The organism is Paenibacillus sp. EB106-06-01-XG199, assembly GCF_058791575.1.
The window spans coordinates 685,350-800,692 of sequence record NZ_JBYTDQ010000001.1 but is presented as its reverse complement, the minus strand read 5'-3'; the positions used below and the strand labels follow the sequence as shown (position 1 = coordinate 800,692).

General features: G+C 42.9%; 94 protein-coding genes and 3 pseudogenes (2 of these 97 cut by a window edge). 76 read left to right on the top strand and 21 right to left on the bottom strand.

Annotated features, from left to right (window positions below; translation table 11 throughout):
• Positions 1-289: pseudogene (locus tag AC3WT9_RS03920) on the top strand (alpha/beta fold hydrolase); it begins 525 nt to the left of the window's first position.
• 18 nt (positions 290-307) lie between these two features.
• The gene (locus tag AC3WT9_RS03915; protein ID WP_341093456.1) at positions 308-1,300 is read left to right on the top strand and encodes an alpha/beta fold hydrolase; all 993 of its coding nucleotides are present in this window, start codon (positions 308-310) and stop codon (positions 1,298-1,300) included.
• A 62-nt stretch (positions 1,301-1,362) separates the two neighbouring features.
• Here AC3WT9_RS03915 and AC3WT9_RS03910 read toward each other — a convergent pair whose 3' ends face one another.
• Positions 1,363-1,542 (bottom strand): hypothetical protein, encoded by a 180-nt coding sequence (locus AC3WT9_RS03910; RefSeq protein ID WP_341097684.1) that lies wholly within the window; start codon positions 1,540-1,542, stop codon positions 1,363-1,365.
• 243 nt (positions 1,543-1,785) lie between these two features.
• Here AC3WT9_RS03910 and AC3WT9_RS03905 point away from each other — a divergent pair, with 243 nt between their 5' ends.
• The 12 genes from AC3WT9_RS03905 to AC3WT9_RS03850 all read left to right on the top strand — a co-directional run bounded on the left by AC3WT9_RS03905 (position 1,786) and on the right by AC3WT9_RS03850 (position 14,172).
• Entirely contained in the window at positions 1,786-2,088 is a 303-nt protein-coding gene (locus tag AC3WT9_RS03905) for a MazG-like family protein (RefSeq protein ID WP_342479883.1), read from the top strand.
• 963 nt (positions 2,089-3,051) lie between these two features.
• Positions 3,052-3,882 (top strand): histidine racemase CntK family protein, encoded by an 831-nt coding sequence (locus AC3WT9_RS03900; protein ID WP_341093459.1) that lies wholly within the window; start codon positions 3,052-3,054, stop codon positions 3,880-3,882.
• A 29-nt stretch (positions 3,883-3,911) separates the two neighbouring features.
• Positions 3,912-4,706, top strand: coding sequence for an SAM-dependent methyltransferase (locus tag AC3WT9_RS03895; RefSeq protein ID WP_341378750.1), 795 nt, complete (start codon positions 3,912-3,914; stop codon positions 4,704-4,706).
• A gap of 15 nt (positions 4,707-4,721) precedes the next feature.
• A complete protein-coding gene (locus AC3WT9_RS03890; protein ID WP_341378751.1) occupies positions 4,722-6,014 on the top strand; it encodes an opine metallophore biosynthesis dehydrogenase in 1,293 nt (430 codons plus the stop codon).
• Positions 6,011-7,612 carry a staphylopine-dependent metal ABC transporter substrate-binding lipoprotein gene (gene cntA, locus AC3WT9_RS03885; protein WP_341378752.1) on the top strand — a complete coding sequence of 534 codons (1,602 nt, stop codon included), beginning with the start codon at positions 6,011-6,013 and terminating at the stop codon, positions 7,610-7,612. The genes AC3WT9_RS03890 and cntA overlap by 4 nt, the downstream gene beginning before the upstream one ends.
• Before the next feature lie 25 nt (positions 7,613-7,637).
• Complete coding sequence (gene opp1B, locus AC3WT9_RS03880) at positions 7,638-8,570, top strand: nickel/cobalt ABC transporter permease (RefSeq protein ID WP_341378754.1); 933 nt, start codon at positions 7,638-7,640, stop codon at positions 8,568-8,570.
• Positions 8,571-9,464 (top strand): staphylopine uptake ABC transporter permease subunit CntC, encoded by an 894-nt coding sequence (cntC, locus tag AC3WT9_RS03875; RefSeq protein WP_341378755.1) that lies wholly within the window; start codon positions 8,571-8,573, stop codon positions 9,462-9,464.
• A 5-nt stretch (positions 9,465-9,469) separates the two neighbouring features.
• Positions 9,470-10,291, top strand: coding sequence for a staphylopine uptake ABC transporter ATP-binding protein CntF (gene cntF / locus AC3WT9_RS03870; RefSeq protein WP_341378757.1), 822 nt, complete (start codon positions 9,470-9,472; stop codon positions 10,289-10,291).
• Positions 10,278-11,081 carry an ABC transporter ATP-binding protein gene (locus AC3WT9_RS03865; RefSeq protein WP_341378758.1) on the top strand — a complete coding sequence of 268 codons (804 nt, stop codon included), beginning with the start codon at positions 10,278-10,280 and terminating at the stop codon, positions 11,079-11,081. Before cntF ends, AC3WT9_RS03865 begins: the two co-directional genes overlap by 14 nt.
• On the top strand, positions 11,078-12,259 hold the full coding sequence (gene cntE, locus AC3WT9_RS03860) for a staphylopine family metallophore export MFS transporter CntE (protein ID WP_341093472.1): 1,182 nt from the start codon (positions 11,078-11,080) through the stop codon (positions 12,257-12,259). Before AC3WT9_RS03865 ends, cntE begins: the two co-directional genes overlap by 4 nt.
• A gap of 345 nt (positions 12,260-12,604) precedes the next feature.
• Positions 12,605-13,939, top strand: coding sequence for a sensor histidine kinase (locus AC3WT9_RS03855; RefSeq protein ID WP_341378760.1), 1,335 nt, complete (start codon positions 12,605-12,607; stop codon positions 13,937-13,939).
• 14 nt (positions 13,940-13,953) lie between these two features.
• Positions 13,954-14,172: an SHOCT domain-containing protein gene (locus tag AC3WT9_RS03850; protein ID WP_341093477.1), complete on the top strand. Its 219-nt coding sequence runs from the start codon at positions 13,954-13,956 to the stop codon at positions 14,170-14,172.
• A 92-nt stretch (positions 14,173-14,264) separates the two neighbouring features.
• On the opposite strand, the gene AC3WT9_RS03845 is transcribed toward AC3WT9_RS03850, so the two are convergent.
• The 3 genes from AC3WT9_RS03845 to AC3WT9_RS03835 are packed head-to-tail and all read right to left on the bottom strand — an operon-like array spanning position 14,265 to position 16,579.
• On the bottom strand, positions 14,265-15,551 hold the full coding sequence (locus tag AC3WT9_RS03845) for an MFS transporter (RefSeq protein ID WP_341093478.1): 1,287 nt from the start codon (positions 15,549-15,551) through the stop codon (positions 14,265-14,267).
• A gap of 45 nt (positions 15,552-15,596) precedes the next feature.
• Positions 15,597-15,917 carry a DsrE/DsrF/TusD sulfur relay family protein gene (locus AC3WT9_RS03840; RefSeq protein WP_341093479.1) on the bottom strand — a complete coding sequence of 107 codons (321 nt, stop codon included), beginning with the start codon at positions 15,915-15,917 and terminating at the stop codon, positions 15,597-15,599.
• Entirely contained in the window at positions 15,914-16,579 is a 666-nt protein-coding gene (locus AC3WT9_RS03835; RefSeq protein WP_341378761.1) for a metalloregulator ArsR/SmtB family transcription factor, read from the bottom strand. Before AC3WT9_RS03835 ends, AC3WT9_RS03840 begins: the two co-directional genes overlap by 4 nt.
• A 731-nt stretch (positions 16,580-17,310) precedes the next feature.
• Between AC3WT9_RS03835 and AC3WT9_RS03830 the strand changes: the two genes are divergently transcribed.
• The 11 genes from AC3WT9_RS03830 to AC3WT9_RS03780 all read left to right on the top strand — a co-directional run bounded on the left by AC3WT9_RS03830 (position 17,311) and on the right by AC3WT9_RS03780 (position 25,101).
• A complete protein-coding gene (locus AC3WT9_RS03830; RefSeq protein ID WP_341093482.1) occupies positions 17,311-17,964 on the top strand; it encodes a metalloregulator ArsR/SmtB family transcription factor in 654 nt (217 codons plus the stop codon).
• Positions 17,965-18,182: 218 nt separating this feature from the next.
• Positions 18,183-19,142, top strand: coding sequence for a zinc-binding dehydrogenase (locus tag AC3WT9_RS03825; protein ID WP_341093483.1), 960 nt, complete (start codon positions 18,183-18,185; stop codon positions 19,140-19,142).
• Between the two features lie 169 nt (positions 19,143-19,311).
• Positions 19,312-19,599, top strand: coding sequence for a hypothetical protein (locus AC3WT9_RS03820; RefSeq protein WP_341378762.1), 288 nt, complete (start codon positions 19,312-19,314; stop codon positions 19,597-19,599).
• 107 nt (positions 19,600-19,706) lie between these two features.
• A complete protein-coding gene (gene trxA / locus AC3WT9_RS03815; protein WP_341093486.1) occupies positions 19,707-20,027 on the top strand; it encodes a thioredoxin in 321 nt (106 codons plus the stop codon).
• Positions 20,011-20,361 (top strand): thioredoxin family protein, encoded by a 351-nt coding sequence (locus AC3WT9_RS03810; protein ID WP_341093488.1) that lies wholly within the window; start codon positions 20,011-20,013, stop codon positions 20,359-20,361. Before trxA ends, AC3WT9_RS03810 begins: the two co-directional genes overlap by 17 nt.
• Before the next feature lie 111 nt (positions 20,362-20,472).
• Positions 20,473-21,243: an SDR family NAD(P)-dependent oxidoreductase gene (locus AC3WT9_RS03805; RefSeq protein ID WP_341378763.1), complete on the top strand. Its 771-nt coding sequence runs from the start codon at positions 20,473-20,475 to the stop codon at positions 21,241-21,243.
• A gap of 63 nt (positions 21,244-21,306) precedes the next feature.
• Positions 21,307-22,389 (top strand): flavin monoamine oxidase family protein, encoded by a 1,083-nt coding sequence (locus tag AC3WT9_RS03800; RefSeq protein WP_342479890.1) that lies wholly within the window; start codon positions 21,307-21,309, stop codon positions 22,387-22,389.
• A gap of 35 nt (positions 22,390-22,424) precedes the next feature.
• Positions 22,425-23,084, top strand: coding sequence for a carboxymuconolactone decarboxylase family protein (locus AC3WT9_RS03795; protein WP_342479891.1), 660 nt, complete (start codon positions 22,425-22,427; stop codon positions 23,082-23,084).
• 91 nt (positions 23,085-23,175) lie between these two features.
• Positions 23,176-23,946, top strand: a complete 771-nt coding sequence (locus tag AC3WT9_RS03790; RefSeq protein WP_492407335.1) for an SDR family NAD(P)-dependent oxidoreductase — start codon at positions 23,176-23,178, stop codon at positions 23,944-23,946.
• A gap of 107 nt (positions 23,947-24,053) precedes the next feature.
• Positions 24,054-24,632 carry a TetR/AcrR family transcriptional regulator gene (locus AC3WT9_RS03785; RefSeq protein ID WP_341378769.1) on the top strand — a complete coding sequence of 193 codons (579 nt, stop codon included), beginning with the start codon at positions 24,054-24,056 and terminating at the stop codon, positions 24,630-24,632.
• 292 nt (positions 24,633-24,924) lie between these two features.
• The gene (locus AC3WT9_RS03780; protein WP_341093495.1) at positions 24,925-25,101 is read left to right on the top strand and encodes an SRPBCC family protein; all 177 of its coding nucleotides are present in this window, start codon (positions 24,925-24,927) and stop codon (positions 25,099-25,101) included.
• Between the two features lie 71 nt (positions 25,102-25,172).
• Here the strand turns inward: AC3WT9_RS03780 and AC3WT9_RS03775 are convergent, their stop codons facing one another.
• Entirely contained in the window at positions 25,173-25,589 is a 417-nt protein-coding gene (locus tag AC3WT9_RS03775) for a VOC family protein (protein WP_492407334.1), read from the bottom strand.
• A 520-nt stretch (positions 25,590-26,109) separates the two neighbouring features.
• Positions 26,110-26,598 (bottom strand): GNAT family N-acetyltransferase, encoded by a 489-nt coding sequence (locus AC3WT9_RS03770; protein WP_341378770.1) that lies wholly within the window; start codon positions 26,596-26,598, stop codon positions 26,110-26,112.
• A gap of 200 nt (positions 26,599-26,798) precedes the next feature.
• Here AC3WT9_RS03770 and AC3WT9_RS03765 point away from each other — a divergent pair, with 200 nt between their 5' ends.
• The gene (locus AC3WT9_RS03765; RefSeq protein WP_341378771.1) at positions 26,799-27,038 is read left to right on the top strand and encodes a hypothetical protein; all 240 of its coding nucleotides are present in this window, start codon (positions 26,799-26,801) and stop codon (positions 27,036-27,038) included.
• A 13-nt stretch (positions 27,039-27,051) separates the two neighbouring features.
• On the top strand, positions 27,052-27,195 hold the full coding sequence (locus AC3WT9_RS03760; RefSeq protein ID WP_341093509.1) for a hypothetical protein: 144 nt from the start codon (positions 27,052-27,054) through the stop codon (positions 27,193-27,195).
• 415 nt (positions 27,196-27,610) lie between these two features.
• Here the strand turns inward: AC3WT9_RS03760 and AC3WT9_RS03755 are convergent, their stop codons facing one another.
• Positions 27,611-27,958 (bottom strand): RidA family protein, encoded by a 348-nt coding sequence (locus AC3WT9_RS03755; protein WP_036684125.1) that lies wholly within the window; start codon positions 27,956-27,958, stop codon positions 27,611-27,613.
• Between the two features lie 225 nt (positions 27,959-28,183).
• Here AC3WT9_RS03755 and AC3WT9_RS03750 point away from each other — a divergent pair, with 225 nt between their 5' ends.
• Entirely contained in the window at positions 28,184-29,041 is an 858-nt protein-coding gene (locus tag AC3WT9_RS03750; protein WP_341378772.1) for a DNA cytosine methyltransferase, read from the top strand.
• A 98-nt stretch (positions 29,042-29,139) separates the two neighbouring features.
• Here AC3WT9_RS03750 and AC3WT9_RS03745 read toward each other — a convergent pair whose 3' ends face one another.
• Positions 29,140-29,370, bottom strand: a complete 231-nt coding sequence (locus tag AC3WT9_RS03745) for a hypothetical protein (protein WP_492407333.1) — start codon at positions 29,368-29,370, stop codon at positions 29,140-29,142.
• 95 nt (positions 29,371-29,465) lie between these two features.
• On the opposite strand from AC3WT9_RS03745, the gene AC3WT9_RS03740 reads away from it, so the two are divergent.
• Together AC3WT9_RS03740 and AC3WT9_RS03735 are read left to right on the top strand one after the other, a co-directional pair.
• Positions 29,466-29,636: a hypothetical protein gene (locus tag AC3WT9_RS03740; protein ID WP_341093508.1), complete on the top strand. Its 171-nt coding sequence runs from the start codon at positions 29,466-29,468 to the stop codon at positions 29,634-29,636.
• 95 nt (positions 29,637-29,731) lie between these two features.
• Positions 29,732-29,875: a hypothetical protein gene (locus AC3WT9_RS03735; RefSeq protein ID WP_341378774.1), complete on the top strand. Its 144-nt coding sequence runs from the start codon at positions 29,732-29,734 to the stop codon at positions 29,873-29,875.
• A gap of 42 nt (positions 29,876-29,917) precedes the next feature.
• Here AC3WT9_RS03735 and AC3WT9_RS03730 read toward each other — a convergent pair whose 3' ends face one another.
• The 4 genes from AC3WT9_RS03730 to cls all read right to left on the bottom strand — a co-directional run bounded on the left by AC3WT9_RS03730 (position 29,918) and on the right by cls (position 33,913).
• Positions 29,918-30,166, bottom strand: a complete 249-nt coding sequence (locus tag AC3WT9_RS03730; RefSeq protein ID WP_341093512.1) for a DUF3951 domain-containing protein — start codon at positions 30,164-30,166, stop codon at positions 29,918-29,920.
• Positions 30,167-30,894: 728 nt separating this feature from the next.
• A complete protein-coding gene (locus tag AC3WT9_RS03725; RefSeq protein WP_341097685.1) occupies positions 30,895-31,059 on the bottom strand; it encodes a DUF1657 domain-containing protein in 165 nt (54 codons plus the stop codon).
• Between the two features lie 44 nt (positions 31,060-31,103).
• Positions 31,104-31,649: a class I SAM-dependent methyltransferase gene (locus AC3WT9_RS03720; protein WP_341093516.1), complete on the bottom strand. Its 546-nt coding sequence runs from the start codon at positions 31,647-31,649 to the stop codon at positions 31,104-31,106.
• Positions 31,650-32,515: 866 nt separating this feature from the next.
• Entirely contained in the window at positions 32,516-33,913 is a 1,398-nt protein-coding gene (gene cls, locus AC3WT9_RS03715; protein ID WP_492407483.1) for a cardiolipin synthase, read from the bottom strand.
• Between the two features lie 160 nt (positions 33,914-34,073).
• On the opposite strand from cls, the gene AC3WT9_RS03710 reads away from it, so the two are divergent.
• From AC3WT9_RS03710 to AC3WT9_RS03700, 3 genes are all read left to right on the top strand, one after another.
• Positions 34,074-37,517, top strand: a complete 3,444-nt coding sequence (locus AC3WT9_RS03710; RefSeq protein ID WP_341378777.1) for a BadF/BadG/BcrA/BcrD ATPase family protein — start codon at positions 34,074-34,076, stop codon at positions 37,515-37,517.
• Between the two features lie 42 nt (positions 37,518-37,559).
• Positions 37,560-39,173 (top strand): 2-hydroxyglutaryl-CoA dehydratase, encoded by a 1,614-nt coding sequence (locus AC3WT9_RS03705; protein WP_341378778.1) that lies wholly within the window; start codon positions 37,560-37,562, stop codon positions 39,171-39,173.
• 92 nt (positions 39,174-39,265) lie between these two features.
• Entirely contained in the window at positions 39,266-40,855 is a 1,590-nt protein-coding gene (locus AC3WT9_RS03700) for an alkaline phosphatase family protein (RefSeq protein ID WP_341378779.1), read from the top strand.
• Positions 40,856-41,255: 400 nt separating this feature from the next.
• On the opposite strand, the gene AC3WT9_RS03695 is transcribed toward AC3WT9_RS03700, so the two are convergent.
• Positions 41,256-42,116 carry a DUF421 domain-containing protein gene (locus AC3WT9_RS03695; RefSeq protein ID WP_341097686.1) on the bottom strand — a complete coding sequence of 287 codons (861 nt, stop codon included), beginning with the start codon at positions 42,114-42,116 and terminating at the stop codon, positions 41,256-41,258.
• 205 nt (positions 42,117-42,321) lie between these two features.
• Here AC3WT9_RS03695 and AC3WT9_RS03690 point away from each other — a divergent pair, with 205 nt between their 5' ends.
• The 6 genes from AC3WT9_RS03690 (at position 42,322) to AC3WT9_RS03665 (ending at position 50,150) form a co-directional block, all read left to right on the top strand.
• Positions 42,322-42,528, top strand: a complete 207-nt coding sequence (locus tag AC3WT9_RS03690) for a DUF1657 domain-containing protein (protein WP_341093526.1) — start codon at positions 42,322-42,324, stop codon at positions 42,526-42,528.
• A 1,410-nt stretch (positions 42,529-43,938) separates the two neighbouring features.
• Positions 43,939-44,331, top strand: a complete 393-nt coding sequence (locus tag AC3WT9_RS03685) for a hypothetical protein (protein ID WP_341378780.1) — start codon at positions 43,939-43,941, stop codon at positions 44,329-44,331.
• A gap of 562 nt (positions 44,332-44,893) precedes the next feature.
• Positions 44,894-45,571 carry a hypothetical protein gene (locus AC3WT9_RS03680; RefSeq protein ID WP_492407331.1) on the top strand — a complete coding sequence of 226 codons (678 nt, stop codon included), beginning with the start codon at positions 44,894-44,896 and terminating at the stop codon, positions 45,569-45,571.
• On the top strand, positions 45,546-47,507 hold the full coding sequence (locus AC3WT9_RS03675; RefSeq protein WP_492407330.1) for a TnsB C-terminal domain-containing protein: 1,962 nt from the start codon (positions 45,546-45,548) through the stop codon (positions 47,505-47,507). Before AC3WT9_RS03680 ends, AC3WT9_RS03675 begins: the two co-directional genes overlap by 26 nt.
• Before the next feature lie 14 nt (positions 47,508-47,521).
• Positions 47,522-48,499 (top strand): ATP-binding protein, encoded by a 978-nt coding sequence (locus AC3WT9_RS03670; protein WP_492407329.1) that lies wholly within the window; start codon positions 47,522-47,524, stop codon positions 48,497-48,499.
• Positions 48,500-48,533: 34 nt separating this feature from the next.
• Positions 48,534-50,150 carry a hypothetical protein gene (locus tag AC3WT9_RS03665; protein WP_492407328.1) on the top strand — a complete coding sequence of 539 codons (1,617 nt, stop codon included), beginning with the start codon at positions 48,534-48,536 and terminating at the stop codon, positions 50,148-50,150.
• 154 nt (positions 50,151-50,304) lie between these two features.
• Here AC3WT9_RS03665 and AC3WT9_RS03660 read toward each other — a convergent pair whose 3' ends face one another.
• Entirely contained in the window at positions 50,305-50,778 is a 474-nt protein-coding gene (locus AC3WT9_RS03660) for a helix-turn-helix domain-containing protein (protein WP_492407327.1), read from the bottom strand.
• On the opposite strand from AC3WT9_RS03660, the gene AC3WT9_RS03655 reads away from it, so the two are divergent.
• Together AC3WT9_RS03655 and AC3WT9_RS03650 are read left to right on the top strand one after the other, a co-directional pair.
• The gene (locus tag AC3WT9_RS03655; protein WP_492407326.1) at positions 50,777-51,772 is read left to right on the top strand and encodes a DGQHR domain-containing protein; all 996 of its coding nucleotides are present in this window, start codon (positions 50,777-50,779) and stop codon (positions 51,770-51,772) included. The genes AC3WT9_RS03660 and AC3WT9_RS03655 overlap by 2 nt on opposite strands.
• 197 nt (positions 51,773-51,969) lie before the next feature.
• Positions 51,970-52,143 (top strand): hypothetical protein, encoded by a 174-nt coding sequence (locus AC3WT9_RS03650; protein ID WP_492407325.1) that lies wholly within the window; start codon positions 51,970-51,972, stop codon positions 52,141-52,143.
• Between the two features lie 230 nt (positions 52,144-52,373).
• Here AC3WT9_RS03650 and AC3WT9_RS03645 read toward each other — a convergent pair.
• A pseudogene (locus AC3WT9_RS03645) lies at positions 52,374-52,644 on the bottom strand (IS66 family transposase).
• 148 nt (positions 52,645-52,792) lie between these two features.
• Complete coding sequence (locus AC3WT9_RS03640) at positions 52,793-52,933, bottom strand: IS66 family transposase (protein ID WP_492407324.1); 141 nt, start codon at positions 52,931-52,933, stop codon at positions 52,793-52,795.
• 1,085 nt (positions 52,934-54,018) lie between these two features.
• On the opposite strand from AC3WT9_RS03640, the pseudogene AC3WT9_RS03635 reads away from it, so the two are divergent.
• Positions 54,019-54,153, top strand: a pseudogene (locus tag AC3WT9_RS03635) (IS200/IS605 family transposase); the annotation flags it as partial.
• A 120-nt stretch (positions 54,154-54,273) separates the two neighbouring features.
• Here AC3WT9_RS03635 and AC3WT9_RS03630 read toward each other — a convergent pair.
• Together AC3WT9_RS03630 and AC3WT9_RS03625 are read right to left on the bottom strand one after the other, a co-directional pair.
• Positions 54,274-55,365, bottom strand: coding sequence for a HAMP domain-containing sensor histidine kinase (locus AC3WT9_RS03630; RefSeq protein WP_492407323.1), 1,092 nt, complete (start codon positions 55,363-55,365; stop codon positions 54,274-54,276).
• Entirely contained in the window at positions 55,355-56,032 is a 678-nt protein-coding gene (locus tag AC3WT9_RS03625; protein WP_492407322.1) for a response regulator transcription factor, read from the bottom strand. Before AC3WT9_RS03625 ends, AC3WT9_RS03630 begins: the two co-directional genes overlap by 11 nt.
• A 131-nt stretch (positions 56,033-56,163) precedes the next feature.
• Between AC3WT9_RS03625 and AC3WT9_RS03620 the strand changes: the two genes are divergently transcribed.
• The 17 genes from AC3WT9_RS03620 to AC3WT9_RS03540 all read left to right on the top strand — a co-directional run bounded on the left by AC3WT9_RS03620 (position 56,164) and on the right by AC3WT9_RS03540 (position 85,545).
• Entirely contained in the window at positions 56,164-57,717 is a 1,554-nt protein-coding gene (locus AC3WT9_RS03620) for an alpha/beta hydrolase (RefSeq protein WP_492407321.1), read from the top strand.
• A gap of 1,234 nt (positions 57,718-58,951) precedes the next feature.
• Entirely contained in the window at positions 58,952-59,512 is a 561-nt protein-coding gene (locus AC3WT9_RS03615) for a TetR/AcrR family transcriptional regulator C-terminal domain-containing protein (protein ID WP_492407320.1), read from the top strand.
• 134 nt (positions 59,513-59,646) lie between these two features.
• Complete coding sequence (locus AC3WT9_RS03610) at positions 59,647-60,765, top strand: zinc-dependent alcohol dehydrogenase (protein ID WP_492407319.1); 1,119 nt, start codon at positions 59,647-59,649, stop codon at positions 60,763-60,765.
• Between the two features lie 709 nt (positions 60,766-61,474).
• Complete coding sequence (locus tag AC3WT9_RS03605; RefSeq protein ID WP_492407318.1) at positions 61,475-63,007, top strand: alpha/beta hydrolase family protein; 1,533 nt, start codon at positions 61,475-61,477, stop codon at positions 63,005-63,007.
• Between the two features lie 223 nt (positions 63,008-63,230).
• On the top strand, positions 63,231-64,760 hold the full coding sequence (locus tag AC3WT9_RS03600) for an ABC transporter substrate-binding protein (RefSeq protein ID WP_492407317.1): 1,530 nt from the start codon (positions 63,231-63,233) through the stop codon (positions 64,758-64,760).
• A 174-nt stretch (positions 64,761-64,934) separates the two neighbouring features.
• On the top strand, positions 64,935-65,888 hold the full coding sequence (locus AC3WT9_RS03595; RefSeq protein WP_492407316.1) for an ABC transporter permease: 954 nt from the start codon (positions 64,935-64,937) through the stop codon (positions 65,886-65,888).
• A 14-nt stretch (positions 65,889-65,902) separates the two neighbouring features.
• The gene (locus AC3WT9_RS03590) at positions 65,903-66,787 is read left to right on the top strand and encodes a carbohydrate ABC transporter permease (protein ID WP_492407315.1); all 885 of its coding nucleotides are present in this window, start codon (positions 65,903-65,905) and stop codon (positions 66,785-66,787) included.
• A 114-nt stretch (positions 66,788-66,901) separates the two neighbouring features.
• On the top strand, positions 66,902-68,665 hold the full coding sequence (locus AC3WT9_RS03585) for a sensor histidine kinase (protein ID WP_492407314.1): 1,764 nt from the start codon (positions 66,902-66,904) through the stop codon (positions 68,663-68,665).
• The gene (locus AC3WT9_RS03580; RefSeq protein ID WP_492407312.1) at positions 68,658-70,247 is read left to right on the top strand and encodes a response regulator transcription factor; all 1,590 of its coding nucleotides are present in this window, start codon (positions 68,658-68,660) and stop codon (positions 70,245-70,247) included. The genes AC3WT9_RS03585 and AC3WT9_RS03580 overlap by 8 nt, the downstream gene beginning before the upstream one ends.
• A gap of 110 nt (positions 70,248-70,357) precedes the next feature.
• Positions 70,358-72,994: a hypothetical protein gene (locus AC3WT9_RS03575; RefSeq protein ID WP_492407311.1), complete on the top strand. Its 2,637-nt coding sequence runs from the start codon at positions 70,358-70,360 to the stop codon at positions 72,992-72,994.
• A 26-nt stretch (positions 72,995-73,020) separates the two neighbouring features.
• Entirely contained in the window at positions 73,021-75,579 is a 2,559-nt protein-coding gene (locus AC3WT9_RS03570) for a glycoside hydrolase family 3 protein (RefSeq protein WP_492407310.1), read from the top strand.
• A 19-nt stretch (positions 75,580-75,598) separates the two neighbouring features.
• Positions 75,599-78,331, top strand: coding sequence for a family 78 glycoside hydrolase catalytic domain (locus tag AC3WT9_RS03565; protein WP_492407309.1), 2,733 nt, complete (start codon positions 75,599-75,601; stop codon positions 78,329-78,331).
• Complete coding sequence (locus AC3WT9_RS03560; RefSeq protein ID WP_492407308.1) at positions 78,321-79,493, top strand: serine hydrolase domain-containing protein; 1,173 nt, start codon at positions 78,321-78,323, stop codon at positions 79,491-79,493. Before AC3WT9_RS03565 ends, AC3WT9_RS03560 begins: the two co-directional genes overlap by 11 nt.
• Before the next feature lie 133 nt (positions 79,494-79,626).
• Positions 79,627-81,081 carry an alpha/beta hydrolase gene (locus AC3WT9_RS03555; RefSeq protein WP_492407307.1) on the top strand — a complete coding sequence of 485 codons (1,455 nt, stop codon included), beginning with the start codon at positions 79,627-79,629 and terminating at the stop codon, positions 81,079-81,081.
• A gap of 26 nt (positions 81,082-81,107) precedes the next feature.
• Positions 81,108-81,782, top strand: a complete 675-nt coding sequence (locus tag AC3WT9_RS03550) for a response regulator transcription factor (protein WP_492407306.1) — start codon at positions 81,108-81,110, stop codon at positions 81,780-81,782.
• A 35-nt stretch (positions 81,783-81,817) separates the two neighbouring features.
• A complete protein-coding gene (locus AC3WT9_RS03545; RefSeq protein ID WP_492407305.1) occupies positions 81,818-82,810 on the top strand; it encodes a HAMP domain-containing sensor histidine kinase in 993 nt (330 codons plus the stop codon).
• A gap of 173 nt (positions 82,811-82,983) precedes the next feature.
• Complete coding sequence (locus AC3WT9_RS03540) at positions 82,984-85,545, top strand: alpha/beta hydrolase (RefSeq protein WP_492407304.1); 2,562 nt, start codon at positions 82,984-82,986, stop codon at positions 85,543-85,545.
• Positions 85,546-85,630: 85 nt separating this feature from the next.
• Here AC3WT9_RS03540 and AC3WT9_RS03535 read toward each other — a convergent pair whose 3' ends face one another.
• Positions 85,631-86,131: a TetR/AcrR family transcriptional regulator gene (locus AC3WT9_RS03535; RefSeq protein ID WP_492407303.1), complete on the bottom strand. Its 501-nt coding sequence runs from the start codon at positions 86,129-86,131 to the stop codon at positions 85,631-85,633.
• A 227-nt stretch (positions 86,132-86,358) separates the two neighbouring features.
• Here AC3WT9_RS03535 and AC3WT9_RS03530 point away from each other — a divergent pair, with 227 nt between their 5' ends.
• From AC3WT9_RS03530 to AC3WT9_RS03515, 4 genes are read left to right on the top strand one after another with little or no spacing between them, the layout of a single operon-like run.
• Entirely contained in the window at positions 86,359-87,015 is a 657-nt protein-coding gene (locus tag AC3WT9_RS03530) for a hypothetical protein (RefSeq protein WP_492407302.1), read from the top strand.
• Positions 87,016-87,057: 42 nt separating this feature from the next.
• Positions 87,058-88,098: a TIM barrel protein gene (locus tag AC3WT9_RS03525; RefSeq protein WP_492407301.1), complete on the top strand. Its 1,041-nt coding sequence runs from the start codon at positions 87,058-87,060 to the stop codon at positions 88,096-88,098.
• Positions 88,099-88,120: 22 nt separating this feature from the next.
• On the top strand, positions 88,121-89,251 hold the full coding sequence (locus AC3WT9_RS03520; protein WP_492407300.1) for a carbohydrate kinase family protein: 1,131 nt from the start codon (positions 88,121-88,123) through the stop codon (positions 89,249-89,251).
• A 19-nt stretch (positions 89,252-89,270) separates the two neighbouring features.
• A complete protein-coding gene (locus tag AC3WT9_RS03515; RefSeq protein WP_492407299.1) occupies positions 89,271-90,128 on the top strand; it encodes a class II fructose-bisphosphate aldolase in 858 nt (285 codons plus the stop codon).
• 51 nt (positions 90,129-90,179) lie between these two features.
• Here AC3WT9_RS03515 and AC3WT9_RS03510 read toward each other — a convergent pair whose 3' ends face one another.
• The gene (locus tag AC3WT9_RS03510; RefSeq protein WP_492407298.1) at positions 90,180-91,151 is read right to left on the bottom strand and encodes an AraC family transcriptional regulator; all 972 of its coding nucleotides are present in this window, start codon (positions 91,149-91,151) and stop codon (positions 90,180-90,182) included.
• Positions 91,152-91,495: 344 nt separating this feature from the next.
• On the opposite strand from AC3WT9_RS03510, the gene AC3WT9_RS03505 reads away from it, so the two are divergent.
• The 13 genes from AC3WT9_RS03505 to AC3WT9_RS03445 all read left to right on the top strand — a co-directional run bounded on the left by AC3WT9_RS03505 (position 91,496) and on the right by AC3WT9_RS03445 (position 114,137).
• Positions 91,496-93,967 carry a glycoside hydrolase family 3 protein gene (locus AC3WT9_RS03505; RefSeq protein WP_492407297.1) on the top strand — a complete coding sequence of 824 codons (2,472 nt, stop codon included), beginning with the start codon at positions 91,496-91,498 and terminating at the stop codon, positions 93,965-93,967.
• A gap of 191 nt (positions 93,968-94,158) precedes the next feature.
• Positions 94,159-96,615: a glycoside hydrolase family 2 protein gene (locus AC3WT9_RS03500; RefSeq protein WP_492407296.1), complete on the top strand. Its 2,457-nt coding sequence runs from the start codon at positions 94,159-94,161 to the stop codon at positions 96,613-96,615.
• A gap of 160 nt (positions 96,616-96,775) precedes the next feature.
• Positions 96,776-97,741, top strand: a complete 966-nt coding sequence (locus AC3WT9_RS03495; protein WP_492407295.1) for an alpha/beta hydrolase family protein — start codon at positions 96,776-96,778, stop codon at positions 97,739-97,741.
• A 246-nt stretch (positions 97,742-97,987) separates the two neighbouring features.
• Positions 97,988-99,514, top strand: a complete 1,527-nt coding sequence (locus tag AC3WT9_RS03490; RefSeq protein WP_492407294.1) for a tannase/feruloyl esterase family alpha/beta hydrolase — start codon at positions 97,988-97,990, stop codon at positions 99,512-99,514.
• 66 nt (positions 99,515-99,580) lie between these two features.
• Complete coding sequence (locus AC3WT9_RS03485) at positions 99,581-100,723, top strand: pectin acetylesterase-family hydrolase (RefSeq protein ID WP_492407293.1); 1,143 nt, start codon at positions 99,581-99,583, stop codon at positions 100,721-100,723.
• Positions 100,724-100,744: 21 nt separating this feature from the next.
• Positions 100,745-103,036, top strand: a complete 2,292-nt coding sequence (locus tag AC3WT9_RS03480; RefSeq protein ID WP_492407292.1) for an alpha-L-rhamnosidase-related protein — start codon at positions 100,745-100,747, stop codon at positions 103,034-103,036.
• 44 nt (positions 103,037-103,080) lie between these two features.
• Positions 103,081-104,472, top strand: coding sequence for an alpha/beta hydrolase family protein (locus tag AC3WT9_RS03475; RefSeq protein ID WP_492407291.1), 1,392 nt, complete (start codon positions 103,081-103,083; stop codon positions 104,470-104,472).
• Positions 104,473-104,505: 33 nt separating this feature from the next.
• Entirely contained in the window at positions 104,506-105,144 is a 639-nt protein-coding gene (locus AC3WT9_RS03470) for an acetate uptake transporter family protein (RefSeq protein WP_492407290.1), read from the top strand.
• 359 nt (positions 105,145-105,503) lie between these two features.
• Complete coding sequence (locus tag AC3WT9_RS03465) at positions 105,504-108,551, top strand: S-layer homology domain-containing protein (protein ID WP_492407289.1); 3,048 nt, start codon at positions 105,504-105,506, stop codon at positions 108,549-108,551.
• Between the two features lie 209 nt (positions 108,552-108,760).
• Complete coding sequence (locus tag AC3WT9_RS03460) at positions 108,761-108,895, top strand: hypothetical protein (RefSeq protein ID WP_492407288.1); 135 nt, start codon at positions 108,761-108,763, stop codon at positions 108,893-108,895.
• Positions 108,892-109,860 carry an alpha/beta hydrolase gene (locus AC3WT9_RS03455; protein WP_492407287.1) on the top strand — a complete coding sequence of 323 codons (969 nt, stop codon included), beginning with the start codon at positions 108,892-108,894 and terminating at the stop codon, positions 109,858-109,860. The genes AC3WT9_RS03460 and AC3WT9_RS03455 overlap by 4 nt, the downstream gene beginning before the upstream one ends.
• A gap of 25 nt (positions 109,861-109,885) precedes the next feature.
• Positions 109,886-111,391: an alpha/beta hydrolase family protein gene (locus AC3WT9_RS03450; RefSeq protein ID WP_492407286.1), complete on the top strand. Its 1,506-nt coding sequence runs from the start codon at positions 109,886-109,888 to the stop codon at positions 111,389-111,391.
• A gap of 244 nt (positions 111,392-111,635) precedes the next feature.
• Complete coding sequence (locus AC3WT9_RS03445; RefSeq protein WP_492407285.1) at positions 111,636-114,137, top strand: glycoside hydrolase family 3 protein; 2,502 nt, start codon at positions 111,636-111,638, stop codon at positions 114,135-114,137.
• 181 nt (positions 114,138-114,318) lie between these two features.
• Here AC3WT9_RS03445 and AC3WT9_RS03440 read toward each other — a convergent pair whose 3' ends face one another.
• Positions 114,319-115,343 carry the 3' portion of a sensor histidine kinase gene (locus AC3WT9_RS03440; protein WP_492407284.1) on the bottom strand. It continues 652 nt past the right edge of the window, so 1,025 of the gene's 1,677 nt are visible here — the last part of the coding sequence; its start codon lies beyond the right edge, outside the window; the stop codon is at positions 114,319-114,321.

Sequence of the window (115,343 nt, the reverse complement as noted above, 5' to 3'; positions counted from 1 at the left end):
TCAAGTCGCGACCAATCCAACAATGATGGATGAGCTCAGACATCTCGGTACCAATTTCAAAAATGGAGAACAGCTTACCTACCCTAACGATTTGCCGGTGCTTCTCTTCGTCCAGTCGAATAACGAGAACAATGAGCAGTGGGTTCCGCTGCACGAGGCACAAGTCAAACAATCGGCACAGGGAGAAATGATCCCGATGGAAGGCTCACATTACCTGCATCATACGAAATTCAAAGAAATCGCCGGGGCATTCAAAGCGTACATGAAGCAAATACAACCATTCAAATAATAAGAGGAGGGAGAGAGTTTGGCACAAACAGCAGGAGAGGAAGTAAGGAAGGGTTCAATAGTAAAAAGAGTGCTGCATATTTCATTAAAAGTAATCGCCGCAGTGGTTATCGCTATTCTACTTTTTATCGCCATCGTATTTACCGTAAACAAAATCAGCAGTCATTCAGAACAAAAAAGAATGGAACAGTATGGTCAGCTTGTGTCTGTAGATGGTAAGCATATGAATGTTTTCATCCAAGGCAAAGGCGAAGAAACCGTAGTGCTTCTTCCCGGTTATGGAACAGCGGCGCCTGCACTTGATTTTAAGCCACTCCTATCAGAGTTAAGCCCGTATTATAAAGTCGTCGTGATCGAACCTTTTGGTTACGGATTGAGCGATCAATCCCGGAAGGAGCGCAGTTCAGCCAACATTGTAAGTGAAATTCATGAAGCGTTACAAAGTCTCCGGATCGATCGTTACACCCTTATTGCCCACTCCATTTCCGGGCTCTATAGTCTGGATTATGTGAACCGATATCCAAATGAAGTGAAAGCCTTTATCGGGCTGGACAGCAGTGTTCCGTCACTAAGTGAACAGAAGATTGATTCGTCTGATACAGAACCGGTTAAATGGTTCCGCAACCTGGGCTTCGCCCGGTTACAATTGAAACTGAGTGCTGACCCTTATGAAGGACTGCCCTATGATAAAGCGACTAAAGAACAATTGGACATCTTGATACGCAAAAACATGTATAATACAACTCAATTAAATGAGGCAGTGAGCATGTATTCCAACTTTAAAGCAGCAGAAAAGCTTACTTTTCCTGCCAATTTACCAGTTCTTTTCTTTCTTCAGGCAAATCACCCTACGACGGACCGATGGATTCCGGAACATGAGAAGCAGATCCAGAACTCTGTACATGGAGAAGTGGTCTTATTGGACGCGGGACATTATCTGTATCGTTCCCATCCAAAAGAAATCTCTGAAAAAATAAGGGATTTTACGGGAGGAATAAACTCAACAGATTAACAGACTGGTACCATCATAAATCGCGCGCTGCGCGATTTTTTTTGCGTTGCAGTTGCTCTCATTTACGAACAAAAGGAGGCGAAAATGATCTTTCCTCCATTCCAGAAGGCATTGTTATATGAAGTGTAGTAATGGACCGTGGAGCGGATCTGTAGCCCGTTGTTGTCCAGACTGTTGCTGCCAAAATGCTGGAGATGATAGTCATAGGTTCTCTCAGCATTATAAACCGATTTCTCCGAAATATTGAACCCCTATCCGAAATTCGAGCCATATATAACAGAGATTTTATATTTTATAATGTAATTCATAATAGCTATTTAATTACATTAAAGAATTTGGTTTGCAATAAAAAGGATTATATTTCATTTTATGAAAGGAGAATATGAGTTGCCGGAAGTATCAATCATAATCCCGACAAATGAAAAAGCTTTCTACCTAGACTTATCTATCGCAAATAAAAATTATATATAGGATAGGTGAATAAAGTGATTGATTTATTACAGTTACAAAAAAGAGTTTATCAGAATAAAATTGCGAAAGGATTTAATGTTACTGATATTTTTCAAGAATTTTGTTTTATATATGGCGAATTATCAGAAGCTTGCGAAGCTTATCTGAAAAAGAAAGACGATTTGGGTGAAGAATTGGCTGATGTTGCACTCTACTTAATAGGACTTTCGGAACTTCTAGGAATTAACTTGGAAGAAGAGATAGTGTGTAAGATGGAAAAAAATGAAAAAAGAATATACCAAAATAAAGATGGTGTACTTACAAAAGAAAAAGAATAAAACTATTCCTCACTCGGCAAACGGTATGACACCTCATGTAAAGATAGGGACACATCTAATTGAAGCAGGTGACTACATCATTCCAACCAAAGAAGTTTTACGCTTAATGGACAAAATAATGAGAGTAGTTTATTGAACACAACTCACTGGAGTTGTGTTTGTTTTTTTGTCGGTGGACAAAAACATCGTCCCCTAAGAGTCCGCGCCCTGCGCGGGTTTTCTATTTTAAGGGACCAAGTTCTTGTCCTTTTCTCAGGACAAGAACTTGGTCCCATTGCCGAAAATGGACAAGAACATAGTACTATTACCGATTTGATGATTATCTAAGTAAAATGTTTATGGAGCATCAAGGTTAATCTCACAACGGTCATTACCGGGATATGACTGGAAACTTTGGGTACGAAACGGTGATACAGTTGCACAAAAATGGCCAACTGCCGCAAGCTTTGTTCTGTCTGAATGATATCTGTGCCATTGGGGGGTATTGAAGGCCTACAAGGATCTGGTCCTGTCTGTACATTAAAACCTTGCAGTACTCGGTGTTGATGTCATGCCGACTGTATCGGAGCTCCTAAGTCTGCCAACGATCCGGCATCCGATCTTTGCAATACGGGAGTGTTCACATCGAAGAAACCTCCAACCGGTAAATACTTCTTCGTGGTATCCGCTTCAGATGGAACGACAGTTAAGACCAAAAACGTGACTCTAATACGCGATTTTGTGAGTAATGATCGTAAAGTAGCAAACAACTTGAGCAAGTCCAAATCAAAACCCAACCTCGATTATAGTCGGGGTTGGGTTTTTTTGATTGCGATGAACAGAAGAGAAAGGGTGAATATAAATGTATTGACCATATTAGGGTTCATGGGTATAATTTACAATGATAATAGTAATCATTACTATTTAATATCGTTTTGTTCCTGTTAGAGAATCAATGAATCTACGTTTTTAAGGATGTGAGATATGCGCCGGGAAATCTCTTTTGTTAAAGCAAGCCCTACACAGAATATGACCATCCTAGTCAGAAGCAGCCATGAGGAAGACGAATACGCACCGATTGCCCTGAAAATGATGTCATACGACAACGTATATGCCGAACAAGTCGGATTCATTAAGAAAACTATGCATCCTGATGCAGATGCAGCTCTCCGCATGGCCGGCGGTGAGTTTTGCGGAAATGCCTGCATGGCCTTGGCCGTACTGATAGCCCATCAGCAGACAAACTCCAGTGACTGCAGGTCGGTTAAATTGGAGGCTTCAGGAACAGATCAATTGATTCAATGTATGGTGACGAATACTGATGAGGGTTATTGCTGCAAGGTCATGATGCCTGCGCCCCGGAGCATTGAAGCCAAGATATTCAAGTATGACGGCAATCAATTTATGGTCGGTCTAATTCAGTACTCCGATTTCCTTCATGTGGTATTAGAAGTGGAGCGGTTTACTAAGCCGGTCAAGAAAATGGCACAAAGCTTAGCGAAGTTGCTTGAAATCACGTCGACCAATCAACTGATCGGCATTCTGCTGTACAAGCCAAGCTCCGGCGAGCTCTTACCGCTTATTTATATTCCTATGCTGGACAGTATGGTCTGGGAAAGAGGGTGCGGATCAGGAACAGCTTCCATTGGTGCATATATGGCCTGGAAGAACATTGCTCCCTTTGAAGGGGCTATACTGCAGCCCGGTGGACTCATCAAGGTATCTGCACATCTGGACAAAAGTGAACTCACCGGCTTAAGCATTTCAGGCAATGTCAGCATCGTAGCAGAAGGAACAGCATATATCGATCTTTAATCACTGGAGGAGAGAGGAGAAGGTTGGAGATGCTTTTATCTACACTCTATGAATTTGCAGCCAAGTTCCGTAAGATGGCAGATGAGTTTGATGGTACCTCCGGGCGAAGTGTGGAACTTACGGGTATTATAGACGATTACACCGGGTTTATTATGAATCCTTGCAATCAGGAAATTTGGGAAAAGTTAGAACCACAAAGCTCCAAGGAAGTGATGCGGCTTACAGCAGAATTAAGAGAGGTTTCGGCGAGATGCGTGTCCATTATGGAAAAGTACCGCGCTCTACATGTCTTGAACGGGAGTGAGGAACGAACCGAATATTTTGCTAATATTGAATCCGGTATTGAGCGTGAATTCGGAAGCTTTCAGATCGATTCAGAGTCCAGGGTAGTCATGGTAGGAAGTGGCGCGTTTCCAATGACGCCGATGCTGATAAGCAGACGTACGAATGCAGAAGTCCTTGGAATTGATATAGACGAAGAAGCGGTAATCCTGAGTAATAAAGTGCTAAGCAAGTTAGGAGATTATTTGCCGGTACGTCTTGTAACAGGGTTGGTTATTCAGTATGAAACGGAATTGAAGCAGGCAACACATATCATATTCAGTTCAACCGTGGCGGAAAAGTATAATCTGCTGGACCAGTTGTATGCGTTAACCGGCCAGCAGGTCGTTGTAGCAATGAGATACGGGAACCGGTTAAAATCCCTCTTCAATTACCCTATGAAAACTGTTAATGAGACGAAATGGATACTTGCCGAGCAAATTCTGTGTCCTGATCAGGTTTTTGATGTAGCGCTGTATTGCAAGTCTCAGCCGGGATCTTAACAAAGGAGGCTGTATATGGACGACTTCAAGCGTGTATTATTACTCGGAACCGGGCCAGTCACCATTCAGCTGGCTGTTCTGTTCAAGAATCATTTCCAGTCCCAGGTTGGAATTGCCGGAAGAATCTCACACAGATCAGAACAGGTTATGGCCGCACTTCGTGAGAGCGGGAACCGGTTATTCACTGCAGTACAGAACGAATCACACCGCCTAATGAAAGGTGAATGCTGTGCGGACCAGGTATTTCAAGGCTATGAGTCGATAACGGGGGCTTGGGATACTGTAATTTTATCCGTAACAACCGATGCATATCTGCATGTATTGCGCAGTCTGAACAAAAATCTGTTACTGCAGGTTAAATGCCTCATTCTAATTTCTCCTACTTTGGGCTCTAACAGCTTAGTCCACAATTACATAAAAGAGATGGGGTCTGAGGCAGAAGTTATCAGTTGCTCCACTTATCTGGGGGATACTCGCTGGATTCACGGTGTACCGTCGAACGGTGCCATTACTACCGGAGTTAAAAGAAAGGTGTTCATCGGCTCTACTCGGGGCACTTCATACAATCTTGATTCGCTGAACCAGCTTTACAATGTATTGGGGATTACGCTTAGTGTCATGAGGTCTCCGCTGGAGGCGGAGAGCAGGAATATCTCCTTATTTGTTCATCCGCCGCTTGTCATGAATCACTTCTCGCTCAGTGCAGTCTTCGCTCAGAGTCCCGGCAGGAAGTATGTATACAAATTATTTCCGGAGGGGCCGATTACCCCCCGGCTAATTCATGAAATGCTGGAGTGCTGGAAGGAATTATCGGGGCTGTTCGAAGCGCTTAACCTGCCAAGCTTAAATCTCCTGAAGTTCATGACAGACGATAGTTATCCGGTCCGGGCGGAAAGCTTACCACAGCATGATATTGACAACTTCTTGTCAATGGAACCTATCCATCAGGAATACCTTTTATATATCCGTTACGCTTCCCTGCTGATCGATCCGTTCTCTGAGCCGGACCAGGAGGGAAAATACTATGATTTCTCCGCAGTTCCGATCCATCCTGTATTTATAAACAGGGAGGGAGAATGGGACATTCCACGGATGCCCAAGGAAGATTATTACCGTATCAAAATCATTCAGGGGATCGCCGGTCAGTTGAAGCTGAGTTGTCCAACGATTGACAAGTTCATTGAGCGTTACGAGCAACAATTAGTGATTACCGCTCATGCACTCCAAGGACAGGCTCTATCCAAGGCATTTCATGTCCAATCATTTTCTGAAGATATCAGAATAGTAAATATGGGGGGGTTCAAATGAAAAAAAGATATACTATTATCTTGGCAGCACTGGCATCAATGGCTGTATTAGCCGGATGCGGGAAAGCAGAGAACGGACAGACGAATGCATCCAAGCCAAACCAAGAACTGGTTTACGCCACTGTAAAGGATATCAATGATATGAATCCGCATTTGTATCCCGGCTCTATGCCTGCGCAAGGGAAGGTGTACGAATCGCTGGTTGAGAATACACCTGAAGGAATTAAGCCCTTGCTTGCAGAGTCATGGGATATCTCGGCGGACGGGACTATCTATACGTTCCATCTGAGAGAGGGCGTTACCTTCCATGACGGAGAGCCGTTTAATGCGGAAGCTGTTAAACAGAATATTGACGCAGTCCAGCATAATGCCGTCAAGCATACCTGGATCAAATTGTCGACCAAAATCGTGAATACCAAGGTCATCGACGAGTTCACCTTTGAACTGACCTTGTCTGAGCCTTATTATCCGGCATTGCTTGAGCTTTCCATGACGAGACCTTATGTCTTCCTTTCCCCGAAGGACTTTATGAATGGGGAAACCAAGGATGGGGTTAGCGGTTATAACGGCACAGGCCCTTACCGGCTAACAGAGCATAAAACGGACCAGTATGCGGTGTTCGAGGCCAATGAACATTATTGGAACGGCGCACCGGAACTCCAAAAAATCACGGCAAAGGTGCTTCCGACAGGGGAAACGACATTCCTGGCCCTGCAAAAAGGAGAAGTTAATTTTGTCTTTACCGATGACCGGGGGACTGACAGTATTGATGCGGAGGCCATGGACCGGCTGGCTGAATCCGGAGACTACCAGGTAGTGAGAAGTGAGCCGATGAACACGAAAATGATCGTGGCCAACAGCGGCAAGGCAGACAGTCCCGCACATGACAAAGCCGTCCGCGAAGCCATCTGGCATGCCATTGACCGGGAAACGATCGCCCGGCAAATCTTCAACGGCAAGGAGACTCCCGCCGGCACCTTATTTTCTTCCAATGTGAACTATGCTGATCTCGGACTACAACCGCGGGCCTATGATTTGCAGGCAGCAGAGGGTCTGCTGGAAGAAGCTGGTTGGACGCATTCAAGCGGAGATATCCGCATGAAAGATGGCAAAGCCTTAACCATGAAACTATATTATGATGCGGCTTCCTTATCCCAGAAGACACAAGCGGAACTGATTCAGAATACCGTTCAAGGTATAGGTATGCAGCTGGAGCTGATTGGTGAGGATTCTTCCTCTATTGCGAACCGTAGATCAACGGGGGATTATGATTTGTTGTTTAACCAGACATGGGGACTTGCCTATGACCCGCAAAGTACAGTCTCTGCATTTACTTCGGAAACAGCTTATTATCATGCCACAAAAGGTATTGCCCAGGCGGAGCAGCTTATCAGCCAAATAGAAGAGGTCATGGTGACCACCGATGAGCAGAAACGAAAATCTCTGTATACGGATATTTTAACAAAGGTCCATGAAGAGGCAGTGTTCATTCCGCTTACAAATGGTAATCTTACCGTGGTTGCTCCGAGCAGTCTGCAGGGAATTACCTTCAAGCAGACTCAATTCGAGCTGCCCTTCGAGAGCATGCACTTTAAATAAACCGGAAATGGAAGGGGAGGTCTGTATGAGCGGATTTATCCTCAAAAGGACACTGCTGGCAGTTCCGCTGCTTATCATCATTTCGTTTCTGACCTTTGCTCTGAATCATCTGTCGCCGCTGGAACCGGCTGAGGTTGTTCTGCGGTCACAGGGAGTACCTCAAATTACCGAAGCGTTAATCGCAGAGACCAAAACAGCACTGGGCATGGACCGGCCGTTTCTGATCCGTTATTTCGATTGGCTGGGCTCCTGCTTCCGGCTGGATTTCGGCGAATCCTATATAACAGGTACTCCGGTGTGGTCCCTGCTCGGGCCAGCCTTTCTTAATACTCTGAAATTGACGATGGTATCAATCGTTGCGATTTTTGCGCTGTCCGTCGGACTCGGAATCCTCTGTGCTTTGAAAGAAGGCAGGCTGCTGGACCGTTCAGTACGCGGTGTTTCGTTCTTCCTGACCTCCATGCCGTCCGCATGGCTTGCAGCAATGATGATCTGGTATTTCTCTGTCAAGCTGGACTGGCTGCCGACCAGCGGCATGGATTCCTTAGCGGGGTACATCCTGCCGGTGATCATTCTGACCGTCAGTTATGCCGGAATCTACTTCCGTATAGTCCGAAGCTCCATGTTGAGCCAGTTATATGAGGATTACACGCTATATGCCAGGGCTTGCGGGCTGCCTGAACGGAAAATTACGATGCGTATGTTAAAGAACTCCATGCAGGTCGCCGTATCAGTGTTCTGCATGGCCGTTCCGATTATTCTGGGAAGCACAGTAGTCGTGGAAAGTATCTTCGCCTGGCCGGGACTGGGAACATTGACCGTGAATTCAATCCTGGGCCGGGATTTCCCGGTCATCCAGGCTTATGTTCTGGTTCTGGCTGCCTCCTTCGTGCTGTTTAACACCTTGTCAGATCTCATTAATGCAGCATTGAATCCCCGATTGAGGAAGGAGTTCTAGATGACTGTATTTCATAAAATGTGGAGTGACAAGTTGGCTGCCTTATCTCTGACGGTCACCGCACTGGTCGCAATCATTGGAATTTGTGCGCCCTGGTTCGCACCCTATAGCCCGGAACAAGTTCGTATGGAGCTGCGTTATGCTTCACCGTCCTGGCAGTACCTGCTGGGCAACGATCATCTGGGACGCTGTGTATTGTCTAGATTAATTTACGGAATCCGTCCCAGTGTCCTCTGGGTGTTTGTGGCGCTGGCGGTATCTGCAATCTTTGGAGGCCTTCTCGGATTCCTGGCGGGCTATTTCAGGGGCAAGACGGATAACATCATCATGAGAATCTGCGATATCATGCTCTCCTTTCCCGGTTATGTGATGTCGCTGGCTGTAGTCGGTATATTGGGACCGGGAATCCAGAACATTCTGATTGCCTTCGTCATTATGAAATGGGCCTGGTTTGCACGCGTCATCCGCACCTCGGTCATGCAGTATGCCGATGCTGATTATATAAGATTCGCTAAGGCGCTTGGAATGGGCAACTTTGCCATCATCATGAAGCAAGTTCTGCCGGTAGCGCTTCCGGATATTGCGGTGATCTCCAGCAGCGCATTTGGCACCATGATCCTTCAAATCTCCGGCTTGTCCTTTCTCGGATTAGGCATTCAGGCTCCTCATGCAGAGTGGGGAATGATGCTGAATGAGGCCAGAGGAGTAATGTTTTCACGGCCGGAGCTTATGCTGGCCCCTGGATTGGCTATCGTTATCGTAGTTTCGGCGGTTAATTTCTGCTCCGATGCGCTGCAAGCGGCACTCGATCCTAAATTACAAAGGAAAATCCGCAAATTCCCGCGTAGTTTGGCAGTGTTCTCCGCCAAAACAAAAGGGGAAGAGGTGGCATAGATTCAATGGTTACGCTGGATGTTTCGAATTTACGGATATGGGACAACCTGAGCGGCAAAATAATCGTTTCGGATAGCTCATTCCAGGTTAGACAAGAGAGCTGCCTCGCTATTGTGGGGGAGAGCGGCAGCGGAAAGTCTGTCACCTGCCGGGCAATCATGAGGTTGAACAAATCCAATATTCATCAATCAGGGAGTATGCGGCTGAACGGGGTTAATCTCGCTGAACTTTCCGAAGCGGAAATGCGAAAGCAAAGAGGCAGGCAGCTGTGTCTGATTATGCAGAACGGCATGCGAGCCTTTGATCCTTCAAGTGTAGTCGGAAGTCATTTCAGAGAGACACTGCAACAGCACTATGGCTGGAACCCGAGTGATATAACGTCCAGGATGGCCAAGGCAATGGAGAGCGTCATGCTTAAAGATCCGGTTGCCCTCATGAACAAATACCCGCACCAGCTTTCCGGGGGGATGCTGCAGCGGATGATGATTGCGCTTGCTATTGTTCTTGAGCCCACGCTGATTATCGCCGATGAGCCTACGTCCGCCCTGGACACCCTTTCACAATTTGAAGTGATGGAACAGCTGATTTCCTTGCGGGCAAACACAGGGTGCTCCATGATCTTTGTTTCACATGATTTAGACATGGTGAAGCAGATCGCTGACGACATTGTGGTCATGAAGGACGGCGAGATTCTGGAGAGTGGAAGTGCAGCTGATGTATTTTCAAATACCCGACATGAATATACCAGGCACCTAATAGAAGCAAAGCAAGTGCTGAACCGGCATTTTAGCAGCAGGATGGGGGGCTTAGACCTTGTTGACCGTTGATCAGGTGGAGAAATCCTATGCAGGCAGGGGGTTGTTCTCCCGCAAAAGCAAGAAGGTATTACACAATATCAGCTTTACATTAGAAGCAGGCGAGGTATTAGGGATTATTGGCGAAAGCGGGAGCGGTAAGTCTACCCTGGGGCGCTTGCTGCTTGGCATTGAGAAGCCTGACCGCGGGACCATACAATTCGAAGGAATAAACATAGGTGAGCGGGCAGGCAGAAGGGGGAAGATCAGCGCGGTATTCCAGGATTATACTTCATCGATTCACCCCTATTATACTGTTGAGAAAGCCTTGGCTGAACCCCTTCAACTGTTGGGACAGAAAGGCAGGGAAGTCGAAGAGAGGATTGACCTCCTGCTGCGTCAGGTGGGACTGGACCCTTCTTACCGTAAGAAATATCCCCATGAACTGTCAGGAGGTGAAGCACAGCGGGTGTGTATTGCCAGAGCAGTTTCGACGGAGCCAAAATGCATTCTGCTGGATGAAGCAGTCAGCTCACTTGATGCTTCGGTTCAATTTCAAGTGCTGGAGCTGCTTAAGAAGCTGAAGGAATCGTACGGGATGAGCTATATCTTCATCACTCACGATATCCAGGCAGCAGTCTATCTGTGTGACCGCCTGATGTTTGTCCGCTATGGACAAATCGAGGAGATCTTATCTGCCCACCAATTAAACGATGTCCGGTCTGAGTATTCCAAAGACATGCTTCGGATGGCTTTACGCTTAGCCGGCCCAGGTGAAGACCGCAGCGTTGACCTGGAGAACCGGAAGGAGAGAATACTGTGAAGGGAGCCCTGTCCTGGCCCTTTCTGCGCCTGTATGTATTGACCCTCTTATATTTCAGTGCAAACTCTATTCTTAATGTAATCATCCCTCTTAAGGGAGAGTCCCTGGGCGCCAGTAACTCAACCATTGGCCTAGTTATGGGAGCCTATTTGTTTACGACCATGTTTCTGCGGCCCTGGGCCGGCCAGTTGATTCATCAGCTGGGTCCGGTTAAAGTACTGCGTGTTATTTTGGTAATGAACGCAGTCGCTTTGTCTCTTTATACATTTACCGGATTAGGCGGATATTTTGTCGCCCGAATGCTGCAAGGGGCATGTACGGCTTTCTTCTCTATGTCGCTGCAGCTGGGCATAATTGATGCCTTATCAGAGAAAGACCGCTCGCAAGGCATTTCCATGTATTCGCTTTGTGCATCGATGCCCGGTGTAATAGGTCCTTTACTGGCTATTAATATCTGGGAAACCGGGGAAATGAGTGTTTTTACAATAACACTTGTCGGAATGGCTGTCCTTACTGGAGCTGTAGGCTTCAGTGCCACGATGAAGACGGAGTCGGATAACCGGCCGGCTGCTCAGAGAACCGGCATGCGGGGTTCGTTTACCCAACTGTTCACGAATCCACATTTATTTCGCTGCAGTATACTAATGCTGGTATCATCCATTGTGTTTGGCGCAGTCACAACCTTTATACCTTTGTACGCAGCTCAGATTAATCATGGCAGTGCAGCCGTATATTTGATGCTGCAGGCGGCGATGATTGTCGCGGCACGGTTTTTTTTGCGGAAAAAGATTCCTTCAGACGGACGATGGCATCCTGTGTTTGTAACTTGGATTATTCTCGCACTCACGGTGGCGTCCTTATGCACGGGGTTTTCTATTGTCGGCGGATTTGCAGTCTTTTATAGCGGCGCTTTATTAATGGGATTAGCCCAGGCCATGCTTTATCCGACCTTAACAACTTATTTGACGTTCGTGCTCCCGGAGAATAACAGGAATGTGCTGATCGGTTTATTTATTGCAATGGCTGATCTCGGCGTATCGCTTAGCGGAGTGATTATGGGACCGGTTGCCGATTTATTATCATATACCTGTGTGTATCTTATTTGTTCATTATTGGGAGGCTCGTTATTATTCTTTATATATAACCAGCAAGGCGAAAAATTCAGAAGCTCCGGTTAACGGAGTGATCGCTGTGACTGCTGGGCATAGGTAGCACCTAAAAAGCAGCATTCTCATCAAGAGAATGGCTGCTTTTTTGTTAGGTATATTGCATTACTTCATCAGCTCAACCTTAGTCCCTCGACAAGCATGGGCCGATATCATGCAGGGAGCCGCATTCAAGGTATCACTGTGAAAATGTCTTCAAGCTTTGCTAAACGCCATGATCTACAGTCCATCATGCAAACAGTAAACGGTGGTTCAGTCCAGCCATTTCAAATATATCCGATGACCATGTTTTTATTGGAACTGTATTTGGAGTGGGGTATAAATTCTTGGTGAGTCATGATGTTTAATAGAGGCGGATTGAGCAGAAAGCTTCTTATTTCCCATGTCGGTGTTGCCCTTGCTGCTCTTCTGTCTATTGTCTTGCTTGTGAACTTGGTAATGAACATCTCGTTTAACCAATATCAGAAGAACCAGCAGCAGACAGAAATACAAGGTTTACTGGATGATTTAGAAGACGCTTATAATGTCTCTACCGGCCACTGGAATACAAACATTTGGATGACCATTTCGCACCAAGCGATGATTAGTGATTATATGGTTCGTGTTTATGACCAAAACCGTCGCTTGATTTGGGATACTAGTCAAATGGGCATGCAGATACAAGTGAATTCCCAGTCTGCACAAGACACCATTAAAAAAATAATCGTAAAAGGAAATCAGCAGGTAGGAACATTGGAATTTCTACCAGAGAAAGAAACGTCGCAAAGTCTGGATCAGCAGTTTCTGCGAATGTTTAACACCTTGTTATGGGCCGCAATGATACTCGTAATTGTCGGGACGTATCTGTTCAGCCGCTATATGGCCAAAAGCATTAGCCGACCTCTCTTAGAGATTAAAGATATTGCTTCGAAAATGAGGGAGGGGGATCTCAGCTCCCGGGTTGAAGTGTTAAATCAGAATACTGAAATTGATGACGTGGGGCGTACACTCAATCATTTGGCTGATGGATTGGAGAAGCAAGATCAACTAAGGAAATCACTGACCGCTGATGTGGCCCATGAGCTGCGAACACCCTTAACAACAATTCAAAGCCATTTGGAAGCCTTTCAGGATGGCATTTGGGAACCGACGCCGGATAAATTACAAGTGTGTCATGATCAAGTCCTGCGACTTGTCAGGCTCATCAGTGATTTGGAAAATCTGGCTGCTGTAGAGAATCCAATGGTTCAGCTTATGACGGAGGTCGTCTCACTTAACGAAATCGTTAGTGAGTCTTTAAATACGGTATGCAGCCAGTTTGGGCAGGAAAGACTTTCAGCTGACCTGATAAGTAAAAGTGACGTTTGGATCACTGGGGATCGTTCGCGGCTCCTTCAGGTATTTGTAAATCTGATAAGCAATGCCTTCAAATACACGAGTTCTGGAAGTGTTCATATTGAAGTGTTAAAAGAGAATGCAGAAGGCGTCATTATCGTTTCCGATACCGGAATGGGTATATCTAAAGATGAGCTTCCCTTTATCTTTGAACGTTTTTACCGCGGAGAGAAATCAAGGAACCGGAAAACTGGCGGAGCCGGAATAGGACTTGCAGTTGTTAAAGCCATAGTGGATGCTCATGCCGGCTCTATTCATGTTGAAAGTGAGATGGGAAAGGGAACTACCGTTCACGTTCGTCTTCCATTAATTCGATGAAAGGATGAGAGAAAATGATGATGGGTTATGGCTTCGGATTTGGAATATTTGGATTAATCATCAATTTTTTACTGATCGTAGGTGTAATCTATTTGGTGATAAGATGGGTTAGGGGAAATGGGAACTCACGATTTAATGACAATACACCAAGAAGAATCTTAGATGAACGCTTTGCAAGAGGTGAAATCACGGAAGAAGAATATTACCGGATGAAGAGCATTTTGCGGGATTAAAAATTAATGGAGATATGGTAAAATAACAATGAGCCCTTCACTCTTGTGAACGGCTCTTTTGTTATTTATAATTCTAGCTTGACTTATTATTATCATTTAAGATATTTTTTATACGGCCAAAACATGATCGGAATTAGCAATAAAGAAAGGATACTACCGGTATAAGAGAGAGTTGAATAGCTCGAATGTGCAACCACCATACCTGATAATGCTCCTCCGGAGGCACCCGCCAATGCTATTAGAACATCTACAGATCCTTGTACTTTGGCTCTATTCACAGGCGTAGTTGAATCTACGATTAAAGCAGTTCCACTAATTAAACCGAAATTCCATCCCAATCCCAAAAGTGAAAGAGCAACTATTAACATAACCATGGAGTTGGCAGGTGCAAGTGCAGCTACAACCCCCGAAGTAAGTAATGTTACACCTGAAGCAACAGCCATTATCTTGCGCCCAATTTTATCAACCAATATCCCAGTAATTAAAGACGGGAGATACATTGAACCGATATGAAATCCTATAACTAAACCTACATCTCCCAGCCCATGTCCATGATGCTTCATATGTACAGGTGTCATTGTCATAATGGCCACCATAACAATCTGCGTTAAAATCATGACCGAAGCCCCAAGAATTACACCTCTTCGCTCTAAAGACTGTTCCGATTGATGATCAGGATATTGTTTGGTATCAACTGAATGTACGGCGAGAGCATTCGCGATCAAAAGCGGATCAGGACGAAGAAATATGAGAAGTACAATACCAGCTAAAATATATGCCACTGCTGCTAAAATAAATGGCCCGCCTAGACTTGGAATCCCAATTGAAACCGCAAACTCTCCAGTTGTGTTAACAAGATTCGGTCCGGCTACTGCTCCAATGGTTGTAAATACCATAGCCATGCTTGCTGCCGTTGCTCTCTGTTTAGAGTTTGCTAAATCCGTACCGGCATAGCGTGCCTGTAAATTGGTTGCTGTTCCTGCACCGTAAACAAGAAGGGCGGGAAGGAGCAGCCATATGCTATTTAAAACGGCAGCTATAATAACGCCAATGGCTCCTATACCACCTGTAATAAATCCCAAACCCAATCCAAATCTTCTACCATGCTTCTGAGATATTCTACCGACCAACAAGGCTGCGGCTGCTGAACCAAGTGTAAATAATGCTGTCGGAACACCAGTGAAGTCATCTCTACCAAGCATATCCTGAGCCAGTATCGCTCCTACAGTTACTCCAGCTGCAAGTCCTGCACCTCCAAAAATCTGGGAAAAAATCACGGTAATCAATGTCCGTCGATACAGCTTCCTCTGTTTATCAGGTGATTCAATGTAACTTTTTATTATATCTTGTTGTTTAGTTGAAGATTTCGTGATCTGCATTAAAAACATCCTTCCACAGCATTGAGCTAATAGTATTGAACAACTTTAGAACGTCACCGTCTTATCAGCCCACTCAACAAGTTCTACGCAATCATTCATTGTGGAGATAGGACACTGAGTTAAATCTTCCAACTCTCTAGACTTCAAGCATGCCCCGCAAGCCAACAATTCTCCGCCTTGATCATTAAAAGTTGTCATTTGTTCAAATACATTATGTTGTGGATGGGTAATAGACTCACATTCTACGGCTTCTCCCATTAAGAAAAACCTAACTTTATGTTGTTTCTTTAGTGCCGCGTTAGCGAATCGAAACGCATTCCACGCTTTCTCGGACTCTTTTGTTTGGAGAATAATCCCTAACTTCATGGAGCTAACACTTCCTTACCTACATAGTCATTCCATTCATGAACGCTTTTATCCAAACGATACGCATCAAATCCCTGAGCTTTAAGCAATTCAATAGCTTTAATAGCCATTAAACAATAAGGTCCACGGCAATAAGCGACAATTTTAGTGTCATGTGGCAAAGCGGATAACTGATCAGCCAGTTCTTCAATTGGGAGCGATATTGCTCCTGGAATATGAGCTGCTTCATATTCATCGTTTGGTCGTACATCCAGAAGAGTGACCTCTCCAGATTCTAAGCGACTTAGTAATTCATCCATTGACACTGCTTCAACTTCTAAAAATTGGCCCATAAATTGATCCTTTATGTGTTGTATTTCAATTAACTGTTTTTCTGATAGATCATAAAAAGAGTTCAAGAAATGCAAAACAGCTGGATCGGCTAATTCATAATAGACGAAATTTCCACGCTTTTTATAATCGACAAGCTTCGCGTAATAGAGCGATTGCAAATGCTGCGAAACATTTGCGATAGACATAGAAGTAATTTGTGATATTCTCTCAACTGATTTTGGACCTTGTGTAAGTACATCAAGAATCTCTATTCTTTTCGGACTAGATAGACATTTACCAATGCGAGAAAATTCCGTAAATAACACATTTTTAAATTCTCTCTCGTTCAAACTAACCCCTCCTGTCTATTCAACTAATTTATTGAATGCTTTAACTTTATGCTGTTTCTGTTTAAATGTCAATTTACTTTTAGACAAAAATCAACGATTAGTCCAATATCTTAAAATAGAAGTGTGCTGAAGTAAGTACACCTTTTAAATCCTAATAGTTGTATGCTTTAACTATTAAACCGAAAAATGGAATCCAAATTTTCCTGCATTCGTATTTAAGAAAACAGACCCTTTAATAAGAATTTGCAGCCCATAGTTTGCTACAAAAGAATAAAACAATTCCTCCTCAAGCTTCTTGGTGTGTGCCCAAATTTACAGCTAGGTATGCGGGAACGGATTTAGAACCACTAACACAGCAGGCAAAATATGGTGCTACACGATGTCAAGACAGAGAATTTAATATCTTTAGGTTGTGAAAATAGTTACAAAGTCAGCGCTACCCGAGGAATAGGTGGGGGGCAAAGCCCAAGCGAAGGCGCGGGAGGGGAACGAAGTTCCCTCCATTATTCGCTTGGGGATAAGAGCAAAGCCTGACGGTTATACACCGCTGCGGGTGTAAAGTTCTGCAGAGATTGATGAGGCAAGTAGTGGTTGTGCAAATTTGATAGGAATATTGATGTCCAACTATGATAAAATAAGATTAATGCAGTGACTTTCAATAAACTTGAAATTTAGATCAGAACGTTATATGGTCAGTTATATAGTTGAACAAAAGGATGGGTTGAACACCTATGGATGATAAACAAATTGCTGAATTTTATAAAGAACAATTATTTTTGCAGTACGCCCGAATTGGAAAATGTTTATCCAGCGAACGAAGATTAGAAATTTTGAATATATTAGCAAACGGACCTAAGGCAGTCGAAAATTTGGCTCACATATCTGGAATGAATGTCGCTAATGTTTCGCGTCATCTTCAGATTTTGTTAGATGCCAATTTGGTACGCTTTTCAAAAAAAGGAACCTATGTTATCTATTCCTTAGCAAACCCATTGGTTGCTGAATTTATGGTATCTCTATGGAAGCTTTCTGAGAACCAGCTCTCTGATGTGATACGGATTAAACAAGACATTGAACAACACTTTAATACTGTTCACACCATCTCTAAGCAGGAAGTTTTAGAACGGATGAATAAAGGCAATTTTGTAGTATTGGATGTACGTCCGAGAGATGAATATGAGACGGAGCATATTGATGGAGCCCTTTCAGTACCTATGGAAGAACTCGATGCATATCTTGATACAGTACCGGATAATACCGAGATGGCGACCTACTGTCGCGGTCCTTATTGTGTGTTCACAACCCAAGCTGTTGAGAAAATACAAAAGAGGGGATTCAAAGCATATCGTATTGAAGAAAGTGTATTGGAATGGCGATCTAGCTAATATAAAAAATACTTCAAAAGAACATCAGGGATGGTGTTCTTTTTTGTTGATTTTAGTTTAATACAATAAGTTCACGAAAGTATATTCCAATTAAATATGGTGAATTATAACAAGGATAAATTCCTTTATTATATTATTCAATTATACAATAGATCAATATAATAAAATGATGTATGCTGATAAAGCACTACACATGTAAGGATAAGGGAGGAAAAAACATGCGAAAGATGAAAGCGATGCAAATACAAGCCAAGGGAGAAAAAATGAAATTGGTCGAGATACCGATACCTCAACCAGAGATGGGTCAGGTTCTCCTACGGGTTGAAGCGTGCGGTGTATGCAATGGAGACTCGAGAACGATTATGGGAGGTGCCCCAACCTATCCCAAGATTCCAGGGCATGAAGTAATCGGAATTGTAGAAGAGCTTGGAGATGGCTCGACAAAATGGAATATTGGAGATCGTGTGGGTATCGGATATAACGGTGGCCATAGTCACGTAACAGGTCTAACCATGAATGGTGGGTATGCAGAATACATGGTTGCATTTGAGGATTATTTAACAAGCATTCCAAAGGAAGTTACCTCTATTGAAGCAGCCCCTCTTATGTGTGCAGGTGAAACAACATTTAGCGCTATTAGAAACAGTAAAGCACGACTTGGGGACCTAGTAGCAGTCTCAGGTATTGGTGGCCTAGGACATCTTGCTATTCAGTATGCACATAAGGCTGGTTTTCGAACGGTTGCTATTTCTCGTGGCATTGATAAAGAGAAACTGGCTCGAAAACTTGGAGCGAATCATTATATTGACTTAGAAAAAGAAAATCCTGCTGAGGTTTTAAAAAGCCTGGGTGGTGCCAAAGTCATTTTGGCTACAGCGCCTAATCCCAAAGTTATATCTTCACTAATCAACGGACTGGGAACCGATGGAGAACTTATCATAGTCGCGGGTTCGAGTGATCCTTTGGAATTAACTTCAATGGATTTCGTGCGAGGGCAACGTACGGTTAGAGGTTCGTTTACTGGACAGGCAAAGGAAATTAATGACACTATTCGCTTTAGTGTTTTAACTGATGTGCGACCGATGATCGAAGTTTTTCCACTGGAACAAGCTAGTGAAGCTTATGAGAAAATGATGGCCGCTAAGACACGGTTCCGTGCGGTGTTAAATATATCCTAATAGATTATATGAATAGTATTAGTGATTTTCGCTGTTAATATAAAGGTCACGTAGAAGATTATTGACAGATATCATTTCATACACTACAATTCAATTGTATGATTGAATATTTGAATATTGATTATTTATTCATACATTAATTTACTATTAAACGGAGGTAGTAAGTATTATGCAAAAAGCATATCTAGAGATCACTTTAAAGGTTGAACCGGCAAACCGTGATGCGGCAACAAAAGTGTACACTACGTACAAAGAACCATTTTTAAAAGGAATTGATGGCGCTCTGACAAAAGAGCTGTTGGTTCGTGATGATGATGTACAGGTTTTACATTGCTTTAGCAGTGAAGCCGATGCAAAAGCTTATCTGCAAAGTGATCTTTTTAATAACGATGTTGTAGTTGGTCTAAAGAATTTGTTGGAAGCAGATCCTGAAGTCAGAATTTACGCAGCATTCTAATTAGAACTCAAAGGCCTCGTCATCGGGGACGAGGTCTTTTGTAAATCAATGTAATTCAAGTGATTAATTGAATGGAGTAAACCACTTTATGTTGAGGAGGAATATTAATGGGTGCAACAGCTTTGACTAAATATACTTTCCAAGAATATATTACTTCTGGTGTTTCTCTAGTTGACTTTTGGGCTTCTTGGTGCGGACCATGCCGAGTGCAACTCCCAATTGTTGAAGAACTAGCCACTGAAATGGTGGGGCAAGCGAACATTGCTACAGTCAATGTGGATGCTGAGCAAGAATTGGCTGCCCAATTCGGGGTGCAAAGTATTCCGACTTTACTTCTGTTTAAGGATGGTAAGTTAATTGATCAAATGGTCGGTGTGAAACAAAAAGAGTTGCTTAAGGATAAAATTCTGAATGCCGCAGGAAAATGAGGATTTTTTACACGAAATTAATTCTGTAGATGAGATTGAAGGCTTTCTGAAAAAACACCAATTTTGTCTACTCTATGTATCTAGACCAGAGTGTACTGTATGTCATGCAATCTTACCAAAACTGCTTATAATGCTTGAGAGCTATCCACAAATCTATGTAGGACACATAAACGCGAGTAGAGTAGAACAAGTAGCCGAAAGATTTCTTGTGTTCAGTGTTCCTACTATAATGATTTTTATTGACGGCAAAGAGTATCTCCGAACAGATCGCTTTGTTCGATTAGAACAGTTATCTGAGCAAGTTAATAGTATGTATAATTTTTTATTCAGTTAAACTCATTGTTATAAATAATATTTCCTTTTAATATTTATCCTATTATAATCGTTGTGACCCTAATCTACCTACTGATAGGTAGATTAATAAAATCAGAAGGAGATGCACATAATGAAATTTGAAAACAAAACTGTAATTGTAACTGGCGGAGGAACAGGGATTGGAAAGACAACAGCACAACGTTTTTTTGAAGAGGGAGCTAATGTCGTAATCAATGGCCGGCGCGAGGATGTTCTCAAGCAAACTGCGCTGGAAATTGATCCATCAGGCAAGAAGGTCATTGCTGTAGCCGGCGACATCAGCTTGCAGGAAACATCGAGAAAACTTGTACAAGCTGCTGTAGAAGCTTTCGGAGGAGTCGACATACTGGTGAACAACACTGGGAAATTTAATCCGACACCGTTTCTTGAACATACAGCAGAGGATTTGCAATCGTACCTGGATACCATTGTTAAAGGAACATTCTATCCTTCTCAAGCAGTTATTCCGGAAATGAAAAAAAGAGGTGGAGGAGCAATTGTTAATACTGGCTCCATGTGGGCAATACAAGCGGTAGAAGCCACTCCATCGGCTGCATATTCGGCAGCTATGGCAGGAAGACACGCATTGACAAGAAACTTAGCGGTGGAGTTAGCTGGAGATCATATCCGAGTAAACGCAGTGGCACCTGCAGTCGTTGAAACACCGATCTATAATACGTTCATGACTGAGGAGCAAGTAGCAGAAGTTTTGCCTAGCTTTAATGCCTTCCATCCCATCGGACGAAATGGTACAACAATGGATGTAGCAGAGGCCATCTTATTCCTGGCCAGTGATTCGACTTCTTGGATCACCGGTATAGTAATGCCTTTGGATGGCGGTGTTACTGCCCGACTCAGATAAACTTCCTTCAGCCTAAGTAGATCGATCGGGCTCACCTGAATCAATAAGGAGTGCAAACATAGAATGGATGACTCAGTAATAATAGTTGGTGGGGGTCTAAGTGGACTTAGGGCTGCTTCTTTACTTCATTCACAAGGAATTAAATGTGCGGTTTTGGAAGCTCAGGATCGAATTGGTGGAAGGGTCTTAAGTGTAGAAGTCGAGGATAAACCTGAACTAGGTAAATTTGATCTTGGACCCACATGGTACTGGCCGCGTTATGAGTCAGCCATGAACCGACTGGTCGAAGAACTCGGTTTAGCCACATTTGAGCAGTTTAATGATGGACGCGTTCTGTTAGAACGATCTATAAACGAATTACCAGAACAACATAATTTGTCTTCAGACGCAATGGAGTACTCGCGTAGGTTTATAGGCGGGGCTCAGTCTCTAATTGATGCGTTGGCAGCTACATTACCACCTGATGCAATTCATTTAAATACAAGAGTAATCTCTATTCATCATCAAAACAATGATAGGGTAATGGTTCAAACAAATGCAGGGGATTTTTATGGTAACTCAGTGATAATTGCTTTACCACCACGGGTTGCTGAACAAAATATTACATTTTGGCCTGAACTTCCGGCTAATGTAAAAACCAATTTAATGAATAAACCAACTTGGATGGCTAACCAAGCTAAGGTTATTGCTGTATATGAAAAGCCTTTCTGGCGTGATCATGGTCTATCAGGCTTCGCTTCAAGTTGGGTCGGTCCATTACAGGAGATTCATGATGCTTCACCTTCGCCTGATTCTGGCGCACTGTTTGGCTTTTTTAGCCTTCCTTCAGAAATGCGCCTAAATATGGGGCAGGAACAACTCCTTGAGCTTGTTGTGGAACAATTAACGCGGCTATTCGGTCCTTTTTCAAAGAATACAAAGGCGATTTTATATAAAGATTGGTCTACTGACACTAATATAGCTGTTAACGAGGATGCGGCTCCGCTTCAATATTTCCCGAATTATGGACCAATACTTGATGGAGATCGAGTACAACATATCTATTTTGCTGGGACCGAGACAGCTTACGGACAAGGTGGACATCTTGAAGGAGCCCTTCAGTCAGCTGAAAGAGTTGCTAGTGAGGTAATTAAACAACTCAGCTAAATATTATAAAAAACATATGATAGGAGAATATAAAGATGAGCAAAGACAACTTGTACAAAAAATCATATATAAACAGGCTAGGGGAATTTGGTAATTTGTCTGGCGTAGCTTTTCGGGCATTTGTGAACTTCGATCAAAAGGCTTTAGCCCAAGGACTCCTTTCAACTAAATTAAAGGAATTAATTGCTGTTGCAGTAGCTCACGTTACAGGTTGTCCGTACTGTATTGAAATCCATGTCAATAAAATAAAACCAGAATCTTCAAAAGAAGAAATGGCTGAGGCTATTATGGTTGCTACCGCATTAAAAGCGGGGTCTGCAATGGCTCACGGGGTAAATGCTCTTAACGCTTATGATAGTAATGCTAGTAATGATGAACTGTATAATGCTTCTTACTTTGATCGAATCAATGAGTATGCTAATCTAGCCGGTGATGCTTTTAAAGCTTTCATCAATTTTGATGTGCAGGCAATGAAAGCTGGGATGCTTAGTGTAAAGGAAAAAGAACTGATAGCGATCGCGATTGCACACGTTACGGGATGTCCATACTGTATTCAAGCTCACGTAAAAGCAGCTAAAAAGGCCCAAGTGTCCAAAGAAGAAATGGCTGAGGCAATTATGGTGGCAACAGCATTAAAGGCGGGATCTGCGATGGCACATGGTGTGAATGCTTTGAATGCATATGATGAATCTTGATAATAAATTTGCAGGTATTTAAAGTCTTAATGTATAAAAACAAAATCAAATCGACTAACTACCTATTAGTAGATAAAGGAGATGCACAAAAATGAAATTTGAAAACAAAACTGTAATTGTAACTGGCGGAGGAACAGGGATTGGAAAGACAACAGCACAACGTTTTTTTGAAGAGGGAGCCAATGTCGTAATCAATGGCCGGCGCGAGGATGTTCTCAAGCAAGCTGCTCTGGAAATTGATCCTTCGGGCAAGAAGGTTATTGCTGTAGCCGGCGACATCAGCTTGCAGGAAACATCGAGAAAACTTGTACAAGCTGCTGTAGAAGCTTTCGGAGGAGTCGACATACTGGTGAACAACACTGGGAAATTTAATCCGACACCGTTTCTTGAACATACAGCAGAGGATTTGCAATCGTACCTGGATACCATTGTTAAAGGAACATTCTATCCTTCTCAAGCAGTTATTCCGGAAATGAAAAAAAGAGGTGGAGGAGCAATTGTTAATACTGGCTCCATGTGGGCAATACAAGCGGTAGAAGCCACTCCATCGGCTGCATATTCGGCAGCTATGGCAGGAAGACACGCATTGACAAGAAACTTAGCGGTGGAGTTAGCTGGAGACCAGATCCGAGTAAACGCAGTGGCACCTGCAGTCGTTGAAACACCGATCTATAATACGTTCATGACTGAGGAGCAAGTAGCAGAAGTATTGCCTAGCTTTAATGCCTTCCATCCCATCGGTCGAAATGGTACAACAATGGATGTAGCAGAGGCCATCTTGTTTCTAGCCAGTGATTCGGCTTCTTGGATCACCGGTATAGTAATGCCTTTGGATGGCGGTGTTACTGCTCGTCTTCGATAATAATCTTTGAATGGGCTGATCACGTTAGGTGGTCAGCCTTTTCTATAAAACTAAGAGGGGATGGAGGGAATCTTGACAGTATATTTACTGGATGGTAGATTTCAATTATGAATAATAAGAAAAATACTTTACAAGATATTATGGATACAGGCCTTACCCTGGTTCAAGAACGGGGCTATAACGGGTTTAGTTACGCTGACATCGCTGAAGCCATAGGAATTCGTAAGGCGAGCATTCATTATCATTTTCCAACTAAAAAGGACCTTGTCCAAGCTGTACTGATTCGTTACCGTAGAGAGTTCATAGATAAACTTCAACGAATCCATGAAGATGATAATAGTTGGAAAAAAAAGCTAAAATCATTTTTTGATTTATACCGAGAGACACTAGAAAATAATACTAAACTTTGTTTGTGTTCAATGATGGCTGCTGAGCTGAATTCTTTTCCTGACGAAATACGTAACGAGTTAAATATATTTTTTGATGCCAATACGAGTTGGATCGAGAAGGTACTAAGTCACGGAAAATCAGATGGCGAATTCAATTTTTCAAATGAGCCTTTGGAGCAAGCGAAAACACTTATTGCTTTCGTACAAGGTGCCCAACTAATGTCTAGAACTTCAGGTCAAATCGGCTATTATGATTCACTTGTCTTAAGCTACATGCGGATTTTGTCTAATGAATAATGTTCTCTTGTTTTCTAATCGGGTAGGAGCTATCCACTAATTGAGAGGCCGTCTTTTCACACCACTGTACTACGGTTCGTATACGGCGGTTCAACCGCATAAGTGCAATTACGTAGACGCTCGCACTGCGCAGGAAAAAGTATAATAACCTGCCTTTGTGAGCTTATTGTTTGAAAGGAGCCCGATAGTACTGGGCTTCCGGTGAAGTACCAACCCCAGACTGGCGTTCCCCCTGTTAAGTCTGCTATCCGAGTATTCCCAGCAGACTCAAGATCTTACGATCTGCATATATTTGAGTTCATCAGGTTACAGACCGGTAGGCGAGCAAGATATTGCTTTTGTCGATCAAGGGAATGAGACGACGGTCGTTGAAACGTTCGACGCGGAGAGCTCCAATCCCGTCGAGTTGCAGCAAGCAGGCTGGCAAGCAATCATGGACAATTTCAAAGCCTATACCGAACAAAACTAATCATCGCGAAGAAGACGCCGGGGAAGATTTCCCGGCGTTCTTCTTTTTAACCCTATTACGCTCCGTTAGCCTTAACTTTGTGCCGCATCCATGTTCATGTAGTTAATAGCCCACAGATGACCGTCCAAGTCCACGAAGCCCCAATGATACATGAACCCATGATCTTCAGGTTCAGCGTGTATTTCCCCCCCCAAGAAGAGCGCGGTATTCACGATTTCATCGACCTTTTCCCGGCTCTCGAAGGCCAATGCGATCGTCATCTGCGCATATTTTCTTGTATCGACGGATTCCTTCTCCGTGAGCGTATTAAAGAATGTTTGATTGATCAGCATGACCAGCAGGTTGTCGCCGATCACGATGGCTACCGAATTCTCATTCTCAGGGAATTGCGGGTTGATCTCGAATCCGAGTCCGGTGAAGAACGCTTTCGATTGTTCTACGTTTTTTACAGGCAGGTTGAAGCTCGTGAATGCGGACGTTAATGCCATTTTCAATACACCTCTTCGTCAAATTAGTTTGTGTTCATTTATGCCTTCGTTTATATAGACGACAGCCGATCCGGGAATTCATCGGTCTCATGGATTCGGTCGTGGGGAGTTTGAGTTTAGGATATTAGCGCATTACATATAACTGGAGCTACACTCCAACGTTTTACTAGTTAGAGTGCAGCTCCATGAAAATGAGTGTTTTCAATTACTCTAAGATAGGAAGATCTGCGGTATTCATCGGAACTGGTTCAGTACATACTGGTTTTCCCGCCATAGCTGCATGGTCAAAACCGCCAGTCTTTTCAGGAGCATATGGCCAATCCAACCATTCACCTTGCTTGTCTGCAGGTATGATAGGTAAGGTGATGGAAGATGGATGTGCAGCATCGTGATAGATGGTTTGGTCAGCAATCACATAGTCCTTTAAAAAACCAACAGCTGTCTTGAACTGATAAAAAAAGTCCTAGACTACTGTTGGGTCAATTAGTACAAAGGCTATCTAAACCGGTTACTCCCAATATTATTGACTGATTAAGTCTAACTCGAAAATAAGTGAATCTCTATCAGGATAATCATATTGAATTGCCAAATCGCCTTTAGTAATTTCTTTAAATCCAACTTTTTTGTAAAAGCTGTGTGACCTAGTTGCTTTGGATGGAGTATCCAAAATCACCTTAGAAAACCGATGTTTCTGCGCAAAATCAAGCATAGCTTCGTAAAGGCCTGTTCCTATCGCAAGCTCTTTGCCGCGGTAATCTTTATAAACAAAAAATTTCTTTAGTACAGCAATATCGTCAGTTTTCTTTTGCAACCCGATTGAGCCTACAACATCACCGTTATCGTTTAAAGCTACCCAAAATTTACCTCCATCTTTAACATAGTTCGATTGAATATCTAGTATATCTGGTTGCTCTTCAACACTAATCCCTACACCATATTCATCATTTTGTACATGCAATATTAGTTTAATGACTTCTTCTTTATATCTATCAGTATAAAACGTAATCATTTTATTAACTCCTTTATGTGTATTTTTTTAAGAATACTACTTTTTTATTTGTAATGGAACGTTAGCTTAATGCTCCCGACAGTCTAGTGCTTTATTTCCTTAGACTAATATTTCTTCTTTTGACAAAAGTGATTCCGCTAGATGATGCGCAGTTCGAAGACACTGGCGGTAGATGCATATAGCGAAGGAGTGAATGAATCATGAATATCAGTTTGGAGTTGGAAGACAAATTAACAAGAGTTGTGGTTTGCTTGCGCTTTGAACAATGTACTGAAGTGAATATCACAGAGCACATTGTCACTCGACAGCTTAGCGAAGGCGGTTTTTGTATAGACAATACTTACTTTAAATTGTACGCAGGTCAAATAGGACAAGTAAAAAACTATTATGTTGAGAATGGCTTTGGAGCTGAAACGTTTATTATTGGTTCAAAATCGTAGAGGTGAAGAACTATTGATTAATAGAATAAAATCAGATGTTGAAGCGCAATTGACAAAAGCAATTATGTTTAAAGAGCGTGTATCAGATACAAAGAAAAATTATATTAGCGAAGTCGATAGAACACCTTGGGGTGAAGATAAGTATTCCCATATGTAACTGAATGTATGAAAATACTGAACAATAGACGAATACTGTGACGAAGGGAAGAAAGATTATGGAATGTAGAAACTGTGGTTCAGATCGTATGGATTGGACTCACTTAGAATGTACTGATTGCGGAGCGAATGAATCGAATGGATATGATCCATCAGCCAGTAGATTAGGGATTTGTATTGTTTGCGAAGAAGAAAAATTAATAAACACAGATGAAATTTGTAATCATTGTTTCGTTTTTGAAAGTGTCACGAAGTCAGAAAAAGTCTAATCAACAGCACAAAAGCACGTTATTACTGAAGCTTAGACGCAAACTGTGCAGTAATGGGGGGCGTTGCCAAATATATAATCGACGGCAGCTGTGAACAAGATAATAAAGTCCTAGACTGCCGCTGTTTAATTAAACTAACGTTTCTCGTTAGTTCAATCCTTTGTATGCTATTCCGTCAATCATCATAAGACAATCAGAGTCAAAAAACTCTGTCGTAGATGTCATTCTAGCAGGGAATTTATCCTTTTCAAAATACTCACAAAAAACCTGTTCCATTTCAGGTAAGTCCTTAATGTACTTTAGGTATACATTCACCTTAACAACATTATCCAGTGGTACATCAAGTTGATTAAGAGTCTCTTTTAAGTGAGAGAAAGTATTGTGAATCTGTTCTGTAAAGCTCTGTCCAAAACCCCGATGTAATCCGAGAAACACATAGTCACCAGCCGCAACAGCAGATGAATAACTAAATGGTGTTGAAATTCGATTTATCATATACATGAGCCTCCTATGTATTAAGTTCCATATTATATTTTAGAACATACGTTTTTAAATGTAAATATTTACTTTTTGTTGGCTCTCCACGCAATCCTGCCGTTAGCTTAATGGGACGCGCATCAGTCTAGTACTTTATTTTTACAAAAATGGTTCCGCTAGATAATGCACAGTACGAAGACACTGGCGGTAGACGCATACGATTCACCAAGGAGGAGGATTACATTGATTACAGCTAAGAGCTATTTCAGCGGAGCTGGCGGCATGGATTTGGGAATGATTGAGGCCGGGATTGAGGTCATTGAATCATATGAAATTGACCGTGCTGCCTGCGACACGCTGCGGACAAACTTCGGCCATACAGTGAACGAAAGCGACATCACACAGATTACGGTGCTGGACCAGCAGGACGCTGATGTTTATATCGGGACATTCCCCTGCACGAAATACAGCGCTATTGCCGATATTCACGGGACCCGAACGGGTGATGATTTATTCCTTCACTTCTTCCGGCATGTGGCGCTGGCCCAGCCTGAAGCCTATGTCATTGAAAATGTTCCAGGGATGAAGAAGTTTCAGGTTGTAATGGAATGCATGACGAAACTGCCGAACTATTATGTTCGAGTGGAGTGTCTAGTTAACGCGAATATGTGGCTGCCGCAGGAACGTAAGCGGCTGATAGTTATCGGAACCAAGAAGCCGTTCGACACGCTGCGATACCCGGAAGGGTCGCCGCTCTCCATGCGGGAAGTTATTGACGTTGGGGCAGAGGTATACACTCCGGATTACGTGCAGAAACGGCTGGACGGTAGTTACCGGGACAAACCGATTGTAACGGGGCTGGATGGTAAAGCACCGACATGTGTAGCCCATTATGCTAAAGACCGTTCTACACGCTTGGTTGATGATGGTAAAAGCGTCCGGCCGTATTCGGTTCGAGAATATGCGCGACTCCAAGGATTCCCGGACTGGTTCCGGTTTGCTGGGACTGACAATGACGCTTATCGACAGATCGGCAACGCCGTTGCTGTTCCGATGGGCAGATGGGTGGGGCAAGAGCTTCAGCGATACTTTACTGCGTAGTCCGATGTTACCGAGCTGTTGACGAATTTAGCGCAGGAAGGAAGGTGCGGAACGGAATGGGCTATGGAATGAAGATGTATCACAAATCAAGAAATTTATCAAGTTACTGGATCATATCCAGGATAAAAAAGTTTATCTGTAAATTGATCGGTCATAAGGTTGTTAACAAAAAGGGCAATTGGCATAGCTATTGCCTGCGCTGTGGTAAAAACAAGGTTTGGGGAGAAAAACAAGCTGTTTCCCTCTGAAGAAAAAGCTGTACCAGCAACTTCTAGTGATGAATTGTCAAAAGAAGATGAAATGAAACTAGCATTCATGATGGAAGGCATGGAGCGTCGATCCATAGTGAATTTAATAGAAAATAATTGATGCGCAGTACGAAGACACTGGCGGTAGATGCATATAGCGAAGGAGTGAATGAATCATGAATATCAGTTTGGAGTTGGAAGACAAATTAACAAGAGTTGTGGTTTGCTTGCGCTTTGAACAATGTATTGAAGTGAATATCACAGAGCACATTGTCACTCGACAGTTTAGCGAAGGCGGTTTTTGTATAGACAATACTTACTTTAAATTGTACACGCAGGTCAAATAGGACAAGTAAAAAACCATTATGTTGAGAATGGCTTTGGAGCTGAAACGTTTATTATTGGTTCAAAAGAAGATGATATTCGTAGAGGTGAAGAACTATTGATTAATAGAATAAAATCAGATGTTGAAGCGCAATTGACAAAAGCAATTATGTTTAAAGAGCATGTATCAGATACAAAGAAAAATTATATTAGCGAAGTCGATAGAACACCTTGGGGTGAAGATAAGTATTCCCATATGTAACTGAATGTATGAAAATACTGAACAATAGATGCATATTGCGCATTAGGGAAGAGAAGGTCGTTTTGATAACGAAATGATGTTTTTGTCCTTATCATCACCATGATCCGCATTTTCTTCTATCTCTTTTTTCTCATCGTGAAACTCAACAAGAGAATAGGCCGTTATGTAGTCAAATGGAGTGTAATTATTACTTGGTAATTTTCTTGTGAGTAATATTTTTACAATGATGATTCCTAATAAGAGATTAACAATGCCGAATGCTCCAACCAATATTAATTGTACCAAGTTCATTGGTTACACCGCCTTTGTTAGATTTTATAATTTAATGTTAATTTTTTCAACTTATATGATTGCCGAGTGCTATTCATTCGACCGAGATTTAATATCTCCAAACGCCATTCGTGAAACATTAACCCATTTGATCAATGAGTTTATTCGTATTGAAAAAACGTTAAGCGGACTAGAGTACCAACAAAGTTCATCATCTGTACGTGGTCAGATTAATTTGATTACATCGTTCATACGGGAGGAAATTGCTCCAAACGAGAGTTATTATGAGCATCTAAAAAACTTAGTCAATACATATTCCTTGCAGGGAGTATGGCGGGTAGAGGATCTGAAGGTTCAAAAACATCAGGCAGAGCGATCCATGAAAAAACGAAATTCGTAAAGAATAGTAGACGCAAACTGCTCACTAGCGATTTCCAAAAGAGCTCGTTTTGATGGACCCAATATAATAACCAACAGCTGTCTTAAACTGAAAAATAAAGTCCTAGACTACTGTTGGTTTATCGAACAAGCGTTTCCCATTACTTCAAAAGATCTTGATAATTGGGGGGAAGTCATTCTTATTTGGTCCTCTAAGATGTTCGAATTTTGCCGACAGAGTTCTTTATGTTTTTTATCATATTCCAAATACGAAATTGAATTTATCAGATGGCCGACCGGTCTTCCAGAGTCAGGTCGCCATTCTTTTTGGTTCATGGCAGCAAAAACAAGCATCGCTTGCATGGTGACCCTCACCCTTTATATTGAGGCTCTTCGTTTTCTAATTGTTGGACACGACCTTCCACTTGTTGCACGATGGAATGGTTTTGCTGCGCGGCATTCGTGAAAAGGGTTTTGGCTTCTTGATTTTGGGTTGCCAATGCAAATTGTTCGAGACTTGCTTGAGCGCTTTTCAGCGAAGCGACGCATGTTTATACTTCAGACGCGACTGTCATAGAAATCACCTCCTTACAGGGGGACTGGAAATCTCGGCCGAATAACTTACGTATTCGAGTTCGTCTTTCAGCATGGCGGAAAAAAAGATTTCATTGTAAACGAAGCATTTGGTGAATTTTTTCAATATTCGGCATTCAAACTGTTCGGCTTGAAATAAGCTCATATAGCTGTCCTCGTTTCGTATATATTCACCGTCATCGTACCACTGCATAAACCGGTTATTCCACTTTGTACGATCGCATAGATAGGGCTCCATCACAATAACTTTCCCGCCCGGTTTCAAGACCCGTTTGAATTCAAGCAAATAGTCTTTGATTTGGTCGTCCGTTATATGGTGAAGAACCGCAACGATGAAAATGTAATCGAACGTTTCATTATGCACGGAAATCCGTTTACCGTCAAAAATCATAAAGCTATGGCCAGGGTAAAGACGTTTAGCAAGCGTAACCCGACTAACATCCGGTTCGATGCCAAGATAAAAGCCGGGTTTGCATATAGAGCAATTTGCCCCGGTGCCAGAACCAAAATCGAGAATGAGTTTATTATCCAAACAGACATGGCCTTCGATGTGGTCATGGATATATTTTTTCGTAAACCATCGCGGTCGGACAAACCAGTGGTACATTCGTGGGGAAAGAGGCATGATCGTTCATTGCACCGCCTTTTTTAACGCTAATTTAACTCATTACCGGCATAATAATGCAAGGGAAAAATTGTTAATCTATCCGAAAGCTGCACGATCCTTCCAGTTTGTAATCCAATATGCTTTCAGCAAGCGGTGATCATGGACGGCAGGATTATGGATGAAAAGGCATGACCTTTTACACAAACCGCTTGCCACTATCGGATTGAACCGAGCCTGGTTAATGAATTGGAGAAATTGGACGTCGCGTCAAAAATGTGTTTCTTAGCTAGGTGGGTACTTACGGACAATTGTTCGTCGATCTGTTTGACGACAGATTAAAGTGCCTCAGTCTGCCACATTGATAAAATGCGAAGCGGATTTGGAGATGTTCGCTCTGTCGACCCCAAAAAAGAGACGAATGAACTGTACGAGCAGAGCGCGAAGGAATTGTAAAGACGTCATTTCGGCAGTAAAACCGGTCTTGCATCGTTTAGAAACGGATTTGATTACAAAAAGGAGGCAGTTAGGCGATATGGAAAAATGAGAACAAGAAAAAGCTGACTCCGGTTCAAAAAGGAATACCAGCAACTAAAAAGAGAACCAGCCAGGCCCATTTTTCAAAACTGCATACGGCTTTTGTCTCCGGCGGGACGATCTGTTTGATTGGGCAAGTCATTCAGGAGATGTTTGGCCATTAGGCCGGTCTTACCGAGAAAGAAGCCAGTAATCCGACCTACCAGCGAAGCTGACACTCGCTGGTTTTACCCCATAGTGGAGGTATTAAAGTGCTGCTAGAAAAATGGAGATAGTAACCGGGCAAAAACCTCTTTCAACTTTTGAAATGTGAACCTTTTTTCGAATTCCGACAGCAGCATTTCATTGCTTACACTAAGATCCCGATAAAAATCTTGCACTAGGCGGTTAACAACCTTCCCGTCAAAAAAGAGTGCATTGAGTTCGAATTGCCCGCAAAAGCTGCGCATATCCATATTTGAGCTGCCTGAGCAAACCAAGTCATCGGAAATAATCACTTTTGCATGGATGAATCCTTTTTGATAGCAATAAAACCGTACGCCCGCCTTCAGCAATTCCTTGACATAAGACAAAGAAGCATAATAAACAAGCTTTTTATCGGGAACGGACGGTATGATGATGCGAACATCGATTCCGCTGACAACTGCTGTTTTCAGGGCCAATAAGACACCGGGATCGGGAACGAAATAAGGCGTCTCAATATAGATCCGCTTCTTTGCTGAAACGATTAAGGAGAAAATAAGCTCCAGGATCGTCTCGTCCGGACCGCTTTTTACGATTTGCACCCATTCCCTCCCTTGACTATCCTGAACGGGGTAATAGGCGGATTCGGTAATGATTTGTTCTTTCACCAGGAACCAATCGATCAAAAAAGTATATTGGATCCACAGCACCGCATCACCTTTAAGGCTGAAATGAGTGTCCCGCCAGTAGCCGAATTTCGAAGCCTTTCCCATGTATTCATCTCCTATATTCAAACCTCCGAAAAAACCGATTTTTCCGTCCACAACCACGATTTTGCGGTGATTACGGTAATTGAGCCGTTTATCGAAGAAGGTCTTCAGCGGAGGAAAAAAACACCCCGTTTCCACGCCGGCATCATGCAGCCGTTTCAAATAGGCTTTTCCCAATCGACGGCTGCCGATGCCGTCATATAAAAACCGCACCTTTATCCCTTCTTGTGCTTTCTGGATCAACAACCGCTCAAATCGTGTACCGAGACGGTCGTCGCGGATAATGTAGAACTCAATATGGATATGGTGCTCGGCCTTGGAAATCGACTCCAACATCGCCTCAAAGGCCTCTTCCCCTTCGGTATAGACCGTCGTTTCATTGCAAGCGGTAATGGGTACGGATGGTATGTTTTTGAGCGATGCATGCATGTTGTTCTCTCGCCAATTAGCTGTCTCGTGCATATTTTTCGTTCTCTGTTTGCAACGAGCAATGAGGCCTGCCTTTAGTTGTGCCCAGTGCTTATTTTTCTTTCGCCGAAGCGTACGGTAGCATGAGTATTCTTTCGCTACAAAATAATAGAAGAGGAAACCGAGCGGCGGAAAGATGAACAAAATGATAAGCCATGCAATCGCTTTGTTCGATTGGCGATATTCAATGATGATTATGGATGCAATTTGGACGATAAATAACAAGAGAACCAATATGATCCAAAGCAATGGTTCGTCTCACCTCCTCACAAGATGCCCGATCGAGCTTCTTCAATATAGCTGGTACATATACGCCGATAAATGTTCTTTGTATAGAGTGACCAATTTATACGCAGGATACTAATTATGATTTTATGGATAAGGAGTAAGATGGGTGGGAAGCAAAACGCAACGATCAGATACTTTAATCATCGGCATTGACGTCGGGTCAACAACCGTCAAAGCAACCGTTGTAGATCCGGCAACCAATGAAATATTGTGGTCGGATTATCAGCGTCACCACACCAAACAGGCGGAAAATGTGCTGGAATTCCTGGTTACGATCGGAAATGAATTTCCAGACGTTAAGCAAGAAAAGATTCGCGTGTTTATGACGGGCTCCGGTAGCGGACCGATTGCCCCGCATATCGGAGCGAAGTTCGTTCAGGAAGTGAATGCCGTTACGATGGCTGTCGAACATCTTCATCCCGACGTGGGGAGCGTCATTGAACTCGGCGGACAGGATGCCAAGATCATCATTTTTAAGGTGAATGAGGAAACGGGGAACAAACAGGCGCTGACATCCATGAACGACAAATGCGCATCCGGCACCGGCGCCACGATCGACAAGTGCATGATTAAAGTGGGAATGCCTATGGAAGAAGTGGGCAAGCTGTACTTCGACGATTCGAAATTGCACCATGTAGCCGCCAAATGCGGCGTGTTTGCCGAAACGGATATTGTCAATCTGGTGAAAAGCGGGATCCCTTCCGCCGAAATCATGTGTTCCTTGGCCGACGCGATCGTCATGCAGAATCTTTCCGTCCTCACTCGTGGAAACACGTTGCGGCATCGCGTTTTGCTGCTTGGAGGACCCAACACTTACCTGCCGTTTCTACAGGAATGTTGGCGGTTGCGCATTCCACAAATGTGGCGGGGCAGGGGATACGAGTATCCCCAAGACATGCCGATCGAGGAACTGATTTTCGTGCCCGACAATTCCCAGTACTACGCCGCCTTCGGAGCCGTCATGTACGGCATGCATGAACCGGTCGGCGTGGGCAATTACAAGGGATTGGAAGATTTGAAACAATTTATCGCTCACGGCCGGAAAGCGAAACTGGGTGAAAACGCCGGCCCGCCGCTGGTAAAAGATGCATCGGAACTGGAACAATTCCGCAGGGCGTATAGCATTCCCCGCTTTACGCCGGCTGCCTTCGCACCCGGGCAAAAGGTGAGGGCGGCGATCGGCCTGGACGGTGGTTCCACATCGTCCAAAGCCGTTGTCGTCGATGAAAGCGGTGAAATTCTGCTAAAGGAATACCAGCTTTCCAAAGGCAATCCGCTCGAGGATACGAGAGAAATGCTGAAACGGATTCGCGACAAGGTGAGGGAACAGGGAGCCGAATTGGAGATCATCGGTTTCGGCGCCACCGGTTATGCGGCTGATGTTCTGGAAAAGACGCTGAAAGCCGACGTCAACATCGTCGAGACGGTTGCTCATATGATGAGCGCCGTAAACGAATTCGGCGATATCGACGTCATTTGCGATGTTGGCGGTCAGGATATTAAAGTGCTCTTTCTGAAAAACGGGGATTTCCGGGATTTCAGGCTGTCCAATCAATGCTCCGCCGGGAACGGGATGCTGCTGCAGGCAATGGCGGACCAGTTCGGCATCCCGATTCAAGAATATGCGGATACCGCGTTCGCGGCGGATCTCTCTCCAAAATATTCATACGGTTGCGCCGTATTTCTCGATGCGGATCGGGTTAATTTTCAGAAGGAGGGGTATTCCAAACAGGAACTGCTGGCCGGGCTCGCCCTCGTCCTGCCGAAAAACGTATGGCAGTATGTCGTGCAGATCCCGCGCATGGCGGAACTGGGCAGCAAATTCGTTCTGCAGGGAGGGACGCAATACAACTTGGCCGCCGTCAAGGCACAAGTGGATTACATTAAACAGCGGGTTCCCGATGCGGAAGTATACGTTCATCCTCACCCGGGAGAAGCGGGAGCGATCGGGGCGGCGAGGGAAACACTGGGTGTGGTGAAACGGCGGGGATATTCCACGTTTTTAGGATTGGAAGCGGCGATAATGCTGAGCTATGTGTCGCGCAACGACGAATCCACGCGATGCAACTTCTGTCCCAACAATTGCAGCCGGACCTTTATCGATTCCGAGACGCCGGACGGACAGACCGCCCGTTACATCTCCGGCTTCAGCTGCGAGAAAGGGACCGTCGAAGACCAGGAAGCCGTTGTCAAACTGAACAGGCATCGGCAGGATCTGAAAAAACATTACCCGAATTTGGTGGAATATGAAGCTCGCCGCATGTACCAGCATTTTTACGAGCCGGAGCCGCTGCCCGAATCCGATCGTCAGGTCCAAGACGTTCGGCTGCAGCGAAACTGGATCGGAATGCGAAAAACGTCGTACCGGCGGGATTTTGCACGTTCCTCCGCTGAAGCGGCAGAGCTCAGAAGCCGCATTCGAATCGGTATTCCGAAGGTGCTTAACATTTGGTCGACGGCGCCATTTTGGCGGACCTACTTCGAAACGCTTGGCATCGACCAGAAAAACATCGTGTTCAGCGACAACACGAGCGAGGAAATGTGGCAGCAAGGCGGCAAATACGGATCGATCGATCCTTGTTATCCGTCGAAGGTCGCCCAAGCGCATGTCCACAATTTATTGTTTAAACATCATGAGAAAAAACCGCTCGATTACATTTTCTTTCCGTGTACCACGCACATTCCGACTCATCTACATAACGTGATGGATTCGGCAAGCTGTCCCATCGTTGCCGGCGCACCTAATGTGATCAAGGCGGCCTTTACGAAAGAAGTCAACTTCTTTGAAACCAAAGGGGTTGCCTATGTCGATCCGGCGGTGACCTTTACGGAACCAAACCTGCTAAAGAAGCAGTTGTTTGAGGCTTTCAGGGAGAATCTATCGATTACGGAGGACGAGAGCGATTTTGCCGCCGATCAGGCTTGGAAGGCGATGGACCTGTTCGATACAGAGATGCAAGAGAAAGGCCATGCGATTCTGGAGCAGGTGGAACAAGATAACCGTCTCGCCATTCTGTTGATCGGCCGCCCCTATCACTCCGATCCGGGCATGAATCACGGCATATTGGAGGAGTTTCAGGTACTGGGTTATCCTGTCTTGTCCATGCGTTCCATCCCCAAGGACGAAGCATGGCTTCACCGCTTTTTTAAGGGCGACCTGCAGAGCGGGCGGGTGGAATATGCGCTCGAAGTGACCGACGTGTGGCCTGAAAACTTCAGTTCCAACAGCGTGCAGAAGGTGTGGGCGGCCAAATTCGCCGTGCGGCACCCGAATGTGGCCGTCCTGGACTTGTCTAGCTTCAAGTGCGGTCATGACGCCCCCACCTACGGGTTGATCGATTCGATCATCTCCACCGCAGGTACTCCGTATTCGGCTTTGCACGATATCGATGCAAACAAACCGAGCGGCTCGATTAAAATCCGCGTCAAGACGTATGCCCATAGCCTGGGGCTTCATGAAGAACGCTTGCAGGATTTGGCCAAGAGAAAGGCGGAATTGCAGCAGCTTATCGAGCAGAAGTGTTCTGAACTGTTGAAAAAAAACATCTGATAATAACCCCACAAATCATATCGAACAAGGAGTGAACAAGTTATGGCTGTGGAGAAGAAGACGCTTGAGGACGAGCTCCGATTGTTTCAGGAAGAACAGGAAAAGGCGCTCGGTCTGGCAGCAAAGCATCAGTGGTTTGATCCCGTTCCCCGCCGTTTTTTGGCCAAAGACAAAGCGATTACAACCATTCTGTTCGGCGGGCTGACGATGGCTCATGATTATTTGGTAGAAGGCGCTTTGGCGGGGCTGGGCTACCGGGTGAAGCATATGGACTGCCCGGATAGTGATTCGCTTCGATTCGGCAAGGAGTTCGGGAATCGCGGACAATGCAATCCGACTTATTTTATGGTTGGAAATTTGATTAAGTACCTGCATCATCTCCGCGACGTGGAAGGGAAATCCAAGGAAGAGATCATCGGAAATTACATGTTCGTGACCAGCGGATCATGTGGCCCCTGCCGTTTCGGCACGTATGTCACGGAATACCGGAAAGCGTTGCGCGATGCGGGGTTTGATGGTTTTCGCGTTCTCTTGTTTCAACAGACCGACGGTTTGAAACAAGCCACCGGCGGTGAATCAGCCCTTAAATTGGATACTTCGTTTTTTGTCAGCTTCCTGAAAGCGGTCCTGCTGGGGGATATCCTAAACGCTCTCGGTTACCGCATCCGTCCCTATGAAGTGGAGGCGGGTTCAACCGACGCCGCCCTGGAGCGCTGCAAGCAGTATTTGCAAGATGCCTTAAGCCGGAGAAAAAACTTGATTCCAGCGCTCATCCGATGCCGCAAGGATTTGCAAGCCGTTCGGGTAGACCGGACGAGGGTGCGGCCGAAGGTAAGCATTATCGGCGAGTTTTGGGCGATGACGACGGAAGGGGACGGAAACTATCAATTGCAGCGGTTTCTGGAAAATGAAGGGGCCGAAGTTGAAGTCCAATCGGTTACCGCCTGGATCCTGTTCCTTATCTGGGCAGGACGCTATGATACCCGAAAGCGGATGAGCTTGCGGGAGGTGGATTCCGGACGTCACGGATTAAAAGGGAAAAATCCCGCATTAACGCTGCGCATGTTAACTCTTGCCGATTGGGGGATTCGGGCGATTTTCCAGACATATGCCAGAATGATCGGCTTGCGCGGATATCATTTACCTGATATGGAGGAAATCGCCAAGGTTGCGCATGACCATTACAACAACCAACTGCGTGGCGGTGAAGGCCATATGGAAGTGGGCAAATTGATTCTGAACGTGGTCAAACGGAAAGTCAACATGACCATCTCCGTCAAGCCTTTCGGATGCATGCCGTCTTCGGGCGTATCGGACGGAGTCCAATCCTTGATCACCGAGAGATACCCAGACGTGATCTTCCTCCCGATCGAAACGACCGGGGACGGAGCGATCAACGTTTATAGCAGGGTGCAGATGATGCTGTTTAAGGCCAAACAGGCGGCAAAGAAAGAACTCGACGAAGCACTGACGAAGAAGGGGTACACGGAGGAAATGCTGCCCAAAGGATCAAAGTTTACCAATCCGCTGCGCGCAACTCGCCACTTCGTGGCTTGTACGGCCGCAAACGCAGTATACGACATGCCTATAGGATTGTTCAACCGGTTTTTCTTCCGAACCAAGAAGAGGGAACTGGGAAATGTAAAGCATAGTTGACCATTGGAAGGAAATAGGGAAGAGTGATGTAAAGCGCAATCTATACGGCTCTTCCCTCCAATTAGGAAAAATCTTTATAAAGGGGGATTCCTATGATTGCAAGAGGGAAAATGGCCAGTATTCTAGCGTTAAGTCTATGTTTGCTTGTTACCGGCTGTGGGGAGGAAACCGGCGAAAGGACTAATCAACTGAACGCCAAGTCAAACATTAAGGTAAAGCAAACCGCCAAACCTGTGGTATTGATCATAATTGATTCTTTAATGGACAAGTCTCTGCAAAAAGCGATTCAAGAAGGCCGCGCACCCGCAATGCAGTATCTGCTCAAGAACGGGCAATATTTTCCGAGGGTCGTTAGTTCGTTTCCCACGATGTCCGTGACAATTGACAGCTCGTTATTGACAGGAACGTATGCGGATCGGCATCATGTGCCTGGACTCGTTTGGTATAACAGCAAAGAAAACCGCATGATTTTCTACGGCAATGGTGCCAAGGAATCGCTTAAGATCGACCAACTGCAGGTCTTTATGGATGCCGTTTATCAGTTAAATCAAGTTCAATTGAATAAAAAAACGAAAACGATACATGAAGAGTTAGCTGATAAAGGGAAAGACTCCGCATCGATCAATACCGTGATTTTCAGAGGAAAAACGGAGCATGCCTTAACTGTGCCGCGATGGATCGCGTACAGTACGCGTCTGCCGGAACAACTCAAAGTAACGGGACCGAAATGGTTATCCTATGCGGCGCTTGCGCGACAAGACCCTAAGAATGAACGAAATACTCGGGTCTGGAAAAAATTAGGAATGAATGACGAATTTTCGGCGCAAGAGATCGTATTTCTTATTAAACAAAATAAACTTCCGAATGTTACCATTGCTTACTTTCCGGAAAATGATAATACCCTTCATAGAAAGGGCCCTTCCGAGCTGGAGGGAGTCGAGAAAGCCGATCAAGCATTGCAAGACGTGCTGAACGCTTACGGTTCATGGGAGCAAGCTTTGAATAAAGCGACATGGATCGTCATGGGTGACAGTGCGCAAAGCTATGTATACGATGATCGTGACATATCCATTGTTGATTTAAGGCCGCTTCTGGACCGGTACCGCATAGCGAAATTAAGTGAACCCGTAAGGCCCGAAGAGGACCAAATCGTGATTTCCGCTAACGAACGGATGGCCTATGTCTATGCGATAGATTCCAAGTTGGAGTTATCCGACATGGTGAAGCTTTTGAAAAACGAGGACAAGCTCGACATCATCGCTATGAAAGATGATAAAAACATTCATGTTACTTCAGGGAAGAGCGATAAAATGTTTTCTTATCGTCCCGGAGGGAAATACGTGGATGAATATGGGCAGTCGTGGACATTATCGGGTGCCCCTAAGATCGCGGATATTTCGATAACAAACAACCGGATCAGTTATGGAAAGTATCCTGACGTTCTCGCGAGATTATATGGGGCCATGCATTCTCATGAGGGTCGATACGTTATCGTTACAGTGAATCCCGGTTATGAAATCGTCGGTGAAAGTTCCCCTACTCACATCGGTGGAGGTGCCCATGGTTCACTGCATGAATTGGATTCCGTTGTTCCATTAATCGTATCCGGAACGAATACCCGGCCTAAAACACTACGAATAGTTGATATCAAAGACTGGATTCTTAAATTGGTGAACGGATAAATTCAACATAGATGGTCCATGGGAATGGGGCCCTCCACTGATGGCACTAGCCGTAATGGATACGATCCAGGCACATCCCATGGATTCGTATCTGGATTTTACATAATTACGGCAAGAATGGATATTTTAATTGATGTAAATTATCATTAGAGGAACGTAACATGAAACTATGGATTCCCCCAATGGAAGCGCAGAAACCGAAGCAACCGATGAAATGTCAACACTGCATATGGGGGCGCTGGGACGCTCTCAAACAATTTCGCTCTAAAATTAACTGCATTAAAGAGCAATGAATGAGCATGTACCTTACATGCTGAAGGAACCGGGAATGGAAAAAACTGCTTAGGTGTGAAAGAATAACCGGTTCTTTCTTATTTTTTTGTATGAGGTTTGTAGCACATCAACTTTGGATTAAAGGCTTTAAAACTTTCAAAGACGCTTGCAATTGCTCTGAGCATTGTTCATACATTTTTTTAGCTCTTTCATTCTCCGTCGACAAACTGAACATTTCCAGATCAGCTTCGCATTTTTTGAGCAAAGCATATAATTGTGGTTTATCTTGTGGCTTTGGAACTTTAAAGTTATCGGCATACAAATCGACCGTCAGCTCACCGTAAGAATCAACTTGACCGAGAAATACATTTTCGACAGTTAGCCCCATTTTCTCTAGAGCTCCATCAAGCCAGCTGCGAGTCAGATTTAAGGTATCTAACGGTTTATCTAATACTTTTCCATCCATAATGACGGCTTGTGACTCTTTTTCTGGAGCAACTTTGATACCGAGATGTTTTGGTGTAAGCGGCTGATTCTCCCTCTTAAGCAGAACATTAATCGCTCCATCAGACTCCATAATCGCAAATTCCACCTCAGATATATTGAATACATCTTTTTTACGTAGCTCTTCCAATAAATCATCTGTTGTTAAACGTTCCTTTTTCATATGATCTTCGAGTATTTTTCCGTCCTTTATTAGAACGGCAGACTTAAAGTCAATGAAGTCTCTTGCTTTTTTACTCTTCATCTTTAGATATTCAATCCCTAAAGAACAAGCGATCCATACAATCAGTGCAATGAGTCCTAAATGCCAATACTTATCCGTATCCAAAGAAATATAAGCAGCTAAGCTGCCGACGGTTATCCCCGTAATATATTCGAAGAACGAAAGCTGCGATACTTGTCTCTTCCCCAGTAATTTAGTTAAAAAGAAAAGCACAACCACAGCAAAGAGTGTTCGTACTATTACCTCCAACCACTCCGGCATCACAATTTTCCTCCTTTTTTGAATCAACCCTTGTTTATTAACACTCATTATTTGTCAAAAGAGGTCCATTCAATCCTAAATCAAGCTACTTTTTTATGGAAATCGGTTAACGTGAAACGCTTGTATTTTTTTCCTGCATAACTAAGTTATAGTTGAGACAATAGGAAACGTCATGCAAAAATTCAAAATAGAGGAGAGAAACTTAATGACAGTAGCCTCACAGGTAAAAACATGTTTATCTTCTTTAAAAGGTGCTCAAGCGAGCCTTGAGCAATTTGCACTTGAAACACAAAACGAAAGTGCAAAAACTTTATTTACAAATGCAGCTGAGCAAACACAACAAATCCTAGCACAGGTTGAAAATCGGGTAACCGAATTAGAGTCTGAAGAACCTCAATACAAAGGCTTCTAGCTATCATTTGAACAATCAAAGGGGTCTTAAAGCTAGCAACTGAACTGCGACCCACAAGATGTACACTTTGAAAAAAAGTGGCCTTCTTGTGGGTCATTTGTGTTTTAATCTAAATAACAAGTTATGAACGGAGAAGTTTACCATTGAAGAACGAATAACGTATACACAGAAACAATTGGAACAATTAGGGAATAATCCAAATGTCCTGCGAGTTGCTGAAAAGACGATTACCTATTCACCAGCATTTAAGGTATCAGCAGTACAAGCCAATCAAGCAGGCATGTTTCCTATCGGCAAAGATATTCTTTTTGTCAAAGGATACGAACAAATAACAAAAGCAATGCCAATAAGAGTCCCTTCGAACAACATTTTATCCAACCGGGAATCTGTCGATGCGATCGAACATTGGATGGTATATACCGCATCCGGAAATCGGTGCCATCATAATCGATACGTGCATCGGATATCAATAAATGAGCAATGTCTCTTAACGAATTACCGGTCTTCAGACCGCTTGGAACAAATTGAAGTGAAGAGAATGTGACTGTTACGCATTCCGAAACTTACTATGAATTAACTATGCTTTACACGACACCGGACGCCTAGGATTTGGAGGCTGCGGTGGAGTCGATCAGCTGGACGTCTTCCAGGATCGCTAATGCATATGTCATGACTACACACTCTGGGCGGAACTGTTCGATGACCTGGAGTACCAAAGAGTGAAGCAGGATCACAAACCTAATGGAGTATTCCTGTCAACGGTGTGGATCGTAATCCCATAACTTCATGCAATTTGTTGGCGAATACAAACCTGTAATATTCGAAACCATGCTGTTTCTAGGTGGGAGCGAAACTGAGTTGGTCGGCAGATGGACAAATGAAGCTACAGCCATAATAATGCACGATATACGCTATCAGAGCTAAGACCTGAGTTAGCCCCAAAGCGTGACGAAGTGAAGGACCGGCAGCAATAGCTGGTTCTTTTTTGTGCCGGCTAAATGCTGGTTTTTGTATCTTTTTAATCCAATTAACTGTGTCTGAGTTGTAAAATTTTTTAGTCAATTTGGTAAAATAAAGTTATTTTAGGAATATGTATGTGTCTAATTAATTGACCATAGGAAAAAGGAGAGCTATAATTGGTATAAACTGGTATATTGAGGAGTGGAGTGGGAATATGCTATAAGCTTCATTCTCATTAGATAATTGGACAGCAATGATTGAGGTAGCAGACAAACTTTTCGGAATGATAGCAGTGTTGCATGCGACAAGCCCACAAGGGAAAGAAGCCAAAAAGCTGAAACGATCTTTGGTTTATTATTTTGGCTTCAGTCTTTGTGCGAATGGTATATCCTTACATAAATTGGGGGATTTTATAGTACTGCAAGAGATTGCATAAAACGATATGCAGATTTGAGCTGGGTTAAGCTTGAGGACGAAGAGTCTCTAGCCGAAATCGAATACTACAAGAGTATTGCCGTTGCGAATGCTTTTGTTATTGATTTGCTTGAAGGAAATAAAGAAGTATTGCCAGAATACGTGAGTTTCCTAAAGGCATGTGACAGGGAAGAATTGACCGCTGGCTTGTTAAACATCTTGGACTCGGCTTTGAAATTCAGTTACTCAGTGGATTGGGCTTTGGAAGAGTTACAGGGTGGTGTGGAGAAAGCTAATGATAATTCACCTGCTGTGGATGTTCGCTACTACGTAGAATATATTCATCTGTTATCCATTTACTTATTTAAACGGGGGAAAACAGAATATGCAGTAAACCTAACATTGGAAAATATCATATTAAGTAGTTAACTTGGAGATGAAACTGTAGAACGACATAAAGTTGCATACCCTACAAAGCCTGATTCTATAAGGCTTTTTTTATATTTGGTATGCAACTTTGTGTCATAAATTCATGACACAAAGTTGCATACTCGCTAGGAGAATGACACAAAGTTACATACTCGCTAGGAGTAATGACACAAAGTTACATACTCACTAGGACTGCCTATTTAAAAATTGCCAACCCGATTAGTGGGCTTAAAACTCTCCATTAAACTATTATTTGATTTAAAGCTGTTTTAGCTTAAAGTCTATACATTAAATTTGACTATTTTAGCTCACTTATCAAATTAATAAATAATATGTAATGTTTTTCACTTGTATATACTGTTCTTTCTCGTTATTAAACAGTTTTCATTTATGTTAATTTCATTGAATGGCTTAACTCTAAAACATTATGTTCATACATTCTAATGTCGTAAAAAATATATATTCGATAAAATAAGTGAATATTCGACAAAGGAAATATTCATTAAAAGGGGAAATTATTTATACGCGCTTTTTTTCAACAAAAATTGAGGAAGTGAATAATTTGTACACACCAATTTATGAAATGAAAAATGAAATGGGTATGAATAGATTTAATGTTCTTAGTAAAAGACTTAAGCGAGAGATACGTTTATATAATGAACTTCAATATGATCACTGGGTTTTAATAGAAACTAATCTTGAAATTAGTGATTATTGCGAAAGACCTTTAAAAATAGTTGTTTCAGTAGCCGGTGAAATAATTGAGACTATATTTGATATGTGGATTTATCATAATAATGAAGAAGAGTTCAGATGCATTAAATATTCATATGAGATAGACTCTAATCACCCTCGTGCAAAAAAAAATGCGATAAAAGAACTTTACGCACAACAAATTTGGTGCAAACAAAACAATAAAAAACATCGAATATTAACAGAAAGTGATATTAGAAACAACTCGTTGTCTCTAACAAACAAAAAAATTATTTTCCCCTACTACCTTCCTCTTCATGAAATAAAAATCGACCTCTTTGACTTAATTAAGCAAAAAACATTAAATGCCAAATTAACGATACGTGATTTAGAAAACTCGATATCCACTTCATTCCATCCTGCTACTATTCGTAATAGTATTTATGCCCTTATATACCATAATGTCCTTCTTTGCGATCTAGATAATCAATTAATTACAAGTTTATCGGAGGTGACACTGAATGTCTCACAAGCGATTAAAGAATAAAGTGAATCTCGATCCAAAATACCTGGACATCTCCAATTGGCCTATTGTAAATATAATGCAACTCCAAACACAAGAACGAGAAATATATTTGAAGCGTGAAAAAGCCGTTATGTATTATATGCAAAGTGAACTTACTTTGGCAGAAATAACGGAAGCCACTGGAATTAGAAAGGCAGAATTGAATACTTATGTAAATAAATGTCTGGAATTCGATCCTGTAACGAATATTATTTGGGGATTTAGGGCTTTAATCCCTCATAAAAGAATTTCTAAATATACAAGAAAAGCTCTAACGACTTCTAAAGGTAAAGAAGATCTTAAGTTTAACGGAGCTTTTAGTGCACTTATGAAGAAGCATCCGGAAATAGAAAAAAAAATCATTTCAGCTTACTTAAGACGAAAAAGCAAAAAATCACCTATGCCTACACTTAACGGGGAAGGAATACATCAGTATTTCCTGAAGCTTTGCGAAAAAGAAGGTTTAGGAATTCATGATTATCCCTTTAATACAGAAGACAAAGGTTTACGATCATTGTATCGATTTTTCAAACAAATTGAAAAGACTCATTTTTCCGAAGGTGCCAGACTTTATGGGGATACTGCAGGCAGACAAGCAACATGGATAAACGAAAAGAGTGAGGATACATTACTTCTAAAAAGACCATACCAACGTGTTCAATTTGATGGTCATAGAATTGACGCAATCTTCACCATCACTTTTATGACACCTGAAGGAGACTTTATCACCGAAGTTCTTGATCGAATCTGGTTACTTGTAATTGTTGATGTGGCCACGAGATCAGTCCTAGGTCATCATATTAGTGTTAACAAAGAGTATAACTTAGATGATGTCCTATGTTGTATTCGGAACGCAATTGTACCGTACAAGAAAATAAACTTTACCATTCCTAATATATCTTACAATGCTCAAGGCGGAATACCCTCTGCAGAAATACCAGAGACCGCATGGGCCCTTTGGAATGAATTCAGCATTGATAATGGAAAGGCGAACATCGCTAAACTTGTAACAGATCGGTTACATGAAGTGGTAGGTTGTACTATTAATCCCGGACCGGTTAGCACACCAGAATTGAGAGGAATTATTGAGCGATTGTTCAGAACATTAGAGATCTTAGGTTATCACAAACTAGTAAGCACCACTGGAAGTTCTCCCTCAGACCCACTTAGAAATAATCCAGAAAAAAAGGCTAAAATGTTTGATATTTCATTTAATGATCTTGATGAGTTAACACATGTACTATTATCTGATTACAATGGGATGCCCCACAGTGGTATTAGAAACTTTGCACCTCTACAGCTAATGCGCCAAAGAATAGAAAGAGGAATGGAACCAAGAATTTTAGAACCTGATAAAAGAAACAAAACAATTTTCTTCATGCTGCAGACCAAAAGAACAGTTAATGGAAACATTAAAGAGGGGAAACGTCCATTCGTTCATTATATGGGGGTTACTTATAAGAGTGAGGTTCTCTCGAATAGTCCACATTTAATTGGAACCGAATTAACTCTACTTATTAATATTGAGGATATCCGAACTCTGAGAGCTTTCTTACCAGATGGAAGCGAATTTGGATATTTGAGAGCTCTAGGTGCTTGGGGACTAACTCCCCATTCTCTCAGGACAAGAAAAGCTATTAATAAACTAAAGAAAGAACGAAAAATCTTCTTTAATAATTATGAAGATCCTTTTGAAATTTATCATGCCTATAAAGCCGAACAAGCAAAAACGAGAAAACGAGAACGAAATCAGCTTGCGCAATTACAAAGGGAATTAAATCAAGCCGAAGAAAATCATAATGAACCAGATGAGAAGTACCAGGAAGCACATCAAACCAGCATAACACCTGAAAGTATTTTCAAAAGTGAACTTGACGATGATGATGATGATAGAGTCTTTCGTACCTTGACCTTTTAAGGAGGATAAGATAAATGAATCCTGAATTTTCAGAAAGACCCTATTTGCCACAAAAAACACACCCAATAGAGACAGGTAATTATTTTATTGGAACAAAAGAAGTGAAGAAAATGTATAAAAACATTAAACAATGGATCGAAAATCGGGCTCCCGGTGGTATCGCTTATGGTAGGCCTAGATTAGGTAAGACATGGGCCATCAATTACTTAGAGAAAGCACTGCCAGTAGATTTTGGAGAACAATTACCTATTTTAAAATTCAAATGTAATCAAAATACGAGAATTAATGAAAATTCCTTCTATGAAGAATTGCTATTACAATTCGGACATGATCTTCCTTATTCTGGTCGAAAGACAATGAAGAGTGATCGTTTAAATAAATTTCTCCAAGAGAAAGCAGAACGAGCCGGAAGCAGAAAACTAATACTATTCATCGACGATGCTCAACGTCTGGTAGCCCTTCAGTACAATGTATTGATGGATATATATAATCACTTGAAAGATCACGGAATTAGTATGACAGTCATTCTAGTAGGGCAAGAGGAATTAAAGCATGCAAGGTCAGGCTTTATAGCAGCAAAGATGAGTCAAATCGTTGGACGCTTCATGGTACATGAATATAAATTCTCAGGAGTTACAACCAAGGAAGATCTCCTTACATGTTTAATTGGATATGACTCTTTATCTGAATATCCTGCTAATAGTGGGTGGTCATTTACAAGATATTTTTTTCCTGATGCTTACGAACAAGGATTCCGCTTAGAGAACTGCATAGATGATCTTTTTTCAACCATTGATAATTTAAGAAAAGAAAAAGGTATAAACAAACCATTAGAAATTCCAATGCAATATTTAACACTAACGATTGAATACGTCTTTAAAAAATATGGCGTACAAGGAAAAAATGTTCCGCACATATCAACCGTTCATTGGCTAGATGCTTTGGGGAAGTCAGGTTATATCGAAAATGAACTATACAACGATATTCTTTAGTTTAATATAATTTAAAAGTAGGAGACCAAAAAAAATGATTCCTGATATCTCAAAATATATCAGTATTCCAGAAGGTTCATTAACATGGGATACAAATTGGATTAGTGAGTTTGAGTCACCATGGTCAATTTTTGAAAAGTTGAATTATACTAATTTGTTCGTGAAAAAGGATTACTTTAATTTATTTAGTACTGTTAAAAAGGGAGATAGAGTAGGGAACAGATTCAATCTTTATTTATTATCTGCTTTTGATAATGATTCTATGAAAAGAAAAATTGGGTTTTCACTCAAAGAATATAATCAAAGTGTTATGAATAGTTTATCTGGTTTTTTACAGAACGGAACGGTGGAATACTCAGGGAGTCAAATTAATAAGTTTCGATATTGGAAAAACTCATTAACATTCTGTTTAGAGTGTTTGAAAAATGGACATCACAGCATTTTACATCAATTTGGACTATTCAATTTTTGCCCTTATCATTTGACTCCTTTAATTGATCATTGTCCATCCTGTCTTCATCAATACCCTTACGAGATACCAGATCCTAAACATTTCGAGTCACCTTATACCTGTATTTGCGGGTACAGATATAAAAGTGTTGTAAAGGGTAGCCTATCAGAAGAATGGAGCAACTATACCAGCCAGGACATAATAGATCCTATGGTCAAAACGTGGCTTCACCTAAATGAAGATGAACAACAGGTTTTCAAAACATTTTATTTATCTCCGCATACTTCGGTAGTTGAAACTCCACAAATCTTAAGCTTCCTATTGAGCCTTTTAAACAAAAACCAGTTCAACTCACAAATTGATGGCCAAATCTCGACTACTAACACTTCTCGTTATATAACTCATTTAAAGAGTAATGAAGTGATAGGTACTACTAATCGAATTGCTTCAGAACATTACTCTAAATATTCATTATTGGTTGATAATATAATAGTTGACAAAACCGATCACTTCGAAAAAAAACTAAAAAAAGACCTCATTAATACCAAAATCCATACAATCAGTAGCATTTCTAAACATTTAAGAAATACTATTCTCAAAGAACATAAATCATGTATACACCGTTACGTTAATGTTATTAAAGACGAAAACAGTCAAGAGTCATCTATTTGCCCCTTTGCATATGCATACGTGAAATGGAAACAATATTTAATGGGACTAGAGCATTACTATGATGTTGATAACAAAAAAATTAGTGCACACGAATATCATCAAAATCTTGCATTATTTGGTCCTTTCGAAAACGATCCCATCGTAGATATTATAGTAACTTACATGCGATCTGTTCCTGTTAAAATTAATCATCATTCGCAATTAAATTGGTTAGTTTCACATTTGACTGGTTTTTTTAGTCTTAAGTATTTTAGACGGCTTTTATATAACCCTTCGGAAAGGTTCAAGTTAAATGATGAATTTCAACTTCATAATGTAATATTAGCTTTTAAACTTCCCCAAGATGATTTCAATGAATTCCAAATGTTTTGGGGAAAAGAAAATTCAGAACATGAATTACTTTCTAAGATCGTTTGTCCATATGCTTCGATAAGGAAGAGACGGAAAAAAACTAGTGAAAAATCATATCACCCAATGAAAGTGGCTATAGAAAACTATAATAGAGCTATAAATATATATAGTAGATAGGAAAGGACGATTGACTGAACACTTGGAATACTTAGACTCATTAAATTGCTTATCCTACCTTAACAATTTCAATTATTCATAATAAAAAAATGAAACCCAAGGTTTAAAATGACCTGGGTTTCTGATAATCCATGGATCTCATTTTGCGATGAGATCATTTTTTTATTAAGCCAATTGCTTCTTTAACTATTCGAGAAACAGTTTTTAAGTCATCAATATGTAGATTCATAATCATTATATTTACTTTTTCAATCAATTCATTTTTCTCTGCGTTTTTTTGTTTTTTGGAGGTTGTAAACAAATCATAAGGAGATATTTGAAGTGCTTCGGCTACTTTCATGACAGTCTCAAGTGTAATATTAACTTCTCCTCGTTCCATTTTTCCAATATAAGAAGGATCAATAGACAAAATTTCTCCCAACTTTTCTTGAGTTAAATTAGCTGCTTTTCGATGTTGCCTAATTTTGTTCCCTACTTCAATTGAAAATCCAGACATTCCCTCACCTCTCTTTAAGAGTAGGTAAGATAAGAAATACTTTGAAGAGTGCTTTACTACCTTTTTCCATTTGATAAAAGGACATATAACACCTATCATAAAATAAATAAATGCTAAAGGAGAATTTAACATGACCCTATTACCCCAACAACATGTCCTAGAAAATATACTTCAATCCAAAATGAGAGGGAAAGTAACTTATTCCGGGAATTTATCTGCATCTTCAGCACTTCAACTAACTTATGTGAAACCATTCGACCACCCCTCTGGAAAGGGTTATCAAAGACCTGTCGATAACAAACGATGCAATGATTTTGCCATGTATTTATCAAAGGGAGAAAACTCTCTGTTTACTCCTATTCTTATAAATGCAGAATCTCATTGGGAGTTTAGTCCATATGATAAAAACCGGCCAACTTTTGGTCGATTATTATGTAAAAACAAAGCCTCTCTTATGGACGGGCAGCACCGGCTAGGTGGGATAAAACGTTATACTCAAGATACAAATTCAGATATGCAAATACCATTTTTAGCATTTCATTACTTAGATGAAGATGAAGAAATTCAATTATTTGATACTATTAACACTAAAGCAAAGGGGATAGGAGCTTCGCTAAGCAGATATCTTCAAAGAGATTTTGATGATAATAGTTGGATTGCTACAGAACTAATCACACGAGGCGATAGCCCCTTTCATTTTATTGGAAGTTTAACAGGAAAACGAAATGCCGGTAGACATGTAACTTTACAAAATTTATATAAAATCCTGGAGATCCTTTTTAAATCTAACCCTATGTCCCTTCTTACAAAAGAGGAAAAATTGATGCTAGTTCTGGTCTATTTTAATGGCATCAAAGAATTATTTAACAAAGAATGGCTGGACTACAAAGAATATCGGATAACACACATAGTGTGCCTCAATGCAATTGCATTTGCTGGAGCTGAGCTTTTTGTAAAAGTTGTCAATGTTGAAAAGAAACACATTGATTATGGACAGATTATTAAATATATTCAAAGGATCAAAGGATTGGAGTGGTCTTCTAATGGACCCTTTAAATATATTAAAGGATTGAGTGGTTCAAAAACATTAGCTATTGATTTAACATCATTGATGAAAATATCTTAAATTTCGCTACCGAATTGATTTTGGTTGTCATTATAAAACAACAGAAAAAGTTCAATTATATTTATAAGATCTCAACTATATATTTCTAGATGCTAAGTAAACTCACTCACGAAAAGAGATTTGTGTAAAGATACTTTGTATAACGTTATAGACTTTCAATTAATATTTTACATTAGGATAACTCAGGAGGCTTGTCCATGAAAATTATGCTTTCCCGTATTGCTAAGAAACTTTTAAATCGGGAGTATGAACAAGAAACTGATTTGTTTAAATCAACGATTTCACTTTCTGCAATGCCCTTCGAACGTTTCATACTTGAAGCAGAGGCAAAATCCGCTATCATCCTATATTCACGAATATTACAAATATAAGACCTCTGATTTGTATATCGCTAAATTTAGAGACAAATACAATATAAACGTAATTGTTGTTGTAGATCTTTATGAATTTAAAAAACGGGCGGACAAAAGCATGAAACTCCGCTTATTTTACGCAGCCGGTGAGGTTCCATCGTTTCTGAGCCTTGGATATATCAGTGAAAAGAATTGTATGTATATTTATGATAGTAAATCCCAACAAGAACGAAGCTGGCATGGTTCTATTATGTTGATTCAATTAAAAGAACTCTGTAGACTCTTAAATACGGTTTAATCGCCCGTTCGCTGCGGTTATTGTCGATCTCTAGTCGACCTCCTTCAGGAAAGCGTTCAACTCTCCCATTGATTTAGGCAGTAGCTAGTTGCTTGACCCAGTGCACTCTTGGGCAAGACGCGAGACAATTGCTGACGCAGCCATGCCGAAAAAGCATACAGAATCGGACGGCTGCGCTGCCTTCGGACGTTCTTTCGTTCTTCTGGTGTCGCCTCCTTCAACTCTCACTTCACCACGAACAATTGATTACAGAGCGTAAGCCTCGCTGCACGGCCGCTCTAACTCGGGCTTTTGAGGGGGGGCAAGGCTTTCAGCGCTTCATCAAACTTGCGGCGAAAAGGAGCTCAGCACCCGACAGGGTCACTAGGACTACCTTGTGGAGCCAAGGTATCCATCTTCTTGTAGGTATCCGCTGAATCCAGCCAGAAATTTTCGAGGATGCTCCCCGCCACACTTCGGGCGGTATTCGTGTAACACGATAGGCAGTCCACTGCATGCTGCCCGGTACAACCACAGGTACGACTGTGACTCGGCGGACTTTAGAGGTCCCGCAGCACTTGCAGCTTCGTTTCGTTCGCATCAAGATCTCCTGCTTCAGTAAATGTTCCTTCATTCGCTCAAATAACAGCGTCAGCTACTGTTCTGCCCGTACATCATCCAATTTACCAACGTTTGGTGCGAGAGCGTAAGTTTCAATCGGGCAAACTGCTGCTCTTGACGATAAAGCGGCTAGCTCTCAACATATTTTTGGGTCATGATAGGTAAGGATCTCTTGCTAATCATGATTTGATTGTAAAATTTAAACAAGGAAAGCCGATAATTGATTTATCTTCATGATATCAGGATACTGACCGTACATTAACATTAATACAGATTTAATATCATTTTGCTCTACTGTATCTTGCATACAATAACCTCCCGTGAAAAAACACCTCTGCAAGTTGCGTTTGGTTTGATCGGCACCATAGCTTAAATTAAGCTCCCCCTCTACTGAGCAGGCTATCCCTAGTACCGTTACGTTGGCCGGACAGAAGTATCATCATCCCCGATGCTGATCATGGCGATTCATCCCACCGTAAGATGATTCTAGCCGGGATGTTTTCGCTTATGCCGTTAAAGTGGCTATCGTGGCGCTTTCGCTATATTGCTTCTACTGTAACAGAGGCAAAGGGATGTACTTGCAGAGGAGATATTTAAGTGTCAGAAAACTAGTAGGTAAACATATGGACAAAAAAATCACCTATAAAATATATGGGTAGATGACAAATAGAAAAGCAACTCAATAGTTGTGTTAAGGGTTCTTAAAACTGATTTTGAATTCTGAGAAAAAAAGAAAGGCTCTCTGTAAATAAACAGTGAGCCAATTAAAATTTGGTATACAAGTTTTAGAATTTCGAGTTTCTGGCGGGCAGTTAGAATCAATGGAAACACAAAGATATTCGGATGAATATGATGGGATTTTGGTAACATATCCAGTAAATAATCGTACACATTTGCATATTGCTTTCATATGGAATTGGCTGGTATTAAAGCAGAATTAAGATGCCAAATTTGACGAAAAACAAGCTTTGGCAGTTACGGAACTACAATTTTGAGCAGAAGGATATTATTTAAGCAATGCAGGTCTGATTAATGCCGCGGTAGCTAAATACATCCATAAACAAGAAGAACACGACCAAACCGTAGATAAACTGAGTGTTAAAGAAAACGAAGATTCACTTAGTGATTAAAAATACAAAAAGAAATAAACCCGTTTAACGGGTGCTCCTAATTTTGCATTTCAACATAGAATCAATTAATTGAAGTATATAAGTCAACAACTATAAAACCAATAGAAAGTCACCCAATAATCACTTTAAAGGTAAAACTATTTCAAATGTTGTACCTGCTGCATCAGATTTCAGAATTCGTATATTTCCACCATGTAGCAGTATTATTTTTTGAGTAATACTTAAGCCTAAACCATTTCCATAAGTAGAGTGCGAGTCATCAGCCTGGAAAAACTTATCAAATATATATTTTTGTTTTTCAATGTCGATACCAGGTCCATTATCACTGACAAGGATACAGACTTCTTTATCAGACGAATTTATTTGGATATGAATTTTCGCATCCTTAGGAGAGAATTTGATTGCATTATCCAGTAAGTTGATCCAAATCTGACTGAGTAAGTCTTCATTTGCCTGGATCATAATTTCTGGAGAATCTAACTGGAAATTCACATTCTTTACGGACCATTTTTGATCCATTAATATGACTGCATGTCTTATCTGCTCGCTTAAATTAATCAGTTCCTTTTCTGCGATAATGGATTGATTTTCAATTTTGGATAAGTTAAGTACATTTGTTGCCAATTCAGTTAGGCGTTCTGACTCACTGATGATGATGTCAAGATAATCATTCCGCTCTTGCATAGATAAATTTGTTCGCTTCAATATCTTGGCAAAACCTTTTAACGATACGATTGGTGTCTTGAATTCATGAGAAAAATTATTAACAAAATCAGCCCGCAGCATTTCAAGGCTTCCTAATTCATTTGCCATGTGATTAAAGCTTTGATTTAACTTCTTTAGTGCTCTTGGTCCCTTGAGTTGAATGCGTACAGCAAAATTACCTTTAGCCAGTTGTTCGGAGGCGTAAATGATTTGCCGAATCGGAGCAAGCGGGATACGACTGAAAACTAATGAAGCAACAAGGCTAACCAGCACGCTGACTGTTACAAAGTAGGCCAGTAACCATGCGCCTCCAGAATCGGGATCAGGCATTAAAAGTCCAGTGTGGACTAGAGCGATAATGATAAGCAGTGCAATAAATATTGAGATCAGTAAGATAAAAAGAACAATAAATGAAAACATAATGGTTAATCCAAAGCCGCCGTTTAAAATATTTTTTTTGTCTTTTTTGTCTTTTTTGTCTTTTTTGTCTTTTCTATTAGTCCACATGTTTTACCGCCTTATAACCAATTCCTCGAATAGCAATAATCTCGAATTCAGGATAATCCTTGAGTCTTTTTCTTAAGCGATTGACATGAACATTTACTGTTACATCTGTTGTTTCTGAATCCATGCCCCAAATTTCATCCATCAATTGTAGACGTGTAAATATTTTATTTGGTGAGGAAAGCAGCTTATAAAGCAAGTGAAATTCCTTTTGAGGCAATGTCTTAATATTATCTCCTCGGATAACACTTAAAGAGTCGTAATCGAGAGTCACTTTGCCGAAGCTGATTTTTCGTTCCGTAAAGATCTGGGATCTTCTTAACAATGCCTTAATGCGAAGCAGCATTTCATCCTCTTCTGCAGGCTTGACCAAATAATCATCAGTTCCCGCTAAAAAACCTTTGCGTTTATCAAAAGGAAGCTGTTTTGCTGTGACCATTAGAATGGGAATGTTGTTCCCGCTTTCTCTAATCATATGCGTTAATTCTAATCCATCTAATTCAGGCATCATAACATCGATGATAATTAAATCGACATGCTGCTGCTCCATAAAGTCTAAAGCTTCAATACCATTGCCAGTAAGAAATACGTCATAACCTTCGCTGCTTATAACGGCTTTCATCCATTTAGCTGTATTAATATCATCTTCTGCGATTAAAATTTTTATCAATGTAATTGTCCTTTCAAAGAGAACTGTTGTACTCCCTATAAGTCATCCTGTTTATTTGTAGTTTATCGTCTAATGCTATAATTATTCAAGTGAAAGGCATATAGCATATACTTGGATTGGAGTGAAAAATATTGAAAAAAAAACTAATGGTAATGATGCTTGCTACTGTAATAGGTATCCAACTGTATACACCATTAACATCCGCGGATGATTCAAGCAGTAAACAAATCTTAGCTCGTGCAGTTGAAGATGGAACTCGGGCAAAGTCTATTCTTACTCTTACGAAAGCATATGAGAAGGAACAGTATAATCAAGTGAACTTGTATTACAGCTCAAAATATTCACCGGCTTTTGATAATTATAAGAATGGAAAGATTAGTGCTGAGGAGTTCAATAATATCTTAAATGAGTTTGAAATTATTCTTAATGCTACTAAGCCTGTAGTAAACCCGGAGAGTCTAAAAGTCTATATTTGGCCAGAGGGGAAGATGCCAAAAGTTACTGAATACAATTCAAATCCCGACGGACTTTATTTCGATCCCCCCGAGTTTAAACCCTATATTGTGCCTTACTTACTGGATAGTAATGAGAAACCAAAAGGTGCAGTCATAATTAATGCCGGAGGCGCCTTAATTTTTAGAAGTGACGAAATTGAGGGGGACGCGTATGCCAAATATTTTAATAGTAAAGGTTACCAGGCATTCGTGTTGAACTATCGTGTTGCTCCTTATACAGAGACTGAAAGCGCCCTCGACATGCAAAGATCAATCAGATATATACGGAATCATGCTGAAATGTATAACATTAATCCTGATAATATCATCTCTGTTGGATCTTCCGCAGGCGGACTGGTTGCACTAGACGCTGCTAATGAAATGTATGGAACTATTCAACCTAACCGGTTTATTAAAAGTTATTTACCTGATAATGTTGATGTAGAATCGGCTGATGTTAAAGGGATAATTAGTATGTACGGTAGCTTCTATCCTAATTATTTTGCAAAGAAGGATCAAAAAATTTATAATCCTGCGTTTCCACCAACTTTTTTTGCTGTAGGAAACAATGATTTTATTGGAATCAATAAAATCATAATGAGCAATGCACAGCTTCTGATGAGCAAGAACGTCCCGGTTGAGCTTCACGTTTTTGAGGACGCTCAGCATGGCTTTGGTTTAGGAATAGGGAATCAAGGTGTAGAGCAGTGGCCTGAGATGGCCACTGCATGGATGGATAAAATTATGAAAAAAGAGACGAAAGTATTTAATGATATTGAGGGCAATAGGGCTTTGGATTCTATTCATAAGCTCGTATCTGCAGGTGTGATTTTGGGAGATAGTGGAAGCTTCCACCCGAATCAATGGATTAAGGTAGCGGATTTTGTAACCATGCTCGACAGAGCGCTTAATATCGGAATTGACAATACGAGCAAGGGAAAATGGTATGATTCCTTCATGGAAGCTGCTGAAAAAACGGGACTACTTAGGGGAATTGCAAGTAACATCGATCCTACGGGAAACTTGACTATTGAACAAGCAAAGAGGATTATTTTCAATGGGCTTGAGTATATGAACAAGAATGTAAGTACAATAACTGATATTTTTAAGGATATCAATAATCAAAATCTAAAAAGAGATGACGCTGCAATTATCATTAACCGTTATCTGGAAACAATACGTGCAAAATAACGGTGGGGCACAATTCCTTTCAAAAGACATTTTCTCTTGGTGAGAAGATGTCTTTTTGCGTTATATGTTATCAAAAGCCGGCTAACTGCAAAAGATCAGTCAGAAAACCGAAGGTAATGCGCATAAGTATCCGCTACCATATAGACGAGGAGTGATTTGAACGAATAAGGAGTGCTTAACGATAAAAAGTGCTTATAAGCAGTTTTGGCAATAATATTACCGTGCATCACACATAACTGATTAATGGTAACAACCTGTAGATAATCAAGATAAATAAGATGCAACATAGTTTCAACATCTATTTGCACCGAATTCTTTTGTATAATAACCCTCCAAGTACTTCATAAGTTATGATTACATTAAAATGACCCACCTAGGGAGTGAGCCGAAGAAGGGCGCATATTGCTTTTAACCAATCAGATTAGTTCAATTCTCTCCTAGTGATATAAGCGATGCCGTTCAAGATCCAAGCGTCGAATTGATAGAATAAAGTACAAGAGTAAGTTGCTGCCTACAATCTTCATCGAAATACCCGTTAAATCGAGAATATTTATTAGTGGTTGATAGCGGTAACGGAAACGGAAATGAAACTTCGATAACGCAATTTTAACAATACCCAAATCGGTCATAGGATAATAATGAGACCAATTTAATTATTTTATAGGAGAGTGTCAATATAATTATGAGAAGCCCAGAGCACATTGCTGGCAGCATCGCCGCGCAATAGACTAGTCGCTTTTCGAGACCTATTTTTCCAACCTCACTTATGGCAGATGGAGGTGTTACTTTTGTTGTTATTTTGCATTTTAATCCCCCTAAATATAGGCTTTCCATAATCATAAGTTTGCTTTAGCAGGCTTGCTATGCCCGAAAACACTACTTATAATACAATTGTAAATGCTTCATAAACGGGCAATGTTGATTACAGGCCATCATATACCAGAAGTGTATTAAAAACAGATAAAGCCAAGGGGGGATCTCATGGCCTCAACCAGGATGAAAGAGGTTTCTGCGAAGCCGTGGAATACAGTCTTACGTGTAGGAAACGCGAGGAGCACTGTTGGCAGAGCAATACAAGCTTATTGTGCCTTATAGCATATGCAGCATGTACTGTGTGTGATCTCACGAACTGTGATGCTGCCATGATCGTGAATACAGTGATCCCCGTGCATCATCATCTCTGATACTTATCCAAGGATAGAACTAAGTAACGGCTTGATAAAGGAGTTAACGTATGGAATTTCATGAACGGACAAAATATGCCTTAGCCAACGCTGTTAAGGAATTAATGAAGACGACTCCGCTGGACAAAATTAGTGTAAGTGAGGTTGTTGCCGAGTGCGGAACAACACGCCAAACCTTCTACCGTAACTTCAAGGATAAATATGATCTGGTGAACTGGTATTTCGATAAAATTGTGCAAAAGACAATCAGGCAAATGGGTCTGAGCCTTACGATCGAGGAAGGACTGGTCAAAAAGCTGGAGCTAATGAAGAAAGACCGTTATTTTTTCATTTCGGCCTTTTCATCTTCCGATTACAACAGTCTGCTGCATTATGATTATGAATGTATTTATCGGTTCTTCAAAGAAACCATCTGGTCAAAAGTACCGCTGGACGAAGATATAGACATTCTGCTCCAGTACTATTGCCGTTCAGCACTACAAATGACCGGTGACTGGGTGCTTCATGGGATGAAGCAATCCTCCGAGCATATGACCTCACTGCTGATTGATTTAATGCCGCTAAAAGTATACCGGTGTCTTCAGCACATAGCCGGAACACAAAGTTCCTGATGTTACAGATCATTAAAGGTGTAACGTTTAGTGACAAAGATTCCGGAATGGAAACTGCGTGAAGATGTCCTCCGTACTAGAATAAATATTGTGAAATCATTCACAATTATAATCTAAGTTATGGGGGAATTACATTGAAAGAGTTCAATATTCCGGCAACAGGTAGAATTGCCGTCTTAACCGGCAATCGGGAAATTACGATTAAAGAGCTTCCTATTCCCAAAATCAATGATGATGAGATTCTGATACGTGTGGACGGATGCGGCATTTGCGGAACGGATGTCCATGAATACAAGGGTGATCCGTTCGGCTACATTCCAGTCCATCTGGGGCATGAAGGAACCGGCACGATTGTAAAACTCGGCAAAAATGTTACCCAGGACTATTCAGGTAAGCCGCTGACTGTTGGCGATAAAATTGTGACTGGCCTAAAACCCTGTGGCAAATGCGATATTTGTATCAACCATCCGGAACAGATTCATTTATGCGAGAATGGCGAGATTTTCGGGTTGCTACCCGGAGAAGATCATTTCTTTAACGGCTGGTTTGGTGACTATATGAAAGTGAATGCAGGCGGTGTGGTGTTCAATGTGAGCGACATGGAGACAGATTTGCGTATTCTCATCGAACCGGCTGCTGTTGTCGTCCATGCGGTAGAGAAGGCCAAAGAGATTTTCAATTTCAAACATGATTCTTATGTGCTCATCCAGGGATGCGGACCGATAGGGCTGCTCTTACTGGGCTTGGTGCGGACAATGGGAGTACGGAACATTATCGCAGTGGATGCCGATCAGAAACGGCTGGACTTGGCCAAACAATTAGGCGCTGCTGAAGTGGTTAACATTTCCCAAACGTCTGATCCTGCAGCAGCAGTTAAAGCGGTGACAGGAGGTCTCGGTGCAGAGATGGCTTTCCAGGTTACCGGATCTCCGAAAGCGGCTTCCATGCTCTGGAATTATGTGAGACGCGGCGGTTCCCTCTGTGAACTGGGCTTCTTTGTAAACAATGGAGAAACCTCTTATAATCCGCATCTGGATATTTGCAACAAAGAAATTAAAGTAGTCGGTTCCTGGACCTACGCTTCCAAGGACTGGCTGCAAGCCTGCGAGTTCCTGAAAGAATGTACTCTTCGAGATATTCCCATTACCTCCATAATCTCACATCGCTACAGTATTGATAAGCTAACAGTAGCGTTCGAGAAGAACATCAGCATGGAAGGCTGCAAAATTATTTATCAGCGCAAAACTAATTAACGCAACAGTCAGTTGATTTGTCGGGTAAAAGCCAATGATGTCATTTCAGACATCATTGGCTTTCTAAATACTTAAACAATATAGGCTAAACCAGAAATCCATGTATGCTGACCTGGGTCCGAGACCTTTAATTTACAACAAGGAGTAATTTATTATAAACAAGAATAAGAGCTGTAATCTACAAAGTTTTAATCGTTAACTTCTAGTTGTTCTATTAGCTTTTTCAGAAGTTTTGGATAAATATCCATACTCATTTTACCATGTAGAGTACTGTTTAATTCGACCGTTAACTTATTATTTTTATTTTTTTAAATTTAAGACATATCGTCATCAGTGTATACTTCAATAGTACTTTCGTTATAAATTAATGTTAGTTCACCGTAAGTTTCTCTTGCAATAAACCGCGGATTGAGGTTCATCCATTGTCCGTCTCTGGAATTATTTGTATTATTGATTAAATCAAAAAGTAGTCAGAAACAAGAAAGAAAATAAATAGTTTAAGTGGAAACAGCGACAGTATAGGATGAATATCAATTCCTGAACTGTCGCTGTTTTAATTTTCAGTATAGAAGGCGGATATCAAGCATTATGGAGCATGATTCTATAGCCGTTGAAGTTTGGTTGAAGTTAACGGGTTATCATGTAAATATGACGCAGATCGTGAGGTGCTGTATAACAGCCGGTTTGCCTAATTTAAGGGGGATTTAAGATGGAAAACGTGCAGAAAACTAAAAAAAGGGGCGGACGCAGAGTGCTGAAAATGGTAGGAATTATATTGCTAATTCTTCTTATTCTTTTGCTGGTATATCTTTTTATACCGACTCCTTATTCTAAGAATGCGGATAAACTGGGTGATACGAATATGACTAAGCTGATGTCTCTGCAAAAAGAGGCTGATGGCGAGCTTGCTTCTCTTGATAATGTTGAGATCAGAACCATTGATGTGAGTTACATTATGAAAAATGAGACAGTAGATACGAGACCCATGTGGTTTTATGAGCCGACTAATGTAGAGAAGCCCTTGCCGGTAGTCTATATCCCGCATTATGAAATGAAGGAAGATGCCGTGGAATTACGCACGTATCTGGCACAGGGATGGGCGGTTGCTTCTCCTGCCAATGCTAAGAATGAATACAACGGCAAGCTAACCGATGACGATCTTGTTTTCAATAACGCAGCTCTTTATACCCTGCGACATATGCCGGAGGTTGATAATCAAAGAATCGTATTGGTGGGCGGTAGTGCTGGTGGTTATATGACGCTTATGCTCAATGCACTCCAGATGGGAAACACGGCATCGGTTGCCAATTCTCCCATTTCAAATATTTATTTTAATCTGAATCAGTATTTTATGTCGGTCAAGGAAATCAATCGCTTTTGGATGCCCAGAGTCTATATTAAAGGATTTGCGGGGATGCTTGTTTCGGAAAACAAAACAGGGACGTTGATCAAGAGTATGCTGGAGCTTCCTATTCCTTTTGTTGGAATGACAACAGGTGTGTTTGAGCCAAATCTTGATAATTTCCCTAACAAAGAGGATGTTAAACGCTGGGAGTCATTTTCACCGGTGGCTTTGGCAGAAGATTTTAGCAGTCCCATCGCTATCAATCATAATACTTCGGATGTTCTCGTTCCAGTAGATCAGACCACCAGAGAGTTTGTAAAGGAACCGGGCGAAACGATGCCGAAAAGCTTTTCTACCGCCTTGAATGAGAATAACCCAGGAGTGCTTGGACATTCGCTGGTGGATGAATTACCTTCTGAACTTACAACTGTTAACCTGACAGTCATTAAAAATCCAGACATCGATACAGTCATGCCCTATGATATCCGAAAAATGTTTAATATAAATATCTACGATGATGGACCAACCCAGTCTTACGGCAGTCATTCCTCTGCACTTGGGAGTGGAACGTGGGATGTTATAAACTATATTAAAGCAAATATGGGGAAAACTCTTGCGGGAACAGAACAACTTATGCCTGGAAAACTTCTATTGCTACTTGAAAGATATCAGGGCAACAGCGTTCAGCTTCCAGCTCATGTCGGTGTTGATGATACTATTTATGGTTCTCTTGAAATATACAAAAAGGAAGTTGTTGACGAGCTTAACGTATGGATGGATAATCACTCTGTTAAACAAATGGATAAAGTCATGCTAGAGGCTATTTCCAGTATATCCGATGAAACAGAAAGACTGCAGTATACTCAGGTATGGGGAGAAATTAAAAAACAAAGATAATACATTATATAAATTTAATAAAACAGCGCCAGAATGGACTAGATTGTCCTTACTGCCGCTGTTTTATTTTCCAGATTCTCTCTTGTTATTTTTCTTTTATGTCCAGCCCCTAAAGTCGTCAAACCACAAGCAGAAAGTCGCCAAACCGTAAGTTGCAGATTCTCGTCCGTGTTAGTATTTGACTATCAACAGCAACACATTATAGATGGGGGTTATGGATACGATGAGAAAAAAAAGTTCGACGATTCCTCTTATACTTGCTTTGACAATGTCGGCAGCGCTTACACTTTCTGGATGCGGTTCGAAATCGAACAATGAACCGGCGGAACCGACATCTTCGGCGGCGGGGGAGGCTCTGCAGGAAGAAACCGTCAATCTGAAGGTAGCTTTTCCGAGTCTGGTTCAACCCGAGGATTTACAGCTTGTTCAAGACGAATTGAATAAACTAACCAAAGCCAAAATCAATGCGACGATCACCCTGACACCGATCAGTTCCTCCAATTGGAGCCAGCAAATGAACCTGATGCTCAGCAGTAATGAAGAACTGGACCTTACCTTTTCGCCGGGTAACTATTCTCTTACCGTAGGCAAGGGCCAGCTTCAGGATATTACGCAATTGCTTGAGGAGTATGGCGGCGGCATTAAAGAGGCTCTTGGAGACGATTTCCTTAACGCCATGAAGATTGACGGAAAGATCTATGGCGTGCCGACCAACCGCAACATGGGAACCGGTTACGGAGTGTTTTTCCGTAAGGATTTGCTTGATAAGACACAGATTAACGTTGACGATATAAAATCATTCAGTGATATTGAATCGGTCCTGAAAGCATTCAAAGATAAAGAGCCTGGGATTACCCCTATAACTACTCAGGGAGCTGGCGGAACTTTTATTGACTTTCTGCCGCTTGGCGATTCATTGGGAGACGGATTCGGTATATTGCCTAACTATGACAATGGATTAAAAGTGGTTAACCAATATGAAATGCCGGAGTATGCGGACCGGCTAAAAACTATTTATAAATGGTATCAGGAAGGATATGTTCTGAAGGATATTGCTACTACTCAGACGATGTCCTACGACCTCTACAAAGCGAACACTCTTTTTGCAACGGCGGGCCAGTTGCCTCCCGGCTTTGTTGAGGGTACATTACCTATGCTGAGCGGCGGCGGGGAGTATATCAAGAAAGAGATCAATCCTCCGGTCGTTACAACCAAAGACGTTACAATGATCATGTGGGGAATTCCGACCAGCGCCCAGCATGCAGACCGTTCCATGCAGTTCCTGAATTTAATGTTCTCTGATCCTGAAATTATCAATATGCTCAACTTCGGGATCGAAGGTAAGCACTATGTGAAGGTAGAGGGATCGGATAATGTCATTGATTTACCGGAAGGGCTTACTGCGGCAAATCATCCTTATTTCTGGGACTTGTCATGGCTATTCGGCAACAGCTTTTTGTCCTATGTGAGAAAGGGTGAGGATCCAAATAAATGGACTGAGATGGAAGCCTTTAACCAAAGCGCAATCAAATCTAAAGCACTGGGATTCGCTTTCGATTCAACGCCTGTAAAAGCAGAGATTACTGCATTAACCAATGTTATGAACCAATACAAAAAGGCCTTGGAGACAGGCATCCTTGATCCAGATAAGCACCTTTCGGAATTTAATGCAAAGCTGAAGAGTGCGGGCATTGACAAAGTTATTGCCGAGAAACAGAAGCAGCTGGATATTTGGGCACAGCAAAATCAGTAAGGATTATTCCGGAGCATGAATCCATGCTCCGGAATTATTTATTTTAAGGCTATATTACCTTCCCATCGACCAAAGTCGGAAAACCGTTACCACAAAGTCGGCAAACCGAAGGCTGCCCGTCCTCTATTTTTATAGGATAGAAGTAAGAAATAACTGAAAGGTCAGGGGATGGATATGCAGCAGAGTGCTACTGCCACAAACGTAATTACGACTAAAAAAGCAAGAAAGAAAACCTTCCGCAAATATTTGCCGCTTACCTTCATGGTGATTCCAGGGATGATTTATTTACTGATCAACAACTATCTGCCGATGTTCGGAATGATGATCGCTTTTAAAGACGTTAATTTTTCAAAAGGCATCTTTCAAAGCGATTGGGTAGGATTACGAAATTTCAAGTATTTATTTACCACATCCGACGCATTCATCATTACGAGAAATACGCTGCTATACAACATTACATGGATCATTATGGGGATTGCCATAGCCATCTTTCTTGCGGTTTTGCTAAATGAAGTGCGCAATAAATTTTTCGGCCGTTTTTATCAAAGTATGATTCTGATTCCGCAGCTGGTCTCGATTATAATTGTCAGTTATCTGGTCTATGCTGTTCTCAGCGATACGGGATTTATGAATAATACCGTTCTGCCTATGCTGGGACTGGATAAGATTTCATGGTACTTTGAAGCGAAATACTGGCCAGTCATTCTGACAGTAGTGCATATGTGGAAAAGCATCGGATTTTCCGTTGTCGTATACTTCGCATCCATTATCGGCATTGACGAAGAGTATTATGAAGCGGCCCGCCTTGACGGGGCAAGCAAATGGCAGCAGATTAAAAGCATTACCATTCCGCTGATCATGCCGACCATTGTAATGCTGTTGCTGCTCTCCATCGGCAAAATATTCTACTCGGATTTCGGATTATTTTATCAAGTGCCGATGAACTCGGGCCCATTATATGAAACCACCAATGTTATTGACACTTATGTGTACCGGGGTCTCCTTGGACTGGGAGATGTAGGCATGTCGGCTGCAGCAGGTGTGTATCAATCGCTTGTCGGCTTCTCGCTTGTAATGTTCTCCAACTGGCTTGTCCGCAAATTCAGTAAAGATAACGCATTGTTTTAGGAGGGGGAATTACAATGACAACAGAAAACAGAGGCTGGCGTATTGTTGGACATATTGTGTTTGCTTTTTTTACCGTAGCCTGTATTTTACCGTTCGCCCTTTTAATTCAGGCTTCCATAACCGATTCACAGGCCATTATCCGGGACGGATATTCCTTTTTCCCTTCTGCTTATAGCCTGGATGCATACAGGTATCTGCTGAATGGGGGTTCCGGTATCCTGCGTTCCTACGGTATTACGTTGTTCATTACAGTATTCGGGACAGTATCCAGTCTGTTAATGTCAGCGCTGCTGGCCTATCCGCTTTCGCGCAGAGATTATCCGGCACGCAACCCGCTGGCTTTTATCGTATTCTTCACTTTGCTGTTTAATGGAGGGCTTGTACCCACCTATCTGGTATACACTCAGCTGTTCGACATGAAGAATACCATCTGGGCTTTGATTGTTCCCGGACTTCTGATGAACGGTATTAATGTGATGCTGATCCGCACGTACTTCCTGACATCGATTCCAATGCCGGTGATTGAGTCGGCCAAAATAGACGGAGCAGGAGAGTGGCGTACCTTCAGGTCTATTGTACTGCCTTTGTCGATGCCGATTCTGGCAACGGTTGGATTGTTTCAGACCATCGCTTACTGGAATGACTGGAATAACGCGTTAATCTACCTGACGGACTCCAAGCTGTATGGGATTCAGCCGCTGCTGAACCGGATTCTGATGGACGCCCAGTTCCTGGCAAGTAATACGAGCTGGGGCGCTAACATGACCAACACCAGCGCACCGCTCGAAACGGTAAAAATGGCCATTGCCGTAATCGGAGTAGTGCCAATGCTCCTGGCCTATCCATTCTTCCAAAAGTATTTCGTTAAAGGTATTGCAGTAGGTGCAGTAAAAGGATAACAATGAATAGTAAGCTTAAGTCCATCCGGGGTTGGTGAATATCTTCAGCCGAGTGGACTTTTTGCCTTTATACGCAGATTATCTGCAATTAACTTCAAGGCGGAGGCTGACCTGATGGCATCAATGAAACAATGGACCCAATTTCATCATACAATCCGGGCTAAGCTGATATTCGGTGTGTTTCTCCTTACATTACCGATGATCGCTATGCTGATATACAGCAATTTCTATGCAATCGGAGTCGTACGGAATCAGGTGGCCCTGTCCTATAATCAGATGACACAAATGTATATGAAACAGATGGATAACAGTATGGATAATATTGAAATCTACATGAACAATGTCGTTGCGCTTAATCAGGACTTTGTTGCGATGGCCCAAACCTCATCGGACGACATTTATACTCTGTCCAAGTTAATGCTCAGCAACAGAATGACCAACGATATCAATATGTATCCTGCGGCAAGCTCCTTTTTTGTATATAACAAGTCCCGTGATGAGTACATTGATGTGATCAAGGAAGTCATTGACTATGATAAAAAAGTCCAAGTGTATGATTTTATCCGCGTACAAGCCGCGCAAGAGACACCTGGTGAGTATCATACGTTTGGCTGGACAGTCAAACAGGTTGGCAGCAGTTATTTTCTGATCCAAACTCTCAAGTATTCCAATCAGTATATAACGGCTGTTATCGAGGCCAATAAGCTCGTAACTCCGCTGCTATTATTAGAATTGGGCGAACGGGGAGGTGTGCTGCTGGCAGATGATGAAGGTCGCCCGATTACGAACGCACAGCTGGCAGAAACGAGCGGAATTCATCTCCCTCTACAGCATATAGGATATGATTTAACAGGAGACAAGCTGAAGTATCTTGTCGTGGGCGAGCATTCCGCTAATGGTGATTTCAGCTTGATTGTTGTTATACAGGATGAGCAAATTCTGCAAAGTCTGCCAGCTCTCCAACGGGTGTTGTTAACTTTACCATTATTAACATTGCTGCTCATTCCGCTCGGCTTGTTCTATTTGAGAAAAACGATTCTGATCCCGCTGAGCAAATTACTCTCAGCCATGAAGCGTATCCGCAGCGGCAGCTTAACGACCAAAGTCGAAACCGCATCGATTACGGATGAATTTCAGATTGTAAATCATACTTTTAACGAAATGGTCGATGAAATTCGCCAGCTGAAGCTAGATGTGTACGAGGAACAGCTCAGCAAGCAAAAGGAAGAACTGCTCAGGCTGCAGCTGCAGATGAATCCCCACTTTTTTATGAACTCGTTAACCATTCTATATAATCTGGCCAAGATGAATAAAACCAGCCTGATGATGGAAATGACGATGTGTCTGATCCAGCATTTCCGCTTTATTTTCCGGGGAAATTCTACGTTTGTAAGCTTACGGGATGAACTGGAGCACAGCCGCAATTATTTACGAATTCAGGAATTAAGATTTCCGGGAAGCATCACCTCAGCGATCCGTGTGCCGGATTATGTTCAGGATGTTGAGGTTCCTCCGCTCATTATTCAGACCTTCTTTGAGAACACTGTGAAGCACGCAGTGACGTTGGATGAGCCTGTCTGCATTTCGCTGGATGTCGATATAATAGAAGCCGGCGGGAAACCTTTCATCATTCTTCGTATTGAAGATACGGGAAAAGGATATCCGGAGCACGTTCTCCAGGCGATCAGCCAGGGAATATCCATAGTCAATTCAAAAGGGGAGCATACAGGGATATGGAATATTCAACGCCGGATCCGGCTGCTGTATGATCATGACGCCAAGATCTGCTTCAGCAACCGTATGCCGCACGGCGCTGTTGTCGAGATTATGCTGCCAAAGAAACCGGTGAACAAGCAAGGAGGCGACACCATTGTATAACCTGATGATTGTGGATGACGAGATGCATGTCGTAGATGGACTGCTGTACGATCTGAATAAAGAGAAACTGAATATTACTGAAGTATACACGGCCTATACCATCCGGAAGGCAAAAGAACTATTTGCCCAGCACCCGGTTGATATAATGTTATGCGATATTGAAATGCCGCAGGGAAGCGGTCTTGAGTTGTTGGCATGGGTTAGGAAACATCATCCTGCAACCGAAACCATTATTATTACCAGCCATGCAGACTTCTCTTATGCCAAAGAAGCACTTGAACTAGGGAGTCTGGATTACTTACTGAAGCCGGTTCCAACCGCTGATCTTGAGAAAGCGATAGAGAAGGCCATCCATAAATTAAGCCAGACGAGCGAGTTCAATCATTATCATAAATTCTGGACCCAGCATCATCCGCTGATGATCGAGAAATTCTGGCTGGATTTACTACAGCAGACGGTTCCTTCCAATCAAAAGGCGATTTCGGCAGTGATGAAAGAACGTAATCTGCCCTACTCTGAGCAGATGGAATTTATTCCGCTGCTGCTTAGTGTACAGCGCTGGCATAAAGAGATGACGTTAAGGGACAGGGCAATCATGGAGTATGCGCTTAAGAACGGAGCAGTTGAAATGATCATTGCCGAATCCCAGTTTGGCAGCGTCGTCCCGCTGGATCCTAACCGCATGCTGGTTATTCTGGCCGAAGAACCGGAAGTTACAGGCTTAATAGGCACCCTAAAAACAAGGTGCAATGCTTACATTGAATCCTGCAATCACTTTTTTTACTGCGATATTTCTTGCTATATCGGAACACCTGTTCATGTCCATGAGATCGTTGGGATGTTCGAGCAGTTAAAAGCGCTGGAACGCAGCAATGTCGCCTACAACAACAAGGTGTTTCTGCTTAAAACAGACACAATACAGCCGAGAGCTGCCAAGCTGCCTGATATGGAGCTGCTGGCTGCGCTGCTGAAAAAAGGTGCGAAAGACACACTCATCAGCGAGATCACGGATTATCTGGAGCGGCTTGTCCCCAGCGGCCAAATGAGTGCCGAACTTCTGCATAAGCTGCAAATAGATCTGATGCAGATGATCTATTATGTGCTGAATTTAAAAGGCATCCAAGCACACCAGCTGTTTAGTGACCCTGCTTCTGCGGAGCTTTCAGGGAACTCTACCCGTTCCGTTGCCGATATGAAGCTGTGGGTGCAGCATGTAATTAATAAGGCGCTGAAACATGCGGAGGTAGAAAGTGTCGTGGATAAAGTTAAAAAGTATATCTCTTTGCATTTGGAAGATGACGAACTGACCCGGGATAAGATCGCTGCCCAATCCTTCTTGAATCCTGATTATCTGTCAAGAATCTTTAAGCGGGAAACGAGCTTATCCATTTCTGAATATCTGCTTCAGGAACGGATCCGGATGGCTGCAGAGCTCATCGTCAAGACGGACATGCCAATCAGTCAGGTTGCTGGTTCTGTAGGCTATACGAATCTTTCTCATTTTACTACCATCTTTAAAAAATATATGAAATGCAGTCCTATAGAGTACCGCCATAAAAATCGAAACTGCCCGGGCCAATAATAAAAAAAGTCGGGAAAGCAGAACAAAGGAGTCGCCTAACTGCAAGCCCCCTCCCCGGGCGAGCGGTACTATTAAGGAAGTACCGCATATATGTCAGGGGGAGTGATCAAATGGACCGGCTGATACAAGAAGCAATCACAGGGAAAAGCCTGCATTACCAACAGCCCTTTTTTAAAATCAGTGACAAAGATACAGAAGATAGCTTAAGAGAACGTATCACGGAGCTGTACAAGCACGGGATTTACTCAATGGTGCTTGAGTATGACAAGACAAGCACATCATTGACTGCAACGACAAAGTTTGATGAGCTATGGTGGGAACGGCTGGATTATGTTGCTAAGATATGCGGGGAGCTCGGTATGACGTTCTGGATGCAGGATGCTGCCCCGTTTCCTACCGGGTCTGCTAATGGCGCCTTTCAAACACCTGAGCATCGCGAAAAAAGCAAGAAGTTCATTGCAGAAAGACATATGGATATCAGAGGGCCTATTCAGGATGCTTATATATCCGTGGATAAGCTTGTAAGAGCTGTACAAGGTAATGTGCTGGAAGCACTGAACTACATGAGTGATCTTCCCAACCGGTTTCTGTGTACGGTCGCTGTTGCCAAATCCTCCGATGGAGAGGGATATGATCCTGCTTCATTCATCGACCTTACCAGCAGGGTGGAGGACGGCGTGTTAAGAACCGATTTGGGCCCTGGGAATTGGCGGATTTTTGTATTTATTGAAACCTATAGCGGCGGCAGAAAACACTTCATGAATCTGCTGGACGAAGAGTCTGTTCGTGTGCAGATTGATGCCGTACATGCTCCACACTACGAGTACTTAAAGGAGGAGCTCGGCAAAACCTGGATGGGCTTTTTCTATGATGAACCGGAGCTTGGGAATTTGGGAGGGTATGCATTCGACTGCCTGCCGGGTAAAACTCACAGGGGAATGACTATACCGCTGCCTTGGAATAAGGATGTCCCGGAATTATTGGAGGAACGGCTGGGTGCGAAATTGCCAGAGCTGCTGCCAAGCCTCTGGTATGACTGCGGAGAGCGGACCTCTATTGTTAGACATGCCTATATGGACATTATTACTGAACTGATTGCCAAAAACTACAATGGCCAGGTATACAAGTGGTGTGAAGAAAGAGGCATTACTTATATCGGCCATGTCCTGGAGGATGAGAATTCGCATACCCGCCTGGGCTGCGGTACCGGCAACATCTTCCGGGTCATGGAAGGCCAGCATATGGCAGGAATTGATCTAATTGGCGGGCAGCTTTGGCCTGGACTCGATGATACGGGGATGAGCTGGTATGGCGCAACCGATGGCGACGGAGAATTCTACCATTATGGTCTTGCCAAGCTGGGTTCCTCCGCCAGCCATATTGATCCGAAAAAACGCGGAAAAAGCATATGTGAGCTGCTGGGCTTATACGGGGATATTGCAGGGAGCAAGCTCCGCAAGTTTGTTATCGATCACTTACTCGTAAACGGAATTAATCATTTCATTCCCGCACAGTCCGGGTTGGAGCTTGATCTCGCTTTTTCCCGGATGCTTAATCAATACACCGACCGGATGTGCCATATCCTGAATGGCGGGGAGCATGTGGCCCCGGTTGCCGTCCTCTATCATGCTGATGCGGAGTGGAGCGGCGAATTCCAATACTTCCATAAGGCCGGTAAGGAACTGGCTACCCATCAGATCGACTATGACGTGATCCCGAAGGATGTATTTATCGATACAGATTACTATGGAACCCGCATATCGTCAGGTAAACTCCAGATTAATAAGGAAACGTACAGTGCTCTGGTCATTCCCTACTGCCAGCGTATTCCAGGTGTCCTTGTTGAGGTCATTAAAGAAGCCTTGGAGGCTGAATTCCCGATTTACTTTGTAGACCAGTATCCGGAAGGCTATTGCGAGAATAATGGTAGACTACCGACAGAACTGTTCTCCTGCAAAGCGGTCCCGCTAAGCAAGCTTGCGGAGGAGCTCCGTCAAGCCGGCATCTATGAAATAAGCTTTTCTAATTCCCAGCATTATCTGCGCTATCTGCATTACAAGCGTGAGCATATTGATCTCTACATGTTCCACAATGAAGAACCGGTAAAAGACATCGAAACGACAGTCTCGATCCCCAACGTTAAGCCGGTAAGGCTATATGATGTAATGAATAACCGGCTCTATAATCCAAAAGTGAGCGTTAAGGACGGCTGTACCGAAATTCAATTAAGACTTGGCCAGTTTGAATCCGTGATTTTCCTGTTTGGAGAGGAGTTTGAGGAAGCCCCGCTGTTCGCGGATCTGCCTATGGTTGAATTTCAGACGGAATGGGAGGTTTCCTTTGAATCGTTGAATGATCAGCCATCGCCTGAGTCATTTACATCTGATCATCTTGTTGATATTGGAGCTGCCGGCATGTATCCGGATTTTTTTGGAAAAATCAAATATACGGCCTCCTTTGCAGTGGAGGATGATTTGCCCAAGATACTGGAATTGGGCAGTGTATCCGAATGTGCAGACGTATGGATAAATGGTGAATACCAGGGTGCTGCAGTAGCTTCCCCATATCGCTTGGAGTTAAATAACGCCATCCGAAAAGGAGCGAACCGTATCGAAATTAGTGTGACCAATAACCGGACTCGTTCAAAGGACAACCGGCAGAATGATGGCTTCGCCGTTTCACTGATGGCTTCCACCTATGCCTCGCTGGATACCTGCGGGCTGCTTGGTCCGGTAAGGCTAAGCTAATTATTCTATAGTATAGGAGAATTCAAATGGCTAAATTCTATGCTTCTACATCGGCAGAAATCAGTGAGAGGGAACAGAGTCATATGGACACCGTCCGAAAACTTGCGGCAGAATGTATGGTTCTGTTGGATAATGACGGCACGCTGCCGCTGCAAGGCCCGCCGCAAAGGATCGCCCTTTACGGAAACGGGGCTAGACATACAGTCAAAGGAGGCACCGGATCGGGGGATGTCAATTCCCGTAAAATCATTAATATAGAACAAGGCTTTGAAGCGGCCGGCTTTAAGGTATCTACAAAAAGCTGGCTGAACGAGTATGAGCAGAGGGTGAAGGATGCCAAAAAGAAGTATTCCGATAAGCTGGAGGCTGTGAAAAGCGAGCAAGGAGAAAGCGCAAGCGTGCTTTACTACTTGGGAAATCCGTTTAAGGAACCTCTTGTGCAGCCCATCACGACTGAAGACGTTCGAGAATCGGATACAGATACGGCAATCTATGTTTTGGCTCGGAATTCTGGCGAAGGCAAGGATAGAACCTGCACCGAAGGTGATTATCAGCTGGCTGCAGATGAACTGGCAGCTATCCGATTCCTTGCCGAAGCTTATACCCGTTGTGTTGTATTGTTGAACATTGGCGGGGTCGTCGATACCACAGAACTAAGAAAGATTCAGGGCATTAACGCCATTCTTCTGATAGGCCAGTCCGGTAATGTCGCTGGCTATGCAGTAACGGACGCTCTGCTCGGAAAAACAGTCCCATCCGGCAAATTGACGGATACGTGGGCTGCCAGTTATTCGGATTATCCGTCCGCAGATACCTTTAGCCACATGAACGGGAATTTGGACGATGAGTATTATTCGGAAGGTATTTATGTCGGTTACCGTTATTTTGATACGATGAATATTACGCCTAGTTATTGCTTCGGCTATGGGAAATCGTATACAGCATTCACAATAGAAACCTTGAAAGTTACAGCAGACGGGGAGACTATATCAGTTACCGCCGAAGTAGAGAACATTGGAAAGCTTCATTCAGGCAGAGAGGTTCTCCAGGTGTATACCTCTGCACCTGCAGGTACCTTGGAGAAGCCTTACCAGGAATTATCGGCATTTGCCAAGACCAGACTTCTGGCTCCAGGTGAAAATGAAGTACTGCACCTTTCTTTTCCGGTACGTGCGATGGCATCATATAGTGAACCGGAAGCAGCATGGGTGCTAGAAGCAGGAAATTATTATGTACGGGTAGGAAATCACTCCAGAAACACCAAAGTCGAAGCGTCAGTCTCACTGGCGGAAACAGTGAAGACGGTGCAGCTGAAAAACCTGTTCCGGGACAGCGAAGAACTTAAGGAGATGGCGCTAAGGGATGCCGCGCCTTACTCGTATGATTCCGAAGCAGCTGAAAAGGAACAAGCCAGAATCATTATTTTGGACCCGGGGCAAATCCGGTGTGAAACCGCCGAATATCAAAGTCAAAGGCCTCTATTCCGTGACAAGCACCCAAATGTGAAAATTACGATAGAGGATGTAAAAAATCGAAAATATACCTTAGAAGAGCTCACAGCACAGCTTACCGTTCAGGAGATGGCTGGTCTTTGCGTTGGAACTTCAAGAGGGCAGGCTGCGGTTGTCGGAAATGCGGCACAATGTGTGCCTGGAGCAGGCGGTGAGTCGGCTGCACTCGAAGACAGGGGCATTAAGAATATGGTGTTGGCAGACGGGCCGGCAGGACTGCGTCTAACACCACATTTCCGGACTACAATCGAGGGTGAATTATTACCTGGCGGAGAGATGTTTGGCGATCAGATGAACACGCTTTCCGCAGAAACGCCTGAAGGAGCCGTGGATTATTATCAATATTGTACAGCCGTTCCGATTGCGACTACGCTAGCGCAATCATGGGATATGGAGGTTCTGAAAACGGTCGGAGGTATCGTCGGCAGGGAGATGGAGGAGTTTCAGGTTCATCTATGGCTGGCGCCAGGCATGAACATCCACCGCAACCCGCTGTGCGGGCGGAACTTTGAGTACTACTCCGAAGACCCGCTGCTTACTGGAACCTGCGCGGCTGCTGAGACGAGAGGTGTTCAAAGCTATCCGGGACGCGGCACCACCTTGAAGCATTATGCCGCCAACAATCATGAAGATAACCGTATGTTCACTAACGTGCATGTTAGCGAACGGGCATTGCGAGAAATTTACCTCAAGGGTTTTGAAATTGCCGTTAAGGAATCCGGACCGTTAGCCATCATGACTTCTTATAATTTGCTGAACGGTACCCATACAGCAAATCATACAGAATTGATCCAATCTGTCGCCAGGGATGAATGGGGTTTCGACGGTTTGGTTATGAGCGACTGGTACACTTCCATTGATTTAACAGGTGAAACGCATAAATACCCTATATCATCAAGCCCGCTTTGCATCAAAGCAGGAAATGACCTTCAGATGCCTGGTTCCCTGCAAAACATTGACGATATTGTCGCGGCAATTGTTCTGGAAGAAAAGAATGGAGATGAAGGGCTTACTGTGGCCGACCTTCAATTTTGCACGCTCAATCTATTAAAAGTGTATTTGCAAATTCCATGATTCACCGAAAGGAACCGGAATGATGAGAGACGAAAGCTATACCTTGCAAGTTATGGACTTACGCTGCGAGAATTTGGTTAACCCAATCGGAATCTCATGCTGCTCCCCTTATGTAAGCTGGAAACTGAACGGGAACATGACGAATGTAAGGCAAACAGCCTATAGAATTCAAGTGGCAATGGAAGTCTCCGGCTTCACTAATGATCGGCTTCTTATAACTCGGGAAGAGCAAAGTGCTGCCTCCTATGCAGTTCCGCTTCTCCTGAATGAGATTCAGGAGAAGACCGTCTATTATTGGCGCGTGCAGGTATGTGTGGATACTGAGCAGGAACGGGGCCTGTGGCTTCCCTGGAGCACAGCTGCCAGCTTTGAAACAGGGCTTAAGGACAAGCGTTCCTGGAAAGCCAGATGGATTGAGGCTGACGAAAACTTCTATAACATGGCGGACGTGGAATGCAAAAAGTACTGGAAGCAAAAGCCGTACGGGGATAAAGGCTGGCTAAACGAAAGAGATCAAGGATTACGAAAGTCTCCTTACCTCAGGAAGGAGTTTACGCTCCAAGCGGGTATCCGGAAAGCAAGGTTGTACATTACCGCCCGCGGTTTCTACGAATTGAATCTCAACGGTCGCAAATCCGGTCCATGCGCCTTAGCACCGGATTTCACGGCGTATGACAAATGCATCTATTATCAGACCTTTGATATAACGGAGGATGTGCAGAAAGGCAGTAACCGTGTGGAGGTCACTCTAGCCGACGGCTGGTATGTCGGCCACGCGCAGGGAATACCGGGGAATAATCATCTGTACGGAGAACGACCGTCCTTGCTGATGCAGGCCGAGATTGAATATGAAGACGGAACCACGGAGATCGTCGTCAGCGACAGCAGTTTTGAGGCACACACTGGCCCGCTGCAGTATGCCGACCTGTTAATGGGCGAGGTATATGACCTTCATGCCGGACAAGGACAAATCTATGGAACTGTAGAGAGAGATTACAGTCTGTCGGTGCTGATGCCGCAAAAGGGAAAATTAATTGTGGCGACGGAGGTGCTTTCTGCCACTAAGATCTTCCGAGATACTGAAGGAAGCCTGATCGTCGACTTCGGACAAGTTATAGCGGGAAGAGAAAGGCTGGTGCTTACAGGAAGAACGGATAGTACGGTAACCATAGAGCATAGCGAAGAGCTTGATCATACTGGTAACTTTTATGACGTAATGCCGACTTTTCCCTTCCATGATCAGAAAAATGTGATCAATTTTGCCAAAGCAGCAACGATTACTTATGAGCCGCAGTTTACCTTTCAGGGCTTCCGTTACCTGCGCATCTCAGGACTCGATTACGAGCTTCAGCCGGAGGAGTGCCAGGCTATTGTCATCGGTACCAGCATGCCAGTAACGGGAAGCTTTATATGCTCTAATCCCGAGCTGAACCAACTGATGAAGAATATTCTATGGAGCCAGAAGGGAAATATGCTATCCATTCCTACGGATTGTCCCCAGCGGGAACGGGCCGGCTTTACCGGAGATGCCCAGATTTTCGGCAAGGCTGCGGCTTACAATATGGATGTAGCCGGATTCTTCTCCAGATGGCTTGAACAGTGCAGACTGGAGCAGCTGGAAAGAGGCCAGCTTCCTATCGTTGTTCCGTACAACAAAGCCTATAGCGAAATTGAACCCAATCCTGGGTGGACCTCGGCCGGTTGGGGAGATATGATCGTGTTCTTGCCCTGGGATATGTATAAGGCATACGGAGATATCCGTTTTCTAAAAGAGAATTACGCCGCTATGCTGAAATGGATGGATTATGCAGAAGAGTGTGCCCGGGAAACGATGCCCGAGAAATACTATATGGATTTCGAGAACCGGCACCGCCACAAGTATTTGTGGAACACAGGCCATCATTGGGGCGACTGGCAAGTGCCGGGGATTGATGCCTTCAAAGGGGTGGAGCTGACTAAAGAAATCACCGCCTCGCTTTTCTACTATAGAGCCGCGAAAACAATGATGCTGGTCTCTGAGGAGCTAGGTATAGTAGACAAATTTGAGTATTACCAAGCGTTAAGCGCCCGTATTCATCAAGCCTTCCATGAGGAATACCTCTCTGACGGGAAATTAGCTTGCTGGGAATGGCAGGGGGCTTATGTTATGGCCATTGCCTTTGGTATGGTCGAAGGTGAACAAAAGGATGCATTTGCAAAGCGGCTGAATGAACTGGTGGTGGAGCAAGAGTATCATTTGCAGACCGGGTTCCTGTCCACTCCGTTCCTGCTGGAGACCTTATGGAACTGCGGATACGTAGAAACAGCTTACCGGGTGCTTTATAATGACTCACCTCCTTCCTGGCTATATCAAGTCAAAAAGGGAGCAACAACCATTTGGGAAGAGTGGGAAGGTATAGATCAGGACGGATATGTGAAAGGGTCCAGCTTTAATCATTATGCGTTCGGGTGTGTCAGTGATTTTATCTACGAAAAGATTGGCGGAATAAACACCCTGGAGCCGGGATTCCGGAGAATTCTGATCCGGCCTGAGGCCGCGGAAGGGCTGGAATATGCAGAGACGACGCTCGAAACGATCTACGGAGAACTTTATGTCAAATGGATCATTTCAGGTGATGAGATTCAGTACAAGCTCAAGATTCCGCATAATACTGAAGCCGTGATAGACGGGGAGCAAGGGCAGCTGCAACTGGGCAGCGGGGTGCATGAATTTACGTTGAAACTGAAGGGAGTGATTGATTATGGGCGATAATCATTTAATCGATCATCAAATGAAAGAGTATATTCGCAACAATGAAATAGCCGGTGCCACACTGATAGTCCGGAAGAACAAAACGATTATCTATCAGAATAAATGGGGATATGCGAATATCGAACGTGAAATCCCTGTAGAATTTAACACCATCTTCCGGATGGCTTCCTTGACCAAGGTTATTACGGCAGTGGCTGTACTGATGCTTGTTGAGCAAGGAAAGATTCTGCTGGACGACGAGGCTGCAAAGTCTATCCCTGAGCTGGGTGAACTGATGGTCTGTAAAACCGAATTTGGGCTGGAAAGCCTCTACAATCCGGCTAGTGTAGATTTATCCGCCGTTAAGCTTGAACCTGCACGAAGAAATGTGACGGTTCGTGACTTGCTGACTCACTCCAGCGGGCTCGGTATGGGGGTTGCAGGCTTGCTTCTATCTTCAGGACTCAGCGGTCCTGAAGATACTTTGGAGTCGCGTTTTCATAAATTTATAGATTTCCCAGCTGATTTTGAACCGGGGGAACAGACCGGATATTCGGGTATCATCGGGTTTGATGCACTGGGAAGAATCATTGAAGTGGCTAGCGGCAGAGGCTTCGCCGATTTTCTGCAGGAGCACTTATTCGATCCTCTGGAGATGAAGGATACAGTCTTTCATCTAAACGGGCAACAGCAAGCGCGCCTTGCCATATTGTATAAATCGGAAAATGGAACCATTGATAGAGCTCCGGAGATTGAAGATGTAGACGAATTGGTTAAAGGCGGACCAGATTACTATTCAGCTGCTGGCGGCTTATATAGTACGGCAATAGATTTTGACCATTTTGCTCAGATGCTCTTGCAGGAAGGGGAATATAACGGAGCAAGAATTCTGAAACCGGAAACGATCAGACTTTTGCATCAGGAACGCGCCTATAAGCACCTGGAATTTGTACCGGGCCTTGTCTGGGGACTGGGCGTGCTGGTCAGGGAAGATCCGGAACGCGCAAACTCCTCGCTGACAAAGGGCTCTTACGGATGGAGCGGACATTTCGGAACGCATCTGGTGATAGACCCTGTAAAGAAAGTAGAAGTTGTATTAATGCTGAACCGCTCAAATATCGGTGGAGCAGGCTCTTATGTTTCCAAAAAAATTGAAGATTTGGTGTACAAGGATTTAAAGTAATATTATGAAACCGAATGAAACCTTTGTTCATCCTCGGATGGTGCAAGGGTTTCTTTTTAATTGCATTACAGATTGAAGAACTGTTGAAGTTTAGTTGAGGTAAATAAGCTACGATGTAATCAATAAAAGGAAAGTGAGGCGAACGGTCATCCGCTTAAAACCTAAATCACCGGGCAATCCAGGAATGAAGGTAACCGCTTTTTACAGCCGTAGAACCATCTATACATTAAGCGTATTGATTTGGCTCACCAGCATAGCTAGTTTATATTTAGTAAGTGTATTTACAATGACAGTGGTCCTTCTGGCCGTGGAGATGGCTGCATATGCATTTTTGGCCTATAAGGATAACAATACGTTCATCTGGCTCAAAAGGCCCCGCATCTCTGCAGCATTTGCCGGCTTTATACTGGGCGTTGTTTGGGTCATCACACACACGTATGTTCTATTGATTGTGCTCCAGGCAGTCGGACTGGCAATCGGTGTATTTGATTTCATGCTAAGGTTTTTTCGTGGGCTTCCACGCTGGAAAAACAGGGAGTTAATGAAGCAACTGATCGCCATTATTCAGATAGCAGTAGTTCTTGCAGGTACTTTCGCAGGTTTGTGGTTGATAAAAATAGCAGTCAATCCCGAAGACTATGTTCTAGGCCTGCGCAGAGACGGGTCCGGAAATTCATTTGAGGCACCTTCAAGCCAAACTGTAGTCTGGGAGGAGAATTATTATTACACCAATGATGTTAGCTATGATAGTAAATATCCAAATGGGTTCTTTGATATTTACAGCTCGGAGCAGAATTTCTCTGTACAGCGCCCGGTGTTTATTTATGCCCATGGCGGCGGGTTTATCTTCGGAGACAAATTTACCGGCGACCCGAATGTGGCGCAATTCACGGGTTTCAAGAAGATGGCCAAGACCATGCTGGATGCCGGCTATACAGTTATCTCTTATAACTACGCCTTGGCACCGGAGTACAAATATCCTACACCGATGTTGCAAATGAGCGAGCTGATTCAATTCCTACAGAAACATAGTACAGAGTATGGCGTGGATATGCATCAGGTTGTGCTGGGAGGAGGCAGTGCTGGTGCTCAAATGAGCGGTCAATTCTCTATCATTCAAACAAACCCTGAATATGCCAAGGAGATGGGAATTGAGCCGGTAATCAGCAGAGATAATATTAAGGCAGTATACTTTGGTTCTGCTTTGTTTGATCCTACTAGAGCAGGTCATTCCGGAGTTTTCCCTATTGACCATATGTACTATCAATTGCTAAGGGGATACTTTAATGCCGGCAGTTTGGAAGATAATAAGGGAGCTAATCAGGCAAATGTGATTGCCCACGTGACCAGGGATTTTCCGCCCGCTTATATCACTGATGGTTTTATCGCTTCTTTCCCGTATCAGGCGCATGAATTGGATGATAAGCTGAATGACCTTGGGGTTAATCACCGTTCCTTAATTTATGATTGGGGATCAACTGATAGTATACTTATGCACGGTTACGATGTGCTGGACAACAAAGAGGCTGAAGTTAATCTAAGAAATTTTCTGGATTTCTTAAATGAGCGTGTAGATTATACAAAATAAATTTGTGAAGTTGAGGTGATCCCGCCATGTTCCGGATTCTGGTGGTGGAAGATGATACCGAGCTCCGTCATCTCTTCAGGAGGGTTTTAGAGAGGGATGGATATGTAACGCTTGAAGCAGCTGATGGCGAACAGGCTCTGGAACTGCTTAGCCGGGAGAGCATCGATTTAATGATTTCGGACATCATGATGCCTAATGTAGATGGCTATGAGCTGGTTGCATCCTTGCGGGAAGCGGGATATTTCCTCCCTGTACTGATGATTACTGCAGCGAATTCCTTTACCCATATGAAAAAAGGCTATTCGTCGGGAACAGATGATTATATGGTCAAGCCTGTGAATGTAGATGAAATGCTGCTGCGAGTTCAGGCACTGCTCCGGCGGGCCCAACTAATCAGTGCAAGAAAGCAGATGATTGGCGGAACGGAGCTGAATTACGACACAATGACAGTCAAGTATGATCATAACAGTATTTCTCTTCCACAGAAGGAGTTTCAACTGTTGTACAAATTAATTTCTCATACAGGACACATCTTCACACGCCAGCAAATTATGGATGACATTTGGGGCATTGATTCTAATGCAGACCCGCATACTGTGGAGGTTCATATCGGAAGACTACGGGAGCGGTTCAGGGAGAATAATGATTTTGCAATTGTGACGATTAGAGGAGTAGGGTACAAGGCGGTGGAACAAGAATGAAAACCAAGCTAACCTGGTCTATGAAGGTTTATTTTATGATTACGGTGTTTCTATCTATAATTGTTACCTTGTTTGCATTTCAGTTATTGCAGCTGATAATGATTAAGTTTGAAGTGAACAACCTTGAGCAAATCCCTCCAACCCTACAGATTATCGTATACTGTGCTTGTTCCGGAGGTCTGATAGCTTTGATCTTCAATAGAAGTATTATAAGCCCGCTTCAAAAAATCAGTGCAGCTGCGCAAAAGGTTGCCGGGGGTGATTTTACCGTGCGAGCAGATGTAAATACTCAATTAAATGAACTGGATCATTTATCTAAGAACTTTAATATTATGGTCGTTGAATTGGGGGCCACAGAAACCTTCCGGAATGACTTTATCTCCAATGTATCACATGAATTTAAAACCCCTCTTAACGCCATAGAAGGTTACACTACCCTTCTCCAGGATGATGCGTTAACTGAAGAAGAGAGAACGGAATATAAGGATATTATTATTTTCAACACAAGACGCTTATCCGGTCTGGTTGAGAACATTCTCATGCTGGCCAAGCTGGACAATCAGCACATCCCACTAACTCAAAATCACTTCAGGCTGGACGAACAGATCCGGCATGCCATTGTATTGCTGGAGGACAAATGGGGGAAGAAGGACATCGAGCTTGACGTTGAAATGGAGGACATCGTCTTTGACGGGCCGGAATCATTGATTTCACATCTATGGATTAACTTGATTGACAATGCCATTAAATATACCCATAACAAAGGGAAAATATTAATCAGGCTAACTAGTAGAAACCAGAATGTGGAGTTTAGTATTGAAGATAACGGTATTGGTATGTCTAATGAGGTGACGGAGCGTATCTTCGATAAATTTTATCAGGGAGACACTTCTCATCAAGGTGAAGGCAATGGACTGGGACTGGCTCTGGTTAAACAGATCATCGATCTGTGCGGGGGCAGGATTGCTGTGAATAGTACAGTAAGCAAAGGTTCGAAATTTACTGTAACATTGCCTCTCGCTTACTAAGTGCAAGTCCGGATAAGAATTAGATGGTGTGTTTTTTATGAGGAAAGTCGGCTAACCGATACTACAAAGTCGGTAAAGCGATGGCTGTCTGCTTACGGATTTAATAGGATAAAATCAGCGGCATTTGCTCTAAGTGAGTTGTGAATTCTAATCATCTATAAGGAGGTTCCTCTATGCGCATTACGGAAGAAACAACACTGGAAGCCATTTATACAAACGATTCTCTGCAGGAAGTCAAAGCCTATTTAATGGGAAATGCGGAAAGCTTTTTTCATGAAATTGGTACGCTGACCCTTAAAGAACTGAATGAAAAATCGCCCACCTGGTCTGCTAAAGATATGGCATATGGAATAAACCGGCTGGTGGAAATTGCCGAAGGCAAGGAGAATTTTCTTTATCAGGTATATTCCAGGGAAGAGATCGAGGTCGAACCGGATAAGAAAGAGGTTCATTTGTTTCATTTTCCGGGGAGTCAGGAAGGAAAGTTTGCCATTCTTCTCGCAGGCGGAGCCTACAATTGCGTGTGTTCCATGCAGGAGGCCTTTCCGGTTGCAGCGAAACTCAATGAGCTTGGCATTACCGCCTTCTGCCTGAACTATCGGACAGGGCAAACCGGATTGCTGCCGAAGCCAATGGAGGACCTGGCGGCTGCTTACCGTTTCATTCGGGAGCATGCCCAAGACTTTCGTATTCATCCGGCAAGTTATGCCGTGGGCGGTTTCTCTGCAGGCGGACATGTTGCATCCGTCTGGGGGACCGAAGACTCGGGGTACCGAAAGCATGGGCTTCCGGCACCGGAGCTTCTGATGCTGGGATATCCGTACATAACGGCTGTGAATATGAGCTGTACAGTGTCGGAAGATATCCAACATATGTTTCTTCAGGGAATGTTCGGATCTCAATATACGGAAGAAACCATCAATAAGTATAATGTTGACCAGCATATTGATGCCGGTTATCCTCCTGTATATATCGTGCACAGCAAGGACGATGATACCGTTCCCGTCTACGACGCCGAATGTTTCATCCAAGCATTGAACAGAGCAGGCGTGACTTATAAGGCAGAATTGCCCAATAGTGGCGGACATGGCTTTGGTCTTGGATCGACAACACCGGTTGCCGGGTGGATTGAGCGTGCCGCCCAGTACTGGTCGGATTCAAGCGACCAGGCTTGTTTATCCGCAGTATGGATGGATTCCTCCGAATGCATAAAGACAGAAGGGATCGAACAGCTTTGCCGGACAGACTACATTGAACAACAATTGAGAGCGCTTTTTCCCGGTGAGGAGCTGAAAGTAACTTCAGCGAAAATCAATGACACAGGCGTTTATGAGAATCCGCTCGGCAAAGGGCTTCCACCCCAGTTCACAGCCGTATTTACTTCTACAAATCTTCCCGCCTATTGTGACATTCAGATTGAACGCCAAACGCCCGGTAACCATACCGAGCATATTGTAGTATGGTCGCCGCTGGCCTGGAACGGCCGTTTTATAGGGACGGCGGGGGGCGGAAACCAGACTGGGGGATTATTTCATATTGTGCAGACGGATAACACCAACCGGGGCGTGTCTTTACCCAATGCAATATGCAATGGATTTACAGCGGCTACAACGAACGGTGGAAATCAGGCGGGTGATGCTAACTGGGGGCTTGATGTAGATAGTCGTAGATTAGACTGGGAACTGATCCGGAACTGGGAAAGCCGCAGTACACACTGGATGACTTTGATCGGCAAAGCTGTGTCTAAAATTTTGCACGGCAGGGCAGTCGGATATTCCTATATGCAGGGCAGTTCAGGCGGGGGCCGGCAGGCGATAAAGGAAGCCCAGCAATACCCCGATGATTATGATGGTATTTGGGCATCCTGCCCGGCAATCAACTGGTCGAAATTTGTAGTTGGGGGCTTATGGCCAATTGCCGTCATGAATGAACATCACAATGAGCTCACCCCGGATAAATTAGAAGCATTCAGATTAGCGGTTCACAGTAAATGTGGAGGTAGTGAACAATACTACCGTACAATAGAACGTGTAGACTTCGATCCTTTGGAGTTGGTCGGCCAAGAGACGGAAGATGGTCCGATTACAGAGACGGATGCCATTGTTATGAAGGAAATTTGGGAGGGGCCTAAGACAGAGAATGGAGAGCAGTTGTGGTGTTTTTTCCGGCCGGGAGGGTTGTTCTGGAATGTGGCAGGGCTACCGACAACAGCACTCTATTATGTTAAAGATGAAACCGGCACTCCAAAAATGAAAGTATTCCCGCTAGCCATCGCATACGCCCAATGGGTAGCGCGTGATCCAGAGAATGATTTCACTGCGATAACGAAATCTGAATACGCTGTATTGTTTGCCCGCAGCGTCGCAGACTTTCCGGAAGCGGCTACGGATGATGCTGACCTTAGACCTTTTTGGAATGCCGGCGGTAAACTCCTGGTGGACCAAGGGACCGATGATCCATTAATTCCGCCGGATGGTGCGTTAGATTATTACAACCGTGTTGTTCAGCAAATCGGTAGCATCGAAGATACAAGGAAATTCTTCCGGCTGTTCTTTAATCCAGGAGATGGGCACGGAAATTGCTACACCCACGGACCGGGACTAACGAAATCAGAGGGTATGACCGCTTTGATTAATTGGGTAGAGAAGGGAATTGTACCTGAGAAATTACCGGGATTACTGGTTGATCCTCAGACCAAAAAACGAATTCGGAATAGTGAATTGAACTCATATTGATGAGGTAACATAGTCCCTTAAAGCCCGCACCTTGTGCGGGCTTTGTGTTTTAGAATCCAGTTTCTATCCCTACAGCAACTTCAGTTTATGTTAGGTCACGATTTTTCAAAAGGTTTGTCATTTCTTCTGCTGATTCTTGCATCCCTCTGGCAAACCATTCTTCAATCCAACCGAATAATCCATAAGAAAAATAAGCTGCCACATAAGCACCGAAATTTGGATATTCCGGCTTTGGCCCATAGAGCGCTTTTAGCACGTCTTTTAGAAGATAAAACAAATTTCTTTGACTAAGAAGCAGGTAAAATTCCCTCTTATCACTGAAGTGCTCAAACATACTTCCCAGCATGTCTTCTTCAGAGGCATTGATACTCTCTTGGTATTCTTCATGCCAATCACCTATAAGTTTATAGACATATTCTTTTAGAATGTCTTCTTTTTCACTATAGTTTCTGTAGAAGGAAACGCGGCTCACTTGTGCCTGGGAGGTAAGATCACTGACAGAGATAGACCTTAACTCTTTTGTTTTCAACATATCAAGAAGTGAATTTGTAATTTGAAACTTTACAAATGTATTTTTATTCGGCATGTTACATTTTATCCCTTCTGTATCATTATCCATTGGTGTATTGATTTTGATATTACCTAATGATACATTTGCTGCACAAAAAAAGATACATCTGTTGCATTAATTCATTGAATAATGAATGGAGAGTCGAACCTATGTTTTGCAATCGAAAATCTGCTATATGGAATTTGTTAATACTATTAATGTTACCAATAATACTTTCTTCATGTGTAAATGGATCTGCTCATGTGAAGGTTCATCTAAATGGCACTGTTAATTTAAATCTTAGTGTTGCTATTAGCAAAGATACTTTGAAACTATTAGGACAATCTGATGTTCTCCTTAAACTGACAGATACATTAAAAGAGAAGAATATCGATGCTAAAATGATCGAAAATAACGATAGCTTAGAAGTATCAGTCTCAAAAGTTATAGATATTAAAAATATGAGCAGTGAATCAAAGACTAAGGAAGAGGAAATCAAATTTGTAAAGATTGGGGAAACCAATTTTTTATTCACCCGATATGATATATCTGTTGATGCAAATCCAATTCAATTGCTTGCTTCTGAAACAAACTTAAAACTTATGGAAATCCCTGAATTAGCCAAAAATTTTATAGGAAGTCAAATGAAGTTCGATTTACTTTTAACAACTCCCATTGAATTACATAATCATAATGCATCATTAGTTAAGGGAAAAACGCTGATATGGAATATCAATCTATTTGAGTCCAACCATTTACAATTTAGCGTTTTGGTTCCGAATTTCAAAAATATCTCCTTCATCCTGGGAATTGGGTTCTTGATCATTCTTTTTATTATCATTCGAATTCGTTTTAGCAAAACTGTAGGTGAAAAAACGAAAACTAGTGCAAGTTTTGAGTCTGAAGATAAATTACATTAAGGGAGTACTAATAAATTCGTCTTTTATAAGGAGATGCACGAAATGACAATGTTTAAATTTTCTGTTGGCCCTTGGAATGTTCATGATGGAGCAGACACGTACGGACCTGCAACACGGACAGAAATCTCTTTTGAAGAAAAAATTAAAGCTTTTGCTGAAATGGGGTTCAGTGCTATCCAGTTCCATGATGATGATGCTGTACCAAATTTGAATAATTTGACGGAAGAAGAAATTAAAGCTGAAGCCAGAAAGGTTAAATCGCTACTGGACAAATACAATTTGGTTGCCGAATTTGTTGCACCGAGACTGTGGATGGACCCGCATACAGTGGATGGAGGCTTCATGTCCGGTTCTCAAGAAGACAGAGAGTTTGCATTGTGGAGATCCTACCGTTCGATTGATATCGCTAATGAACTTGGCTGTGACAAAATTGTACTGTGGCTTGCCAGAGAAGGAACCCTTTGTGCCGAGAGCAAAAGCCCGGTTACGGCAACCAAACAATTGGTGGATGCGATTAATAAAATGCTGCAATATGATGCGGGCATCAAAGTATTGATTGAACCGAAGCCAAATGAACCAATTGATCGCAGTATTTGTGGAACGATGGGCCACGTCCTTGCAGTATCTGCAGCAACCATTGATCCTGCGCGGGTGGGTGGCTTGCTTGAATCAGCGCATGCAACTTTGGCAGGTCTTGATCCATCCCATGAAATTGGATTTGCTCTGGCAATGAATAAGCTGTGGGGCGTTCACCTTAATGACCAGAATGGATTAAAATTCGATCAAGACAAAAGCTTTGGTGTAGAAAATCTTCGTCAGGCTTTCAATCAGGTTAAAGTGCTCGTTGAAAATAACTTTGGTTCCAATGGGGAATATGTAGGCTTGGATGTTAAAGCCATGAGAACTACGAAAGACCAGGACCGTTACAAGCATCTGGCGAATAGTCTTAACATCGTAAAAGCGTTGGAAGAAAAGGTGAGAAGGTTCGATTATGAGTATCAGGAGCAGTGTGTGAGTAACAGAGATTTTGAAGGTCTGGAAATGTATGTAATGAACCTGCTGATGGGAACCGATCAAAAGTAATTTTCCCCGGGGAGGTGCAGGCATGTCACATAACAAGAAAAAGATAGTAGTAGCAGGACATATTTGCCTGGATATTACTCCGAAATTTCCTGCAGACACCAATCCAAACCTTAGTGAAATTCTGTTACCTGGAAAACTGGTTCATATGCAGGATGCGGACGTTCACACCGGTGGAGTCGTTGCGAATACAGGGCTGGCGCTGAACTTTTTTGGTGCGGATGTCAGTTTGATCGGTAAGATAGGACAAGATGAATTCGGAAGACTGATCCTAAATATTCTGAACAGTCATTTGGACACACAACATATGGTTGTATCAAATGATACAAATACATCGTATACCATTGTATTATCTCCTCCAGGAATGGATCGGATCTTTCTTCATAATCCAGGGGCCAATGATACGTTTACTTTTGAAGATTTGTCCATTGCGGCGATCAAGGAGGCGGATATATTTCATTTTGGTTATCCGCCCTTAATGGAGCGGATGTACGAAAATAATGGTGAACAGTTAATCCGTATATTTAAAACCGTAAAAAGTCTGGGTGTGACCACATCCCTTGATATGGCCGCAGTGGACCCACATTCTCAAGCAGGTTCTGCTGATTGGGAGACGATTCTACGCCATCTACTTCCCTATGTTGATATTTTTGTACCGAGTGTCGAAGAGATTTGCTTCATGGTTGACCGTGAGAGATACCAGGATTGGCAACAGCGGGCGGGAGGAAGAGATATTATCGAAATCTTGTCCATAACCGAGGATGTCAAACCGTTGGCGGATAAGCTGCTGGATATGGGGGCAAAAGTATTATTACTGAAATGCGGAGCCCTAGGATTATATTACCGCGCAGCACGACACGATGTTGTTACCGAATTTTCCATGCCAGATTTGAGAGTTTCCGATTGGGCAGAGTTGGAGAGATTTGAAGAGAGTTATATCCCGGACCAGGTCGTATCGGCAACGGGGGCAGGAGATACGAGCATAGCTGCTTTCCTGTATGCAATGCTGCATGGATACTCCCTCAATCAAAGCCTTCAATTGGCTACAGCGACAGGAGCCTCCTGTGTAACGGCATTTGACCCGCTTAGCGGACTAATGACAGTAGAAGAGTTACAGAAGAAGATAAACGGCGGCTGGAAGAAACAGAAAGTCTGAGATAAAAGGGGTTAGGAAAATGTTGGTTAATATGAATGAGGTTCTGCTGCCTGCGCAAAAGGGAAAGTATGGCGTAGGTATGTTTAATGCCGTGAATCTGGAGATGGCAAGAGGTATCATTGCTGCGGCAGAAAAAGCGAATTCTCCTGTAATTATGGGAACAGCAGAGGTCTTTTTCTCCTACTGTCCTCTGGAGGAAGCTGCCTACTATTTGATTCCAATGGCCAAAAAGGCTAAAGTTCCGGTCGTTATCCATTTGGACCACGGGATGACCGAAGAAGCATGTGCACAGGCATTGGAGCTTGGATTTACGTCCATCATGTATGATTGTTCTCTCGAATCGTATGATGTAAATGTCCGAAAAGTGAAAGAGATGGCTAAATTAGCTCACTCACACGGTGCTACCATTGAAGGAGAATTGGGACATGTAGGTGACAATGAAGGTTCTTATGAAGGTGAACACGGAATGGAAGATCCTTCGGCATTTTATACAGATCCAGGTGTAGCTAAGGATTTTGTGTATCAAACCGGAATAGATGCTCTCGCAATTGCTGTAGGAACCGCTCATGGTGCTTACAAACTTCCACCGAAGCTGGATTTTAACAGAATTGAGACAATCTCAAAATCCACATCAGTTCCGTTGGTCCTACATGGAGGTTCTGGATTGAGCGATGCGGATTTCAAACAAGCTATTGATTCGGGGATTAGCAAGATAAATATATTTACGGATATCAATACAGCTGCTGTTGAAGCTATGTTCAGGCAGTTTACCTCCTTTAATAAAGGAATGATTGATTTAATTCCGGCAACGGTCGAATCCATCAAAGTGAAAGTCCTGGAAAAGATGGAGGTCTTCAGTTCTTACAACAAAGTGTAACGTTAAAGGGCCTATCACTATGACAAATGGAGATGGGCCCTCTTTGATTAACTAAGTGAACAAGGGGTTTGGAACGTCTCTTAGGATGGAAAGATTATCAAGACGCAGCTTACGTAAGATATCAAGTGTGTCATGCTCGGAATAATAGTTTTCGACCGTGTGTAAAGGACTTCTTATCTGGATTGCTTTGCTCTCTTTCGAAAGCCTTTTCTTGTATTCCGCCGGCGTACATCCAACATTATCCAAAAAAGCTTTATTTAGATATCTGTAGTCGGAAAATCCACATTCCAAACAGATATCAAGGAGTTTCATATCTCCGGTCAAAAGCTTCTTTGCATGATTGAATCGAAGATTGTTGATGTAATCCTGAAAGGATTGATTCAAATGTTCTTTGATAAATTGTGAAAGATATGTCATCGAAAGTCCTTCGGATTCTGCAATGTCCGAGAGCCGTATTTTATGCGTATAGTGCTCATCCGCATAATTCAAGATCCGGGTCAACCTGTCAACTTTGAGCATAGTTTTGTTTTTTTCATCGTCACTGATTTCATGGTAAGGAAGTTTGTTTAGAAGGACGCCAAATAACAAATTCAACATGCTCATACAAGAGAACTCGAAGCCTTTTGGCCGTGCAAAGTATTGGTATGCCATTTCAGTAATTAATGATGTTATATATTTGTACGAATCTCCGGTTATATGCTGCTCTAATCTTGCAGAATCAAAGACCAGATTTGAGATTCCCCGAAAATAGCTTTTGCAGAAATTAGGGGAAATCTGCAAACATAATAAGGTTGATTTGCTTTCGGTCCGAATTTCATGCGGCTGGTTGGAATTCAGTAATATGGCAGAACCGGCATCAAGCTCATACACTTGTTGTTTGGATATAATGGCTAGTTTACCTTCCAGTACGAGATTGATCTCCAATTCCCGGTGCAGATGGGATGTACGATAATCCATATCGATCAGGAAGATGTTTAAATATTTGATGCTCGGATGGTCTATAATCTCAAATTCTCTTTTCATGAGCTCCTCTTCTCCTTGCTGGCTGTGCGGATTTCCATCACCGGTTAAATACACGACTTATTGATATAAACTTCTAATAGCATTTTAGCAGAAAAGATAATCCTAACTAACAGAATGATTCCAAATCATTATAACATTTTGATGCTTAAAGCCAGTCTATTCTCAGGCTCAGCCAAAATTAAGAATCAGATATAAATGCTTGAATTCCTCTATATCATCGTCAAAATAAGCACATCTATAATTATAGATGGGTGGAATTCTGATCAAATTTGCATTATGGAGAACGTGTACGACAGAGTGTTAATGAGCAATCAACTTGAAAAACTGAAAGGATGAATAAAAATATGGAATTACAGAGCTACGAAATCAATCATATTGAAAGACTGAGAAAGTTGGCACCTGAGTGTATGGTGCTGCTAAAGTCAGATGGTAGCTTTCCGCTGAAGACACCGGATAAGCTTGCCCTGTATGGCAGCGGCAGCAGACGTACAATAAAAGGAGGCACCGGTTCTGGGGACGTAAATGTCCGAGCATACACTACGGTAGAGCAGGGGCTGGTTAAAGCCGGATTTGACATTACCACGTCGGATTGGTTGGACGCCTACGATGCTGTCTGGGCAGAAGAATACAAGACGTTTCGAGCGGGCCTCAAAGCGAAAATAGAGGCGGAGGGAATGAGCGGGCTGTTGGAGACTCTTGGCGTGGCCATGCCAGAGCCGGAATATAGCATTCCCCTGGAGGGCGATGGAGATACGGCAGTCTATATCCTCGCCAGAAACAGCGGAGAAGGGGCGGACCGTCAGCCGAAAATGGGAGACCTGAAGCTCAGTGCCGCAGAGATTCGGGACATTCTCCAGCTGGCAGAGCAATATCCTAAGTTTCTGCTGGTCTTAAATGTGGGCGGTGTGGTCGATTTGTCGCCAGTCATGGAGCAGGTGAAGAATATCCTGATTTTGTCGCAGCTTGGCATGTCGGTGGGCGACTCCTTAGCTGATGTGCTGCTGGGGAAGGCCTACCCCTCTGGTAAACTGGCTTCTACTTGGGCGGCCTGGGAGGATTACTGCACGGTAGGAGATTTCGGGGAGTTTGATGATACCCGGTACCGCGAAGGAATCTATGTAGGCTATCGATATTTTGATACAGTGGGAAAACAACCTCTGTTTCCTTTTGGATTTGGGCTAAGTTATACCACCTTTTCTTTAGAAGCGGGAAATCCGACGTTGCAAGGTACCCAAGTGACAGTGCCCGTGACCGTAACAAACACGGGAGCGAACCGGGGGAAAGAGGTGGTGCAGTTGTATGTTTCTGTGCCGGACGGGAAACTGGACCAGCCATATCAGGTACTGGCAGCCTTCGGTAAGACAAGGGAGTTGGCTCCGGGAGATACGGAAAACATGGACCTCTGCTTTGAGATGGAAAGTCTGGTATCTTACGATGCGGAGAACAGTTGCCGGATTCTGGAGGAGGGAGATTACATCCTTCGCTTAGGTAACAGCAGCCGCAACACAGATGTGGCAGGCAGAGTATATCTGAAGGAGACGGTTGAGGTAGAGCGGGTCAGCCATGTGGGCGGCACTCCCGATTTTCAGGACTGGAAGCCGGAAGGGGCTAAGAGAGGTCTGGGGAGCTTAGGAATTTCGGGAGAACGGATAGCGCTTCACCTTTCCGCTTCCGCTTTTAATCCAATAACCTATACCGAACCGAAGGTGGATAAAGAAGCTGTGGCGTTGGCAAAGACTCTGACGGATAGTGAGCTTGCCTATCTGTGTACCGGTGTTTTTGTGGACGATGAGACCAAGCACCTCATCGGCAATGCTGGTGTAACGGTGGCCGGGGCAGTAGGGGAAACCACTACCATGCTACGTGATAAGGGGATTCCCAATCTGGTGATGTCGGACGGTCCTGCGGGGCTGCGGCTGAGTCGGCAATACGGTTTGGATGAGCAGGGAGCGTACCCTCTGGAAGCAGAGGAACAGGAAGCCTTCAAGGAGCTTCTGCCGGAAGCACTGCTGAATATTCTGCTGGGCATTTACCCCGCTGCTGCAGGCCAGAATCGCAATGGCGAAATCCGCGAGCAGAACTGTACGGCCATTCCCGTGGGTACGGCCCTTGCCCAAAGCTGGAATCCCGAGCTTTGCCAGGAATGCGGCGACATTGTGGGGGAGGAGATGAAGCAGTTTGGTGTGCATCTGTGGCTGGCACCGGCGATGAACATCCATCGCAATCCACTCTGTGGCAGGAACTTTGAGTATTTCTCGGAGGATCCTCTTATTAGCGGCAAAATGGCTGTTGGTATCATCTTGGGAGCCCAGAAGCATCCGGGCCGCGGTGCTACAGTCAAGCATTTTGTCTGCAACAATCAGGAGACCAACCGCTTCAATTCTAATAGCGCAGTCAGCGAACGGGCATTGCGAGACATTTATTTGCGGGGCTTTGAAATTGCCATCAAGGAAGCAGCGCCACTGGCGGTGATGAGCTCTTACAATTTGCTTAACGGAGAGCATACTTCCCAGCGGCATGATTTGATGGAGATAGTGCTTAGGGAAGAATGGGGGTTTGAAGGTATCGTCATGTCGGACTGGGTGCCCGCCGGCAAGGCGTCGGAAGAAGGACAAAAACATCCTAGAGCCTGCGCCTCTGGCACTATAGCGGCGGGCAATGACATCATGATGCCTGGCGGCCGGAAACACCATGAAGATTTGATAAATGCTTTGAACAATGAGGCGGCGGCTTATCCACTGACGCGCGCAAATCTGGAAAAGTGTGCTGCACGGATGATAGCTATGGCCTGGAAACTGGCCGGAAAACAAGATTAAATACTATAATTGAAGTAAATAAAATCAGTCAGGCTCCCGAGCGAACGTTTACGTTCCAGGGAGCCTTTTACAGTAAGAAGCACCTAATCGAATAAGAAAACAATACTCATGTTTAGATTGCTCTATATAGTTACTGCGCTGGTAAAACTATAATTTTAATTAGAACATCAATATTTTCTGGGAGGATAAATATGTTGAAAATAAATTTCAACAAGGGTTGGGAAATTGGCGAGAACATCACTGCATTAACGTCTGCAGTAACTGGCAAAAAGAAATCAGCAGAGATCATAAATCTTCCTCATGACGCAATGATTACAACGAAGAGAAATGCAGGTGGACCCACTGGCCCCGGCGGGGGGTATTTCCAAGGTGGAAACTATGAATATGTTAAGCGATTTACTGTATCCGAAGATGACAAGGGTAAAGTGATTTTCTTGGAATTTGAAGGTGTATACATGCATGCATTCGTATTTGTGAATGGAGATTTAGTAGGCAATAATCAGTATGGGTATTCAAATTTTTATGTGCAAATTAATGATTATCTACATTATGGCCAAGAAAACGAAGTGAAAGTAGTGTCTATGAATAATGCGCAGCCTAATACACGCTGGTATTCTGGCTCTGGTATATACAGAAATGTAAGTATTATGAAAGCTGATCCAGTGCATATTATACCTGATGGAATTCGAATAACAACGATTCATTCAGAGCCTGAACTAGCCATTATTCAGATGGATACCATCCTAAAAAATGAAAATATCGGGCTACAAACAGGCTTTATTATGACTGAAATAAAAGATGCTAGTGGCGATATAGTTACAACAGAGACCACGAAATTTAGTATAGCCTCTAATTCACAAAGCTCGTTACGACAACGGCTTACAATCATGAATCCAAAGCTGTGGAATTTGGATATACCATATTTATATATATCTGAGATAAGAATACAAATCGAAAATCATGTAGTGGATCTGGAGTCCATTCCTTTTGGCATTCGCAAGCTGCAATTAGACAGCGTTAATGGATTGCGAATTAACGGAGAAACGGTGAAATTAAAGGGGGGTTGTATTCATCATGATAATGGAGTGTTGGGAGCAGCCACTTTTGAGGATGCTGAATTCCGGCGTATCTACAAGCTGAAGGAAGCAGGCTATAACGCGATAAGAATGTCCCATCATCCGATTTCAAGAGCAATGCTTCATGCATGCGACAGAATTGGAATGCTTGTTCTGGAAGAACTTGCGGATACATGGACGGTTCAAAAAGTAGAATTCGATTATGCTATTAACTTTAACGAATCATGGGAAATAGTAGTGGAGCGTATGGTTGGTAAATCCTATAATCATCCTTCCGTTGTTATGTATTCAATCGGAAACGAGTTAATAGAAATCGGCTCAGCTTATGGAAACATCATGGGAAGAAAAATAATAGAAAAGATACGAAGTTTAGATGATACACGTTATATTACTAATGGTATCAATTTAATGATGACAGCAAAGAACTTAATTGATGAGCTTATAGAAAGCTTAGGAATTACTGACGTCAGTAAGATGACCAGCGGTGAGATTAATGAAACGATGCAGACGCTCGGTCCCTTAGTCAGAAAGATTATGGAGGATGGTCAAGCTTATGCGAATGTTCAGGAAGCTTTCGATTCTCTGGATATATCCGGGTATAATTATTCTCCGGAGAGATACCTGATAGACCGCAAACAATCAAAACATAAGGTATTTTTAGGGACTGAGACTAACCCCGCTTCTTTAGATAAAAACTGGAGACTTGTGAAGGAGCATGGCTTCGTACTCGGGGACTTTTCATGGACAGCCTGGGACTATCTTGGTGAAGTAGGGATAGGTGCTGTCAGGTATGGGGATGAACAGGAAAAAGGTTTTTATGGACCTTATCCTTGGCTAACTGCGCTGACAGGTGATTTCGACATCACGGGTTATCGTCTGCCAATTTCTTATTGGCGTGAAATTATTTGGGGAGGGAGGAATCATACTCCTTATATTTCAGTGCAAAACCCTGAACGTTATGGACAGGAAGCCAAGCTTAGCAACTGGGGCTGGACAAATTCCATTAGCAGCTGGACATGGCCAAATTATGAAGGTCAAGGCATTGTGGTTGAAGTATACTCGGATGCCGAAGAAGTAGAATTATTCATTAATGGAAAGTCTAAGGGCAAACAAACTGTTGGTAATGAGTTTAAAGAGTATTATTGTACCTGGGATACCATTTTTGAACCTGGAGTTGTAGAGGCCATCGCATATAGAGAGGGTAAAGAAGCCGGATGTTATCAACTGAAAACCGCTGGTGTACCGAAATTAACGGTAACAAAAGAAAGAGAGCAGATAACTGCAGGGACGAATGACCTCTGTTATGTAAATATTGAGCTTGCAGATGATAAAGGAATATTGAACACAGCAGTAAACAAAAAAGTATCCTTCACATTAGAAGGACCTGCAAGCGTTCAAGGAAGCGGAACTGGAAGAGGAAAAACAGAGGCGAATTATAATGACAAGGAGCATGAAACCTTCAATGGCCGCATGTTAATTGTTGTTCGGGCCGGGGAAGACAAAGGGCTGGCCAGATTAACTGTTGAGACAGAAGGCCTGCAACCAGTAACAATAGAGATACCTGTCGTATAATTCAATATAAAACAGCAAACACTAATTAAGGTGTTTGCTGTTTTTTTCAACATGTTACATTCAGAGCTTTCTGTATCATTTTGCCTTGGTCTATTGATTCAACTATTATCTGATGATACATTTGTTACACAAAAAACATCATCATTCTCAGGAGGAAATAATGAAGATATTAAAAAGAATATTGCTAGTTGTGTCTATTGTAGTTATTGTAATTATTCTGGCAGTAGTGGCGATTTTTTTATTTCAGTCATACCGCAATGATAATTATCATAAATTTGTAAAGACTGACAAGCCAATTGAAGCGAAATATACAGCACTCGGACCAAATGAGGTTTCGTATGTAGAATTCGACGCAAAAAATGATAGCTATAAAAAATATGAGATTTGGTATCCGTCCGAAATGAAAGATAGTTCATCAGCATATCCCCTCGTTGTAATGGCAAACGGAACGGGAATCACTGCATCAAAATTTAAATCTGTTTTTAAACATCTTGCTTCATGGGGATTTATTGTTGTTGGAAATGAGGACGAAAATTCGCGAACCGGAGCTTCATCGTCTGCAAGCCTTGACTTTATGCTGAGTCTGAATGAGGATAGCGAGAGCGATTTTTATGGAAAAATCGATGTTGATAACATTGGGATCGGCGGACATTCGCAGGGAGGCGTGGGAACAATAAATGCCGTAACCAATCAGGAGAACGGTGATTTCTACAAAGCCATGTTTACGGCAAGCGCCACTTCAAGCTACTGGGGACAGGAAAGTGTATTTGGAACAGATTGGAGCTATGACATATCCAAAGTCGATATTCCCTACTTCATGGTTGCTGGTACAGGGAATTTTGATGCGGGAAATGCAGAAGACATAAAGGCTACAGAAGGGCAAGGAATTGCTCCACTTTGGTCACTTAACACGAATTATTCCACTATTCCCGATACGGTTACCAAAGTTATGGCTAGGCGCGTTAACACTGACCATAGCGATATGCTGACCCATGCGGACGGATATATGACTGCTTGGTTTATGTATTGGCTGAAAAACGATCCACAAGCAGAAAATGCATTCTTTGGGGACGATGCTGAGATCCTTACAAATGCTCACTGGCAGAATGTAGCGAAAAACCGCTGAATACACCTTTAGTGTGGGAAAGTGTTAACTTATACAATTGCTATGAAAAGAGGTACCGGAGATCGTTTCCAGTGCCTTTTTTGCTTTGCGCCAACAAATTCAGCAGATAGTTCCTCCTAACTTTAAAAAGCGATATCTATGTTTGAATTCCATTATATTAACCTGCAAGTATGGAGCTCTATACTTGAGAAAGGAGCTATGCTTGATTATTGGCAAATAATATTTATTGTTCAAGGAGGGTTTCAAATGGTAAATGCAAACATCGACAAAATTAGAAAATTTACATTGGATGATGGGGAAATTACAAATGTAGAGTGGATGGAACGGATAAAGACGCCAGAGCCAAATCCTCTGGGATTTAAAATGGTGGATGGCGGCAGTTTTTACAGAGTTATCATGAAATTACACCCGACGGCACAATCCAATATAACTGTGATGATGTATTTGCCGGAACCGGAAGCGTGGAATGGTAAGTTCTTGGGAACTGGAAATGGAGGATATGCCGGAAGCATCGCAGAAGGCGCTCTCATGAATGGCATTGGCCGGGGATACGCCACAGCTAATACTGACTTGGGGACAACTCCAGATCCAAATGATTGTATTGGGCTTCCAGAAGTGTTGATTGATTATGGACATCGTGCGACCCATTTAATGACGGTGGTCGGGAAACAACTGACAACATATTTCTATGGCGAAGCTCCTAAATATTCTTATTTTGCGGGAGGCTCCACTGGAGGACAACAGGGTTTTTCGGAGGCTCAGAGATATCCGGAGGATTATGATGGTATCGTCTCTCTCTCTCCGGCATTTGACAGAGTCAGACTGCACAGCTTTTTTGTCTGGAACTGGCAGCAGCTTCATGGAAGAAAAGAGGCGACATTTACGCCGGAACAGGCACAAAAATGGAAAGACAGCATTGTAAAAGTATATGGAAAGGAATGCGGAAGTAATGATCTGGATCCATTTTTAGCTTATCCCGGCGGAATTAAGGGGAATCCTATGGACCATCCTGCTCTGCAGGAGGCAATTGAGGAGCAGTTGACAGATGGCCAGAAAGAGGCACTGCGCATTATTTATGATGGGCCAAAAGACCCGGTTACTGGTGAGCGTTTTATTACACCTTTTCTGCCTGGCTCGGAGGCGGAGTTCTTAAGTCTGGTCGATATGAGTAATAAAGAACAGTTTGCACACGGATTCCTTTTTCCATTCCGCTGGATTTGGGGAAAGGACTTTGATTTTGAAAAGTTTGATTTTCATAAGGACCTGCAGGAGGCAATAGCACAGCTGAGTCCAATACTGGACGCAACCAATCCGGATCTGAGTGCATTTAAAGCACATGGTGGAAAGCTGCTGGTCGTTGGCGGCAGTGTAGATGCAATTATCCCGTATACAGGATTTTTGGATTATTATCACAAGGTAGTTGCAGAGCAGGGAGGATTGGAAGAGACTAAGAGATTCTTCCGTTTTCTATTAATGCCAGGTTTTTCGCATACGGCGGGAGGAACTGGCGTACAAGAGGTAGGAATAATAGGCCTCACAGAGGTTCCGCGGGATCCGGACCATGACGTGATTTGTGCTTTGGAGCAGTGGGTTGAGCAGGGAGTTGCACCAGATAGGCTGTTGGGAACCCATTTAAAAAACTGGGGTTCAGAGATTGAATTTGATCATGTAAGACCGTCCTATGCCTATCCTTATGTGGCAAAATACACGGGAGGCGACCCCAAAAATCCTGAAAACTACATCCCGGTGGAAGACGCGGAGGCATATGAATAGATCATAGGGATCTGTAATAATCAGTGACTTAGCAGGGGAGTAACCAACGACGAGGAGAGATAGAATATGCAGGAAATTCATTTGGAACCATGGGAGAAGATTTCAGATGAGCTCCAGAAATGGCTGCCCATTATTGAAAAGAAAAAATATCCTGAGATTCCGGAGGAGCCGGAATTAGGAAAAGTCTACCGCATGTATCCAGCAGGAGGTCTCAGCGGTAATGGTACTCGCTTCCACGGCAATTTGCGGTTGGGAAAGGATCCGGGTAAACTGCTAATCTTTTTTAACGGCGGCGGAGTATCATGGAACGAATACACAGCGGCCAGACCCAACAACTTGTTCACCAGCCATCTGCCGGATAGTTACTACTTTAATACCACAGATTGGATGGGGGATTATCCCCTGAACAATAGCATTTTTGCTGCCAGGGAGGACAATCCCTTTCAGGAATGGACGATCATCAATATCCCCTATTCCACTGGGGATTTTCACTGCGGGGCTGGAGATTTCCCCTACATTGCCCTGGATGACACTCGGAGGACATTGCCTCACCACGGCTATTTAAATACCATAGCCCTGTTACGCATGGCGAAACGATGGGTGAAGAGTCCGGAGACCCTTTTGATTGCCGGAGTCAGTGCCGGAGGCTTTGGGGTGTCGTTGATGGCAGAGGATGTAATCAGCGAATTTCCAGAATGTGCAGATATCACATGTGTTGTAGACAGCTCCTTACTACTCAAGGAGGACTGGAGCCGTGTGGCAAGAGAGATATGGCACAGCCCGGAGCATATCTGGAAACGTCTGACTGGAGATAATATAACCTTGGATTCCTATTCAGCCCTGTACCAAAAATTTGGCAGCAGGGTGAAGTATCTGTTTGCCAGCTCTACCCGGGATGCCTTGTTGGTTCAAGCTCAAAATGCTCTATATGGCAAGGGACAACTTTATGATAAGGCTAGCGGGCTAAGATACCAGAGCACCCTGAAAGAAATGTGCAACAAGCTTGTTGAGCTTATTCCTACAGCAGGCCTGTACATTTTCGAGCATCCCATGAATGAACCAGAATACCACGAAGCCGAATTAACTATGCACTGTATCCTGGATTCTGCCCACATGTTCGAACACAGGGAAGAGGGAAAAACCGCTTGCGAATGGATAATGAGTGCCTTGCATGGCCGGGTGGAGCGGATCGGACTGGGACACCTATAATTACTAAGAGGGGAAAATTATATGGTTAGAACAAATTGGGTCTGGGTTCCAGACTGGAATGCAGAGGATAAGGAAGAACCAAGAATCATCTATTTTCGTAAGAAGGTTGACATTTATAAAGTTCCGGAGAAATTAGAAGTACAAATATCCGCTGATTCGAGGTATAAGCTATATGTGAATGGAAAACTAATCGAGATTGGACCGAGCAAAGGTGACAATGAAATTTGGTATTATGACACCGTAGATTTGGCGCAACATCTTAAGCAAGGAACAAATATTCTGTCTGTTGTTGTTCTTCGCTACCCTATGGAGCATACAAAAGGTAATAGCGGGATATTTCGTACACATACGCCAGGATTCTATTTCACAGGAGAATATCTGGATGAAAATGGAGATCATATCAGCTTATCTGCCGACGAGAGTTGGAAATGCTCAAGAGAGCCAAACGTTAAGATATTACCAGAGCAGAAGGTTTTGGCGCACTTATATTTCCTTGAGGAAGCCTCCGGCAATCCTGATGCTTTTGGATGGATGAAGGAGAATTACGAAGATAGTAAATGGCTGTCCGCAGAGGTATTAGGGTGGCAAATTGTGATAAATAAAGGGGGGAGTCCTGGTAATCTTCAAGCCAGAACAATACCTTATATGAACAAGCTCCCCAGAAAATTCGAAGGTATCATTGTGATTAGAGATTCAAAAGTAAAAGAATCAGAATGGAATAAAATGTTGGCTGGAGCAGGGGAAATTACTATTTTGCCACATTCAAAAGAAGTTGTTGAAATAAACGCCGGAGAGTTGATGACAGGATTTCTGAAACTCTCTGTGATTCATGGAAAGGGCGCTAAAATCAATATACTACAGTCTGAAGGATACGTTCTACCAGACGATCCGGATTCTCCGAACCTCTCTATGCCGAAAAAAGGAGATCGTTTAGACTACAAAAATGGTCATCTCCATGGATTTACAGATACCTATGAAGTTGCTGGAATAGGTAAAAACGGTAAACCTGAGATATATGAACCCTTTTGGTTTCGGACCTTCCGTTTCATCCAGATTGAGATTGTAACAGCAGATGAACCCTTAACAATAGCAAGCTTTGATTACCTAGAGACCGGATATCCTTTAGAAGTAAAAACCTGGGCGAAAACCTCGGATGAATCTATGCAAGCAATTTGGGATATAAGTGAAAGAAGTTTGAAAAGATGTATGCATGAGACTTATGAGGATTGTCCCTTCTATGAGCAGCTTCAGTATGCTATGGATACCAGATCACAAATCCTGTTCACATACATGACATCCGCAGATGACAGACTGGCTCGCAAGTGTTTTGACGATTTCAGAAGATCGCAGCGCTATGATGGCATGATAAGCTGTTCCTACCCAAACTATACGTTCCATAGCATTCCTGGATTCTCTATTTTTTATATTATGATGCTCTATGACCATATGATGTATTTCGGGGATAAAGAACTGATTCGATCCTATCTGTCGACGATTGATGGTATTCTGGAGTACTTCCATACACACCGTACACAGGAGGGAATCGTCGATAAAATAGGTGGACTTTTATTCCGGGATACTGCGTGGTCTTTTATTGATTGGACAACGCAATGGAATGACACATCTGGCGTACCTAAGGCAGCACTATCAGGGCCGATCACCATGGAAAGCTTGCTTTATATTATGGGACTTGAATATGCAGCCCAAATGGCTTCCTTTGCGGGAAGAGACGGAGTTGCTGATGAATATGTAGTGCGGGCGACAAAAGTCAGGGAAGCAGTCAGAGAAGTTTGTATGAGTAATAACGGGATGATTCAGGACGGACCTGATATAAATGAATACAGCCAGCATTGTCAGGTATTTGCTATTCTAACGGATACGATAGAGTTGGAGCAGGGAAGAGAAAACCTATTAAAGACCCTTAAAAACAAACAGGAGTATACACAGTGTTCTGTTGCTATGGCATTCTATCTGTACCGTGCACTAGAAAAATGTGATCTCTACGAATATACCAATGAGCTATGGGATGTATGGCGAGATATGGTGAACAATAATCTAACTACATGTGTGGAAGATCCAGTCGTGCAGAGAAGTGATTGCCATGCCTGGGGAGCATTAGCTCTTTATGAGTTGCCGGCAGTAATACTCGGGGTACGGCCGACCAAACCTGGCTTTGAAGAGATGGAGGTGAAACCTGTGCCTGGTCACTTTACTTGGGCTGAAGGAGAAGTGATTACACCTAAGGGGATGGTTAAGGTCAAGTGGACCAAAGTGGGAGACAATATAGAACTTCATCATCAACTTATAGAATAGTATTTATTTTCTACTTACAAAATCAAAGAAGGGGGAGGGGGATTATGAAACCGGAAAAGATGGATATGGCAAAGGTGCTAGCCATGCTGGCACAACCCAAGGAGGCACCGCCTCCTTTGGAGAATGTAGAGAAAAAACGTCTGGAAATCCCTTATATCACGAAAGAAAAAAAGGTTGAGCGACGACCGGTGAGACTGATCATGCCCAAAGGGGCAACATGTGCGAGGCCTTTGATTTTTGTTCCCCATTATGAAATGGGTGAGGATGCCATGGAACTGCGGGCATACCTGCAAAAGGGATGGGCGGTTGCATCTGCGGTGGAATTTGATAATAAATATAATGCACAACTGACAGATGATGACCTTGTATTTAACAATGCAGCTCTTTATACACTGCGTAATTTGCCGGAGATCGACAGAAAGCGAATTGCAGTGGTGGGAGGCAGTGCAGGCGGTTATATGTCACTAATGCTAAATGCTCTGCAATTAGGAATTTGTTGCTCTATAGCTAATTGTCCCATCACGAATGTATATTTTAATTTCTACCGGTATTTTGTTGAAGCAAACCAATTAAATCAGAAGGCAATTGAAGAGATGTCTAAGGCCAATGGTAAGGCCGAGGACAAGAAGGATAGACAGCCTTTAAATGTCATGAAGAGTGTGATGGGACTGCCATTACCTTTTTTGGCAGGCTTGTCGGGGTTGTTCCTGCCAATTCTACAAAACTTCCCGGATCCAAAGGATATGGCAAGATGGGAGGCGTTCTCACCGGTGGCTTTGGCAGAAATGTTTTGTAATCCGATCGTTATCAGTCATTTCACCTCCGATGTATTGGTACCCGTTGATCAAGTATCCAAACGATTTACTTATGCAAAGCCTGGAGATTCACTTCCAGATTCTTTCAGCACCAGGCTGCCAGAAGATATCATTGGCAAGTTGGGATATTCTTTGGAAGAACGCCTTCCCGAAGGGGAGACAAGAATAAAATGCATCCCTGCCCTAGATGCCAATGAGGATGGGATTCTTTCTTATGCAGCAGATAAAAGATTTAATCTCAATATCTATGATGAAGGGCCCGTAGAAGGGTATGGCAGTCACCGGATTCAGCCAGGAACAGGCAGGATAGATGATACTCCATATCTGGAGGAAATGCTGTCTATGACCGCGGCAAAGACGAATGTGCTGACAGTGGAGAAGCTGAAGCTTTTACTGGAACGGTATCAAGGGAAAAGTGTTCAGTTGCCGGCACATGAGGGCGTAGATGATGAAGTGTATGGTTCTTTGAATGTTTATCGTAAAGAGGTATTTGAGGAACTTTCCGAGTGGAAGAAAGACACCGGCGAGGATGCATGGAGAGCAGTTAGAAAAGAACTGCTGAATACACAAGTGGATGCCACTTATCAGGAAGAACTCCAGAAAATAATGGAACAGTTTTAGAAACAATAAGCAAATAGAGAGGCAGTAGATTAAATGGATAAGCACGATAACTCATGGGCTGATCCTGCTCCGGCAGGGTTGGTGGCTTTGGCAGTATCCTGTTTTTGCTTTTTTGCTTTATTTACCGAACGCGTAACCGGGAATGCGGCCCCTTTATTGGGGTGGTGGCTGCTTGGCGGTTTTGTAATTCAGCTAATCGTAGGAATTATTGAATTAAAAAAAGGAAATACGGTTGGAGGGAATACCTTTCTCTACTTCAGCGCTTTCTTTATGCTGGTTGGCGGATTTGAACAACTCTTTAAATTTTACCTTGCTAATAGTCCGTTCGTGCTGGATACCCAAATTGACGGTTGGGCATGGTTATGTCTATCCTTAGCATTATGGTTATTTACTCCGGCTTATTTTAAATCACCATTGCTTTTATGTGTTATTGTACTTATTTTGGACGTTGCTCTGCCCATATTGGCTCTTATCGATTTAGGCATCATATCCCGTCAACTTTCTTATATTCCTGGATGGTTGCTTTTGTTAGCTGGATTAACCGGAATCTATCTCGCAGCGGCTATAGTGGTAAATGACACATTTAAGAGAAAGATCTATCCTAATCCAGATCCTTTAATGAAGTTTACCGGACGTTCTTACCAACGAGAAAAGAAAATTATCACAGATTAAATTTCTGAATGTAAAAAGCGGGGAATATTATTTTCCGCTTTTTTATTATTGCAAAATCCTGGAGTCAAAAATTAATAATGCGATATGCATGTTTGCAATCCTATATATCGCTGTCAAATGCACAAACCTATAATTAATTTGTAGTGAGTCCTCTTCTTATTTCCAAAAAGTTAAATGTAGGAAATATGAGGGGGATTTTTTTCTGAATACTTGTAAACGCATACATTTATTGATGGAGGTGGAAATAGCTTTTTTCCAGCTTATGAAGGGAGATGAAAAATAGAAAATACTTTTGTTTATAAAACAGCATCAGTTTGTTTGTCAGCTTCAAATAACTCGATTGAGGAGTGTGTTAACGGATGATTAAGAACAAGCTGCTGGTTTGTCTTATACTAATTACTTTGGTTATTTTTCCATCGGGGCACTATACCAATGCCGCAGATGAGCCTGAACCGGAAGCTGTTTCATCCTTGTTTGATTTAAATGAACAGGGGTATTTTACACAAGCATTTTCTAAGACGATAGATATGAATGGCCCGTTGAAGTATTCCCCTCTTGCCGAATTTCTAATGCAGATGATGGCAGATGATGCTAAAGCGACATTGGCAAGTCTACAAAAAGTTAGCGACATTTATGAAAGTGCAAGTGTGACTTTCTATCCGGACGGAAGAGCATGGTTTTCTTATAAATTTACTGATGCAGCGTATAATGCGTTTAAAAGTGTGGACTCCAGACAAAAACAGTCTGTTAACGTAGTGTCCAATTCTTATAAGGTAGACGCTGAAAAAGGTACAGTTTCAATAACCAAAGATGTCATATTTGAAATGAATATTGAAGATGAGACGTTATCCAGAACCTCGTCTGTAGTTTTAAATGAGGTGTTTTCAGTAGAGGGAGAGGTGGTTGAACCCCCAAAGGAGGAACAACCTGTGGCCGCGTTTACTGTGATGAAGGATATTTCTTATGGAACCGATGAGTCGGATCAAAGAACGAAAATGGATGTGTACGTGCCCAAGAATAGGGATTCCAGTAAAAATAACGGTGCATTTCTAATCATTTATGGGGGGGGCTGGACCAGCGGAAGTAAGGAGGAAATGGAGAGTGTGGCAGAGCCTTTCGCTTCTGCAGGATATGTAACAGTTGCCATTAATATGCGGAATGTATTTGTTAACGAGACTACCCAAAAAACGGAAGTGACCGTCTATGATATGTTAAACAACGTTCATGACAGTATAAAAAAACTAAAGGAATTATCAGATGAACAAGGGTGGAATATCAAAGAAATCGCCTTGTTTGGCGGTTCTTCCGGAGCCAATATTGCGATGAACTATGCGTATTCAAGAGGAAGCGATATGGCAAATTTCGATACAAGTGTCATTCTGCCAGTGAAGTTCGTTTCGGAAGTGGTGGGTCCGGTAGATATGCATGAATCAGCCTGGTATGGGGATGAAAATTGGCCGGATCGAAGCATGATGACTGCGCCGGGTGCAGGGCCATTGTATGCTATGTTATTGACCGGGGCGATTAACAATCCGAATTTAACGGAAGAAGAAAAAGAATACTATATTAATTCGATGTCCCCTGTACATTATGTACAAACAAATGGTGGTTTACCAACTGTGTTGGGATATTCCAAGGTTGATTATATACAGAATCCAAATAACGGAAAAACGTTGAAGGGATATCTTGATAACAAGAACATCAGAAACGATTTATTTACATTCCCTAAATCGATTCATGGGTATTATGCGGATCCTGAAGAGGCTAAGATGTTTTTTGATAAGTCTCTTGAATATGCAGAAACATACTTCAATGGAACATCAGCTATTGTCGACTTAACAGTGAAATCATCAACCTCCTCTACGGTAACTCTCGGTTGGCCGGCTGCTGCCAGAGGAGCAACGAATTTGTTGATAGAGCAGTCGCCTGCCGGGAAGAATCTATGGACTACAAGTGCCGCAGGTACCATTGCAACGGATGCCACGAGTGCAATTGTTACTGGATTGACTCCAGGAACCGCCTATGATTTTCGGTTGGTGGTCACCGGCGGCGCGAATACAGGCAACTCGAATACAGTGAGTGCGATGACAAATTCTGTTGTTCCGGAAATTCCGGCGAACCCGCCGTCTGCAGGAAGCAGCCCAGTGGTCATAGGGAATTCGGATTTGACGAAGCCTGGGACTACAACAACACTGGGGACTATAACAACAACAGAACGCAATGGCCAAAGTGTCGCGATAATCAAACTGGAACAAAAGAGAGTTGAAGATCTGCTTGCAACAGCAGAACAAGGTGCAGTGATAACGATTCCAATGACTACGATTTCCGATGCCGCAGCTGTTGAATTAACAGGTCAAATCATAGTCGCACTGGGAGATAAAAATGCGGTTTTAGAGCTTCGAACGGATCGTGCCGGATACAAAATTCCAGCCCAACAAATCATCAGGGCTTTATCCGATCCTAATGTAGATGTCTCTAATAAAGATCTGAAAGAAGTTACAATACAGGTCGAAATCACGAAACCGGGAACGGATTCGATAACACTCGTGGAGAATGCTGCGAATACCGGTAAATTTGCGCTCATAGGCTCTCCGACTGAATTTATAGTTAGAGCGACACATGAAGGTAAAACGGTTGAAATTACGAGCTTTAACACTTATGTTGAACATTTTATTGCCGTTTCTGACAATGTTGATCCCAAATCGCTTACTACGGGAATTGTCGTAGAGCCAAACGGAACAGTACGCCATGTACCTACCAAGATCGTTGTCATGGATGGGAAGTATTACGCTCAAATAAACAGTTTAAATAGCGGTGTATATTCCATCGTGTCACACCAGATTATGTATAGTGAGATGTCAAATCACTGGGCAAAAGAGGCAGTCAATGACATGGGTTCCCGAATGGTCCTGGACGAAACCATTAATGATAAATTTGCTCCGGACCAGGAAATCACCCGGGCTGAATTTGTCGCTATCCTCACCAGAGGGTTGGGACTAAAAAATGATGGAGATCATCTCCCGTTTGCGGATGTCAGCGAATCCGATGAGGATTACCATGAGATTCAGACCGCATACTCCTTTGGCTTCATTACCGGCTTCAATGACGGGTTGTTCCGGCCGAATGTTAAGATAACGCGGGAAGAAGCGATAATTATTATATCCAAGTCCATGGCAATTACAGGTCTTAAAAAGAAGCTTGCCGAGTTGCCCGTCAAAACAATGTTGAATCCATTTACCGATGCTGAGAAAGTTTCTAAATGGGCGCAGGGCGCAGTCATGGATTGCTTAAATGCCGGTATCATAATGGGCAGAGACAACTCAGTTCTTGCTCCGCAAACTCCTATCACGAAAGCCGAAGCTGCAGCAATCGTACTGCGGTTGCTGCAAAAGTCAGATTTGATCTAACTGCAAAAAAGGGTGCCGGACTTCGAATCCGGTACCCTTTTTCCAGTTTTTCGTTACAGTTAGATCTGCACGTTACATAACATCCGTTTTGTATCATTTTCTGCTTGTGTATTGATTCTGATCATTTCCAATGATACATTTGTAACGCGAAAAAAGTTACAACTGTATCATACAATTTGCCGAAAAAAAATAGGGAAGGGGATTTAGAGATGACACTTAAACAAAAACGCATCGTCATTTTAATTGCAGTTATTATCGTAGCCGCTGTGTTGGGACGCCTTACGATACGGGTATTTTTGAATTACTTATTCGGAGGAACACTATTTGGAGGTAACTTCTTATGAAAAATGAAGGAAAAGGAAGAAAAAAATTGTTGTGGGGATTTATTTATGTAGGTGTTTTTATTGTTGCATTTGCGGCTTCGGCAATATTTAAAATGACATACGATCCATTGGCTGGAGAAATGCAGGTGGATTGGAATGACTCCGTTGGGCGTGTATATACGGATATCGCCTATGATGAAGAGGAGCAAAATAAATTTGATCTCTATGTTCCAGCAGATAATACAAAGAAAACTTACGGACTAGTGGTATATCTCCATGCAGGGGGGTTTGCAGGTGGGGATAAGAGCGATGATGCCACTATGCTGAAATGGCTTACTTCAAAAGGTTATGTGGCCGCAGGTATTAATTATACACTTCGTGATGAGATTAACGAAGCCAGTGTGTACACAATGTCACAGGATATCAAAAAAAGCATTCCCGTTGTAAAAGCGGAAGCGGAAAAGTTAGGCTATAATCTTGATCGAATGGCTATATCCGGTGGATCGGCAGGCGGGACTCTGGCTCTATTGTATGCATACCGTGATGCCGCCACCTCTCCGATACCTGTTAAGATGGTCTTTGAGTTGGTAGGGCCGCCCAGTTTTTACCCGGAGGACTGGACCCCTTACGGTTTGGATAAGAGTCCAGAGGCAGCAGCAGACTTATTCAGCGTTATGTCTGGCAACACCATTACACCAGATATGATAGGAACGCCAAAGTATGAGGAAGCAATCAAAGATATTTCTCCGTATATGTGGATTGATGAAAACTCTGTACCTACGCTGGCCGGCTATGGAAGATACGATAAGGTAGCTCCGTTCGGCTCCGTCAAACATCTGATTAATGCTTTGAAGGAAAACAATGTTCCTCACGATTATTTCGAGTTTCCCCATTCGGGACATGGTCTGCAAAATGACACTAAGATTTATGCGAAATATATAGAGAAGATCAATGAGTATCTGGAGCGGTATATGGAAAGTGAATAAAACAGACTGGGACTAGGAGAGGAACATGAAGAAATTAGTTAAGGCTATCGGGATTTGTATTTTGGCAGTTATCCTCTTAATAGCAGGATTAAATATCAAGAACACTTACTTCCCTGCAAAAGAAGACGCCAGTGAAATAGATTTTGATACGATATTTGCACTTCAGTCGAAATCCAAAGAAGATCTTCCTCCTCTTCATCATGTTGAGCAAAGAACGACTGATGTAAAGTATATTAATAAGGAGGGTATTGTTGAAGCCAGACAAATGAAGCTATTCATCCCGGAAGAGGCACAGCAGCCAGTACCATTGATTTATATTCCTCACTACGAGATGACAGAGGATGCAGCGGAACTGCGCAATTACCTGGGTGAAGGATGGATGGTGGCTTCACCAGCCCATTTTGATAATAGATATAACGGACAATTGACCGACGATGATCTTGTTTTTAACAATGCCGCATTATATACCCTGCGTCATATGGAGGAAGTAGATGATCAAAGGATAGCACTGGTCGGCGGAAGTGCAGGTGGTTACTCAACCCTGATGCTTAATGCCTTACAGATGGGAATGAATGCTTCGATAGCGAACTCGCCAATTACGAATGTATATTTTAACTTTTACCAGTATTTCACTGAAGGAAGCAAGCTGAACAATGGCAAAATGGGAGGGGCAATGCTTAAAGGAGCCTTTAAATGGATTACTGGAGGGGCCAATAGAGATAAAGAAATGCTTAACGCGATGATGGATGTGCCGATTCCGTTTCTGGGCATGGTGTCTGGTATGTTCGAACCGATCCTAGACAACTTCCCGGATAAAGAGGATGTTGCGAGATGGGAAGCATTTTCTCCAGTAGGAGTTGCAGATTATTTCAGTAGTCCGATTGTAATCAATCATTTCACATCTGATGTTTTAGTTCCAATTGATCAAATTACGAGACGATTTACTTATGAAGACAATGGTAATTCGATGCCGGAGCATTTCTCAACAAGATTAAACCGCAATAATCCCGGAGGTCTTGGAAACTCTCTGGAGGATAAATTGCCGTCGGAACTTAAAAGAACAGAACACATTATGATTACGGATCCGAATGAGGATTCAACACTGCCTTATGATAATAAAAAGCCGTTCAACTTGAATATCTATGACGATGGACCGGTAGAAGCCTATGGAAGTCATCGTGCGACAAACGGAACAGGGATCATTGATGATATCCCGTATCTGAAGGAAATGTTCTCTCGCGGCCTGGCACAAACAGAAATGCTGATGCCGAGAAAAATGTTGTTATTGTTGGATCGTTATCAGGGAAAAAGCATTCAATTACCGGCACATGAAGGAATTGATGATACTGTATATGGGTCTCTTTCTATCTATCAGAAGGAGATTGAAGAGGAATTATCCCTCTGGGCAGGCAATCATTCTATGGATGAATTGGATACAATGATTCGAGAAAGTATTGCAAGTATTGATGATAGTACGGTACAGAATCGATATTTGGAAACTTGGGAAGAGATCAAGGTAAGAATGTCTTAGGATTCCAGATGAAAGATACTTTTTGTTAAAATCGTGTATCGTTATTAATCTTCATTAGGCTCAAACCAAATTGAGGTTTGAGCCTTTTCTGATTTCTACTTTTATTATTCGCTAGATTTAGAATGCGATACCTATGCTTGAATTCCTCTATATCATCGTTAAAATGAGCACATTTATAATTATTTATGAGTTTTGTTTTGTGTGCTCCGCGACACTTAATATACGGAAAAGGAGAACGATTTTATTGGAATTATATCCATACGAGTTAGAACATATTGAGATTTTAAGAAGCCATGCAGCCGAATGCATGGTGTTGTTGAAGGAGAATGGCGATTTCCCCCTTGTAAATACAGACCAGATTGCCTTGTACGGCAGTGGTGCGCGCCAGACGATTAAAGGCGGTACTGGTTCTGGTGACGTTAATTCCCGTTTCTTTGTCACTGTGGAGCAAGGGCTACAAAACGCCGGTTTTATTATTAGCACAAAGAAATGGATGGATGGATACGAAGAAATTCGCCAGCGGGCCCATAAGGTGTTTGTATCCGATATTAAAGTGAAGGCACAAGCAGCTAACGTCCCTGCTATTATGCTGGGAATGGGGGCAGTCATGCCTGAACCCGAATACGAACTACCGCTTGAAGGAGGGAAAGATACCGCGGTTTATGTGCTTTCTCGCATATCTGGGGAAGGATCAGACCGACATGCTGTGAACGGTGACTTCAAGCTTACACAGTCTGAAATCCGCGACATTCTCTTACTTGCAAGCACGTGCAAGCGGTTTATGCTGGTGCTGAATGTTGGAGGTGTAGTTGATCTGACACCTGTACTTGAGGTGCCCAATATTTTGGTGTTATCTCAGCTTGGTACAGTCACCGGTGACGCTCTGGCAGACGTACTCCTTGGCAAAAGCTATCCTTCTGGAAAGCTGACTACTACATGGGCTGTCGGAGAGGATTATTCTCACATTGGAGATTTTGGTAATGAGGATGATACACACTATCGTGAAGGTGTTTATGTCGGATACCGCTACTTTGATAGCGTAGCCAAGAGGCCTCTCTTCCCCTTTGGCTTCGGTCTGGGGTATACACAATTCAGCATAGATGATCCTGTTTTTTCGTTAGAAGGAAGTCATGTCAAAGTGACTGCTACAGTGAAGAATATTGGTTATGCTTCTGGAAAGGAAGTAGTACAGTTATATGTCTCGGTTCCATCCGGTAAGCTGGATCAGCCGTATCAGACACTCGCAGCCTTTGCCAAGACTGAAGAGCTCACAGTAGGACAGTTACAGCATATAACCATGAGCTTTGCAATGGAGGAGCTTGCTTCTTTTGATGCAGCGCGGGCAGCGAGTGTATTGGAGGCTGGTGATTATCTGCTGCGAATAGGTTGCAGCAGCAGAGATACCTGTATTTGCGGAATTGTAAGGTTAGACCATGAATTTCTCACTCAGCAGCTGTCACATGCGGGTGGTACACCTGATTTTGAAGACTGGAAGCCGCAAACGCAGCAGTATACCTACACTGGTGAAGCGGAGGAAATAGCTCAGGCCAAAGTGCTAATCCTTAATGCAGATGCTTTATCAACAGCATCGCAACCGTCTATACCAGAGATAGATCCCAAGGTAATTCAAATGGTCAATGGCCTCTCAAATAAGGAATTGGCATGGCTTTGTCTGGGGAATTATCGCTCCGATAATGAAAGCAGCAGTGTTATTGGCAATGCAGCTTTTTCGGTTGCAGGTGCTGCAGGAGAAACTACAGACCGGTTACAAGAAAAAGGCATTCCTTCTTATGTTATGGCAGATGGACCGGCAGGTCTTCGACTCAGCTGCCAGTATGGTGTAGATGAGCAAGGTATTTATTCAGTAGGGGATGCTGTTCCGTCTGCATTTCTAGACTTCATGGATGAGAATTTAATGGCTGCTCTTGGATTTAAGAAGTCGGGTGAATTGGCACGTAGTGGCAAGATTTACGATCAGTATTGTACCGCGCTGCCTATCGGCACTGCTTTAGCTCAAAGCTGGAATCTGGAGTTCTGCAGGACCTGTGGAGACATCGTGGGTAATGAGATGGAACGGTTTGGAGTACATCTGTGGCTTGCCCCGGCCTTTAACATTCATCGAAGTCCTCTATGCGGCCGCAACTACGAATATTTTTCCGAAGACCCGCTTATTAGTGGAAGAGTAGCTGCCGCTATTACGCTGGGAGTACAGAGTCATCCCGGTTGTGGCGTGACGATCAAGCACTACGTCTGTAACAACCAGGAAACTAACCGCTTTCGGTCAAACAGTGTTGTCAGCGAGCGTGCTCTTCGAGATATTTATCTGCGCGGGTTTAAAATTTGCGTGGAAGAAGCACAGCCATATGCTTTAATGACCTCCTACAATTTACTCAATGGTGTGCATACCTCTGAAAGGGAGGATATCCTTAATGATATTCTTCGTGAGGAATGGGGGTTTGACGGTATCGTGATGTCGGACTGGGTTGTTGCCAGTGTTAAGCATGGCGTCAAAAAATATCCTTATGCTACAGCAGCCAAGAGTATCAAAGCTGGCAACGATCTGATGATGCCGGGCGGGGAAGCAGATCATGCCGATATTATGGCTGCACTCGCTGGTACCAACGAAGCAGTGATACTGACTCGGGACGATGTGGTAAACTGTGCTGCGCGAGTCGCGCAGATGGGGTTCCGGCTTACAGAGGCCAGAGGTAGGCTAAGTAATACAATAGAAAATGAATCTGAATGATTTGGAAATTTATGAATGATATTACGGCCTGTGATTCTGATTCTTCCTGGTGAAGAATATCGTTTTTGTTTTGACCGGGAAACACCCTGGCTTTTGTGAAGCATTCTGATGTATAAGAGGCAGCAGATGATTTGTACAGATTAAAAGACCAAATCATCTGCTGCCCTATTTAGTTTAGAGTCTACAAGTCCGACTGACTGCTGTAGAGCCAAGTCAATTCAATCCGTATGCCGCCGTACTTACTCTGAGTAATATTTAAATTAGCGCCATAGCCAAGCTGAATAAGCATTCGTTGGCGTATATTCCATAACGCACACCCCATTGCATCATCCAACGGTTGTTCCATACGGTGTAACAGGTTTTGGATTGCTTCAAGCTCCATTCCCTTCCCGTCGTCTTCTACAACCAATGTAACCCGGTCCTCATTGTGGATACCCGATATATGGATAAACCCAGCACTTTGTTTCTTTTCAATACCGTGAATGACACTGTTTTCTACCAGGGGCTGAATAAGCAATTTGGGAATTGGCAGCGGCAGCATCGTATCTGGAATATCGATTTGCGTATTCAGCCGGCTAATCCGCAAACTTTGGATGTTCAAATAATTGCGGACAACACCCATTTCTTTTTCCAGCGTGGTGAGCGGATCGTTGATTCGTGTCGTATATCTAAAATATTCTGCCAGGTTTTGAGTCATTGCACTCACAGCTTCTTCATTCCCCATGCGGTTCATATTGTTGATGAAAAACAGACAGTTGTATAAAAAATGCGGATTAATTTGTGCCTGCAGTTGCTTGACCAAAGCCTCTCTGGAAATGATTTTTTCTTTGTATACATTCTCTATTAAATCCTCTATTTGCTGAGTCATATTATTAAAATTGTGATACAGAATGGCAAACTCACTATTTCCCGTTCTGCTAATCCGGTGCGAAAAGTCACCTTTCTGCAAATGACGGACGCCTTTCAATAAGGTAAGGATCGGCACCTGCACTTTCCGGTAGAAGAAAAGAAGTGTTACTATTCCGGACAAAAATAACATAACACAAGTGATATAAAAGAATGTCTGTGTCTTTACAATAGGCTGCAACGCTTTGTCAAGAGGTACATAATCAATCATATACAATCCTAATGTTTCAGCCTTCAAATAACTGACCATATAATCGGTATGACGGATCGTTAGTACCTCTGTACCTTCGTTTTTATCCC

Bases quoted from the DNA above. Each gene is read 5' to 3' on its own strand.
- AC3WT9_RS03900 (WP_341093459.1), top strand. From the start codon at position 3,052: ATGCGCCGGGAAATCTCTTTTGTTAAAGCAAGCCCTACACAGAATATG.
- AC3WT9_RS03895 (WP_341378750.1), top strand. From the start codon at position 3,912: ATGCTTTTATCTACACTCTATGAATTTGCAGCCAAGTTCCGTAAGATG.
- AC3WT9_RS03890 (WP_341378751.1), top strand. From the start codon at position 4,722: ATGGACGACTTCAAGCGTGTATTATTACTCGGAACCGGGCCAGTCACC.
- cntA (WP_341378752.1), top strand. From the start codon at position 6,011: ATGAAAAAAAGATATACTATTATCTTGGCAGCACTGGCATCAATGGCT.
- opp1B (WP_341378754.1), top strand. From the start codon at position 7,638: ATGAGCGGATTTATCCTCAAAAGGACACTGCTGGCAGTTCCGCTGCTT.
- cntC (WP_341378755.1), top strand. From the start codon at position 8,571: ATGACTGTATTTCATAAAATGTGGAGTGACAAGTTGGCTGCCTTATCT.
- cntF (WP_341378757.1), top strand. From the start codon at position 9,470: ATGGTTACGCTGGATGTTTCGAATTTACGGATATGGGACAACCTGAGC.
- AC3WT9_RS03850 (WP_341093477.1), top strand. From the start codon at position 13,954: ATGATGATGGGTTATGGCTTCGGATTTGGAATATTTGGATTAATCATC.
- AC3WT9_RS03845 (WP_341093478.1), bottom strand. From the start codon at position 15,551: ATGCAGATCACGAAATCTTCAACTAAACAACAAGATATAATAAAAAGT.
- AC3WT9_RS03840 (WP_341093479.1), bottom strand. From the start codon at position 15,917: ATGAAGTTAGGGATTATTCTCCAAACAAAAGAGTCCGAGAAAGCGTGG.
- AC3WT9_RS03830 (WP_341093482.1), top strand. From the start codon at position 17,311: ATGGATGATAAACAAATTGCTGAATTTTATAAAGAACAATTATTTTTG.
- AC3WT9_RS03825 (WP_341093483.1), top strand. From the start codon at position 18,183: ATGCGAAAGATGAAAGCGATGCAAATACAAGCCAAGGGAGAAAAAATG.
- AC3WT9_RS03820 (WP_341378762.1), top strand. From the start codon at position 19,312: ATGCAAAAAGCATATCTAGAGATCACTTTAAAGGTTGAACCGGCAAAC.
- trxA (WP_341093486.1), top strand. From the start codon at position 19,707: ATGGGTGCAACAGCTTTGACTAAATATACTTTCCAAGAATATATTACT.
- AC3WT9_RS03810 (WP_341093488.1), top strand. From the start codon at position 20,011: ATGCCGCAGGAAAATGAGGATTTTTTACACGAAATTAATTCTGTAGAT.
- AC3WT9_RS03805 (WP_341378763.1), top strand. From the start codon at position 20,473: ATGAAATTTGAAAACAAAACTGTAATTGTAACTGGCGGAGGAACAGGG.
- AC3WT9_RS03800 (WP_342479890.1), top strand. From the start codon at position 21,307: ATGGATGACTCAGTAATAATAGTTGGTGGGGGTCTAAGTGGACTTAGG.
- AC3WT9_RS03795 (WP_342479891.1), top strand. From the start codon at position 22,425: ATGAGCAAAGACAACTTGTACAAAAAATCATATATAAACAGGCTAGGG.
- AC3WT9_RS03790 (WP_492407335.1), top strand. From the start codon at position 23,176: ATGAAATTTGAAAACAAAACTGTAATTGTAACTGGCGGAGGAACAGGG.
- AC3WT9_RS03785 (WP_341378769.1), top strand. From the start codon at position 24,054: ATGAATAATAAGAAAAATACTTTACAAGATATTATGGATACAGGCCTT.
- AC3WT9_RS03775 (WP_492407334.1), bottom strand. From the start codon at position 25,589: ATGGCATTAACGTCCGCATTCACGAGCTTCAACCTGCCTGTAAAAAAC.
- AC3WT9_RS03770 (WP_341378770.1), bottom strand. From the start codon at position 26,598: ATGATTACGTTTTATACTGATAGATATAAAGAAGAAGTCATTAAACTA.
- AC3WT9_RS03765 (WP_341378771.1), top strand. From the start codon at position 26,799: ATGAATATCAGTTTGGAGTTGGAAGACAAATTAACAAGAGTTGTGGTT.
- AC3WT9_RS03755 (WP_036684125.1), bottom strand. From the start codon at position 27,958: ATGATAAATCGAATTTCAACACCATTTAGTTATTCATCTGCTGTTGCG.
- AC3WT9_RS03745 (WP_492407333.1), bottom strand. From the start codon at position 29,370: ATGCCTTCCATCATGAATGCTAGTTTCATTTCATCTTCTTTTGACAAT.
- AC3WT9_RS03740 (WP_341093508.1), top strand. From the start codon at position 29,466: ATGAATATCAGTTTGGAGTTGGAAGACAAATTAACAAGAGTTGTGGTT.
- AC3WT9_RS03730 (WP_341093512.1), bottom strand. From the start codon at position 30,166: ATGAACTTGGTACAATTAATATTGGTTGGAGCATTCGGCATTGTTAAT.
- AC3WT9_RS03705 (WP_341378778.1), top strand. From the start codon at position 37,560: ATGGCTGTGGAGAAGAAGACGCTTGAGGACGAGCTCCGATTGTTTCAG.
- AC3WT9_RS03700 (WP_341378779.1), top strand. From the start codon at position 39,266: ATGATTGCAAGAGGGAAAATGGCCAGTATTCTAGCGTTAAGTCTATGT.
- AC3WT9_RS03695 (WP_341097686.1), bottom strand. From the start codon at position 42,116: ATGCCGGAGTGGTTGGAGGTAATAGTACGAACACTCTTTGCTGTGGTT.
- AC3WT9_RS03690 (WP_341093526.1), top strand. From the start codon at position 42,322: ATGACAGTAGCCTCACAGGTAAAAACATGTTTATCTTCTTTAAAAGGT.
- AC3WT9_RS03675 (WP_492407330.1), top strand. From the start codon at position 45,546: ATGTCTCACAAGCGATTAAAGAATAAAGTGAATCTCGATCCAAAATAC.
- AC3WT9_RS03670 (WP_492407329.1), top strand. From the start codon at position 47,522: ATGAATCCTGAATTTTCAGAAAGACCCTATTTGCCACAAAAAACACAC.
- AC3WT9_RS03665 (WP_492407328.1), top strand. From the start codon at position 48,534: ATGATTCCTGATATCTCAAAATATATCAGTATTCCAGAAGGTTCATTA.
- AC3WT9_RS03655 (WP_492407326.1), top strand. From the start codon at position 50,777: ATGACCCTATTACCCCAACAACATGTCCTAGAAAATATACTTCAATCC.
- AC3WT9_RS03660 (WP_492407327.1), bottom strand. From the start codon at position 50,778: ATGTTAAATTCTCCTTTAGCATTTATTTATTTTATGATAGGTGTTATA.
- AC3WT9_RS03650 (WP_492407325.1), top strand. From the start codon at position 51,970: ATGAAAATTATGCTTTCCCGTATTGCTAAGAAACTTTTAAATCGGGAG.
- AC3WT9_RS03630 (WP_492407323.1), bottom strand. From the start codon at position 55,365: ATGTGGACTAATAGAAAAGACAAAAAAGACAAAAAAGACAAAAAAGAC.
- AC3WT9_RS03615 (WP_492407320.1), top strand. From the start codon at position 58,952: ATGGAATTTCATGAACGGACAAAATATGCCTTAGCCAACGCTGTTAAG.
- AC3WT9_RS03605 (WP_492407318.1), top strand. From the start codon at position 61,475: ATGGAAAACGTGCAGAAAACTAAAAAAAGGGGCGGACGCAGAGTGCTG.
- AC3WT9_RS03600 (WP_492407317.1), top strand. From the start codon at position 63,231: ATGAGAAAAAAAAGTTCGACGATTCCTCTTATACTTGCTTTGACAATG.
- AC3WT9_RS03595 (WP_492407316.1), top strand. From the start codon at position 64,935: ATGCAGCAGAGTGCTACTGCCACAAACGTAATTACGACTAAAAAAGCA.
- AC3WT9_RS03590 (WP_492407315.1), top strand. From the start codon at position 65,903: ATGACAACAGAAAACAGAGGCTGGCGTATTGTTGGACATATTGTGTTT.
- AC3WT9_RS03585 (WP_492407314.1), top strand. From the start codon at position 66,902: ATGGCATCAATGAAACAATGGACCCAATTTCATCATACAATCCGGGCT.
- AC3WT9_RS03575 (WP_492407311.1), top strand. From the start codon at position 70,358: ATGGACCGGCTGATACAAGAAGCAATCACAGGGAAAAGCCTGCATTAC.
- AC3WT9_RS03570 (WP_492407310.1), top strand. From the start codon at position 73,021: ATGGCTAAATTCTATGCTTCTACATCGGCAGAAATCAGTGAGAGGGAA.
- AC3WT9_RS03565 (WP_492407309.1), top strand. From the start codon at position 75,599: ATGATGAGAGACGAAAGCTATACCTTGCAAGTTATGGACTTACGCTGC.
- AC3WT9_RS03560 (WP_492407308.1), top strand. From the start codon at position 78,321: ATGGGCGATAATCATTTAATCGATCATCAAATGAAAGAGTATATTCGC.
- AC3WT9_RS03550 (WP_492407306.1), top strand. From the start codon at position 81,108: ATGTTCCGGATTCTGGTGGTGGAAGATGATACCGAGCTCCGTCATCTC.
- AC3WT9_RS03545 (WP_492407305.1), top strand. From the start codon at position 81,818: ATGATTACGGTGTTTCTATCTATAATTGTTACCTTGTTTGCATTTCAG.
- AC3WT9_RS03540 (WP_492407304.1), top strand. From the start codon at position 82,984: ATGCGCATTACGGAAGAAACAACACTGGAAGCCATTTATACAAACGAT.
- AC3WT9_RS03535 (WP_492407303.1), bottom strand. From the start codon at position 86,131: ATGCCGAATAAAAATACATTTGTAAAGTTTCAAATTACAAATTCACTT.
- AC3WT9_RS03525 (WP_492407301.1), top strand. From the start codon at position 87,058: ATGACAATGTTTAAATTTTCTGTTGGCCCTTGGAATGTTCATGATGGA.
- AC3WT9_RS03520 (WP_492407300.1), top strand. From the start codon at position 88,121: ATGTCACATAACAAGAAAAAGATAGTAGTAGCAGGACATATTTGCCTG.
- AC3WT9_RS03515 (WP_492407299.1), top strand. From the start codon at position 89,271: ATGTTGGTTAATATGAATGAGGTTCTGCTGCCTGCGCAAAAGGGAAAG.
- AC3WT9_RS03510 (WP_492407298.1), bottom strand. From the start codon at position 91,151: ATGAAAAGAGAATTTGAGATTATAGACCATCCGAGCATCAAATATTTA.
- AC3WT9_RS03505 (WP_492407297.1), top strand. From the start codon at position 91,496: ATGGAATTACAGAGCTACGAAATCAATCATATTGAAAGACTGAGAAAG.
- AC3WT9_RS03500 (WP_492407296.1), top strand. From the start codon at position 94,159: ATGTTGAAAATAAATTTCAACAAGGGTTGGGAAATTGGCGAGAACATC.
- AC3WT9_RS03495 (WP_492407295.1), top strand. From the start codon at position 96,776: ATGAAGATATTAAAAAGAATATTGCTAGTTGTGTCTATTGTAGTTATT.
- AC3WT9_RS03490 (WP_492407294.1), top strand. From the start codon at position 97,988: ATGGTAAATGCAAACATCGACAAAATTAGAAAATTTACATTGGATGAT.
- AC3WT9_RS03485 (WP_492407293.1), top strand. From the start codon at position 99,581: ATGCAGGAAATTCATTTGGAACCATGGGAGAAGATTTCAGATGAGCTC.
- AC3WT9_RS03480 (WP_492407292.1), top strand. From the start codon at position 100,745: ATGGTTAGAACAAATTGGGTCTGGGTTCCAGACTGGAATGCAGAGGAT.
- AC3WT9_RS03475 (WP_492407291.1), top strand. From the start codon at position 103,081: ATGAAACCGGAAAAGATGGATATGGCAAAGGTGCTAGCCATGCTGGCA.
- AC3WT9_RS03470 (WP_492407290.1), top strand. From the start codon at position 104,506: ATGGATAAGCACGATAACTCATGGGCTGATCCTGCTCCGGCAGGGTTG.
- AC3WT9_RS03465 (WP_492407289.1), top strand. From the start codon at position 105,504: ATGATTAAGAACAAGCTGCTGGTTTGTCTTATACTAATTACTTTGGTT.
- AC3WT9_RS03460 (WP_492407288.1), top strand. From the start codon at position 108,761: ATGACACTTAAACAAAAACGCATCGTCATTTTAATTGCAGTTATTATC.
- AC3WT9_RS03455 (WP_492407287.1), top strand. From the start codon at position 108,892: ATGAAAAATGAAGGAAAAGGAAGAAAAAAATTGTTGTGGGGATTTATT.
- AC3WT9_RS03450 (WP_492407286.1), top strand. From the start codon at position 109,886: ATGAAGAAATTAGTTAAGGCTATCGGGATTTGTATTTTGGCAGTTATC.